Genomic DNA, 113,004 nt, shown 5'->3' with positions numbered 1-113,004 from the left:
ATCGCCGGCGGCGACATCGATCTGGGCGAATGCGCCGAACTGCCGGGCTATGGCTATGTCGTGGAATCGCCCGACTTCACCATGCAGTATGACGCGCTCGGCATGGGCCGCGCGCTGGAGCTGCGCGCGAACGCCTCGTGCGATGCCGTCCTCCTGATCAACACCGCCGAGGGCGAGTGGCTGTTCAACGACGACACCAACGAGCTGAACCCGGCCGTTCGCATCGAGAACGCGCCCTCGGGCCAGTACGACATCTGGGTCGGCACGCTGGGCGCCGAGAACTGCGACGCCGTCTTCGAAGTCGAGACCTTCTGATCGCGGCAGGGTCGCCCGCTCAGGGTGACCCGACCCGCCAATGAACGGCGCGGCCCACCGCGCCGTTTTCTTTTGAACCCTCCACCGGGCCCAGCCGACACATCCCTCGGAAGAGCCGGAATTGTTGCAGGAATTTCACCAAGTGATGAGAGGTCCGAGAGCCTCAAGACCCTTGACTGACTTCTGCTAAGCCTCCACGCTTCGCCCGCATCGCACTTATTTCAGGAGCAAACCATGTCGCTTTACCAAAATTTCAAGCAGGGCTTTCTGATCGCCGCCGCTGGCGCGGCCTTCTCGACCGCCATGGCCGGTGCTGCCGCTGCGCAGCAATGCCCGGACTGGCAGCTGGGCGGCATCCCGATCACCACCGACGCCGAGACCGCCTGGGTCCCGCAGCAATACCCGCTGTTCGCGGGCGGTGGCCTCGACCTGAACGCCTGTGGCACGGTGCAGGGCGTGGGCCGTGTGACCCCGGCGCCGAACTTCACCATCCAGTACGACGCGATGACCTTCGGCCGCGATCTGGAATTCCGCGTCGAGACCGAGTGCGACACCACGCTTCTGATCAACGACTCGACCGGCCAGTGGCATTTCAACGACGACGCCAACGGCACCCTGCAGCCGGCGATGCGCCTGCCTGCCGCGGCCTCGGGCCAGTATGACGTCTGGGTCGGCACCTTCGGCTCGCAAAGCTGCCAGGCGACTCTGGTCGTGGAATCCTTCCCGCCTGCCGGCGGTTCGACCGGTGGCGGCACCCCTGCAGCGCCCACCTGCCCCGAATGGTCGCTGGGCGGCGCGGAAGTGCGTCTGAACGGCGGCGGCACCGAGACCCGTCAGGTCGTGGCCGGCGGTTCGGTCAACCTGTTCGACGACCAGTGCGGCATGCAGGCCCATGGCTATGTCGCTCAGGCCCCCGACTTCTCGCTGTACTATGATCCGGCCGGCTCGACCGCGCCGCTGAACATCTCTGTTCAGGGCCAGTGCGACACCCTGCTGCTGGTCAATGACCCGACCACCGCGTGGTTGTTCAACGACGACGCCACCGACCTGCAGCCGGCGCTGGAAATCGCCGACGCCCAAGCCGGTCGCTATGACATCTGGGTCGGTACCTTCGGCGCCAACACCTGCCAGTCGTCGATCACCATCTCGGCCGCTCCGCAGGCTCCGGCTGCGCCCAGCAACGGCAAGTAAGATCGACACCCTGAATTCGAAAGGCCGGGTCCATGACCCGGCCTTTTTGCGTGCGGCGCCTCAGGTTGGCGTCAGCTATCGAGGCGCGTTTCCGCATGCGCGGCGATATCCGCTAGCAAGCCGGCATAGGCCGACGGCCCCACCGGCTGGGCCGAGCCCTTGCCGGGCCCGGTGCCGATCCGCGCCGTGACCCATTGGTACAGGTCGTGGTCGTTCTCACCCAGAAGCGCCTCATAGAGATCCAGCGCCTTGGCATCGAGGCCGGCCACCTTCTCATCCGCCCAGGGCCCGAGGATCAGGTCCATTTCCTTGATCCCCCGGCGCCAGGACCGCATTTTCAGCCGCTTCAGGCGGTTCTCGTCACTCAACGGCGTCGCTCCCGGCGGTTTCGCTGGCCATATGGGCCTTCAGCGTCTTCTCGAGCCGGCCCAGACGCTCGCCCATGCCCAGCAATTCGCCGCGCAGGCTGCGGATCTCGGACAGGGCCGATTTCAGCGCCGGGTTCGGCTGCGCTTCCGCCGCGGCGGGCGGGGTGACATCGTCGCCCTCGCCCGTCAGCAGCCAGCGCAGCGAGACGCCCAGCAGCGCCGCCAACATCTGCAGACGGTTCGCCCGCGGCTCGGACACGTCGTTTTCCCAGTCGCGCAGGGTCTTGGCGCGGACGCCCAGACGTTGCGCCAGCTGGCTTTGCGTCATGCCTGCCGCATCGCGCCCGGCGGCCAGCCGGTCACCCAGCGTTGCGTGGTCGTCGGTGTACCAGGTTTCGCTCATCATTCCTCCAAGTATGGACGTTCAGGGCCTGTGGTCGGAGACGCGGATCGCCTCACCTTTCGCCCTTGAACGAGACTTGCGCTGACCCTATGACATGGCTCCGGGAAAAACAAACCGGAGGCGACCCATGCCGTTCCTTTCCGACACTCTTGCGCGCGTCAAACCCTCGGCGACCATCGCCGTCACCAACATGGCGGCCGAGTTGAAGGCGGCCGGCAAGGACGTCATCGGCCTCGGCGCCGGCGAGCCCGATTTCGACACGCCGCAGAACATCAAGGACGCCGCCAAGGCAGCGATCGATGGCGGCAAGACCAAGTACACCGCGGTCGACGGCATTCCCGAGCTGAAGAAAGCCATCTGCGCCAAGTTCGAGCGTGAGAATGGCCTCTCCTACCAGCCGAACCAGGTCACGGTCGGCACCGGCGGCAAGCAGATCCTGTACAACGCGCTGATGGCGACGCTGAACCCGGGCGATGAGGTGATCATCCCCGCGCCCTACTGGGTCTCGTATCCGGACATGGTGCTTCTGGCCAACGGCACGCCCGTTCCGGTCGCCGCAGGCATTGAGTCGAACTTCAAGCTGACGCCCGAGGCGCTGGAAGCCGCGATCACGCCGAAGACCAAGTGGTTCATCTTCAACTCGCCGTCGAACCCGACCGGTGCGGGCTATACCCGCGACGAGCTGAAGGCGCTGACCGACGTGCTGATGCGCCATCCGCATGTCTGGATCATGTCGGACGACATGTACGAGCACCTCGTGTTCGACGATTTCGAATTCACCACGCCCGCGCAGATCGAGCCCGGCCTCTATGACCGCACGCTGACCTGTAACGGCGTGTCGAAGGCCTATGCGATGACCGGCTGGCGCATCGGCTATGCGGCGGGCCCGGTGGCGCTGATCAAGGCGATGGCGACGATCCAGTCGCAATCTACTTCGAACCCCTCGTCGATCTCGCAATATGCCGCGCTCGAAGCGCTGAACGGTCCGCAGGACTTCCTCGGCCCCTTCCGCGAGGCCTTCCAGCGCCGCCGCAACCTCGTGGTCGAGATGCTGAACGCCGCCCCCGGCATCACCTGCCCGAAACCGGAAGGCGCCTTCTACGTCTACCCGGACATCTCGGGCTGCATCGGCAAGACCTCGGCCGCCGGCACGCTGATCGAGAATGACGAAATCTTCGCCAAGGCGCTCCTGCAGGAAACCGGCGTCGCCGTCGTCTTCGGCGCGGCCTTCGGCCTCAGCCCGAACTTCCGCGTCAGCTACGCCACCTCGGACGCCGCGCTGACCGAAGCCTGCACGCGTATCCAGACCTTCTGCCAAGGCCTGAAGTAACGCCGCCTTCGGCATGACAGACAAATGGGCGGGATCCAGGCGATCCCGCCCTTTTTTCATCTTCGTTCCGAAAATATCCTCGGGGGTGAATTTGGCGAAGCCAAAGAGGGGGCAGACAGCCCCCTTCCTGTTTCGCGCCGAGCGCAGCGAGGCGCCCGGTCGCCCGAGGCCTGCTGGCCGCAGGCCTGCCGGACGAGGGCGAAACCCCTCATCTACTGCGCCAAGGCCGAGGCCAGATGATCCCAGACCAGACGGATCCGCGGGCTCTGGTGCAGCTCGCGGTGGGTCACCAACCAAAGCTCCACCGGGACGGTCGGGAAGTCGGGTACGATCCGCTCCACGCCGGGGGTCTGCCGCGCCACCAGATCAATCATCAACCCGATGCCCAACCCGCGCCGCACCAATTCCCAGCCCGCCACCGTGTTCTCGGAATGGAAGCGGATATCCTCCACCCGCACCGGAAGCCCCCGCGCCGAGAGCATCGCCTGCATCCGCTCCGGCGCTGCGAAGCCGACGAACGGCAGCCCCGCCAAGTCATCGACCGTCTCGGGCCGCCCGTAGCGCCGCAGGAACGAGGGCGCGGCATACAGGCAGGCCTGCCCCGTCCCCACACGCTTGCCGATCAACTCGGGCTCGGTCGGGCGCAGATGGCGGATGGCGATATCCGCCTCGCGTCGCATCAGATCCGACAGCTGGTTGGTCACAACGATCCCCAGCTCGATCTCCGGCGCCCTCTCCGCCAGCTCCGCTATGATCCCCGGCAAGACATAGGCCGCCACGCTGTCCGAGGACGAGATCACCACCGTGCCGCCGATCCCGGCGACCTGCCCGGCGGCGACCAAGGCCAGCTGCTGCGCGCTCTCGCCCATGGCCCGCAGCGGCTCGATCAAGGCCCGCCCTGCCGGTGTCAGCACCAGATCGCGGCCGGAGCGTTCGAACAACACCACGCCAAGGCTCTCTTCCAGCGCCGCGATCTGCCGTCCCACCGTCGGCTGCGCCACGCCAAGCGCGCGCGCGGCAGCGGACAGAGTCCCCGTCTCGACCGTGGCCAGCAAGGCCCGGACCTGATTCCAGTCAAAGTGGAGCGCGTCCCAATTCATGCATCCATGCATATCACGGATGCCAATTCATGCAATTCCGCAGCATGGCCTCCTTGTCTATTGTCCGCCGCAACAAGGAGAGCCCAATATGACCGCCATGACCGACATCCCGCCGCAGCAGACCCCCCGAAAGACGACCGCCCCGCAAGGCGCCCTCTTCTGGAGCAAGATCGCCGACGGCTACGCGGCGAAACCGGTGGCCAACCAGCAGGCCTACGAGGCGACACTCGCCCGCACCCGCGAATACCTGTCCCCCACCGACCGCGTGTTGGAGATCGGCGCCGGCACTGCCTCGACCGCCCTGATCCTCGCGCCCGAGGTCGCCGCCTACACCGCCAGCGACTATGCCGAGGGCATGGTCGCCATCGGCCAGCGCAAGGCGCGCGCCGCCGCCCTTCCCAACCTGCGTGTCGTGCAGGGGCAGCTGGGTGATGCCGCGCTGGGTGACGGCCCGTTCGATGCGATCTTCGCCTTCAACCTGCTGCATCTGTGCGACGACCCGGCCGCAGAGATGGCCAAGGCCCACGATCGGCTGCCCGCGGGCGGTTACTTCATCTCCAAGACCCCCTGCCTGTCGGGCTGGATGCAGCTGATGCGCCCGGTCGTGGGCATGATGCGCCTGTTCGGAAAGGCCCCGAAGCTGCGGTTCTTTTCCAAGCGCCGCTACGAGACCCTGCTGCGCGACGCCGGGTTCGAGATCGTCGAGACCGGCCAATACCCGGCGAAATCGGTGGCCCATTTCGTCGTGGCCCGGAAACGCTGAGCTCCAGACACGGCCAAATCGCGGCCACGTCGCTGCCGCTGGACAAGCCTGGGGTCGCCCCCTAGCTTTCCGGCACAGGCAGCGACAATCAGCGAGGGTGGCATGCAGGACGAGGTGGTCCGCCGGGCCGAGGCCATGGCCGACGACGCCCAAGCCGCCGAGGCACTGGCGCAACAGCTCGGGGCCGGCCCCTTCGCTCTGGTCGTGGTCTTCGTCTCGCCGCAATGCCCCGATGTCGCGGGCTTGCTGGCGCAGCTAGGCACGGCACTGGCGCCCGCGCCGGTGATCGGCTGCACGACCGCGGGCGAGATCGGCGCTCAAGGCTATGCCGAGGGATTGGCAGTCGCCATGGCCCTGCCCGACCGGCTGTTCCATGCCGAGACGCTGCTAGTCGACGACCTCTCCGCCCTCGACGCTCAGGCGGTGACCGGCGATCTGATCCGCAACCGCGGCAACCTGTCGGCCGCACGCCCGGATTGGGAGCATGAATTCGCCTTCCTGCTGGTCGACGGCCTCTCGGGCAAGGAAGACGAACTCGCCGCCGCCCTCGCCCCCGGCCTCGGCCCCGTGCAGCTGTTCGGGGGGTCTGCTGCCGACGGCAACCGCTTCCTGCAGACTTTCGTCTTCCATCGGGGGCAGGTCCTGCGCAATGCCGCCGTGATCGCGCAGATCCGCACCCGCTGCCCGGTCCGCGTGTTCAAGTTCGACCATTTCCACCCCACGCAGACGCGAATGGTCGTCACCGGCGCCGATCCGACCCGGCGCATCGTCAATTCCATCAACGCCGAGCCCGCCGCGCAGGAATACGCACGCCTTCTGGGCAAGGACCCTGAGCAGCTGACCCCCTTCACCTTCGCCGCCCATCCCGTCGTGGTCCAGATCGGCGGGCGCCATCACGTCCGCTCCATCCGGCAGGTCGATGAGAACGGCGATCTGATCTTCTATTCCGCCATCGACGAGGGCCTCATCCTCACGCTGGCCGAGGCCGACAACATGACCCACCATCTGGAGCAATCGCTCGACGGTCTGGGCGTGACCGAGCCACCGCGCGCGATCCTCGCCTGCGATTGCATGCTGCGCCGGCTGGAGGCGCAGGAAAAGCAGCTCGGCGGCCGGATCTCCAGGCTGCTGCAGGCGCATAAGGTGACCGGCTTCTCCACCTATGGTGAGCAGCTGAACGCGATGCATGTGAACCAGACGCTGACCGGGGTGGCGATCTATGCTCCCGAAAGCCGCCCCGGAGGGCCACGGCATGGATGACCGCCCGCCCCTGACCGAGGGCACGGCGAATGCCCGCGCGCTGCTTGATCCCGCCGACAGCTCTGAGCGTCAGAACGCCAAGCTTCTGCGCATCGTCGAGGTGCTGATGCGCCGCGCCGAGCAAGGCACCGACCTGTCCGGCGCCGCCTATGCCCAGTTCGAGCGCGCGGCGATGCTGGAGGATCAGGTCCGCGCCCGCACGCGCGAGCTGGAAGCCGCGCTGGATCTGTTGAACGAGTCGAATGCCCGTCTGGCGCAGGCCAGCCGCCAGACCGAAGCCGCGCAGCGCAACCTCGCCGATGCCATCGAGACGGTGCAGGAGGGCTTCGGCCTGTTCGACGCCCATGACGTGCTGGTGATGTGTAACTCGCGCTTCAGCCTCGGGCTGGCCGATGTGCGCCCGGCCATGGTCCCCGGCCTGCGTTTCGCCGATTATGTGGAGCTGGTCAGCGCCTCGTCCGAGCTGTCCTTGCCGGATGGCCAGACGCCGCAGGATTGGGCGATCCAGCGCCTGCGCCGGCACCGCGACCGCTCCACCAACTTCACCGTCGCCCTCAGCCGTGACCGCTGGTTACAGGTGAGCGAGCATCGCACCGGCGACGGCGGCACCGTGGTCGTGCAGACCGATGTCACCGACATCATCCGGGCCGAGCGTGAGGCGAGCGGCCGCCTCTTGGACGATCAGGCAAGGCTGGTGCGGGCGACGCTGGACCATATCGACCAAGGGGTGTGCATCTTCGATGCCGAGGGACGCATGCTGGGCTGGAACGCCCGCGCGACGGAGCTTCTGTCCCTCAGCCGCGCCCGCTTCCGCACCGGGCTTGCCTTTGAGGACCTCGCCGACCGCCTGTCCGAACAGCTGCGTGCCGGTCCTTTCGACAGCGGCGATCTGCGGGACTGGGCGCGCCTGCCCGGCAACCGCCCGCCCCTCCGGTTCGAGATCACGCGCGGCGCCGAGCTGGTCCTCGACGCCTTCGCACAGGAAATGCCGGACAGGGGTTTCGTGATCTCCTTCTCGGATGTCAGCGCCGAGCGCCGCGCTATCGCCGGCCTCAGTCGCGCCAACGAGACGCTGGAAGCCCGGGTGACCGAGCGCACGCTGGAGCTGGGCGAGGCCTTGGCCCATGCCGAGCGCGCCAATGCCACCCGCTCGCGCTTCGTGGCCGCCGCCTCGCACGACCTGCTGCAACCGCTGTCTGCCGCCAAGCTGTTCCTCGCCTCGATGGAAGACGAGCCGCTGAACCCGCGCGCCCTTCAGGCCTTGGGCAAGACCCGTTCCGCCCTGCAATCGGTGGAAACGATCCTTGACGCTTTGCTCGATATCTCGCGGCTGGAAAGCGGGCGCCTGACCGTCCGCCCGCAGGCCGTGCCGCTAGGCCCCCTGCTGGCCCGTCTGGCCGAGGAATTCGCCCCCGTCGTCGCCGAGCGCGGCCTGCGCCTGCACATGCGTCCCAGCGCGGCCGTCGTCCATTCGGACCCGATCTGGCTACGGCGCATCTTGCAGAACCTGATCGGCAACGCCCTGCGCTACACCAGCGAGGGCGGCGTTCTGGTCGGCATCCGCCACGGCGCCAACGGCCTGCGCGCCGAGGTAATCGATACCGGCCCCGGCATTCCCGAGACGGAAAGCGAGGCGATCTTCCGCGAATTCCACCGCCTGAATGCCCGCGCCTCGGCCTCCGAGGGGATGGGCCTCGGCCTCGCCATCGTTGAACGCGCCTCGGCCCTCCTCGGCCATGCGGTGACGCTGGATTCCCGCCTCGGCAAAGGCTCGCGCTTCGTGCTGCATCTCGGCCCCCCGTCCCAAGCGCTGGCCTTGGCGCAACCTGCCACCGAGCCCGCTCCGCGCCCGGACCTGCCCCCCGACCTGATCGGCCTGCTGGTGGCCGAGGACGGCGACATGCGCCGCGCGCTGGCTCACCTTCTGGAAGGCTGGGGCGTCAGTGTCCTCGACGTCCCCGACGCGGCCGAGGCACTGGCTCTGATCGACGAGATCGGCCTCGCGCCGGATTTCGTGCTGATCGACGCCCGCGCCGGCACCGAGGACAGCGGCCTCGCCCTGATGCGCGACCTGCGCGCCCGTCACGGCGCCCTGCCTGCCCGCCTGCTGACCGCCACAAGGACCGAGGCCCTGCGGCTGCGTGCCCGCCGCGAAGGCGTGCCGCTGCTCTACAAGCCCGTCGACACCGTGCTGCTGCAGCGCTTCATCGCCGACACCGCCCGCGGCACGGGCTGACCCGCGGCCCGACCTGTCCATTGGTCGCATTGCCTGCGCTGCCGCTTGTATTCCGCGCCCGGCCCGACCAGCATGGCCAAAGGGTTGAGGGCCAATCGCCAGGGAGGAACCGGCATGAGCCAGACCGCAATCGCCAGCATCGATGCGTTCCAATCGATGCTGGGAGAGCAGGATTATGTCTGCGGCCGCGCCTTGGCGACGGTAGGCTTCCTGTCGCTAGAACTGGGCCGCCCGCTGTTTCTGGAAGGCGAGGCCGGCACCGGCAAGACCGAAATCGCCAAGGCCATCGCCGCGGGTCTGGGGCGTAAGCTGATCCGCCTGCAATGCTACGAAGGCCTCGACGCGGCCTCGGCGGTCTATGAGTGGAACTTCGCCGCGCAGATGGTGGCGATCCGCAGCGCCGAAGCCACCGGCACCGGCGCCGAGAGCCTGCGCGCCGATCTCTTCGGCCCCGATTACCTGATCGAACGCCCCCTCCTGCAAGCGATGCGCGAGCAACCCGGCGGCGCCCCGGTCCTGCTCATCGACGAGATCGACCGCACCGACGAGCCGTTCGAAGCCTTCCTGCTGGAGGCGCTCAGCGACTTTCAGGTGACGATCCCCGAACTCGGCACGATCAAGGCGCCTGAACCGCCCATCGTCATCCTCACCTCGAACCGCACGCGCGAGGTGCATGACGCGCTGAAGCGCCGCTGCCTCTACCATTGGGTCGATTACCCCGATTTCAAAAGCGAGACCGAGATCCTGCAGGCCCGCGTGCCCGAGGCTGCCGAGAGCCTCTCGCGCGAGATCGTGGCCTTCGTCCAGCGCCTGCGCACCGAGGATCTGTTCAAGAAACCGGGCGTCGCCGAGACCATCGACTGGGCCAAGTGCCTCCTCGCCCTCGACGTCATCTCCCTCTCGCCCGAGGTCATCGCCGACACCCTGGGCGCGATCCTGAAATACCAGGACGACATCGCCCGCCTGCAGGGCTCGGAAGCCAAGAAGATCCTCGACGAAGCGAAGAAAACCCTCGCCCCCGCCTGACCCCGTCTTTGTGCTCCAAATATCCCACGGGGGTCCGGGGGTGTGAAACCCCCGGCGCCCTCCACCCCACGGGACGCAAGCCTTGGAATACCCCGACCTCCCCCTGCCCGAGCATCCGAAGCTCACCGAGAACCTCACGCATTTCGCGCGGGCACTCCGTAAGGCCGGCCTGCCGGTGGGTCCGGGCCGGGTTCTGACCGCCATCGAAGCTGTCGAGGCCGCCGGTTTCACCTCGCGGATGGATTTCTACTGGGCGCTCCACGCGGTCTTTGTCTCGCGGCCCGAGGAACGGCAGGTCTTCAATCAGGTCTTTCGCCTCTTCTGGCGCGATCCGCGCTATATGGAGCACATGATGTCGCTCATGCTGCCCGCCATCCGCGGCGTGCAGGAGGAAGACCGTGCCGCCGCCGCCGCGAAGCGCGCGGCCGAGGCTTTGCTCGATGGGGCTGAGGCCCCGCCGATGCCCGAGCGCGAGGCGCCCGAGGAGGAAGAAACGCAGATCGAGATCGACGCCTCGCTCACCGCCTCGACGGATGAGCGCTTGCGCAGCCTCGATTTCGAACAGATGTCCGCCGAGGAAGTCGCGCAGGCCAAACGCATGCTCTCCCGCCTCTCGTTGCCGGTAAAGCCGTTGAAAACACGCCGCCTCAGCGCCGATCCCGCGGGGCGGCAGGCCGATTGGCGGCGCACGCTGCGGGGGGCCATGCGCACCGGCGGCGAAGTGGTGCAGATCGCCCATCGCAGCCCCGTCACGCGCTGGCCCGCTTTGGTAGTGCTCTGCGATATCTCGGGCTCGATGGCCTCCTATTCCCGGATGGTGCTGCATTTCGTCCATGCCGTCGCCAACCGGCAGGGCCAGGGCTGGGCCAAGGTCCATGCCTTCACCTTCGGCACCCGCCTGACGAACATCACCCGCCATTTGAAGACCCGGGATCCCGACACCGCCCTCAATGCTGCCGGGCACGAGGCGCGCGACTGGCAGGGCGGCACCCGGATCGGCCATTGCCTGCACGACTTCAACCGCGACTGGTCGCGCCGCGTACTGGGTCAAGGCGCGGTCGTCCTGCTCATTACCGACGGGCTCGACCGCGATGACCCGGCGCTGCTGGCCAAGGAGATGGAACGTCTACATCTGAGCGCAAAGCGCCTCATCTGGCTCAACCCGCTGCTGCGCTGGGATGGGTTTGCCCCGAAAGCACAGGGCGTGCGCGCCATGCTGCCCCATGTCGACACCTTCCGCGCCGCGCATTCCATCGCCTCGCTGGAGGCTCTGGCCGAGGCGCTGTCCGATCCGCGCGACCATGGCGATAAGGCGCGGCTTCAGGCATTGCTGCGCTCATAGCTATCCCGCACACGCATTTCATATGGGCGAAAGGGCGAAATCCCGTCCAGATTTCAGTCACTTGCCCGTGAGATGCACGGAAATTTAACCTGTGCGACATGCCGCCGCGGCCTGTCCTCTTGGCAAGCGGCCTGGAACATCCCACATAGGCCTTATGCGCCGACCTCCCACGGCGCCGTCCCTGTCAGCCAATAGGGACCGACATGACGCCGCCGCGCTCCTCCTCCCTCCCAGGCGCGGCGGCGCTGTCATTTCCAAGATGCCCATTTCGTGAGCAAGCCGCCGCTCACTCCAAGGAACCATCCGCGCTGGCCGGGGTTTAGTCGCCAAACGAAATCCATGTTTGGAGAGTCCATGCGACGCACCCTGTCGACCACCACGGCCCTTGTCACCTCGATCGCGCTGGCCGTCCCGATGACCTTCCCCGCGGCTGCGCAACAAGCGAGCGCCGAGGAGGTCTGCACCGATGCCATGACCCGCGCCGAATGCCGCGAGGCGCGTCAGAGCGCCCGCCAGGAAGCGCGCCAGGAACGCCGTGAACAGCGCCGTGAGGAACGCCAGCAAGGCGAAGCCGGTGCGGAAGCGGGCGCTGCCGCCGAGGTTCAGGCCGAGGTTGAGCCGCAGGCGCAGCCTGAAGCGCCGGCCGAAGCGCAAGCCGAGGTTCAGCCCAATGCTCAAGGCGAAGCCGAGGGCTTGGCGCAGGAGGAACCCGGTCTTCTGGAAGGCGTGGGCGATGCGGTCACCAACCTGTTGGGCGGTGGCGATGAAGCCGCCTCGGACGCTGAGCCGGAACAGGCCCAGAACGCCGGGGACGAGATGACCCGCGAAGAGCGCCGCGCCGAGCGTGAGCAGCGTCGCGAGGAGCGTCAGCAAGCCCGTGCGGAACGTCAGGAAGCCCGCGAGGCTTCGGAAAGTGACAGCGCCCCCGGCTCGGTTGCCGAGATGGAACAGCGCCTGAATGGCGGCGACGCCAGCGCAGAGGTTGAGGCCGACGTCAATGCCGAAGTCGATGCCCAGGTCGAAACGGCCGAGGGTGAGGCACAGCAGGAGCGTCCGCGCCGTCGTCAGCAACCCGATGTCACCACGCTGGAACAGGCGCTGGGTGGCGAAGGCCAGCAGAATGGCGAGCAGCCGGTTGCCTCGGCTGAAAACGCGGGGGAATTCGTCGAAGGCCAGCGTGACCGTGCCCCGTCGGAAGCCGCCGAGGAAGCCGCTCAAGGCGAAGAAGCGCCGGTGATGGCCGGTTCCGAGAACGCCGAGGTCGTCGACGAAGTCACCGAAGCCGTGACCGCCGAGACGACCCGCAGCTCGGACGAAGAGTTTGCCACTGCCGAGGAACGCCGCGCCGCCCGTCGTGAGGCCCGCCGCGAAGCCCGTCGCGAACAGCGTCAGGAAGACCGTGCGCAGGCTGATGCTCAGGCTCAGGCCGAGGAAGACGACAGCTTCCCCGACTTCCTGACCGGTGCCCTCGTGGGTGCCGCGGGTGCGCTGGTTGTCGGCTCGCTTCTGAGCAACGACCGTGAAGTGGTTTCGACCACCCCGGACCGCGTGGTTGTGCGTGACCAATACGGCAACCTGCAGGTTCTGCGCGACGATGACGCCATCCTGCGCCAGCCGGGCAGCGAAGTGACCACCCGTCGCTATTCGGACGGCTCGACCGAGACGATCGTGATGCAGCGTGACGGCAGCCAAGTGGTGACCATCCGCAACGCCGAGGCCCGCGTGGTCAAGCGTGTGGTGATCGCGCCCAACGGCACCCGGACGGTTCTGTTTGACGATACCGTGACCTATGAGCCGGTCGTCGTCTCGCAGCTGCCCGAGGTCAACCGCTCGGCCGCGCCCGAGGTGAACCCGAACGACGAAGCCGCCCTGCGCGCCGCGCTGACCCGCGAATCCGAGGTGGGTCGTGGCTTCAGCCTGAACCAGATCCGTCAGATCGAGCGCGTGCGCTATCTGGCCCCGGCGGCTCAGGTGGAGAACATCACCTTTGCCACGGGCTCGTCGGCGATCACGTCGTCCGAGGCTCAGGAGCTGCTGGCGCTGGGTGAGCTGATGACCAGCCTGATCGCGGAGAACCCGAACGAGGTCTTCCTGATCGAAGGTCACACCGACGCCGTCGGCTCGGCCGTGTCGAACCTGACGCTGTCGGACCGCCGTGCGGAATCGGTGGCGCTGGCCCTGACCGAGTATTTCGGTGTGTCGCCGGCGAACATGGTCCTGCAGGGCTACGGCGAGACCGACCTGCGCGTGCCGACGGAAGAGGCCGAGCGTGAGAACCGCCGCGTGGTGGTGCGCCGGATCACCGATCTGCTGCAGGCCAGCCGCGAAGGCTGATCGCCCCCATGACATCGAAAGGCCCCGGTCCCCGCGACCGGGGCCTTTTGCCATTTTGCCCCGCCAGTCTGCATCAAAGGTCGTGCTGGCAATCCGCACGAACCGACCGCATAGTCGGTACACAGGAGGACCCCATGGACACTGCAAGCGCGCATCACGACCGCATCCCCGAGATTGCGCTGGAATGGCACCGCGCTGGCCGCGGCGCGGCGCTCGCCACGGTGATCGAAACCTGGGGTTCGGCGCCACGTCAGGCCGGCAGCCAGCTGGCGATTTCCGGCGAGAGCGAGATCATGGGCTCCGTCTCGGGCGGCTGCGTCGAAGGTGCGGTGGTGGTCGAGGCGTTGGAAGCCCTGCAGGACGGCCAACCCCGCATCCTCACCTTCGGGGTCACGGATGACACGGCCTTCTCGGTCGGACTGGCCTGCGGCGGCACCATCCGCGTGCTGGTGGAACCCATCGGCAAGGGCATGCCGGTCGAGATGCTGGAAGCCGTGGTCGAGGCCCGCGCGGCCCGCAAACCCCTCGCCTATGGCATCATCCCGGACGTCTGGCAGCGCCGCCTGATCCAGCCGTCTGAGATGCCCCTGCGCTTCCGGTCGGACAAATCGGGGCTGGAGGACAGCGGCGAGTTTGTCGCCCTGTTCAACCCGCCCTTGCGGATGCTGATCGTCGGCGCCGTCCATATCGCGCAGGCGCTGGTGCCGATGGCCAAGCTGGCGGGTTATGACCCGGTGCTGATCGACCCGCGCGACGCTTTCGCCAGCGAGGGACGCTTTCCCGACACGGTGATCCGCCACGACTGGCCGGACGAGGGCTTGCTGGCCGAAGGGCTCGACAGCCGGACCGCCGTGGTGACCTTGACCCATGACACGAAGCTCGACGATCCGGCGATCCTCGAGGCGCTGAAATCGGAGGTCTTCTACCTCGGATGCCTCGGGTCGACGCGGACCCATGCCAAGCGGCTGGACCGCCTGCGCGAGGCCGGCGTGACCGAGGAACAGATCGCCCGCATCCACGCGCCGGTCGGGCTGGATATCGGCGCCAAGACCCCCGCCGAGATCGCGGTGTCGGTGCTGGCGCAGATCACGCAGGTGCTGAGGCAAGGCTGATGGAATTCGGTCCCATCCCCCTGTCGCAGGCCGAGGGGACGATCCTCGCCCATTCGGTGCCCCTGGCGCGCGGCCGATTGCGCAAGGGTAAATGCCTGACATCCGAAGACCTTGATTTGCTGCGGGATATGGGCCTCGGCAGCGTGATCGCCGCCCGGCTCAGCCCCGAGGACATGGATGAAGACGCCGCCGCGCTGGCCGTGGCCGAAGCCCTCATCGCGGGGCATCAAGGGATCCGCTTGCAGATCGTCGGCACCGGCCGCGTGAACCTGCTGGCCGAGGGGCCGGGCCTTGCCCAGATCGCACCGGAGCAGGTGCATGCGGTCAACGAAACCGACCCGGCGATTACGCTGGCCACCGTGCCGGAATGGCACAGGATGGAACCGGGCGGGATGATCGCGACGGTCAAGATCATCGCCTATGGCCTTGAAAAGACGTCTGTTCAGCGCGCCTGCGAGGCCGCGCAAGGGGGCATCGGCCTGGCCACACCGATCCTGAGTGACGCGCTGATGATCGAGACGATCACTGGCAAGGGCTTGGGCGACAAGGGCCACCGCGTGACCGAGGAACGGCTGGCCCGGCTGGGCGTCACCCTCGCGCCGGAGGTTCTGGTCCCGCATGAGGAACAGGCGCTCGCCGATGCCCTGAAAGCCGCCCACGCGCCGCTGATCCTGATCCTGACGGCCTCGGCCACCTCCGACATTCGCGACGTGGCCCCTGCCGCCCTGCGCCTCGCCGGTGGAACGGTCGAGCATTTCGGCATGCCGGTCGATCCGGGCAACCTGCTGTTCCTCGGCGCGCTCAACGGCACGCCGGTGATCGGCTTGCCCGGTTGCGCCCGCGCCCCGGCGCTGAACGGCGCCGATTGGGTGCTGGAGCGCGTGATCTGCGGCGTGCCGGTCGGGGCCGAGGTCATCCGCCGCATGGGGGTCGGCGGCCTTTTGAAAGAGATCCCGACCCGCCCGCGCCCCCGGGCGTCAAACGGCTGACCGCCCTTTCACCTTGTTACAAATACTTACTTCTACCCTTCACCCCGATCCCCCAACAGCCGGTCAATCGGCGCGAAATCGTCGGTGAACACCAAGACCGGCCTTTGCGATAGGATCTCGTCGATCGACGAGGCCGCGATGCGGATCGCCTGTCCCCAAGGCTCTTGCACCTGCGTCCTCGATGACGGCTCCTGCCCGGCAACCAGCACGAAGACCCGCCGGTTCTCGGCCTGATCGTGGCGAGGATCGGTCCAGACCTCGACCGAGGGCCAGACCTCGCGCGCGGTGCGCACCATGGCCGACAGAACCTCCAGCCGGTCCATGTGGTCGATCACGTTCATCACATAGACGCCGCCCGGATTGAGCCGCGCCTGCGCCAGCTGGAAGAACTCGCGCGTGATCAGATGCTGCGGTACAGCGATGTCCCCGAAGGCGTCGCCGATGATCACGTCATAACGTCGGTCCTCCTGCGCCAGAAGTCGCCGCGCATCCGAGGCGACGATGCGATCAGCACCCTCGCCCGTACCGGGATCGTACCAGAAGAAATCCTGCGCGGCGCGCGTGACCTCGGGGTCGATCTCGGCCACGGTCACGGCAACGGGCTCGCCCCGGTCGCGCCAGGCGCGGGGCACCGAATAGGTCCCGCCGCCAATGAGATAGGCCGACCATTCCGACCGGCCCTCCATCCGCAACCGCGGCAACGCGTCCAGCATCATGCCATGCCCGATCAACATCGCGCGCGGCTCGCCCTCGCTGGCAACGCCGTGGACGAGGTGGTCCAGAACCATCAGCCGGGTCAGGCCTTCGGCACCGGGCTGGTCGATGACGCGGATGCAGAAGTAATCGCTCTCGCGCGTGCAGGGATCGGGCCGTGTCAGCGCCCCGCCCGCCAAGGCCAGCGGCAGGATCAGCCCCAAAACCATCCCCAAGCGATGCGCCCGGCCCCAGTAAAGGGACAGCAGGCCCAGCACCACATAGACCCCGGTCACGACGACCAGCGTGCCCACCGATCCCAGCCATGAGATGAAGACGAAACCCGCCGCCAAGGTGCCGAGGATCGCGCCCCAGGCCCCGGCTGCGAACATCGCCCCGAGGGCCCGTCCCCCCTGTCCCGGATGGGTACTCACCGCGACCATCGACAGGATCGGTGCGGGGATGCCTGCGAAGAACGACGGCAGGAAGAACACCAGCATGCTCAGCGTCACGATCGAGGCCACCGGCCCCGGCATCGCCGTGATCACCGGCCCCGCCGTCGCGCGCAGGATGAAGACCGCGCCCGCCGTGCTCAGTGCCGCCGCGAGGATCGCCCAGCCATTGGCCCGCAAGGCCTGCGCCGGCGGCCATTCGGCGATGCGCCCGCCGACCCAATGCCCAGCCGAGAAGCCCGCCAGCACCACCGCGATGATCGAGGTCCAAGTGTACAGCGACATGCCCAGATAGGGCGCCAACATCCGGCCCGCGACGATCTCCACGACCAGCGAGGCGGCGGAAACCGAGGCCTGAACCGCCACCAGCAGCCATAGTCGCGTCATGCCCGTCTCTCCCCCGGAATGGACTGTATCCGGGTCAAGATGACCGGGGATTCCGGGCTTGGCAACGCGTCAAAAGCGTCTGTGACACTCTGGAAACATGGTTACTATGACCATGGACAGGATCAAGGTCTCGGCAGCGCCGCGCGCATCTTGATCGGACGCAGCACCAGATGGGTCTGCACCTGCGCAATCCCGTCGAGCCGGAACAGCGTACGCTCCATGAAGGCGTTGAACGCGTCCAGATCGCGGCAGAGAACTCGTAATTGATAATCCATCGCGCCGGTGGTGGCAAAGCACTCGACGACCTCATCATGGCGCATGACCTCGGCGGTAAAACGGTCCACGACTTCGCGGGAATGGCGGGTCATGGTGATGTGCATGATCGCATGAAAGCCCAGCCCGGCTTTTGCGGCATCGACCTCGACCCGATAGGCGCGGATCACCCCGGCCTCCTCCAGTGCCTTCACGCGGCGCCAGCAACTCGAGGCCGAGAGGCCGACTTTCTCCGCCATCTCCTGGTTCGAGAGCCGCGCATCCTGTTGCAGAAGCTCCAGCAGCTTCCAGTCGATCTGTTCCAGCATTCGCCCCGGTCCTGAACTGTCATTTCAAAATCCGGCATATCACCGAAACGCTGGTGAAAGATACCCGTCCGAACGGCACAAGTCTGGCACATCTTTTCGGACCATCGCGCGTAGACTCACCGCAAGGGAGCCCCAAGCCACCCGGAGGAGACATCATGAACGCCCCGCTTCGCCCGCTCGACGATTACGCGCTCGACGACCGCTATACCCGCCACTCCGGCCGCGTTTTCCTGACCGGGACCCAAGCGCTGGTGCGCGCCGTGCTCGATCAAGCCCGCCGGGACAAGGACGCCGGCCTGAACACCGCAGGCATGGTCAGCGGTTATCGCGGGTCCCCGCTGGGCGGCGTCGATCTGGAGATGTGGCGCCAGAAGGCCCGGCTGGCCGAGGCGAAGATCGAATTCCTCCCCGCCGTGAACGAGGATCTGGCGGCGACGGCTATCCTCGGCTCGCAGCAGGTCGAGAGCGATCCCGGCAAGACCGTCGAGGGTGTCTTCGGCATGTGGTACGGCAAGGGCCCCGGCGTCGACCGTGCAGGCGATGCGCTGAAGCATGGCAATGCCTATGGCTCGTCGCAGCATGGCGGCGTGCTGGTTGTGGCCGGCGATGACCATGGCTGCGTCAGCTCGTCGATGTCGCACCAGTCGGACGTGGCCTTCATGGCCTGGTACATGCCCTGCATCAACCCGGCCTCGGTCGCGGAGTTCCTGCCGTTCGCCGAATGGGGCTGGGCCCTGTCGCGCGCGACCGGCATGTGGGTCGGCTTCAAGGCGGTGTCGGACGTGGTGGAAAGCGCCATGTCCTTCGATCTGCCCGCCGACCGCGTGTTCCGCGCGCCCGAGGCCAGCCAACATCCCGGCGGCCTGCATTATCGCTGGCCCGACCTGCCCGGCATGCAGATCGAGGAACGGATGGAGGCGAAGAAGCGCGCCGTCATGGCCTTCGCCGAGGCCAACCCGATCGACCGCGCGGAATACGGCATCGACTCGCGCTTCGGCTTCGTCACCACCGGCAAGGCGCATCTGGACCTGTTGGAAGCGCTGAAGCTGCTGGGTCTGACCGAGGCCGAGTGCCGCCGTCTGGGCATCGACCTCTACAAGGTGGGCATGGTCTGGCCGCTGGCCCGCCGCGACGCGCTGCGCTTCGTCGAGGGCAAGGACGAGGTGATGGTCATCGAGGAAAAGCGCGGGATCATCGAGAGCCAGCTCAAGGAATATTTCTACGACTGGGATGGCGCCAAGCCGCGCCACATGGTCGGCAAGAATGACGAGGCCGGCGAGCGGCTGGTGCCCTGGACCAGCGAACTCAGCCCGCGCCTGCTGCTGCCGCTGATCGCCAAGCGTCTGGACCGGGTGTTCCCGGACGAAGGCTTCCCGGCCCGCGCAGCTGCGATCCTTGGGACGCAGGCGAAGGTGCTTCAGATCCCCGGCGCGACCCGCACGCCCTATTTCTGCTCGGGCTGTCCGCACAATACCTCGACCCGCGTGCCCGAGGGCTCAAAGGCGCTGGCGGGCATCGGGTGCCATTTCATGGCCTCGTGGATGGGGCGCGAAACCTCGTCGCTGATCCAGATGGGTGGCGAAGGGGTGAACCACGCCGCCTCCAGCCGTTTCACCGGCAAGAACCATGTGTTCCAGAACCTTGGCGAGGGAACGTGGTACCATTCGGGCTCGATGGCGATCCGCCAGTCGATCGCCGCGAAGGCCAACATTACCTACAAGATCCTTTATAACGACGCCGTCGCCATGACCGGGGGTCAGCCCGTAGACGGCCCCGTAAGCGTGCAGGCGATCGCGGCGACCTGCCGGGCCGAAGGCGTGTCGCGGATTGCGCTTGTCTCTGACAATATTGGCAAGTTCCAAAAGTCTGACCTTCCCGCGGGCACGACCTTCCACGACCGCAGCGCCCTTGACGCCGTCCAGCGCGAGCTGCGCGAGATCGAGGGCGTTACCGTCCTGATCTACGAGCAGACCTGCGCCACCGAGAAGCGTCGCCGCCGCAAGCGGGGCACGCTGGAAGACCCGAAGAAATTCGCGATCATCAACCCGGCGGTCTGCGAGGGCTGCGGTGATTGCTCGGCCGCGTCGAACTGCCTGTCGGTCGAGCCGATCGAGACCGACCTCGGCCCCAAGCGGCGCATCAACCTCTCGACCTGCAACAAGGATTTTTCCTGCATGGAGGGCTTCTGCCCCTCCTTCGTCACGGTCGAGGGCGTGGAGCGCAAGAAACCTGAAGCGCAGGCCCGCCCCGATCTGGATGCCGCCCTGACGACCCTGCCCCTGCCGGTCCTGCCGGAGGGCGACAGCTGGGACCTTCTGGTCACGGGCGTCGGCGGCACGGGCGTGGTCACGGTTGGCCAGATCACCGCGATGGCGGCGCATCTGGAAGGCCGCGGCGTGTCAGTGCTGGATTTCACCGGCTTTGCGCAGAAATTCGGCCCGGTCTTGAGCTACCTGCGCCTTTCTCGCCGGCCCGAGACGCTGACGCAGGTCCGCATCGACCAAGCCTCGGCGGATGCGCTGATCGGCTGCGATATCGTCGTGTCCTCGTCGCCCAAGGCCTCGGCCTGCCTTAACGGGCAGACCAAGGCCGTGGTGAACCTTGCCGAGATGCCCACGGGTGACATCGTGCTGAACCGCGATGCCTCGCTGCGCGTGCCGGCCCGGATCAAGGCGCTGGACGCCGCAGTCGGGGATCTGGGGGCGCTGAACGCCGGCAAGGTGGCCGAGGAGTTGCTGGGCGACAGTGTCTTCGCCAACATGATGATGCTGGGCTTTGCCTGGCAAAAGGGGCTGGTGCCGGTCGGGCTGGAGGCTATCGAGAAGGCGATCACGCTGAACGGCGTCGCCATCAAGGCCAATGCTCGCGCCTTCGCCTTGGGGCGTCTGGCGGCTGTCGACCCGGCGAAATTCGCCCCGAAAGCGCCTGAACCCGAAAGTCTGGAGGCGCTAATCGACCGTCGTGCCGCCGCGCTGACGGCCTATCAGAACGCGGCCTATGCCAAGCGTTTCCGCGCCGCGCTGGCGCCGGTGATGTGGAACGAGGATCTGGCCCGCGCCGCCGCGAATTCGCTGTTCAAGCTGATGGCCTACAAGGATGAATACGAGGTCGCCCGCCTGCACCGCGACCCCGCTTTCGCGCAGCAGATCGCGCGGGATTTCGGCGAAGGTGCGAAGCTGACCTACAACCTCGCGCCGCCGATGCTGCCGGGCAAGGATCGTCGTGGCCGTCCGCTGAAGCGCCGTTTCCCGGGTTGGGCCATGGGTCCGGGCTTTGCGCTGCTGGCCGGGATGAAGGGTCTGCGGGGCACCGCGCTGGACCCGTTCGGCAGGACCGAGGAGCGCCGGATGGAGCGCGGCCTGATCGCCTGGTTCGAGGCGCTGATCCCGCAGGCGGCCGCGATGGCCGATCCGGTGAAGGCCGAGACGCTAATGAAAGCCCCGATGGGCATGCGTGGCTATGGCCCGGTCAAGGAGGCCGCCGTTGCCAAGGTGAAAGCCGAGGTCGAAGCGCTTCTGGCGGGCTAATCCACAGGGGAGAATTCCCCAACGACGGATGTGTATAACTTCAAGGGGCTGGGATAACTCCCAGCCCTTTTCTTTTGCTCGAAGGCAGGGCAATTTCCCGTGGCGCGTCTGTGACTTGTGGCAGAGGATCAGAGAATAGCCTTTATTACAAGTGCTTTAAGATCGCCCCTAAAGTGGGAAGTTAAGTTCATTCATGCCCCAAGGCCGATCATTCTGGCGCAGCAGACCAGCCAATATAATGTCAGTCTTTTTGGCGCCTGTGGATAACTTCGTGTATGAAATCAGGCGCCGGAGCCCTGTGCATCTCCCAAGACCCACGCGTTCACCCTCTCTCAAAAGCTGATCGTCTGACTTTTATAACCACCCCATGGCCCCGAAATGTTAGCGGAACCATTTGCTTTTTCGCCGGGAAAGGCCTAAGCGCAGGGGAGCTGATGAGGTGACCATGACCCCTGCCCTGCAAAGCCACGCTTCCCTTGCCCTGTGCCAGCTCGCGCCGGTGATCCCGGTGCTGGTGATCGACGATCTCGCCCATGCCGTGCCATTAGCCGAGGCCTTGGTGGCGGGTGGCCTGCCGGTTCTGGAAGTCACCTTGCGCACCGATTGCGCGCTGGACGCGATCCGCGCGATGTCAGCGGTCAAGGGCGCGCGGGTCGGCGCGGGCACGGTTCTGTCGGCCTTCGACGCCGCGCGCGCAAAGGCCGCCGGGGCGACCTTCGCGGTCTCGCCCGGTGCAACGCCTGCGCTGGTCGCGGCCTGCTCCAAGGAAGAGCTGCCCCTCCTGCCCGGCGCTGCCACGGCGACCGAGGTGATGACCCTGCTCGAGCTGGGCTATCGCACGATGAAATTCTTCCCTGCCGGCCCTGCCGGTGGCCCGGCCATGCTGAAGGCGCTGAACGGCCCGCTGCCGCAGGCGACCTTCTGCCCGACCGGCGGGGTCAGCCCCTCGAATGCGACCGACTACCTGTCCTTGCCGAACGTCGCCTGCGTCGGCGGCTCCTGGGTTGCGCCGGCGAAAATGATGGAGGCCGGCGAGTGGGACGGCATCACCGCCCTCGCCCGCGAGGCCGCGCTGCTGCCGCGCTGAGCCGTCAGTCGAAACGCCCGCCGCGCCCCTCGCCCTTGGCGAAGCGCGTGGCGCCGGCGACACCCTCGGCCATGACCATCCCCGCGCTGTCCCATTCCCGGCGCAAGGCTGCGGCCAAGGCGGGCGGCGTCATCCGCGCGCTGAGGAAATCGGCGCGCATGCAGCCTTGCGGGAAACGGGTCAGGCCTTCGGCCAAGCCGACAGCGATCTCCAGCGCCTTGCCGGGGTCGGTGATCCGGTCGACCAAGCCCATGATCGCCCCCTCGTCCGAGCGCACGCCGCGTCCGGTCAGGATCATGTCATTCGCCCGGCCCTGACCGACGATCTTCGGAAGGCGCACGGTGCCGCCATCGATCAGCGGGACGCCCCAGCGACGGCAGAACACGCCGAGGATCGCATCGCGCGCGACGACCCGCATGTCGCACCAAAGCGCCAGCTCCAGACCACCGGCCACGGCGTGGCCTTCGATCGCGGCGATGACCGGTTTCGACAGCATCAGCCGCGTCGGTCCCATCGGCCCCGGGCGCGGGCGCGCGACGGGATCGACCCAATCTTCGGATAGGGTCAGAGAGTCTAACCATTCGACCCCCGCCCCGGTCGCTGCCGCTTTCAGATCGAACCCCGCACAGAAAGTGCCGCCCGCGCCGGTCAGCACCGCCACATCGACCGTGTCGTCGAGGTCGAAGGCCAAGGCCGCCTCGTAAAGCGCGCGGGCCAGCAACGGATGGACAGCGTTGCGGGCCTCGGGGCGGTCGATGGTCCAGATCCGGACGCGGCCGCGGGTTTCGATCTGCAGCATGTCAGACTTCCTCGATGGCCAGCACGCCCTCGACCGCGCGCAGCTGGTGTTTCAGCGCGGGCGAAACGGGAACCGGACGGCCAGCGTCGATCTCGATCTCGCCGCCGGTCGCGGCATCGGGCACCGCGAAGGTCAGCGGGCCGAAGGATTTGCGCGGCGCGGTGGCGGGCAGGCTTTCGAGGATCTCCATAAGGCCACGCAAAGCCAAGGGCGTTTCCAACCGCACCTTCAACCCCGCCGCGCCCGCATCAGCGACCACGTCATCGACCGGCGCGGCCCCGCGGGCGAGCAATTTCAGCGAGTCGCCTTCCAGCGTGGCCTCGACGGTGATCACGACGTTCATCCCGGTTTCGAGATGCTGCCGCGACGCTTCGAGGGTTTCCGAAAAAACCGTGACCTCGTAGAGGCCGGTGGAATCCGACAGCGAGACGAAGGCGAAACGGTTACCGCGCGCGGACTTCCGCTCCTGCTTGGCGCTGACCGAGCCGGCGATCCGGGCGACCAGCGGGCCGCGTTCGGCCTTCTTGGTCAGTTCGGCCAGCGTCAACACGTCCTTGCGTTTCAGCGCCGGGGCGTAATCGTCCAGCGGATGGCCCGAGAGGTAGAAGCCGATTGCCGCGTGTTCATGAGTCAGCCGGTCCATCGGCAGCCAGTCGTTGGTCTTGGGCAGACGCGGCGGCGGCAGGTCATCGCCGCCGGCGAACAGCGAGGATTGGCCCGAGGACGCGGCCTCATGCGAGGCGGCGGAATAGGCGACTAGGGCGTCGAGGGCCTCGAACACCCGCTTGCGGCAGGGCTCGATCAGGTCGAAGGCCCCGGCGCGAGCGAGCATCTCCAGGGGCCGCTTGCCGACGCGCTTCAGATCCACGCGCTTGGCGAAGTCGGTGAGGTCGCGGAACGGCTCGTCGCCGCGCGCCTCGACGATCAGCTTCATCGCCTCGACACCGACGTTCTTCAACGCGCCGAGGGCATAGACCAGCTCGCCCTTCACCACGCTGAAGGTGGCGAGCGAGCGGTTCACGCAGGGCGGCACGATGGTGATGCCCATCCGGTCGACCTCGCGCTTGTAGACGGCGAGCTTGTCGGTCAGGTGGATATCGCAGTTCATCACCGCGCCCATGAACTCGACCGGGTGGTTGGCCTTCAGCCAGGCGGTGTAATAGCTGACCACGGCATAGGCGGCGGCGTGCGATTTATTGAAGCCGTAGTTCGCGAATTTCTCAAGCAGGTCAAAGACTTCACCCGCCTTCTTGGCGTCGATCCCGTGTGTCGCCTTGCAGCCCTCGATGAATTTCGGGCGCTCCTTGGCCATCTCCTCGGCGATCTTCTTGCCCATGGCGCGGCGCAGAAGGTCGGCGCCGCCAAGGCTGTAGCCGCCCATCACCTGAGCGATCTGCATCACCTGCTCCTGATAGACGATGATGCCCTGCGTCTCTTTCAGGATGTGGTCGATGGTCGGATGGATCGATTCCAGCGGGCGCTGGCCGTGCTTCACCTCGCAATAGGTCGGGATATTCTCCATCGGACCGGGACGATACAGCGCCACGAGGGCCACGATATCCTCGATACAGGTGGGTTTCATGCGCCGCAGCGCGTCCATCATGCCCGAGGATTCCACCTGGAACACGGCAACGGTCTTCGCATCGGCATAGAGGCGGTAGGTCTTCTCATCGTCCAGCGGGATCGCGTTGATCTCATTCGCGGCGCCGTCGGCGGGGGTATACAGTACCTCGCCCCCTGGCGCGACATGCAGGTCGCGGCCCGAGGTATGGATGAGGTCGATAGCGTTCTGCACCACCGTCAGCGTCTTCAGGCCGAGGAAGTCGAACTTCACCAGCCCGGCTTGTTCCACCCATTTCATATTGAACTGCGTGGCGGGCATGTCCGAGCGCGGATCGCGGTACAGAGGCACCAGCGCATCGAGGGGCCGGTCGCCGATCACCACGCCCGCCGCGTGGGTCGAGGCGTTGCGGAGCAGTCCTTCGACCTTTTCCGCATAATCAAGGAGCCGCCCGACGACCTCTTCCTTCGCTGCTTCGCGAAGTCTCGGCTCATCGGCGAGGGCCTTGGTGATCGAGACGGGCTTCACCCCCTCGACCGGGATCATCTTCGACAGCTTGTCGACCTGCCCATAGGACATCTGCAAGACGCGGCCCACGTCGCGCACGGCGGCTTTCGACAGCAGCGCACCGAAGGTGATGATCTGCCCCACCTTGTCGCGCCCGTATTTCTGCTGGACGTATTGGATCGTCTCCTCGCGGCGATCCATGCAGAAGTCGATATCGAAGTCTGGCATCGAGACCCGCTCGGGATTGAGGAAGCGTTCGAAGAGCAGCGAATAGCGCAGCGGGTCCAAGTCGGTGATGGTCAGCACATAGGCCACCAGCGAGCCCGCGCCCGAACCCCGGCCCGGCCCGACCGGAATGCCGTTGTCCTTCGACCATTTGATGAAGTCGGCCACGATCAGGAAGTAGCCGGGGAAGCCCATCTTCTCGATGATGTCCAACTCGAACTTCAGCCGGTCTTCATACTCCGACACCGGCGCGGCGTGCGGGATCACGGCGAGACGCGCGCGCAAGCCATCCCAGGCCTGACGGCGCAACTCCTCGACCTCGTCATCGGCGAATTTCGGCAGGATCGGCGCGCGTTTATAGGCGGCAAAGGCGCAGCGTTTGGCGATCTCGACGGTATTCTCCAGCGCCTCGGGCAAGTCGGCAAAGAGCGCGGCCATCTCCTCAGGCGATTTCAGGTAATGCTGCGCGGTCAGACGGCGGCGAGGCTCCTGCTGGTCGACATAGGCGCCCTCCTTGATGCAGATCAGCGCGTCATGCGCCTCGTACATCTTGGCATCGGGGAAATAGACGTCGTTGGTGGCGACGATGGGCAGATCCATCGCATAGGCCATCTCGAGGAAGGGCCGTTCGGTCAGCCGCTCGGCCTCAGGCAGCGCGCCGCCCTCGCCGGGATGGCGCTGCAATTCGACATAGAGCCGCGAGGGATAGATGCCGGCGAGGCGGTCCATCAGCTCCTGCGCGCGCGGCATCTGCCCCTCGCGGATCAGGCGCCCGATCAGGCCGTCCGGCCCGCCCGACAGGCAGATCAGCCCCTCGGCATGCTCGGACAGCTCGTCGGGCGTGACATGCGGCAATGAGCCGTCCGTGCGCAAGTAAAGGCACGAGTTCAACTTCATCAGGTTCTCGTACCCGGCCTCATTCTGGGCGATCAGCACCACCGGCGCGGCGGGACGCGGCTTCTCGCCCGGCTGGGTCGCGGGAACCTGCACATCGACCTGGCAGCCGACGATCGGCTGGATGCCCGCCCCCTTCGCCAGAACAGAAAATTCCAGCGCTGCGAACAAGGCATTGCTGTCCGTTACGGCAACCGCAGGCATGCCTCTTGCGCCGCAGGTCTTGATGAGGGATTTCACCGGAACCGCGCCTTCCAGCAACGAATATTCGGTGTGAACGCGGAGGTGAATGAATCGGGGGTCGGCCATGAGTGCAGCTTATCCGGCAGGCAATGCCGCGCAAGGGCGGCGCTATTTTCGACGTTCCGGTAAAACGGTCTCGGTTGCAAAACGCGAGTCTGGGCTTGCTTGAACCGTCCGGTCAATGTTCACTGAAACACAAGAACGAGGGGCTCCCCGGCTGCTTTACGCCGCATCGGGCAGCGGGGAAAGCCCGTATGGAGAGAAAGCGGCGGATCAACATATGAGCGGGATTAGGTTCACCCTCAACGGTGTGGCGGTCGATGTGAAAGACCAGCCCCCCACCCGGACTTTTCTGGACTGGCTGCGCGAGGATCGCGGGCTTAAAGGCACCAAGGAAGGCTGCAACGAAGGCGATTGTGGCGCCTGCACGGTGATGCTGAGCGACCAGCGCGGGACGCGCGCGGTGAACGCCTGCATCCTGTTCCTGCCGCAACTGCACGGCAAGGCGGTGCATACCGTCGAAGGGCTGAAAGCCGTCGATGGCACGCTGCATCCGGTGCAGACCGCGATGGTCAACGAACATGGCAGCCAGTGCGGGTTCTGCACGCCCGGCTTCGTCATGTCGATGGCAACGGGTCATCTGAACGGTGTCACCGACCATGACACGCATCTGGCCGGCAACCTGTGCCGCTGCACCGGCTATGCGCCGATCATCCGCGCCGCCGAAGCCGCCGCGGCCGAGCCCGTGCCCGCGTGGCTGGCCGAACAGGTGGATGCTTCAACGCTGAACGGCCTGGCCGAGGACGCCCCCGACGGCGTGGCCCTGCCCCGCTCCTCTGACGAATTGGCGGCTTGGTACATGGCTAACCCTGACGGGCGCTTGATCGCCGGGGCTACGGACGTGGGCCTTTGGGTCACCAAGCAATTGCGCGAGCTGGGGCCCGTCGCCTTCCTGTCGGGCGTTGACGACATGCGCGGCATCGAAGTCACCGAGGACGCGATCCATATCGGCGCCGTGACGACGATCGCCGAGCTGATGCCCGCCATCGCGCCCCATTTTCCGGGCTTCGCCGCCATGCTCCGCCGCTATGGCTCGGCTCAGGTGCGGGCCGCGGCGACGCTTGGCGGGAACATCGCCAATGGCTCGCCGATCGGCGACAGCCCGCCCACGCTGATCGCTCTGGGGGCGACGCTGTATCTGCGCAAAGGCGGTGATCGCCGCGCCCTGCCGCTGGAGGAGTTCTTCCTCGACTACGGCAAACAGGACCGTGCACCCGGCGAATTCGTCGAGGCCGTGTCGATCCCGCGCCAACCCGACCGGCTGAAATGCTACAAACTTTCCAAGCGCTTCGATCAGGATATCTCGGCGGTTCTGGGTTGCTTCAACGTCTCCGTCAGCGACGGAATGGTCACCGAGGCCCGGATCGCCTTTGGCGGCATGGCCGGCACACCCAAGCGCGCGACGGCGGTTGAAAGCGCCCTCTTTGGGCAGCCTTGGACCGAAGGCACGATCCACAAGGCGATGGCCGTCTTCACCCAGGATTTCAGCCCGATGAGCGACATGCGCGCCTCGTCCGACTACCGGTTGGAGGCGGCGCAGAACCTGCTCCTGCGCTATTTCCTCGAAGATCAGGGCCTCGCCACCGACGTGCTGGAGGTGGTCGCATGAGCCTCGTTCACAAGCCCCTGCCGCATGACGCAGCCCCCCTGCATGTGACCGGCGAAGCGCGGTATGTCGACGACATCCCCACGCCCACCGGTACCTTGCATCTGGCCTTTGGCCTGTCCGAGATCGCCCATGGCGAGATCGTCGCTATGGACCTTGGCGCGGTGAAAACCGCCCCCGGCGTGGTCGCCGTCTTGACGGGAGATGACATCGGTCACGCCGATTGTTCACCCTCCAACAATGACGAGCCGCTGTTGGCGCTCGGCACCGTCCATTACGTGGGCCAGCCGGTTTTTCTGGTGATCGCCGACAGCCATCTCAACGCCCGCAAGGCCGCCCGGCTCGGCAAAATTTCCTATGCCGAGAAACCGGCGATCCTGACCGTCGATGAAGCCCTCGCCGCCAATGAGCGTTTCGAAGAAGGCCCGCGTATCTGGGAACGTGGCTCGCCCGCGGACGCCATCGCGTCTGCCGCCCATGTCATCGAAGGCCGGCTGGAGATGGGTGGTCAGGAGCACTTCTACCTCGAAGGTCAGGCCGCACTGGTCAGCCCGCAGGAAGGGGGCGACATGCATGTCGTCTCCTCGACCCAGCACCCGACCGAGATCCAGCACAAGGTCGCCCATGCCCTCCATCTGCCGATGAATGCTGTCCGGGTGGAGACCCGTCGCATGGGTGGTGGTTTCGGCGGAAAAGAGAGTCAAGGCAACCACTTGGCCGTCGCCTGTGCACTCGCCGCCCGTCTGACGGGCAAGCCCTGCAAGATGCGCTATGACCGCGACGACGATATGGTCGTGACGGGCAAACGGCATGATTTTCGCATCGACTACAAAGTCGGCGTGGATGAGAACGGCCTCATTCAGGGCGTCGATTTCATCCACTACACCCGCGCCGGCTGGTCGATGGACCTGACCCTGCCCGTCGCCGACCGCGCTATGCTGCATGCCGACAACGCCTATTGGCTGCCGAATATCCGGATCGAGAGTCACCGTCTGCGCACCAACATGTGCTCGGCCACCGCGTATCGAGGGTTTGGCGGCCCGCAAGGTCTGCTCGGGATCGAGCGGGTCATGGACCATGTCGCGCATGAACTGGGACTTGACCCGGTCGAGTTGCGCAAGCGGAACTTCTACCGCGCGTCGGAACCAGCCCGCTCCGGTGCTGGAACGGGAAAACGGTTCAGTGCTGAACATTCCCCGAAGCAGCCCGAACAGAGCGGCGTCCAAACCACGCCTTATGGCCAGCCCGTCGAGGACTTCATCCTGCACGAGATGCTCGCGCGGTTGGAGCAGACCTCGGATTACGCCGCCCGGAAACAGGCGGTTGCGGCGTGGAATGCGGCCAACCCGGTGCTGAAGAAGGGCCTCGCCCTGACGCCGGTGAAATTCGGCATCAGCTTCACGCTCACGCATCTCAATCAGGCCGGCGCACTGGTGCATGTGTACCAGGATGGCTCGATCCACCTGAACCATGGCGGGACCGAGATGGGTCAGGGCCTGTTCCAGAAACTGGCGCAGGTCGCGGCCTCGGCGTTCGGGGTCGGCATGGACGCGGTCAAGATCACCGCGACGGATACCGCCAAGGTGCCGAACACCTCGGCCACGGCGGCCTCTTCGGGCAGTGATCTCAACGGGATGGCGGTCAAGGCGGCCTGCGATACGATCCGCGACCGCATCGCCGAGCACCTCGCCGAACGCCACCAGACCAGCGCGGATAAGGTCGTCTTTGCGGAAGGCCGCGTGCAGGTCGGCGGCGAGGATCTCAGCTTCGCCGAAGCCGCGATGTCGGCCTATCAGGCGCGGGTCAGCCTCTCCTCGACGGGTTATTATGCCACGCCGAAACTGGCGTGGGATCGCGTGAAGGGCGAAGGTCGACCGTTCTACTACTTCGCCTATGGCGCCTGCTGCGCCGAGGTGGTGATCGACACCTTGACCGGCGAGAATCGGATCCTGCGCGTCGATATCCTGCACGACGCCGGTGCCAGCCTGAACCCGGCCCTGGACCGCGGACAGGTGGAAGGCGGCTTCGTGCAAGGCGCGGGTTGGCTGACCACTGAAGAGCTCGTCTGGGACGCCAAGGGCCGGCTGCGGACGCATGCCCCATCGACCTACAAGATCCCGGCCTGTGGCGACCGCCCCCGGCAGTTCAACGTTGAACTATGGACCGGCGCCAACCCCGAGGACACGATCCATAAGTCAAAGGCCGTGGGCGAGCCGCCCTTCATGCACGGCATCGCGGTGCTGATGGCGCTTTCCGATGCGGTTGCAGCCTGCGGAGATGGCTCCGATTACGTGGCCCTCGACGCGCCCGCCACGCCCGAGCGCATCCTCGCCGCCGTGAAGCGCCAGCGGGGTGGCTATGTTTGACCGCCCTGCCCTTGCAGCGGCCGTCGCGGCGCATGGCCGGGTGGCGCGGGTGGTGATCTGCGCGCATCAGGGTTCATCTCCGCGCGAAAATGGTGCCGCCATGTTGGTCTGGGCCTCGGGCCAGTCCGGCACCATCGGCGGCGGCACGCTGGAGTTCGAAGCCGCCGCGAAAGCCCGCTCCCTGCTGGCGACGGGCGGGACGAGGATCGACAAGATCGCCCTCGGGCCCGCCTTGGGCCAGTGCTGCGGCGGCGCGGTCACCTTGGGGACCGAGGTCTTCGACGCCACCCTTCTTGCAAAGGTGCCGAAGGATGGGCTCTACGCCCGACCGCTTGGCACTGACGCGCCGGCTGAAGCGCCGCTCGCCATGCGGCAGGCCCAGAAAACCGCGCGCGGTGAAGGGCTTGCGCACTTGCGCTATGCGCAGGGCTGGCTGGCTGAAGCGGTCTCGCCCCCCACGCAGCCTCTGTGGATCTGGGGCGCGGGCCATGTCGGACGCGCCTTGGTGCAGGTCCTCTCGCCCCTGCCCGGCGTGGCGATCAGCTGGATCGACACCGACCGCAGCCGCTTCCCGGACGAGATCCCCGAGGGTGTCACCGCCCTCATCGCGGCGAACCCGGCCGATCTGGTGCCCCTTGCCCCGGCCGGGGCCGAGCACCTGATCCTGACCTTCAGCCATGCGCTGGATCTGGATCTGTGCCACCGCTTGCTCGGCCATGGGTTCGCGCGTTGCGGGTTGATCGGCTCGGCGTCCAAGGCCGCGCGGTTCCGCTCGCGCCTGCAGGCGCTGGGTCACAGCCCCGATTCCATCGCCCGGATCGATTGTCCGATCGGCGACCCGGCCTTCGGCAAGCACCCGCAGGCCATCGCCATTTCCGTCGCCGCCGAGCGTCTCGCCCGGCCCCGTACCGCCCTCTCGCGAAAGGTCGCCCGTTGAAACCACCGCTTCTGTCCCTTCAGGGTCTGACCAAGATCTACCCCGGCGTGGTCGCCAACAAGGACATCACCTTCGACATCGCTGACGGCGAGGTCCACGCCCTTCTGGGCGAGAACGGCGCGGGGAAATCCACGCTGGTCAAGGCGATCTACGGTCTGGTCACGCCCAACGAGGGCCAGATGCTGTGGCGCGGCGTACCCTACGCACCCCACGCCCCGGCCGAGGCCCGGTCGACCGGCGTCGCCATGGTGTTCCAGCATTTCAGCCTGTTCGACGCGATGGACGTAGCGGAGAACGTGGCGCTCGGCATGGACAACCCGCCGCCGATCCGCGAGCTTTCTGCCCGCATCACCGAGGTGTCGAACAACTACGGCCTGCCGCTGGACCCGTCGCGCATGGTCGGGGACCTCTCGGCCGGGGAACGCCAACGCGTTGAGATCATTCGCTGCCTACTGCAAGATCCGCAGTTGTTGATCATGGACGAGCCGACCTCGGTGCTGACCCCGCAGGAGGTGGAGATCCTGTTCCGCACCTTGCGGCAACTTCGGGCCGAGGGGAAATCGATCCTCTATATTTCGCACAAGCTCGAAGAAATCCGCTCGCTTTGCGAGCATGCCACGGTGCTGCGCCACGGCGAAGTGGTCGGGCGCTGCGACCCCCGCGAGGAAAGCGCGCGCTCGCTGGCGGAGATGATGGTAGGTCAGTCCCTGCACACGCCCTCGCGCCTTGCGGCCGAGCCGGGCAAGACGCTGCTGCAGGTGACGGACCTGTCGGTAGCTTCGCCCTCGGCCTTCGGGACCTCGCTGAAATCGGTGAACCTGAAGGTCCGCGCCGGTGAGATCTATGGGATCGGCGGCGTCGCTGGGAATGGTCAAGACGAGTTGCTGGGCGCCTTGTCCGGCGAATTGCCGAGTGCGGCGGCGTCGATACAGCTGGACGGCAAGCCGGTCGGCACTCTGGGACCGAACGCGCGGCGCGCGCTGGGGCTGCTCTGCGCGCCAGAGGAACGGCTGGGCCATGCCGCCGCGCCGGATATGAGCCTGACCGAGAACGCCCTTCTGACCGGGGCCGCGCGTGAGGGGCTGGTGAAGAAGGGCTTCGTCGGCTGGTCCAAGGCGCGTGACTTCGCCGAGAAGGTCATCCTGCGGTTCGACGTCCGGACGCCCGGCGCCCATGTCGCGGCGCGGGCGCTGTCGGGGGGCAATCTGCAGAAGTTCGTCATCGGGCGCGAGATCCTGCAGCGCCCCTCGGTGCTGGTGGTGAACCAGCCGACTTGGGGCGTCGATGCCTCGGCGGCGGCGGCGATCCGACAGGCGCTGCTGGATCTGGCGCAGGCGGGGGCCGCCGTGGTCCTCGTCAGTCAGGATCTGGACGAAATCCTTGAAATCGCGGACAAGTTCGCAGCACTCAACGGCGGCAAACTCTCTGCCCCGCGGCCCGTTCAGGGGCTGACCATGGATCAGATCGGCCTCATGCTGGGCGGCGCCGAGACAGGAGATGCCGATGTTGCGGCTTGAGAAACGTCCCTCGCCCTCGCGCGCCTGGAACTATGCCACGCCGCTGGTGGCGGTCGCCGCGACGATGTTCCTCGGCGGGCTGTTGTTCCTCGCGCTTGGCAAGAACCCGTTCGAGGCCATCCGCCTGATCTTCTGGGACCCGCTGTTCAGCCCGCAGTTCGCGGCCTATTCGCGCCCGCAATTGCTGGTGAAAGCCGGGCCGCTGATCCTGATCGCTGTGGGCCTGTCCATCGGCTTCCGCGCCGGGATCTGGAATATCGGGGCCGAGGGCCAGTACATCATCGGCGCCCTTTGCGCCGCAGCGGTGGCGCTGTTCTTTTACCCGGCCGAAAACCCCTTGGTCTTCCCGCTGATGATCGTCGCGGGCGCCTTCGGCGGCTGGCTCTGGGCGATGATCCCGGCCATCCTGAAGACACGGTTCAACACCAACGAGATCCTCGTCTCGCTGCTGCTGGTCTATGTCGCCGAGAAACTCCTTGCCGCCGCGGCCACCAGCTTCATGCGCAACCCGGACGGCGGTGGCTTCCCCGGCTCGCGTGATTTCACGCGCTACCCCTCGTCGGCCAACAACGAAATCATCGCCAATACCGGCATGCATTGGGGCGTGGTCGCGGCCTTCATCGCGGTGATTTTCGCCTATGTATTGCTGCAACGGCACCTCTTGGGGTTCCAGGTCCGGCTGGCCGGCCAAGCCCCGCGCGCCGCGCGCTTTGCCGGCGTGAACCCGGCCCGGCTGGTGGTGCTGTCCTTGGGCTTTTCCGGCGCGTTGGCCGGCATGGCCGGGATGTTCGAGGTCTCGGGCCCGGCCAAGCTGGTGTCGATCGACTTCAATGCAGGTTACGGCTTCACGGCGATCATCGTGGCCTTCCTCGGGCGGCTGCATCCTGTCGGTATCCTGCTGGCGGGGCTGCTGCTGGCGCTGACCTATATCGGCGGGGAGCTGGCGCAGTTCATGCTGGGGCTGCCCGCTGCCGCCATTCAGGTGTTCCAAGGCATGCTGCTGTTCTTCCTGCTGGCCTTTGATGTCTTGTCCAATTACCGCGTCCGGTTCTCCATGCCGGGGCGCAAGGCGGAGGCCGCGTGATGGAAATCGGTTCGCTCAATGTCGTGGTGCTGATCGCCTCGCTGATGGTCGCCGCCACCCCGATCCTGATGGCAGCCATCGGCGAGCTGGTGGTGGAGAAGGCCGGCGTCCTCAATCTGGGCGTCGAGGGGATGATGATCACCGGCGCCGTCTCGGGCTTCGCCATCGCGGTGACGACCGGCAGCCCCGTGATGGGCATGCTGGGCGCGATCATCGCCGGCGCGCTGATGGCGCTGATCTTCGGCATCCTCACACAGGTGCTGATGGCCAACCAAGTCGCCTCGGGCCTTGCGCTGACGCTGTTCGGTCTGGGGTTCTCGGCCCTTGTCGGTCAGGGCTTCGTCGGCATCGTCCCGCCCCGCACCGCCAAGCTGGACTTCGGCCCTCTCAGCGACATCCCGGTGCTGGGCCAGATCCTGTTCCGGCATGATGCGCTTGTCTATGTCTCGCTGCTGATGGTGGCGGGCGTCTGGTACTGGCTGACGCGCACACGCTCGGGCCGGATCCTGCGCGCCGTGGGCGAGAACCACGACAGCGCCCATGCGCTTGGCTACAAGGTGCGCCGCGTGCGGATCCTCGCCATCATGTTTGGCGGCGCCTGCGCGGGCCTTGGCGGGGCCTATCTCTCGCTGATCCGCGTGCCGCAATGGACCGAGGGCATGACCGCCGGTGCCGGTTGGATCGCGCTGGCGCTGGTGGTGTTCGCCTCGTGGCGGCCGTGGAGGGCGCTGCTGGGCGCCTATCTTTTCGGCGGCATCATGGTGCTTCAGCTCAATCTGCAGGCAGCGGGTCTTCGCTTTCCCGTGGAATATCTGTCCATGTCTCCGTATTTGATCACAATCCTCGTACTCGTCATTATGTCGTCGAGTCGCGCGCGCGCCTCCCTTGCGGCCCCTGGGTCGTTGGGGCAATCCTTCCACGCAGCCGGGTGACCGGCAAACCACAAAGCGGGCCAAAGCCCGTTCCGACAGGGGAGTTAACAGTATGAAACGCAGACAACTTCTGGCCACTTCGGCCGCAGCCCTCGGCCTCGCCGCGACCGCCGGCACCCGCGGCGCCTTCGCGCAAAGCCCGATGAAAGTCGGCTTCATCTACGTCGGCGCGCTTGGCGATTTCGGCTGGAACTATGCGCATGACCAGGCCCGTCTGGCCGCGCAGGAGCATTTCGGCGGCGCCATCGAGACCACCTTCGTCGAAGCCGTGCCCGAGGGTCCGGACGCCGAGCGTGTGATGACGCAAATGGCACTGTCGGGCGCGCAGATGATCTTCGCGACCTCGTTCGGCTATGGCCCGGCTGTCAACGCCGTCGCCGCGCGCTTCCCCGACGTGGCCTTCGAGCATGCCACCGGCTACATGCAGGACCATCCGAACGTCTCGCTCTATAACGCGCGCTTCCACGAGGGCCGCGCCGTGATCGGCACCATCGCCGGCCGCATGACCGAGACCAACAAGATCGGCTACATCGCCGCCTTCCCGATCGCCGAAGTGCTGATGGGCATCAACTGCGCCTACCTGCACGCCAAGAAGGTCAACCCGGACGCCGAAATGCGCGTGGTCTGGGCCTTCACCTGGGGCGATCCCGCGCTGGAAGCCGCGGCGGCCGAGGCGCTCATCGACCAAGGCTGTGACATCATCATGTCGCACACCGACTCGACCGCCCCGCTGCTGGTCGCGCAGGAGCGCGGCGTGCATGCCTTCGGTCAGGCTTCGGACATGTCGTCCTTCGCCCCCGAGACGCATCTCACCGCCATCGTCGACAACTGGGCGCCCTACTACATCTCGCGCATCCAGGAGAAGCTGGATGGCAGCTGGACCGCCGGCAACGTCTGGCCGGGTCTGGCCGAGGGCGAAGTTCTGATCGCGCCGTACGGTCCCGCCGTCCCCGCCGAGGTGCAGGAAGAGGCCGACGCGATGATCGCCGCCATCAGCTCGGGCGAGTACAACCCGTTCACCGGCCCGCTGAACAAGCAAGACGGCTCGGTCTGGCTGGAAGAGGGTCAGGCTGCGGACGATGGCATGCTCTGGGGCATGGACTTCTACCTCGAAGGCATCGAGGGCGAGATCCCCAGCTGATCCATCCCGCGATCTGAGAACAGAGAAAGGGGGCGCGCTGCCCCCTTTTTTCATGCCTCCCGCACCGGCGCGTGGAACGACAAAACCCGCCAAAGGGCGGGTGCGGGCAGAGGCCGTAGTCGCGTAGACCCCGCAGAACGTCAGGATCAATCGTCGGTCGGCAGATCCAGCGACATCGGCGCCATACCAGCCATGCCGGCCGGGAAGTCAGGCTCTTCGCTCTCGGGCAGGTCGACCATCGGCGCGCCAAAGCCGCCACCGAAATCCGGCTCGGCCGTATCATGGCCCAGCTGCCCACCAAAACCACCCGAGGCGGTCGGCGGCATCGCGTCGATCATCGTGTGCTGCGGCGTGCCATTCGGCCAGCCGGTCAGACGGATCGCGCGCATGCCGCGGGTCTGGCCCAGACGGCCAATGGCATGGGTCGCGCCATCCAGCGCCACCAGCTTGACCTCTTCCAGATTGGACAGCGGCAAGGTCAGCGTGCTACCGACACCCAGCTTCATCACCTCGGACAGCGGCAGAGTCACGCGTCCCAGCTCAGCCCGCAAATTGGCGGGCGAGGCCATGACCGCGTCTTCCATCGCGTCGGTCCAGTCCTTCTTGGCCTCTTCGACCGCGACGGGATCGTCTTCATCCCCGCTGGCCGCCCGCGGCAGCGCCAGCATGATCACCATGCCGCGCGTCACGCCCCCGGACACCAGCGTGGTGTTCAGCGTAACGATGTCATAGCTGACCTCGTCCATGAGGACCGGCAGCAGACGGTGATCCTGCACGGGCCGACCACAGCGAATCGCGGAACAGGGATCCTCGGCGCCGAGGCCCCGGAAGGTCGCATCCAGCAGTTCACCCAACAGCGCGGCGTCCGTCGTCGTCGGCCGACGGGTCGCGGGCGCGCGCGAACCGAGGCGGCCGATCGTCATCGCCTCGATCACCGTGGCGAAGCCTTCCTGTTCGATAATCGCCAGCGCGGGATACCCCTCACCGCTGTCGATCATCGTGACGAAGGCATCAGGATCAATCGAATCAAGGAGTTCCGGCAGGGTCGCGGTCTTGCGCTGGACATCCGGCTCTTCGGACACCAGCGGGGCCGACAACGACACCGCGCGGCCAAAGGATCGCGCCAGCATCGGGGCCGGCCCAATGACCAAAGGCGCCTCCTCCGTTGGAGGGGGCGTCCGTGGCGTGAGCTTACGCCGAAGCACTGGATCGCGATCGTGGATTGTCATTACCTGCAAACCCTAAAACAGGGCCAAGATGACATCCCAACGTTAAGGAAAGATTTCCAAGCATTTACTCGGACAACCTAGAGACGACTACCGTGACTTCCGGCTTCTTGCCGATCTCGTCAAGGCAGCAGGCGCGCACGCGGCGGCGGATCAGTTCGATCAGCCGGTCGTCCGAGGCCATGACCTTCGCGGGCGTGCGCTGCAGATCTTCCGAGAGCTCGTCCTCGATCACCTCGTTGAGCGGCCGTTTCGAGCGCCCCTCGCGGGCCAGACCCGTGCAATCGGCCCATGCATCGCCCATCGGCATGCCGTCCTCGTCGATGATCAGCGTGACCATCACCAGACCGTTGAGCGCGACCTTCATCCGCTCGCGCACGACGCCATCAAGCGCGCCGTAGATCGCGGTGCCGTCCAGATACAGACGCCCGGTGTCGACATACTCCGCGACCACGGGCTCAGCACCCGTCAGGTCCAGCATCACGCCGTTCGGGGCGATGGCCGAGGCCATTCCGCGGCTCGACGCCAGCAGCGCATGGCGGCGCAGGTGGCGGTGTTCGCCATGCATCGGCACCAGCATGCGCGGGCGCACGAGGTCATGCATGCGCTCCAGATCCGGGCGGTTGGCATGGCCCGAGACGTGGAACTGGCCCTGGCTGTTGTCGACGACATCGACGCCCTTTTCGGACAGCGCGTTGACGATCTTCAACACGTCCCGCTCGTTGCCCGGAATGGTCATCGAGGAGAAGAGGAAGGTGTCGCCCTCTTTCAGCTCGAAGCCGAGATACGAGCCACGCGCCAGCTGCGCCGAGGCCGCCCGGCGTTCGCCTTGGCTGCCGGTGACGATCAGCATCAGGTTCTCGCGCGGGATCTCGTTGGCTTCCTCGGCGGAGACGGTCGGCGGGAAGTCATGCAGCAGCTTCGCCTCGGTCGCGGTGCGGACCATGGCCTGCATCGCGCGGCCCAGCAGGCAGACCGAACGGCCGGCAGCGCGGGCGGCCTTGGCAAGCGTACGCACGCGGGCGACGTTCGAGGCGAAGGTCGTCGCAACCACCATGCCCGGCGCCTGACGCACCAACTCGGTGATCGCCGGCGGCAGCGAGCTTTCCGAGCGGCCCGGATGCGGTGAGAAGATGTTCGTGGAGTCGCAGACCATCACGTCCACGCCCTCATCGCCCAAGGACCGGTACAGGTCCTCGTCAAACGGCTCGCCCACGCCCGGCGCCATGTCGAGCTTGAAGTCACCGGTATGGACCAGACGACCGGCCGGCGTTTCGATCAGCAGACCGGAAGCCTCGGGCAACGAATGCGCAATGGGCAGGAAGCGGATGTGGAAGGGCCCCAGCTCGACCGTCTCGGACAGATCGATGGTGATCACCTGCTCGACCGGCTGACCGGCTTCCAGCATCTTCTTCGTGGCGATGCGGGCGGTGAAGTCGCGGCAATAGACCGGGGCGCGCAGGCGCGACCACAGATGGCCGAGGCCCCCGACATGGTCCTCATGCGCGTGGGTGATGAAGATCGCTTCCAGGCGGTCCAGACGCTCTTCCAGCCAGGCCATGTCGGCCATGATCAGGTCGACGCCGGGCGTGCCGTCCATGTCCGGGAAGGTGACGCCCACATCGACCAGGATCAGCCGCTCGCGGTTCTTGGGGCCATAGCCGTAGACATAGGCGTTCATGCCTACCTCGCCAGCGCCCCCCAGCGGCAGATAGATCAGGCGGTCATTACTCATGCGGTCGTCAATTCCCTGTTGTAACGGTTGATCAGCACGAGGCCGTGCATGGTCAGATCATCCTCGACATGGTCGAAGATATCGGTCCCTTGGTCAAAGAGCGAGGCCAGACCGCCGGTGGCGATCACCTTCATGGGCCGCTCGCGTTCCACGCGAATCTGGCGTACGATGCCTTCGACAAGGCCGACATACCCCCAGTAGATGCCCGACTGGATACAGGCAACCGTATTCGTGCCGATGGCGCTTTGTGGCTTGGTCACGTCGACATGAGGCAACGCTGCCGCCGCCATGTGCAAGGCCTCCAGCGAGGTGTTCACGCCGGGCGCGATCACCCCGCCGATATAGGCGCCGTCGGTGTCGACCACGTCGAAGGTCGTGGCGGTGCCGAAATCGACGACGATCAGGTCGCCACCGAACTTGTTGAACCCGCCGACGGTGTTGACCAGTCGGTCGGGGCCGACGGTCGTGCCTTGGTCGACGCGCGGGGCGACGGGCAGCGCGCAATCGGGTTTGCCCACAACCAGCGGGCGGCAGTTGAAGTAGCGGTCGGACAGGACACGCAGGTTGAACACAACACGCGGCACGGTCGAGGAGATGATGACCTCGGTGATCTCGGCCTCGAGGCCCTTGAGGCTCATCAGCGTCGAGAGCCAGACATAGTATTGGTCAGCGGTCTGGCGGTGATCCGTCGCGGTGCGCCAGGTGGCGATGAACAGATGGCCGTCCCAGATGGAGAACACGGTATTGGTGTTGCCGCAATCGATGCAGAGCAGCATGGCGGGCCTCAGGAGTCAGGGAAAGAAGATATCGGCGGCGGGAATGGCGCGGTTGCCGTCCTGCGTGCGCAGAACCAGCGAGCCATTTTCGTCGATCGTGTCGAAGGTGCCGTGGATCTCGTCCGTCAGGGTACGGGCGATGATCGGCTGGCCGAGACGCGTTACCCGCGACAGGAAGGCTGTACGGATAGGCTCGAACCCATAGGTTTGCAGCCGCCGGTCCCAGAGGTCGAAGGCCGGGGCGAGACGGTCGAGCAAAGCCTCGGGCTGCAGGGTGATCCCGGTCTCGCTGCGCAGGTTCACCGGCGGGAAGGCGGCGGCGGGATCGGGCTCGGGCGAGGCCCGCAGGTTCACGCCGATGCCGAGGGACAGCACCCCTGCCCCCGGACTTTCCAGCAAGATGCCCGACAGCTTGCCACCGTTGAGCAGCACGTCATTGGGCCATTTCAGCGCGAAGGCCTCGGGCAGGCCGGTCAGCTCGGCCAGCGCGTCATGCAGCGCCAAGGCAGCCACGAAGCTGCGCAGCGCGAGGCGCGCAGGCGGCTCGTCCAGACGGCGGATCAAGGTGGCGGCAAAGTTCCCGGCGGGATCGACCCAGGCCCGGCCCCGGCGCCCTCGCCCGGCCGTTTGGCGCAGGGCGAGGATCCAGGTCGGCCCGGTCAGATCGCCGAGCGATCGCTGGGCTTCCAGCATGGTGCTGTCGACTTCCGACAGCACCCGTTTCACATGGCCCGCGGGCCAGGCGCCGTCAGTGGACAAGCGCTTGTGCCGCCATGGTGGCCGCACCCTCGATGCCGAACAGGTTCACCACGCCCAGCACGGTGATCAGCGCGGCGGCCAGAGTCATCCAGCGCTGAGCCGGCACGCCGTCATCGTCGAGCGGGTCGGTCTCGGTGCCGAAGTACATGAAGTACACGAGGCGCAGGTAGTAGAAGGCGCCGATCACCGAGCCGATCACACCGACCACGGCCAGCACGACATAGCCCGAGGCAATAGCGGCAGCCAGAACGGCGTATTTCGCCCAGAAGCCGATCAGCGGCGGCACACCGGCCAGCGAGAACATCAGCACCAGAAGCGCCAGCGCCTGACGGGGCTGCGACTTCGACAGCATGTTCAGGTCGGAGATGCCCTGCACCGGACGGCCGTCACGACGCATGGTCAGCATGAAAGCGAAGACGCCGATCGACATGGTCAGGTAGATCGCCATGTAGAGCATGGTCGCCTTGACGCCCGCTTCCGAACCGGCGGTCACACCCAGCAGCGCGAAGCCCATGTGCGAGATCGACGAATAGGCCATCAGGCGCTTCAGGTTGGCCTGACCCAGTGCACCGATGGCACCGACGATCATGCTCAGACCCGCCAGCAGGCCGACGATCTGGCCCCAGTCACCCGGCGCATGGCCGAAGGCGTTGAAGGTCACGCGGGCCAGCAGCGCCATCGCGGCCACTTTCGGGGCGGTCGCGAAGAAGGCGGTCACCGGGGTCGGCGAACCCTCGTAGACGTCGGGCGTCCACATGTGGAACGGCACGGCCGAGACCTTGAACGCCAGACCCGCCAGCATGAAGGCCAGACCCATCAGCAGGCCGACAGGCAGGTGGTCGCCGTGGATCGTGCCGGCAATATCGGCGAACATGGTCGAACCGGCATAGCCATAGACCAGCGACGCGCCGTACAGCAGCAGGCCCGAGGCCAGAGCGCCCAGCACGAAGTACTTCAGGCCGGCTTCCGTGGCCTTCACGCTGTCACGGCGGAAGGCCGCGAGGACGTAGAGCGCCAGCGATTGCAGCTCAAGCCCCATGTAGAGCGTGATCAGATCCTGCGCCGAGACCATGACCATCATGCCCACCGTCGCCAGCGACACGAGGATCGGGTACTCGAACTTCATCATCTTGGTACGTTCGAGGTAATCCATCCCCATCACCAGCACGGCCGCGCCGGAGAGCAGGATGGCCATCTTGGCGAAGCGCGCGAAGCCGTCGGCGACGAACAGGCCACCGAAGGCCTGCTGCGCCACGGGCTCCTGCACCCCGATCAAGATCGAGAGCAGGACGAACACCGCCACCGTGGCCCAGGTAAGGGCCTGCGCCAGCCGGTCCTTGCCGAAATACGCCCCTGCCATCAGAGCCACCATCGCCCAGAGCGACAGCAGGATTTCCGGGAGCGCGATCGAGAGATCAAGCGAGGTCATCGAAACGGGCCTTTCAGTGGCTGGCGGCCGCGGGGGCCGTCTCAGAATGGGCAGCCGCGCCATGGCCGGCTTCTTCCGAAGCGGCATGCATCGTGGCAACCGGGGCGTTCGGGTCGATGCCGTTCGCCTCGTTGTAATGGGCGACGAGCGCCTCGGTCGACGGGCCGATCACATCGGTGATCAGCGAGGGATAGACGCCGAGCAGCAGGGTCATGACGACCAGCGGCGCGAACATCAGTTTCTCGCGGGCATCCATGTCGGTGATCGACTTCAGGCTGTCCTTGATCAGCTGGCCCCACACCACGCGGCGATAGAGCCACAGGCCATAGCCGGCCGAGAAGATCACACCGGTCGCGGCGACGGCGGCGACCCAGGTGTTGACCTGGAACACGGCCATGAAGGTCAGGAATTCGCCGACGAAGCCCGAGGTGCCCGGCAGGCCGACGTTGGCCATGGTGAAGAGCATGAAGGCCGTCGCGTAGATCGGCATGCGGTTCACGAGGCCGCCATAGGCGTCGATGTCGCGGGTATGGATGCGGTCATAGACCACGCCCACCACAAGGAACAGCGCGCCCGAGACAAAGCCGTGCGACAGCATCTGGAAGATCGCACCGTCGAGGCCCTGTTGGTTGGCCGCGAAGATACCCATGGTCACGAAGCCCATGTGGGCGACCGAGGAATAAGCCACCAGCTTCTTCATGTCCTCCTGCACCATCGCGACGAGCGAGGCGTAGAGGATGGCGATGGCGGACATCCACAGCACCATCGGCGCGAGGACTTCCGAGCCCACCGGGAACATCGGCAGCGAGAAGCGCAGGAAGCCGTAGCCGCCCATCTTCAGCAGCACCGCGGCCAGCACGACCGAACCGGCGGTCGGGGCCTGAACGTGGGCGTCCGGCAGCCAGGTGTGGACCGGCCACATCGGCATCTTCACCGCGAAGGAGGCGAAGAAGGCGAGGAACAGCAGCGTCTGCACGCCGCCGGTGATCTGCCACCCCAGAAGGGTCATCGGGCCTGCATCGAACTCATAGGTCAGAAGGACGGTGATGTCCGTCGTGCCAGCCTGCGAGTACATGTAGATCATCGCCACCAGCATCAGCACCGAGCCGATGAAGGTGTAGAGGAAGAACTTGAACGCGGCATAGATGCGGTTCGCCCCGCCCCAGATACCGATGATCAGGAACATCGGGATCAGGCCGGCCTCGAAGAAGAGGTAGAACAGCACCATGTCCAGCGACACGAACACGCCGATCATCAGCGTCTCGAGCAGCAGGAAGGCGATCATGTATTCCTTGACGCGGTGCGTCACGTTCCAGCAGGCGCCGATGGTGATCGGCATCAGGAACGTGGTCAGCATCACGAACAGGACCGAGATCCCGTCAACGCCCAGCTTGTACTTCAGGCCGAGGATCCATTCGGCCTCTTCGACGAACTGGAAGCCCGTGTCCGAAGGGTCGAAGCCGGCCAGCAGGATCAGCGAGATCACGAAGGTCGCGCCGGTGGCAAACAGGGCCAGAAGCTTCGACTGCCGCTGCGCATTCGCGTCGTCGCCGTGGATGATCAACGCACCGACGAGGGCGGCTGCCGCGGGCAGGAAGGTGATGATGGACAGAAGCTTCAGCATCAGTGCGCTCCTCCGGAGAGCGTGACGTAGGTGACCAGCGCCGCGATGCCGAGCACCATGGCGAAGGCGTAGTGATAGACGTAACCGGATTGCGCACGGGCATAGATACGGTTGAGCATCGGCATGAAGCCCATCGACAGACCGTTCAGGAAGCCGTCGATCGTGTTGCCGTCACCGCGCTTCCAGAAGAAGCGGCCGATGGCGAGAGCGGGCTTCACGAAGACCGCATCGTAGATCTCGTCGAAGTACCACTTGTTCAGCAGGAAGCGATAGGCAATCGGCTGGTTCTCGGCCAGTTGCTTCGGCAGGCGCGGGTTCACGATGTAGAAAAGGTAGGCCAGCGCGAAACCCAGCAGCATGGCGATGAACGGCGAGACCTTCACCCACCACGGCGCTTCATGCGCGTTGTGCAGGGTGTGGTTCGATTCCAGCATGGCGATGGAATGGCCGAAGTACACATGCACGCTCTCATGCGAGCCGAAGAACGGATCGTACCAGATCATCCCGGCCAGCACCGCCCCGATGGCCAGCAGGCCCAGCGGGATCAGCATGACCATCGGGCTTTCATGCGCGTGGTCATGGGTGTGGTGATCGCCGCGCGGGGCGCCGAAGAAGGTCAGGAAGATCAGGCGCCACGAGTAGAACGAGGTCATCGCGGCCGCCACGACCAGCATGGCGAAGGCGAAGTAGGCGTGACCGCCGAAGGCACTCTCGATGATCGCGTCCTTCGAGATGAAGCCGGCGAAACCGATATGGGTGAAGGGAATGCCGACACCGGTAATGGCCAGCGTACCGATCATCATCGCCCAGAAGGTATAGGGCAGCTTGTGACGCAGACCGCCGTAGTTCCGCATGTCCTGCTCGTGGTGCATCCCGTGGATGACCGAGCCGGCGCCGAGGAACAGCATCGCCTTGAAGAAGGCGTGCGTCAGCAGGTGGAACATGGCGACCGAGTAGACGCCGACGCCCGCGGCCACGAACATGTAGCCCAGCTGCGAACAGGTCGAATAGGCGATCACGCGCTTGATGTCGTTCTGCACCAGACCGACGGTCGCCGCGAAGAAAGCGGTCAGGGCGCCGATGATGACGATGAACTGGCGGGGCTGCTCGGCATATTTCATCAGCGGCGACATGCGCGACACGAGGAACACACCGGCGGTCACCATGGTCGCCGCGTGGATCAGCGCCGACACCGGGGTCGGGCCTTCCATTGCGTCCGGCAGCCAGGTGTGCAGGAACAGCTGCGCCGATTTACCCATCGCACCGATGAACAGGAAGAAGCAGGCGACTTCCAGCGCGTTCCAGTCCGTCCACAGGAAGTGGATCGACTGCTGCGACAGGGCCTCGGCCGAGTGGAAGATGTCGTCGAAATGGATCGAGTCCGTCAGGAAGTACAGCATCATGATGCCGATGATGAAGCCGAAGTCGCCAACGCGGTTGACGATGAAGGCCTTCATCGCAGCGGCCGAGGCCGATTGTTTCTTCCAGTAGAAGCCGATCAGCAGGTAGGACGCGAGGCCCACGCCTTCCCAGCCGAAGAAGATCTGCACAAGGTTGTCGGCCGTGACCAGCATCAGCATGGCGAAGGTGAAGAGCGACAGATAGGCGAAGAAGCGCGCCCGGTAGTGCTCGTCATGGGTCCAGTTGTCGTCATGCGCCATGTAGCCGAAGCTGTACAGGTGCACGAGGGCCGAGACCGAGGTCACGACGATCAGCATCACCGTGGTCAGGCGGTCGAGGCGGATCGCCCAGTCGCCGACCAGCGTGCCGCTGTCGATGAAGCGCAGGATGTGGATCGTCTCGGCGGTGCCGTCATAGGTGAGGAACAGCACCCAGGACAAAGCGGCCGACAGGAACAGCAGCGCGGTTGCGAGGACCATGCCGGTCTTCTCGCCGATCGCCCGCCAGAAGAAGCCGCAGATGATCGCGCCGACCAGCGGGGCAAAGAGAAGAATGGTTGCCATGGCCCTCAGCCTTTCATCACGTTGACGTCTTCGACGTCGATCGTGCCGCGGTTTCTGAAGAAGGTGACGAGGATCGCAAGCCCGATGGCGGCTTCAGCGGCCGCGACGGTCAGGACGAACATCGTGAACACCTGCCCGACCAGATCCCCCATGTGGCTGGAGAAGGCCACAAGGTTGATGTTCACCGACAGCAGGATCAGTTCGATCGACATCAGGATGACGATCACGTTCTTGCGGTTCAGGAAGATGCCGAAAATCCCGATGACGAACAGCGCCGCCGCCACCGTCAGGTAATGTTCAAGTCCCACCATCGTTCAGTCCCTCCGGGCATGGGGCCCGTCTTCTTCGTTTTCGGCGGACAGAAAGGCCCGCCGTGGTGTCTGTCTGTGCCGCGCACCGCAAATGGGGCGTGCGGCGGGCCGGGCTTAAAGCCCCTGCCCCGGTTTCACGTCTTTCAGCTCCATCGCCTTGGCCGGATCGCGCCACATCTGCTGCAGCACGTTCTGGCGCTTGACGTCGGTGCGATGGCGCAGCGTCAGCACGATGGCGCCGATCATGGCCACCAGCAGCACCAGGCCGGCCAGCTGGAACAGGATGAAATACTGGTCGAAAATGATCAGACCCAGCGCGCGGGCGTTGTCGACCTGGACAGCATCCGGCGCGATTGCGCGGCGCAGACCCTCGGCGCCTTCGGCCTGGGTCCAGGCGCCGTAGAGAAGCGTCAGCTGCATCAGGATGACGACGCCGACCACAGCGGCCAGCGGGAAGTAGCGGGCCATCTCGGCCTTCAGCTCGGCAAAGTCGATATCGAGCATCATCACCACGAACAGGAACAGCACCGCCACCGCGCCGACATAGACGATCATCAGCAGCATGGCGAGGAATTCCGCGCCCAGCAGCACGAAGAGCCCGGCCGAAGACAGGAAGGTGAGGATCAGCCAGAGCACCGAATGCACGGGGTTCTTGGCGACCACCACCAGCAGGCCTGCGACCACCGCCACGATGGCGAAGGCATAGAAGGCAAAATCGGCAACGCTCATGCGTCCTTCTCCTTGGTTTCTGCAAAAACGCCCTGGGCCAGTTCCAGCGCCTTCTGCATGGCGGGCAGGCCGCCGAACATGCTCATCTGCCAGATCACCTCGGCGATCTCGCGTTCCGTGGCCCCCGCCTCGAGGGCGTGGCGCACGGTCAGTTTGAATTGCGGCTCTGCCTGGGCCCCCAGCACGGTCAACGCGCCGATGGTCACCAAAAGCCGCGTCTTGGCGTCGAGACCCTCACGGTTGAAGGTCTTGCCGAACCACATCTCCATCATGTCCTTGGACATGGTGGGGAACATCTTCTCGAAGCTCGCGGCCGAGATGTTCTCCAGCGCCGGGTTGAAGGCCCGCAGCATTTCCTGCGAGCTCTCCATCATCTGCTGGAACATCTTGGTGTAAGCTTCGGTCATCCGGTCCTCAGCGGTAAGGGGCGTCGAGTTCGAGGTTGCGCGCGATCTCGGCTTCCCAACGGTCGCCGTTCGCCAGCAGCTTGGCCTTGTCGTAGAACAGCTCTTCGCGGGTTTCCGTCGCGAATTCGAAGTTCGGGCCTTCGACGATCGCATCCACCGGGCAGGCTTCCTGACAGAAGCCGCAATAGATGCATTTCGTCATGTCGATGTCGTAGCGCGTCGTGCGGCGCGAGCCGTCATCGCGGGGTTCCGCGTCGATGGTGATCGCCTGTGCCGGGCAGATCGCCTCGCACAGCTTGCAGGCGATGCAACGCTCTTCCCCGTTCGGATAGCGGCGCAGCGCGTGCTCACCACGGAAACGCGGCGACAGCGGGCCCTTCTCGTGCGGGTAGTTCAGCGTGGCTTTCGGCTTGAAGAAATACCGCAGGCCAATGCCGAACCCTTTGAAGAAGTCGACCAGCAGGAAGTATTTGACCGCACGGGTATAATCGATCTGGCTCATGTCAGCCCCCAATCGCCCAGCGGGCCCAGAAGCCGCCAAGCACTTCGAATTTGGCAAGGAACGCCACCAGCACGACCCAACCCAGCGACATCGGCAGGAAGACCTTCCAGCCGATCCGCATCAGCTGGTCGTAGCGGTAGCGCGGGACGATGGCCTTCACCATCGAGAAGACGAAGAACGCGCCCAGCATCTTGATGATCATCCAATGGATGCCATCGGGAAGACCCGGGATCGGGCTCAGCCAGCCGCCGAAGAACAGCAGCGAGATCAGCGCGCACATCAGCACGACCGCGACCAGCTCGCCGATCATGAACAGCAGGAAGGGCGTCGACGAATATTCGACCTGGTAGCCGGCCACCAGTTCCGATTCCGCTTCCGGAAGGTCGAAGGGCGGGCGGTTGGTCTCGGCCAGTGCCGAGATCAGGAACAGGAACATCATCGGCAGGTGCGGGATGAAATACCAGTTCAGCAACCCGTAGTCGCCCGACTGGGCATGCACGATATCCGTCAGGTTCATCGAGCCCGTCGAGATGATCACGCCGATGATGATCAGGCCGATCGAGACCTCGTACGAGATCATCTGCGCGGCCGAACGGAGCGAGCCCAAGAACGGATACTTCGAGTTCGACGCCCAGCCGCCCATGATCACGCCATACACTTCCAGCGACGAGATCGCGAAAACGTAAAGGATGGCGACATTGATATTCGACAGCACCCACCCTTCATTAAAGGGGATGACAGCCCAGGCGATAAGCGCACAGACCAAGGTGACCATCGGCGCCATCAGGAAGACGAAGCGGTCGGCACCGGCCGGGAAGACGACTTCCTTGACGATGTATTTGATGAAGTCGGCGAAGCTCTGCAGCAGGCCGAAGACGCCCACCACGTTCGGGCCCTTGCGCATCTGCACGGCGGCCCAGATCTTGCGGTCGGCGTACATCAGGAAAGCCAGCGCCACCAGAAGCGGCACGACCACCAGCAGGACCTGCCCGACGATCAGCAGGAAAATCCCGAAATAGTTCGTTGTGAAGAATTCAACCATTTTTCGTCCTCAGACCGTCGGTATCCCCTGCTCGGTGCAATCGGCGACCGTGACTTCGGCGTCGATCGTCCGAGACCCTCGCGGCAGCGCCGGAGACACGGTGTAGACCGCGTCGGCTTGCCAGAGGGTTCCCTCGTTCGTTTCTGTTCTCTGCGTCGTGGTGCGCACATGGCGCGCAAAACCCATGTCCCGGATCAGCGCATATTGCGCAGCGGCACAGCGGGCATAGGCGATGGCGTCGGACGCGTCGCGCGCGTTTTCCATCGTCACCACGAAATGCACAAGGTCGTTTTCGAGGAGTTGCGTCTGCACCCCGCGATAAACGGCATTCTCGGGCGCGCCCATCGCCGCTGCGCCCATGGGGGCTGCAGTCGGACTGCAGCCCGCCATCGACCCCGAAAGGGTCGTGGCCAGCGTGAAGATGATGGGCGCGCGCCACATTCGGTTTACTCCGCCGCCATCGGCTGCGCGTTGCGCGCGGCCGCCGAGGCGCTCAGCTCGGCCATCAGGCCAGAGGCGCGCGCGATGGGGTTGGTCAGGTAGAAGTCTTTGACATACGGGCGGAACGTCGCATCCCCGAGGCTGTCGGCGGCCACAGGCTGCCATTCATTCTCGGGCACTTCGTCGATCAGCTCCAGATGCGGCACGGCCTCGATCAGCTTGGCGCGCAGGGCGTTCAGGCTGTCCCAAGGCAGCTGCTGGCCAACTTCGGCCGACAGAGCGCGCAGGATCGCCCAGTTTTCCTTGGCCTCACCGGGAGCGAAACCGGCGCGCAGCGCCAGCTGCGGACGACCCTCGGTGTTGACGAAGAGGCCGTTCTCCTCGGTGTAGGCAGCGCCCGGCAGGATCAGGTCGGCGCGGTGTGCACCGCGGTCGCCATGCGAGCCCTGATAGATCACGAAGGGGCCGGCATCGATGTCCAGCTCGTCCGCGCCAAGGTTGTAGATCACGTCGGCACCGTCGGTCGCGGCCAGCAGGCCACCTTCGGTCACGGCGCCCACGTCCAACGCGCCGACACGGCCCGCAGCAGTGTGCAGAACCAGCACGCGGCCCGAAAGCGCCTGCGCAGCGGCCAGAACGGCCAGACCGTCAGCCTCGTTCAAAGCGCCCTGCCCCACGATCACGATCGTGCCCTCGGCAACCTTGGCCGAAGCCAGCGCCGAGCGGTCGGTGCCAAGATGCGTGTAGGTGAAGGTCAGATCTGCGGCCGGGCCGATCAGCGAGACATTGGCGCCGTTGGTCCAAGCCTTGCGCAGACGGGCGTTCAGCACCGGCGCCTCGTCGCGCGGGTTGGTGCCGATCAGCAGGATGTCCTTGGCGGTATCGATGTCTTCGATCGCGACATTGCCGACATAACCGGAGCGGTTGCCAGCCGGCAGGCGCGAGCCATCGACCCGGGCTTCCACCGAACCGCCGAGCGATTCAACCAGCGTTTTCAGCGAGAAAGCCGCTTCGGTCGAGGCCAGATCGCCGACCAGACCCGCAACCTTCTTCGCACCTTTCAGCTTCGACGCGGCCAGCGCGAGCGCCTCGCCCCAGCCGGCTTTGCGCAGGCGGCCGTTCTCACGGATATAGGGCGTGTCGAGGCGCTGACGCTTCAACCCGTCCCAGACGAAGCGCGTCTTGTCCGAGATCCATTCCTCGTTCACGCCGTCATGGTTGCGCGGCACGATGCGCATCACTTCGCGACCCTTCACATCGACGCGGATGTTCGAGCCGAGCGCGTCCATCACGTCGATGGTTTCGGTCTTGGTCAGTTCCCACGGACGGGCGGTGAAGGCATAGGGCTTCGAGACCAGCGCACCGACCGGGCAGAGGTCGATGATGTTGCCCTGCAGGTTCGAGTTCAGCGTCTCGTTGAGATACGAGGTGATCTCAGCATCCTCGCCACGGCCAGTCTGGCCCATCTGCAGGATGCCGGCCACTTCCGAGGTGAAGCGAACGCAGCGCGTGCAGCTGATGCAGCGGGTCATATGGGTCTCGACGAGCGGCCCGAGGTTCAGGTCCTCGGAGGCGCGCTTCGGCTCGCGGTAGCGCGAGAAGTCGACGCCGTAGGCCATCGCCTGGTCCTGCAGGTCGCATTCGCCACCCTGATCGCAGATCGGGCAATCCAGCGGGTGGTTGATGAGCAGGAACTCCATCACCCCTTCGCGGGCCTTCTTGACCATCGGCGAGTTGGTCTTGACGACCGGCGGCTGGCCTTCCGGCCCCGGACGCAGATCCTTGACCTGCATCGCGCAGGAGGCGGCGGGCTTGGGAGGCCCACCGACAACTTCCACGAGGCACATGCGGCAGTTCCCCGCGATCGACAGGCGCTCGTGGTAGCAGAACCGCGGCACCTCGATACCCGCGACTTCGCAGGCCTGGATAAGGGTCATCGACGGATGAACCTCGACCTCGCGGCCATCGATGATGATCTTGCGGAGATCTGACATGGCTTACCTTGCTCTCAGAAGTTCACCGGCGGCGCTGCCGGCCGCGATCTCGGACTGGCCGAGCGCGCAATAGGTCTCAGGCGCGCCTTCGCGCACCCCGTTCTGGGCGAAATAGGCGCCGACCTCGGCCCGCAGACGGGCTTCGGTGCTGTCGGCGCGCTGGAACGCCCGGATCTCATCACGCGAATAGCCGTATTCGCGCGCTTGGCTGTAGAGGCCATAGACGAAGCGCGTCGCGGTGAAGGTCCGCGCTTCAATGCTGTCGCAATGGGTGCGGATCTGGTCCGCGACCGCGAGGGTGAAAAGCCCCGACCAGATCGACTGGTCCGCGCCGAGCGTGGCGTTGATCTCGTCCTGCGTGGCGGCCTTGGCCGAGCCGGCGAAACCGGTGCCCAGACCGAGCGTGACCGAGACGAGAGCGGAGAGCATGAGCTTGTGCATGAGGGTATCCTTGGTTGCGCGCCCCGTGGCGCGCGCGGACCCTAGCACAGGGCCGAACGGCCCCCACTTCACGCCTTCGCGGCCCGGCACAGCGCCGCCGATCCCGGCCATCAGGCGGGATGCAGGGGGAGCTTTATGGCGGGCTGCGAAACGCATGGCTGGCGGATGACCCTCGGTTCTCTTACTCGGCGGCAACGACCGAGACACGGCCGTTCTTGTTGACGCGGATACGCTCTTCAAGCTCGTGGCGATAGTGGCGGATCAGGCCCTGGATTGGCCAGGCCGCCGCATCACCGAGCGCGCAGATGGTGTGGCCTTCGACCTGCTTCGTCACCGAGAACAGCATGTCGATTTCCTCGACCTCGGCCTCGCCGCGCATCAGGCGGTCCATGACGCGCATCATCCAGCCGGTGCCTTCGCGGCAGGGCGTGCACTGGCCGCAGCTCTCATGCTTGAAGAACTTCGACAGGCGCCAGACAGCTTTCACGACGTCGGTGGACTTGTCCATGACGATCATGCAGCCGGTGCCGAAGGACGATTGGTTCTCGCGCATCCAGTCAAAGTCGAAGATCGCGTCTTCGAGTTTCTCTTTCGGCAGGATCGGGCACGAGGCCCCGCCCGGAATGATGGCCTTGAGGTTGTCCCAGCCGCCCCGGATGCCGCCGCCATGCGTCTCGATGATCTCGCGCACGGTCATCGACATCGATTCCTCGAATACGCAGGGGGTGTTCACATGGCCGGTCAGCGCCATCAGCTTGGTACCCGCGTTGTTCGGGCGGCCGAAGCTGGCGAACCAGCTGGCGCCACGGCGCAGGATGGTCGGCGCGACGGCGATCGATTCCACGTTGTTCACCGTGGTCGGGCAACCATAGAGGCCCGCGCCCGCCGGGAACGGCGGCTTCATGCGCGGCATGCCCTTCTTGCCCTCGAGGCTCTCGATCAGCGCGGTCTCTTCGCCGCAGATATAGGCGCCGGCGCCGTGGTGCAGGTAGAGATCGAAATCCCAGCCCGACTTGGCGGCGTTCTTGCCCAGAAGGCCATTGTCATAGCATTCGTCGATCGCGGCCTGCAGGGCCTCGCGCTCGCGGATGTATTCGCCCCGGATGTAGATATAGGCCGCATGCGCGCCCATCGCGAAGGAGGCAATCAGTGCGCCTTCGATCAGCGTATGCGGATCGTGGCGCATGATCTCGCGGTCCTTGCAGGTCGCGGGCTCGGATTCGTCGGCGTTGATGACGAGGTAATGCGGACGGCCGTCGCTTTCCTTCGGCATGAAGGACCACTTGAGGCCGGTCGGGAAGCCCGCGCCACCACGGCCGCGCAGACCGGACTGCTTCATCTCGTTGATGATCCAGTCCTTGCCCTTGCCGATGATGTCCTTGGTGCCGTCCCAATGCCCACGCGACATCGCACCCGCCAGCGAGCGGTCATACATCCCGTAGAGGTTGGTGAAGATCCGGTCCTGATCCTTCAGCATCGTCGCTCAATCCTTCGAGTCGAGGGTGTTCCGGCGCGACCGCCAGAGCCCGAATAACAGCCACAGGGCCATCGCGAACCCGGCCAATGCCGCCAGGTCGAAGAAAGCCAGGGTCCGCTGGGTCCACCCCAGCTGGTCCCCCAGGGCCAGGGCCAGAACATACAGGATGCCGGTCGCGGCGATCAGCAGCGCAATAAAGCGCCCCTGTCGTCCCTGCGAGGCTTTCTGCGTGTTGCGGTCCATGGTCCCCTGTCGTCCCTTGTCCTAAAGCCTCAGTACACGTCGCCCTTGTCGACGCGCGCCGAGAATTCCGTCTCTTCGCCAGCGGCCAGCTTCTTCGCCTGCCCGACCCAGTCGTCGCGGGTCACGCGGCCTTTGAAGCCTTCGAGGTTGGCATCGACCCAAGCGATCTCCTCGGCCGACCAGCCGGCGATCTGGTCGAAATGATAAAAGCCCATCGACTGGCACAGAAGCTCCAGTTTCGGACCGATACCCTTGATGCGCTTGAGGTCATCCGCCTTGCCATCGCGGGCGCCTTCCAGCGCGGCGGGACGCTTGCGGTCAGCCTCGGCCACGTTGGCGGCGGCGGCGGTCGCGGCGTCGGCTTCCGGCTGCACGGCGGCAGCAGCGGCCTCGGGCTGGGCCGGGGCCTGACCCGCGACTTCCGCCGGGATCGGCTGCTTCGTCTCGACCGGGGCCTTGCCCAGACGCGACGAGACCGGCTTGCCATCGGCACGCGACGGCAGCGGCTTTTCATCGCGGTTCAGCCACGGGGTCAGCAGCGGCACTTCGGTGCCGTCGATGCGCTTGATGCCATCGCCGATGCGAACGGCATTGGCGACCGAGGCGTTGTACTGCTCGTCGGCCGGGCCGTTCTTCAGCGTGGTCTGGCCACCCTTGGCCTCGGCGCCGAAACGGCCGTTCTGCGGGCCCGGGGTGGGCACGCGGCCGGCGGCCAGCTCGTCGAGGATCCAGGTGAATTTCTCGGCGGTCAGGTCTTCGTAATAGTCCTTGCCGATCTGCACCATCGGCGCGTTCGAACAGGAGCCAAGGCACTCGACCTCTTCCCACGAGAACTTGCCGTCAGCCGACAGCGCATGGGCCGAGGTGGCGATCTTGTCCTTGCAGATCGAGATCAGGTCCTCGGCGCCGCAGATCATGCAGGTCGTGGTGCCACAGACCTGGATATGCGCGACCGAACCCGTCGGCTGCAGTTGGAACATGAAGTAGAAGGTCGCCACTTCCAGCGCGCGGATATGCGCCATGCCCAGCATGTCGGCGACATGTTCGATGGCGGGACGGCTCAGCCAGCCCTCCTGCTCTTGCGCGCGCCACAGCAGCGGAATGATCGCCGAGGCCTGACGACCCTCGGGATACTTGCTGATCTGACCCTTCGCCCAGTCGAGGTTGGCGGGCGTGAACTCGAAGCTCGCGGGCTGTTCGTGATGCAGACGACGTAGCATCAAAGGGCTCCTGACTGGGTCCGGCCGGACGCCGGAAGAAACGGACCCGCAGAGGCGGGCATAAGGGCGGGGGCGCGGGTCATTCCGTCACCCCTTGCTCGATGACGACCTCAGGGGTCGGATGACGCTCGGCCCAGCTGTCGATCAGCGCCGCGAGGGCCTCTGCATCGGCTTCGGGCGTGCTGTCGCAGGTTGCGTCGGCAAGCACAAGCTCGCTGCCGTCGTCATTGACGCCGGCCATCTCGCCGTCGACCAGAACGGCCACGATGTCGCGCGTCTCGATGGGCGTGAAACCCAGACCCGGCAGCATTTCCTGCGCGCGGGCGTCGGACAACGTGCAATCCTCGGCGCGGATCGCGGCGATCAGCTCGGCCCCACGCGCGGGCGTGAACTCAGGAAGCCAAGGCTCGATCGAGGGCTCCTGCGCGGCAAAGGCTTCGACGATCATCGCCATCGAGGCCTCGGCTTCGGCTTCGCACAGCATCGGGGCCAGACGCAGCGTGGCCATGTCTTCCGACAGGGTCACCAGACCGGCGCCGTACAGCGTGTCGACGAAGGCCTGCACCTCGACGGGTTCAAGGCCGAGGGGACCGAGGGCCGCCCCCGCCTCGTCGCCATGCATGGCGCAGTCGTTGGCCCGGATGGCATCGACCAAGAGACCCGCACGCTCAGGCGTGAAGGCCGATGCCGGCGCAGCCGCCAGCATCAGGGTCATCATCAGGGCCGGGACGCGATAGTTCACCGATCGACCTCGCCGAACACGATGTCCATGGTGCCGATCAGCGCCGCGACGTCGGCCAGCAGGTGGCCCTTCGCGACATGGTCCATCGCCTGCAGGTGCAGGTAGCCCGGCGCGCGCAGCTTGGCGCGGTAGGGTTTGTTGGTGCCATCGGCCACGAGATAGACGCCGAATTCGCCCTTCGGCGCCTCGACGGCGGCGTAGACCTCGCCGGCGGGGACGTGGAAGCCCTCGGTATAGAGCTTGAAGTGATGGATCAGCGCTTCCATCGAGGTCTTCATCTCACCGCGTTTCGGCGGGGTGACCTTGCCGCGCGCCAGCACATCGCCCTGCCCTTCGGGCGCGCGCAGCTTGGCGATGGCCTGACGGATGATCGAGGTCGACTCGCGCATCTCGGCCATGCGGCACAGGTAACGGTCATAACAATCGCCGTTCTTGCCGACGGGAATGCGGAAATCGAACTCGTCGTAGCATTCATAGGGCTGCGAGCGACGCAGGTCCCAAGCCAGACCCGAGCCGCGCACCATCACGCCCGAGAAGCCCCATTGCTGGATCTCTTCCTCGGTGATGATGCCGATATCGGCGTTGCGCTGCTTGAAGATCCGGTTCTCGGTCAGCAGCGTGTCGATGTCGTCCAGAGCCTGCGGGAAGGCCTCGGCCCAGGCTTCGATGTCGTCGATCAGCTGCGGCGTCAGGTCCTGATGCACGCCGCCCGGCCGGAAATAGGCCGAGTGCAGGCGCGCGCCACAGGCCCGCTCGTAGAAGATCATCAGCTTTTCGCGTTCCTCGAAGCCCCAGAGCGGCGGCGTCAGCGCGCCCACGTCCATGGCCTGCGTGGTCACGTTCAGCAGGTGGTTCAGGATCCGGCCGATTTCCGAGTACAGAACGCGGATCAGCGAGGCACGACGCGGCACCGGGGTGCCGGTCAGACGCTCGATCGCCAGACACCAGGCATGTTCCTGGTTCATCGGCGCCACATAGTCGAGGCGGTCGAAATACGGCAGGTTCTGCAGATAGGTGCGGCTTTCCATCAGCTTTTCGGTGCCGCGGTGCAGCAGGCCGATATGCGGGTCACACCGCTCGACGATCTCGCCGTCGAGTTCCAGCACCAGACGCAGCACGCCGTGTGCCGCCGGGTGCTGAGGCCCGAAGTTGATGTTGAAGTTGCGGATCTTCTGCTCGCCCGTCTGGGCGTCAGTGAAACCTTTGGATCCGTCCATCATCGCTGCAACCTCCGTCGCAAAACCTGTTCGCCGGGCCGGGCAGCAGAGGTGCCCGCTCCCCGGTCGTTACGCGCCCGTCTTCTTCTCGTCGCCGGGCAGAATGTAATTCGCGCCTTCCCAGGGCGACATGAAGTCGAACTGGCGGTAGTCCTGCACCAGTTTCACCGGCTCGTAGACGACGCGCTTGGCGGCTTCGTCATAGCGAACCTCGACATAGCCGGTGGTCGGGAAGTCCTTGCGCAGCGGGAAGCCCTGGAAACCGTAATCCGTCAGGATGCGGCGCAGGTCCGGGTGGCCCGAGAACAGGATGCCGAACATGTCGAAGACTTCACGCTCGAACCAATTGGCCGAGGGATGCTCCTCGACGATCGAGGGGACCATCTCGTCTTCACGCACGACGGCTTTCACGCGGATGCGCTGGTTCCGGTACATGCTGAGGAAATGGTAGACCACGTCGAAGCGCGCGCGGCGCTCCGGGTGATCGACGGCGGTGATGTCGACGAGCGACGAGAACTTGCAGGTCTCATCGGTCTTCAGGAAACGGACGAAAGCGGGCAGCGCGGCGGCGGTGACGGTGACCGTCAGCTCGCCGAAGGCCACCTTGGTCTCGACAACGGCATCCGCCTGCTTGGCGGTGATGTAGTCGGAGAGTTCGTTCATCGGCATGGGCGGGTCCTCAGCGGATCAGGGTGCCGGTGCGGCGGATCTTCCGCTGCAGCTGCAGGATGCCGTAGAGCAGCGCCTCGGCCGTCGGCGGGCAGCCGGGAACATAGATGTCCACGGGCACGATGCGGTCGCAGCCGCGCACCACCGAATACGAATAATGGTAATAGCCGCCGCCATTGGCGCAGCTGCCCATCGAGATGACGTAACGCGGCTCGGGCATCTGGTCGTAGACCTTGCGCAGCGCGGGGGCCATCTTGTTGGTCAGGGTGCCGGCGACGATCATCAGGTCCGACTGGCGCGGAGAGGCGCGCGGTGCGGTGCCGAAACGTTCGAGGTCATAGCGCGGCATCGAGGTCTGCATCATCTCGACGGCGCAGCAGGCCAGACCGAAGGTCATCCAGTGCAGCGAGCCGTTGCGCGCCCAGTTGATGATGTCGGCCGTGGTGGTCAGCAGGAAGCCCTTGTCCTGAAGCTCGGCGTTCAGGGCCGCGGTGGCGACCTCACGGTCGGCGCCGGCGGTGTTGGCTCCGGTCATCACTCCCATTCGAGAGCCCCTTTCTTCCATTCGTAGGCGAAGCCGACGGTCAGCACGGCGAGGAAGGTCATCATCGACCAGAAGGCGACCATGCTCATGTCACCGAAGGCCACGGCCCAGGGGAACAGGAAGGCGATCTCGAGGTCGAAGATGATGAACAGGATCGACACCAGATAGAAGCGCACGTCGAATTTCATCCGCGCGTCGTCGAAGGCATTGAACCCGCATTCATAGGCCGAGACCTTTTCCGGGTCCGGATTGCGCACGGCAATGACCATCGCCGAGAGCATCAGCACGAGGCCAAGCGCAATCGCGATTCCCAGAAAGATGATGATGGGGAGATAATCTCGGAGGAGGTCGTCCAAGGGTGGCTCCTTTGGCGTCCGCGAGGCCGGTCGCAGCTTAAGTTGGCTCGATGCCTCGTTTACTCCCGCCCGCCGCGCGGGTCAACCGAAGGGGATGGTAAGCAAGAGCTTGATTTCAAGGTTTTCGCCAGCGGTATGCAAATGGATACCAGATTTCCGCACCCTGCATCGCTGCCCTGCGGCATGAGAGCGGCCGGGCATCGGGCTGTTCCGACTCAGCGTGATCGTCTGGACGGCGGGACCAGAGGCCGGGTGAGCCCTCCCGCCCGTCGGGCGCAGGATCGAAGATCCAGCCCCTCCCGTTTGGGGTGGGCGGGGGGCTGAGCCCCCCGTACCCCCCTCAAGCGCATTCCCTTTCGTGGTCAAAGGGCGGTGACGGGTTCCTTGAGTATTTCCAACAAGGTGAAAGGGCGATCAGCCCTGCCACGATGGTTTGCGTTTGGCGAAGAAGGCGGCGATACCCTCCCCCGCTTCCGCGCTTTCCCAGCGTGCCACGAGCTGGCCGATGGAATGGTCGATATCGGCCTCGGTGATGCCGCCGCCAAGCCGCAGCGCCAGCGCCTTTGCCGACGCGACAGCACCGGGGGCGCAGCTCAGATAGGGCGCAACCTCGGCCTCGACAGCGGCATCGAGATCGGCCTCGGGCACGGCCTTGGCCAGAAGGCCCAGCGTCACGGCCTCATCCGCCCCGAACAGGCGGGCGGACATGAAGACACGACGCGCCATCGCCTCGCCCATCCGGGCCAGCACATAGGGGCCGATGGTGGCCGGGATCAGGCCGAGGCGCGTCTCGGTCAGGCCGAACCGTCCACTATTAGCGCCAATGGCCACGTCGCAGACGGAGATCAAGCCGATCCCGCCGCCATAGGCAGGGCCCTGAATGCGACCGATCACCGGCTTCGGCAGCGCGTTCAGCGCGCCGAGCATGCCGGCAAGGCGGCGCGCGCCCTCGGCCCGCTCTGAGGCCGAGGCGGCCATCTGCTGCTGCATCCAGCCAAGGTCGCCACCGGCGCAAAAGCTCTTGCCCTCACCCGTCAGCACCACCACGCGAACGGCGTCGTCCGCGCCCAGTTGCGCTGCGGCTTCGGCCAACTCGTCGATCATCTCGGCGGACATCGCGTTGTGCTTTTCCGGCCGGTTCAGCGTCAGCGTCGCCACGCCACGCGCATCGGTGGAAAGGGTGATCGTCTGCCAGCTCATGCCATGGCCCTCATGCTGCGGGCCATCTGTGCGGCGCGGTCGATGACCGCCCGGTCGAGCCCGGTCGAATATCCAAGCGTTTCAATCCGCTGCATCGCGGCCTCAGTCGCGACATTGCCTTGCGCGCCCGGTGCATAGGGGCAGCCGCCAAGCCCGCCAACCGCGGCGTCGAAGACGCGCAAGCCGAAGCCCAGCGAGGCCTCGATATTGTCACAAGCGCGGCCCGAGGTGTCGTGATAATGCCCGGCCAGTTTCGCGGCCGGTGCGACTTGCGTCACGGCCTTCAGCATCGCCGAAAGGCTTTCGGGCGTGGCCTTGCCAATCGTGTCACCGAGGCTGACCTCGTAGCAGCCCAGCCCTAACAGGCGCTCGGCCAGATCGGCCACGGCCTTGGGCGGGGTGGCGCCATCGAAGGGGCAATCGGTCACGCAGGAGATATAGCCGCGCACCGGGATGCCGTCGGCTTTCGCGGCGTCGAGGATCGGCAGGAACCGCTCGATCGACTCGGCGATGGTGCAGTTGAGGTTGGCCTTGGAAAAGCCTTCCGAGGCCGAGGCGAAGACCGCAATCTCGTCGGCCCGCGCGGCCTTGGCCCCCTCGTAGCCCTTCATGTTGGGCGTGAGCGCCGCGTACGAGATCCCGGCCCCGCGCGTGATCCCGGCCAGCACCTCGGCACTGTCAGACATTTGCGGCACCCATTTCGGCGAGACGAAACTGGCGACCTCGATGCGGCGGAAGCCGGCGGTCGAGAGCAGGTCGACCAGCGCAATCTTCTCGGCGGTCGGGATCTGCCGCTTCTCGTTCTGCAACCCGTCGCGGGGGCCGACCTCGAAGATCTCGACGGTCTCAGGCATGGTAGAAGTCCTTCAGGTAGAGTTCCGCCGGGCCGTCGGCGGCCCGGGCTTGGTGATAGGCGGGCCGATCGGTGAGGCGGCCAAGCCAGGCCTGAACCCGGTCGAGGCCGTCGAGCGGCACGAAGCGGCGGGCCAGATCGGCAGAGGTGCCGGTCATGATATCGGCGGCCGAGAAATCCGCCAGCAGCCAGTCGCCTTCAAGCGCAGCCTCGATCCCCTCCAGCGCGCGGCGCAGGCGCAGGGCTTCGAGCTTTTGCACCACGGGGCTGCGGTCGGCGGGCTTCAGGACGATGTGGTGGAAGGTCAGCTGCGCCAGATGCTGCGCCAGCGTCTCGCCGTAATGCAGCCATTCCAGGAACTTGCCGCGCTCGGGATGACCCGGCGCGCGGGCCAGCGCCGGCGCCCGTGTCTCGGCGAGATACTCAAGGATCGCGCCGGATTCGAAGAGCGTCAGCCCGTCCACCGCCAGCACCGGAACCCGACCGGCGGGCGAGATCTTCAGGAACTCTGGGTCGCGCAGACCCTTGCCGCCAAAGCTGTGGTAACGAACCTCGTGGTCCAGCCCGGCCTCGTGCAGGAACCAAAGGATGCGAAAACTGCGCGACTGCGGCGCATGGTGCAGCGTGATCATGATGGTCTCTCCCCGCCCGCAGTGAAACCGCGCGGGGAGAGAGGGTGCAAGCGTGACGCCACGACGCGCCAGTGACGCGCCCGGCTCGGGTCAGTAGAGACCGCCGGCCGAGAGCGTGCCGAAGTTGGTGGTAGCAGGCACTTCGAGGGTCTCGCCCTGCCCCGGCGCGGCGACGCCGATCTCAGTGCCATCCTCGGTCACCAGAACGTCGTTCATCTCGGGCGCGAAGACCGGCAGCGACATGCCCATCTGGAAACCACCGTCGATCAGCGCGTCGATGCCGAAGACCGGCTCCTCGCCGTCGCGGAAATACTCGGCGACGGTATCGCCACCCGAGCCTTCGCCGACACGTTCGCCGGTATGCCGGTCGATGGTGATGAAATGGCCGCCCGGCGGCACGGCGAAGCGACCACCACCGTATTCCTGAATCGCCTGCTCCATGAATTCCTGGAACACCGGCGCGCAGATCCCGCCGCCCGAGGCCCGACGGCCCAGCGTGCGCGGGCGGTCATAGCCGATGTAGCAGCCCGCCACGACGGTCGAGGAGAAGCCCACGAACCACACGTCGCGCGCGTCGTTGGTGGTGCCGGTTTTGCCGGCGATCGGCACCGGCAGGCGGATCGCGCCCGAGGCCGTGCCGCGCTGGACCACGCCCTGCATCATCGAGGTCAGCTGATAGGCGGTGATCGGGTCCATCACGCGCTGACGCTCGGAGGCGATCCACGGCGCCTGACCGGCGGGCAGATCGGGCTCGGTGCATTCGACGCAGCGGCGCTGGTCATGGCGATAGATCGTCCGGCCCCAGCGGTCCTGCACCCGGTCGACCAGCGTGGGCTCCACGCGCTCGCCGCCGTTGGCGAACATCGCGTAGGCGGCAACTACTTGGAACAGCGTGGTTTCCTGCGCACCGAGCGAGTTGGCAAGGAACGGTTGCAGGCGGTCGTAGACACCGAAACGCTCGGCATAGCCGGCGACCACGTCCATGCCGACTTCCTGCGCCAGACGCACGGTCATCAGGTTGCGCGACTGCTCGATCCCGGTGCGCATCGGCGTCGGCCCGAGGTAATCGCCACCGGCATTCGACGGGCGCCAGATGCCCTCGCCGGTGTCGATCTCGATGGGGGCGTCGATGATGATCGTCGCCGGGGTAAAGCCCGAATCCAGCGCGGCGGCATAGACGAAGGGTTTGAAGCTGGAGCCCGGCTGCCGTTGCGCCTGCGTCGCCCGGTTGAAGGACGAGGCCTGATAGCTGAAGCCGCCCTGCATGGCGATCACGCGGCCGGTGTTCACGTCCATCGCCATGAAGCCGCCCTGCACTTCCGGGATCTGGCGCAGCGACCAGCGCTGGAAGCTGCCGTCGTTGGCGGTGATGGCGCGGACATAGACGACGTCACCGACGGTAAGGGTGTCCGCCAGCGATCCGGGCAGCCAGTTGATGTCCGGCCGGTCGATCTGGTTGATCCCCTCGACCCCCTCGATGCCGACGCGCGCCACATCGGGCGTGACCTCCAGCACCACGGCGGGATGCCACGGATTGTCGAGCGTGATGTCCCGCGCGAGGTTGGTCCCCGCCAGCGCCTCGCGCCAAGCCTCCTCGGTGGCGTATTGCGCGGGCTCCAGCGTGATGCCGGTGCCCCGCCATTCGCCGCGGCCCCGGTCGTAGCTTTCCAGCGCGCGCTGCAGGGCATGGGCGGCGACGATCTGCAGATCGGGGTTCACCGTCGCACGGATCGTCAGGCCGCCGGTGAAGAATTCCTCCTCGCCGAAGGACGAAGACAGCTGGCGGCGGATCTCGTCCGAGAAATAATCGCGCTCGGGCAGGCTTTGGCGGAAGGGCGGGATATCGCCCGATTGCACTGTCAGCAGCGGACGGCTGCGCGCCTCTTCGGCCTGCTCCTGCGTGATATAGCCGTTCTCGGCCATCTGACCGATGATCCAGTCGCGGCGCTGGGTCACCCGCTCGCGCGCGCGGACGGGGTGATACTGCGACGGCGCCTGCGGCAGCGCGGCGAGAAAGGCCATTTCCTCGATGCTGAGTTCCTCCAGAGTCTTGTTGAAATATGTCTGGGCCGCGGCCGTCACCCCGAACGAGTTCTGCCCGAGGAAGATCTCGTTGAGATACAGCTCGAGGATCTCATCCTTCGACAGCGTCTGCTCGACCCGGAAGGCGAGGATGATCTCGCGGATCTTGCGCTCGATCGTCCGGTCCGAGGACAGCAGGAAGTTCTTCATCACCTGCTGCGTGATCGTCGAGGCCCCGCGCATGTTGCGCCCGCCCGACACCAGCGCATCCCGCGCCGCCGAGACGATGGCCAACGGGTTAAAGCCCTGATGTTCGTAGAAGAACCGGTCTTCGGCCGAGATGAAGGCCTGTCGCAGCAGCGGCGGCATGTCCTCGATGGGGGTGAACAGACGACGCTCGCGGGCGAATTCGTCCATCATTGCGCCTTCGCCCGAATAGACCCGGCTGATCATCGGCGGCGAGTAATTCGCAAGCTGCTCGGTCGAGGGCAGGTCGTGCGAATAGGCCCAGATCACGCCCCCCGCCGTCAAGGCGCCGAAGAAGGCACCCAGCAGGAGAAAGCTGAACAGGCCGCCGAAAAACGACAGGAAGGCTCGGGTCACGTTGCGGGCTCCCGGTGCGAGGATCTGGAAAGACGCAGGCTTGAGGCCGCGCCGTTGCGCCCTGCTCTATACGCAGATGCCGCGCGGGTCAAAACACATAGACCGTCGCGCACGGCGTTCTGATCGCGGCCGTTCATCGCAGGCGCAGCGCCTGTTGGGCGGCCTCGGCTTCGACCCAGGCGTCGATACCGGCGACGACCGCGCGCTCCATCTGCACCCGCCAGCGACGGTCACGCAGCCGGGCGCGGTCCTGCTCGGAGGACAGAAAGCCCAGCTCCAGCAGAGCCGAGGGAACGGAGGGCGATTTCAGCACGGAAAACGCCGCCTGTTGCCACGGGTGGCGATGCATCCGCAGCTCGGCCCCGTCAATGGCCGCAACGAGGGTGCGCGCCAGCCGGTCCGTCGCCGGGCGCGTCTCGGCCCGGGCTAGGTCCATCAGAACCGTGGCCACGGCATCGTCGGTGCCGCTGAGATCCACGCCACCACCCATCAGGTCATCGCGATCATGACGCTCGGCCAAGGCCGCCGACGCCGCGTCCGAGGCCGCCGCCGCCAGCGTATACAGGGTCGCGCCGACCGCCTGCCCATCCTCCAGCGAATCCGTGTGGATGGAGAGGAACAGGTCCGCATTGGCCTCATGCGCAACGGTGATGCGGTTCTCCAACGAGAGGAAGCTGTCGTCCTCACGGGTCAGCACGACCTCGTAGCGGCCCGTGCGGTGCAGGGTCTCAGCGAGCTCACGCGCGAAGGTCAGGGTGATGTCGGCCTCGCGCAGTTCTTCATGTGTGGCGCCGGGATCCACGCCCCCATGGCCGGGGTCCAGAACCACACGGGTCGGGCGCTGGCCCAAGGGCAACCGCGTGGCGCCCCCGTGCAGAACACCCTCCCCCGGCACACCATCGGTGGCGGCCAGAGCGGTCGCCTGTTCGGCGAAGGCGGCATCGGTCAGGGGCGAGAGGGACAGGGTCAGTTGCGCGGCCCCGGTCTCAGGGTTGGTGGCCATGCCGGCTTGCGAGAAGCCCATCGGGCGGTCCAGCTCGATTACCAGCCGGGTCCAGCCGCCGCCCGCGTTGCCGACCCGCAGCGCCGTGGCGGCGCCCTGCAGGGGAACGGTCGCGGGGTCCATGTCGCCCCAGTCCAGCGTGCGGAAATCGACGACGGCGCGCGGCGGGTCGGCCAGAAGGCGTGTGCGCCACGGCACCGCCTGGTTCAGCGGCACGCTGACCGAGAGGCTGCGCCACCCGGCTTCCAGCGTCACCGGCCCTGCCAGCCGTGCCATGCCGCCCAATTCCTGCGCCGAGGCGGCCAGCGGGGCCAGCATCGCCAGCAACACCGCGATCAAGACCGCTCCGATCCCCGTCATCGCCGGGGCGCCATTCCGCCGCATGCCTGTCTCCGCCCTATGTCTGGTGGTTGCCCCCTTCCTAGCGCGAAAGGCGGCGCGGGAAAATCCCCGCGTGCAGCCCCGTCGCCCCGCCCGGCCTTCACGTTTGGGTCAGGGATTGGGCCGGGGGTCGGAACGGGGGTTGTGCTGACCGCAGCGGACGCGCAATCTTCCGCCGACCTGTCATTCGAGGAGCCCGCCGCATGGTTCGCCTGCCCCTGATCGCCACCAGCTTCGCCATCGGCCTGTCCGCCCTTGCCCTTCCCGCGCTGGCCCAGACCTCCAGCCCCGAAGTGTCCTCGGCCATGACGGATGCCGACCGCGACGCCCTGCGCGGCGAGATCCGGGCCTACCTCCTGGACCATCCCGAGGTGATCTTCGAGGCCGTCGCCGAATACGAGCGTCGCCAGCAGACCGCGCAGGCCGACATGGATCTGGCACTGGTGCAGATCAACGCCGAGGACATCTTCCGCGACGGCCATTCCTGGGTCGCCGGCAACCCCGAGGGCGACATCACCCTCGTCGAGTTCATGGATTACCGCTGCGGCTATTGCCGTCGCGCCCAGCCGGCGGTCGAGGAGTTGATCGGCACCGATGGCAACATCCGCCTGATCGTCAAGGAATTCCCGATCCTCGGCCCGCAATCCGAGATCATGAGCCGCTTCGCCGTGGCCGTGCAGCAAGTCGGCGGCGATGAGCCCTATGAGAGCGTCCACAACGCCCTGATGGCTTGGGAAGGTGACGTGACCCCTGACGATCTGCGCGCCATCGCAAGTGATCTGTCGCTCGACGCCGATGCCGTGCTGGCGGCGATGAACGGCGACGAGGTGACCGCGGTGCTGCAGGCCAACCACGCGCTGGCGGAGCGTCTGCAGATCTCGGGCACGCCGACCTTCATCATGGGCGCGGGCGACGAGGGCGAGATGATGCGGGGCTACCTGCCGCTCGATCAGATGCAGGCGGCGGTCTCGCGGCTGCGCGGCTGACCGATCCTTCTCAGGCTGAAAGAGACGCGCGGGCGCTGCACAAAAAAGTTGCGCCCCGCGTCCGGCTTCCCCAGACTGCCCCCAACGTCCAACGCCACCGAGTCGGCCTTGGCCGGTACGGGCTCGCCCCGTTGCCGCCGGTCTGCTGTCCGCAAGGCAGAGTCCAAGGGCGCGTTTTTGCCTGTTTCACACTGTCCGCGCCACTCGATCGACGTTTCTGCCGTGCCCCTTAGCCCTTCCGACGGCCACTCGCGCCGCCTTCTTCCTTCCCTGACGCGGCTTGCCGCCTGCGCGCTGTTGGCCCTGGGCCTCGGCCTGCCCGCGGCCAGCGCCGACGCGCCCCCGCCCCTGCCCGGCGCCGACCGTCCCGCCTTCCAGGAAGCCCTCGACCTGTGGCTGCAGGACGACGAGGCGCAGGCCCTGCCCGCCTTGGCCGAACTTGCCGAACGCGGAAATGCCGCCGCGCGGCTGCTGTTGGCGCAGATCGACAAGATCCCCTCGCTGCAAGGCCCGTATCTGGCGCAGATGCCCCGCGCCGAGCGGATCGCCCTGCTGCGGGCGCCGGGCGGCCTGTCCGGGCGCAGCTGGATCGCCGAGATCGAGGATGTCGCCGTCGCAGATGCCTGGCGCGCGCTGCATTGGCCCGATGCCCGGCCCGAACTGATGGCCCGCTTCGACGCCCTGGGCGAGCCTCGCGCCGCGCGCACGACGATGGTGGTGCTGGCCGCGCGCGAACATGAGGGGCTGCGCGACCTCCCCCTCGATGAGGCTGACCCGGAGCTGCTGTACCTGCTGTGGCGCAGTGCCGGCCCCGATCGCCGGGCCGAGATCGCCGCGCGCGTCCCCGCCGGCCATCCGCAGCGCCAGTTGATGGGCGAGGCCACGGATGCCCGCGACCTCGACCGCTGGCTGCACCAAAGCGCCGCCGCTGCCCCGTTGGTCGCCTTGTGCAACACGCTTTGCCCCGAGGATGGCGAGGCCGGCACCTGCCTCGGCGCGGCCTATCAGGCGCTTGGCAGCCATGATGCGCTGCTGACCATCGGCACCCCGTCCGAAGCGCTGGTCGATCAGGACCGCTTCCTTGCCAGCCCGCGCGGTCAGGCCAGCGTGATGCGCCGGATCCTGCTGGGCACAACGATGCGCGGCCGCCGTCTGATGCTGGCGCGGGTCGAGGGGCAATCCGCCTGCCTCGCCGCCGGTCTGTCAGCCGAGGCCGACCGCCACCGACGGGTGATCCCCGGCGTGACGCCCCGGCCCTGAGCGCCTCCGCAGTACGGAAACGCAAAACGCCGCCCCTCGGGGCGGCGTTTTGTCAGGCCAAAGGAGACGCGCTCACTTCGGGCCGATCATCATCACCATCTGGCGACCTTCGAGCTTCGGCATGTTCTCGATCTTGCCGATCTCCTGCACATCGGCAGCCACGCGGTTGAGCAATTCCATGCCCAGCTGCTGGTGCGCCATCTCACGGCCCTTGAAGCGCAGGGTCACCTTGACCTTGTCACCTTCGCCGAGGAACTTCTGAACCGACCGCATCTTCACGTCATAATCATGCGTGTCGGTGCCCGGACGGAACTTGATTTCCTTGATCTCGATGGTCTTCTGCTTCTTGCGCGCTTCGGCTTCGCGTTTCTGCTGTTCGTATTTGAACTTGCCGAAATCCATGATCTTGCAGACCGGCGGGGTCGCGTTCGGCGAGATCTCGACCAGATCAAGACCGGCTTCCGCAGCCATGGCCATGGCCCGAGCCGGCGGAACGACGCCGACGTTTTCGCCATCCGCACCGATGAGGCGGATTTCAGTCGCGCGGATACGGTCGTTTACACGGGGACCGGTGTCGCGGCTGGGCGGAGCGTTGTGGGGTCTGCGAGCTATGGTGCAATTCCTTCTGTAGGTAAGACGCGCGGAAAAATAGTCGTGTGGCCGCTGGGTTGCAAGGGCAGACTCGGCCCCGGCGCGCCTTGGACGGCGGCTTTCAGCGGGCGGGAGCGGCAAAACAGCCTTCCGGCGTGGTCTGGAGGGAGAAGTGGGGCATTTTGGCGCCGGATCAAGGGGGCGAGGATTTCCGCGCAACGCCTCAACGGCCTTCATGCGGCAGTGCCGCATTGCCTTTGCCCCATCGCGATGCAACATTTTACGAGAATCGTCTTCACCCAGGAGAGCTCCATGAAAAAGATCCTGATCATCGCCGCCATCGTCTTCGCCGCGGGGCTGGGCATCTTCCTGTCCAAGGAGCGCCCGGTGCAGCAGGCCGCCGTCACCACGCCCGAGCCCGCCGGCGAGGCCATCGCTGAAGCCACGCCTGTGACGCCCGACGTCGAGGCCCCCGAAACCCCGACCCCGTTGGAAACCGCCGCGGATGCGGTGAATGACGCGGTCAGCGACGCCGTCGACGCCGCGGGCGAGATGGCCAACGACGCCGGCGCCGCGATCCAGCAAGCCGTCGAGGACGCCGCCACCTCGGCCGGGTCGATGGCTGACACCGCGACCGAGGCCGCGCAGGACGCTGCCACCTCCACCTCGGAGGCCGTCGCCAATGGCGCCGCGGCGCTGCAGCAAGGCGCTTCGGAGGCCCTGACGACCGCCCAGCAAGCCGCGAGCGAAGGCCTGGCCCAAATGTCTGACCTTGGGGACGAAGCCGTCGCCGCAGCGGGTGATGCCGTTGATGCCACCGGTGCAGCCGTCTCCGATGTGGCGAGCGAAGCCGCCGATGTGACCTCGGAAGTCGCCGCTGATGTCGTCGATAGCGGCGAGGAAGCCGCAGCGGTCGCGACCGAGACGGCCGAGGCCGTCGAGTCAGGCGCCGAAGCTGTCGCCACGGACACCGCTCGCATGACCGAGGATGCCGCCGAGGCGACCGGGACCGTCGCCGAGGAGACCACCGAAGAGGTTGCCGAAGCGACGACCGAAAGCGCCGAGGCCGTGACCGAAGCGACCGAGGAAGCCACCGAGGCCCCCGCCACCGCAGCACCGATGACCACCGCGTCGACCGCGGTCACGACCGAAGAGGCCGTCACCGAAGACGCCACGAGCGAAACCACCGCCGAGGTCGCCACGACGGACGAAGCACCGGCAGAAGCCGCTGCCGCTTCGGAAGCCGTTGCCTCGGGCGAGCTGGCCACCCCGGCGGTTCCGGCGACGGAAGCAGAACTCGCGACGCTGTTCTCGACCGAGGGCTTTGACGCCGCGCGCGCGACGGCCGCCGTTGAGGCCTCGACCCTCAGCGACGAGGACAAGGCCACCGCCCTCGCCCGCCTCGCCGACGCCGAAGCGGACGCTGCTCTGCTGCCGGAAGTGCTGGAAGAAATCCGCGAGATGATGGGCCTCTGACCCCCATCCCGACCGGAAATGAGAACGGGCGGCGCTTCCTGCGCCGCCCGTTTCCGTTTGAGACCTTTGCCCTGCCGCGTCAGCTATCGGACAGGATCAACCCGCGCCATTTCTCGATCTCATGCGAGAAATGCTCCTGCGTCATCGTCTTGATCTGCGCGAGCCCCGCCTCGTCGATGGCCTTCCAGTCGTAGCTGATGGAAATCCACGAGGCCTCGTCCCCGCGCGGGGTGCAGGTCATGCTGACGCGCGCGAACATCACCCCCGGTGAAAGGCGCAGGAACCGGGCTTCGCCTTCCGGGTTCCACAGGATGCAGGTCCACCAGACCGTATCGTCATGCGTCGAGAAGACCATCCCGGTCCGGGTCTCGCCGCGCGGCGGGTCGATGTAACGCGGGTTCCAGCCGGGAACCCAGATCTCCTGTCCTTTCGGGGTGAAGAGCACCATCGCCTCGCTCGGCGGGAACGGCAGCTCGAACTCATGGGTGAAAATGGACATTCTGTAGTCTCCGGTCACAGTCGGGCCGTCGAAAGCTGGTCCTGTCGCACCGGACGCCCGGCATACACGCGCTCCACAGCTCTCAATCGCGCCCAAAGCGCATGCCTATGAATACGTGTGGGAACTGAAACTGGACCAACCCCCGAAATCACAGGGTAAACACAGAAACAACGCAGCCAAAAACAGCCGCATGAACAGCGCAAGTCCTTGAAACTTGGTACTATCTTAACGGTCCTCAGGGCCAGCGCCAGTCAAAAATTCGCAAGAAAATGCCTCGCCGGGGGGCCCGACGAGGCATCCATTAACCTTGATACGTCGTAGATGTCAGATTCCGTCGCCGACGAAGGCTTTTTCTACAACATATTCCAGCGGTTCCGAATTCGCGCCCTCGCGCAGGCCGAACCCCTCCAGCACCGCCTTCACATCGACGTTGAACGCGAGCGAGCCGCACACCATCGCCCGGTCTTCGGCCGGGTTCATCGGCGGGATGCCCAGATCCTCGAACACCTTGCCCGAGGTCAGATTGTCGGTGATCCGCCCTTTGTGGTGGAAGTCTTCCCGGGTGGTGGTCGGGTAGTACAGAAGCTTGCCCTCGACCATCTCGCCGATCAGGGGATCGTTCTGCAGGTCTTCCACCAGCTTGCGGCCGTATTCCAGCTCGTCGACGGTGCGGCAGGTGTGCATCATCACCACCTGCTCGAATTTCTCATAGGTCTCGGGGTCGCGCATCAGCGAGGCGAAGGGCGCAATCCCGGTGCCGGTGGCCAGAAACCACACGCGTTTGCCGGGCAAAAGCGCGTCATGCACCAGCGTGCCGACGGGCTTGGGCCGCAGGATGATCTCGTCGCCCACCTCGATGTGCTGCAACTTCGAGGTCAGCGGACCGTCCGGCACCTTGATCGAATAGAACTCCAGTTCCTCATCCCAATTCGGCGAGGCGATGGAATAGGCGCGCAGCAGGGGTTTGCCGTTCTCGCCCATCAGGCCGATCATGACGAACTCGCCCGAGCGGAAGCGCAGGCTTTGCGGACGGGTCACCCGGAACGAGAACAAGCGGTCCGTCCAATGCGTGACCTGCGTGACACTCTGCGCGTCGGGCAGCGTCTTGACGGGCGGCACCGGGGTCGGGCTGGCGGCGTCGGACATGGAAAACCTCTTCGATACGGGTGATGTCGCGGTTCTAGGACGTCCCGCGCCCAAGGAAAAGCCCTGCGCCCGGCTTCAAGGCGCCGTTGCGGCCACGCGACGCATGCCCTGCCGGGTTTTCGCGCAGGACTGCGCCCGTGTCAGGCGCGCCGTAACGGGTGCCAGCCGGCTTCGTTGCGCCAGTGCTCCTCGGGCTGGCGCCGGGCCTGGTGCGGGTCCAGTTCCACCTCATCAAAGCCTGCCCGCCGCAGCAGCGTATAGGCTCGCGCCAGCACGGCCCCATGCGCCCTGAGCCGCCCCTGAAAACCGCCGTCGCGCAGATCCCGCGCGAGGTCGAAGGCCGCCAGATCACCGAAGTCGCGCAGGCGGATGCGGATCAGACCGCACTCGGGCATCAGGTGAAACAGCCGCGCCTTGTCGCGCGCCGAAAGTGCCGGGTTGGCCAGATCGACCCCGCTCCCCTCAGGCGCATTCGACATGGCCGCCAGAGGCGCATAGCCGCGAAGCCAATCCTCAGGTCCAAAGCCCTGATCCGTCACCAGAACCGTCATGGTGTCCTCCGTCATCGTCGCGCCCTGTCAGCCTGCGCCCGGACAGGAGCCGCGACCATGATACGGATCAAACCGCCACTGGATCAGTGCGCCAGAATGCGCTCGGCTCCGATCCAGCCCATCAGCATGGCCGGCGCGTTGGTATTGCCGCCGATCAGCGTCGGGAAGGCCGAGGCGTCACAAACCCGCAAGTTCTCAATCCCGCGCAGACGCAGATCGGCATCCAACACGCTCGTCGCCGGGTCCGACCCCATCCGCACTGTGCAGGACGGGTGGAACACGGTCCCCGAGCGCGTGCGGAAGTCGTCGATCAGCGCCTCGTCCGTGGCGATTTGCGGCCCGGGGCGAAGCTCTTCGGCGATGAGATCGGCCATCGGCGTCTGTGCAGCGATGCGGCGGATGAATTTCACCGCGGCCAGCATCTCGTCGACATCCTGATTGGTCGAGAAGGCGTTGGCGAAGATGCGCGGCGCGGCAAAGGGATCGGGCGAGGCCAGCTCCAGATGGCCGCGGCTGGTCGGGCGGCAGTTGGACAGGCCGATGGAGAGCCCCGGGAAGGGATCGGGGCTGAGGATGGGCCGCTCATCCGCGCGGGGGATCAGGGTCGAGAAGGCCTGAAAATACAGCTGCATATTGGGCCGATCCAGCGCCGGATCGGTCTTGAAGAACCCGCCGCCGTGGTTGATCGAGACCGACAACGGCCCCTTGCCTGTCAGCAGATACTGCATGCCGACCAGCATCTTGCCCCACCACGGACGCAGGATGTCGTTCATCGTCAGCACGTTCATGCGGTAGGTGTAGTTGATGCCCTGATGGTCGTTCAGGTGTTGGCCGATATTGGGCTGATCCAGCGCAACCTCGATCCCCTGCCCGGCCAGCATCGCACCCGGCCCGATGCCCGAGAGCATGAGCAGCTGCGGCGTGTTGATCGCCCCACCCGCCAGAATGACCTCGCCGGCCCGTGCCTGCAGGGTCTTGCCGCGCCATTGGTACTCAACCCCCACGGCACGACGGCCCTCCAGCAGAACGCGCGTGACCATGGCTCGTGTGCGCACCGCGACCCGCCCGGTCTTCATCGCCGGCCGCAGGAACGCCCGCGCGGCGGAGTTGCGGCGCCCGCCCTTGATCGTCAGCTGGTAGATGCCGCTGCCCTCCTGCACGGGCCCGTTGAAATCCGGGTTATAGGGCAGACCGGCCGCTTCACAGGCGGCGATATAGGGCTTCACCAGCGGATGCGCCGGCTCCTGCCCCGAGCGGATATGCAGCGGCCCGCCCTGCCCGCGATAGGCATCGGCACCATCCGCATTGTCCTCGATCGCGCGGTAAGCGGCGCGCGCGGCCTCGGCGCCCCAATGGCTGGAGCCGCTGACCTGCTGCCAATCGTCGTAGTCGCTGTCGTGCCCGCGGATCCAGACCATGGCGTTGATCGAGGACGACCCGCCCAGCACCTTGCCCCGCGGCCAGTAATCCTGCGCGCCGTTGAGGCCGGGATCGGGCTCGGTCTTGTAGGCCCAGTTGACGGCCTTGTCGTAGAACAGCTTGCCGTAGCCCAAAGGCATGTGGACGAAGAACCGCCGGTCCGTGCCGCCGGCCTCCAGCACCAGCACGCGTTTGCCGGCCTCGGCCAGCCGAGAGGCCAGAACCGACCCCGCGCTGCCCGAGCCGACGATCAGGTAATCGAACGTGCCGTCCATGCGTCTCTCCACTCCTGCGACCGACACTGAGACGTCATGCGGGCCCGGCCCGCAAGGGGGTCGATGCTGGACGCTGGCTTGACGCGGCGATAGAAACGAGGGGGACCGGAGGAATGCCCATGAACCGACCCGAGCTGGACCCGCTCGACCGAAAGATCCTCAAGGAATTGCAGGAGGATGCCAGCCAATCGCTGGACGATATCGCGCGCAAGGTCGGCTCGTCGAAAACGCCTGTATGGAACCGCATCCGCAAGATGCGCGAACAGGGGGTGATCGGGCGGCAGACGGTGATCCTCGACGCCGAATCGCTGGGGTTGGAGGCGTGCTTCTTCGTGCTGATCCGCACCTCCGAGCACGAGCCCGATTGGCAGGACCGCTTCCTGTCCACTTTGCGTCAGCGCCCCGAGGTGTTGGAGGCGCATCGGCTGGCCGGCGATATCGACTATATCCTGAAGGTTCGGGTCCCCAATGCGCGGGCCTATGACACCTTCTACCAAGCGCTGATCCGTGAGGTTAAGATCCACAACGTGACCGCGCTTCTGTCGATGGAAGAGATCAAGTCGACCACCATCCTGCCTGTGTGAGGGACGCAGAAGAAAGGGGGCTGTCTGCCCCCTCGCCCTTCGGGCTCACCCCCGAGGATATTTTCGGAGCAAAGATGCACGGGCGCGATCTGCCCCTGTGATGTCCGCGCAGGGGGCGTCCCGTTTCATCCGCAGACGGCGCCCGCGCGCAAAGGATAACCCCCGGACGCCGTGGCATCCGGGGGCAGATTTCATCGGTGATCGGGTGGATCAGCCGCGGCGCGACGACAGCGCGGTCCAGGCGCCGGTCACGGCGAGGGCGGCGATGGCGATCTTGACCGCGTCGCCCAGCAGGAACGGGGTCATGCCGGCAGCGATGGCGCCGTTCAGGTCAAGGCCGGTGGCCATGTCCAGCCACAGGACGCCCGGAACGTACAGCGCGACCGACGCAATCAGGCCGGCAATTGCGGTGCCGATGACACCGCGGGCCATGCCACGCTCGGCCAGGAAGCCGGCGACGAAGGCCATGGCGACGAAGCCGAACAGGAAGCCACCCGTCGGGCCCATCAGGATCGGCAGGCCAGCGGCGCCACCGGCGAAGACCGGCAGGCCCATCGCGCCTTCGACGAGGTAGGCGATGACGGCGGCCGCACCGAGGCGCGAGCCGGCGGTCAGGCCGACCATCAGCACGGCCAGCGTCTGCAGCGACATCGGCACGGGCAGCATCGGCACGCTGACCTGCGCACCCAGCGCGATCACGGCCGAACCACCGAGGACGGCAAGCGCCTTGACCAGCAGCGAGCGCGCGCCGACCGAGGCCTGAAGAAGGGTTTGCTGGGCCATGAGAGCCTCCCTGAGCGTTAAGCGAGTTTCAGCGTTTATCCTGTGGCCGTGCCGCCGGGTCAAGCCGCGCGATGCGTTCCGGGCAGTTTTCCACCGCGCGACTTTGCAAAGCGTAACGGCTGCAAATCGAAAAACTTAGCAAGCGGGCCCTGCCGCGAATCCGGGCGATCCAGAGGGCCCGCAGCCCTGCGTCGGCGAGCCGCCTTGCCTTGGATCGGACCGGGTGGCATGCAGCCTGTCATGACCCAGACGCCTCACACCCCCGAATCAGCCGCGCCCGCGCAACGCATCGCCCTCGTCACCGGGGCCTCCCGCGGACTTGGCGCCGCGATGGCCGAGGCCCTCGGGGCAGCCGGTTGGCATGTCGTTGCCGTCGCCCGGACCACCGGTGCGCTGGAAGAGCTGGACGATCGCATTCAGGCGGCCGGCGGCTCGGCCACCTTGGTACCGGTCGATATCAACAACGACGACGCGATGCGGCAGATCTGCCTGTCGATCCATCAGCGCTGGGGCAAGGTGGATCTTTGGGTACACACCGCCATCCATGTCCCGCCCCTGTCGCCCGCTGGCCATATCGCCGCCAAGGACTGGGACAAGACGCTCGCCACGACCCTGCGCGCAACGGGTTCGCTGATCCCGATGATCGAGCCGCTGCTGCGCGCCTCGGGCAACGGCACCGCGATGTTCTTCGACGACGGCAGCTGGCACGAGGGTGACGGCGTTGCCAAGTTCTTCGGTGCCTACGGCGCGGCCAAGGCCGGTCAGATCGCCCTCGCCCGCGCCTGGCAGGCCGAGAATGCCGCGCTGGGGGCCGACAAGGCGCCGCGCATCCTGATCGAGACCCCGGCGCCGATGCCGACTGCCACGCGGGGTCGCTTCTTCCCGGGCGAAGATCGCGAGACGCTCACGTCCTGCGCTGACGAGGCCGCGCGGCTTCTGGCCCTGCTGGACTGAGCGCGCTTTCATCCTCGCACGAAAAAGGCCGGGCAGATGCCCGGCCTTTCCGTTTCGAGCTTGCGCTGCGATCAGCGGGTCTCGGTCACGTAGACGGTGGTGTTCTGCACGCGCGAGCGGTTGAACGTGCCGATCCAGACGTCGTACTGGCCCGAGGCCGGGCTGGGGAAGCGGATCGCCGGGTCCAGACCGTCGGTGTCGTCGTTGCAATACCAGTTGCCGTTGGGCGCGTTCACCAGCAGCATCGTGTCGCCGTTGGCGCGCACGTAGAAAGTCAGCGGGAAGCTGCCGGCCTGATAGTGCAGGCGGAAGTCGGGGGCGTTCGCGAACCAGCCGCCACCCGGGCAACCGGCCAGCGGGTCCACATGGATGTCGCCACCGGCGCGGCCAGTCGCCGAACGCGGGTCGTTCGAAAAGCCGGCGCTCAGGTTGAACGAGCCATAGGACGGGGCGAGGTTGTAGTTCTGGGCTTCAGCAGCGGTCACGGAAAAAGCGGCACAAGTCACAACGGCTGCCAGAGCGGTCTTGATCGAACCAATCATTGAGGTCTCCAGTTCAGTTCGTGTTTCAGGTCTCGACGCGGGGACGCCGGCAGGGCGCTACCGACGCTCCGAGAGTGGAAGAACCCAGACCTGCAGGCACTGAAAAACACTCGCCGGAATGGCGATTAACATATGTTTATCAATGTCTTGCAGCCCCTGCCCGGGCATCCCTCGGAGTTGCGGCCTTTTGGCCTCTGCGCCCCCTCATTTCCAGTGACACTTTGGTAGCGACGCGGTTTTCCTTCAGATTGTGAAGTATCTGCTCATCTGCTGGGCAATGACTCGCAAGACGGAAACTCGTTGCGTAGACAACAAGCATTTCACCCGAGAAATTGACGTAGCGGCAGGATTTAAGGTCAGGAATCAGCGCGAGAATCAGCCGCGAATCACGCCGAATCACGTCATCCGATCAGAACGCAAAAAGGCCGGGCAATGCCCGGCCTCCGTTCTCACACTCGGCTGTTTCGCCGCTGGGTGTTCAGCGCTCGCTGATGAAGATCGTCGTGTTGTGGACGCGCGAGCGGTTATAGGTGCCCGCCCAGATGTCATACTGGCCCGAACGCGGGTTCGAGAAGCGGATCAGCGGGTCCAGACCGTTGAAGTCATCGTTGCAGAACCACTGCCCCGAGGGGTCATTGACCAACAGCATCGTGTCGCCCGGTGCGCTGGCGTAGATGGTCAGCGGGTAGCCGCCGGCGCGGTAATGCAGACGCCAATCCGGCGCGTTGGCGAACCAGCCACCACCGGGGCAACCGCCGCCGCCACCGAAATGCGAGTCACCACCAGCCCGCAGCGTGCGCGAGCGGGGATCCGGCAGGAAGCCCGCGTTCAGCGTGATCGAGCCGTAGGACGGGCGCAGGTTGTAGTTCTGGGCATCGGCCTGCCCGGCGCTGACTGCGGACACCCCGGCAACGGCCAGAGCAGCGGCGAAAGCGATCTTCAATTGCTTCAGCATCGTGATCTCCATGTGTTCAAAATCGATTATCCGGTCCCCCCGAAAGACGCTCCCCCTTGGTGGTCCGGTCAATACCGGCTTGCAGAAGGTTACGCCCAGGCTCAATTGCCCCGGATCAAGGCTGATCCTGCCCTCCCGCGGCGTGTCTGTAAACATTCATCGGGCCTGATCAGCAACTTGTCAGAGCGTGTAACATTGGCGCAGGCCCTTTCCCCACAACGGGCGGCGGCATAGGCTGCAGTCAACACCCACCCGCAATGCCGGAGCCCGCATGCCCGCCTCCTCGTCTCCGATCACCCGATGGCTTCTGCGCGGTGGCTTCGTGGCAGCCCTGCTTCTGACCCTGTTCTTCGGGGTGAAGCTGGCGCTGGGTGCCTTCTACTGGTCCGATCCCGCGCATCAGGATCAGGCGCTCGAAGGGTGGATGCCTTTGGGCTATGTCGGCCGGTCCTGGGACGTGCCGCGCGAGGCGATGATGCAGATCGCCGGCGTCGATCCTGAGGGGCGGCCGCGCCGGAACCTCGAGAAGATCGCCGAAGATCAGGGCATCCCGCTGGCCACGCTGATCACCCGGATCGAGACCGGCATCACCGAATGGCGCGCCGAGCAGCCGCAGCTCGAAACGCAACCATGAGCGATTATGTCCTCTCGCTGGTCTCTGATTGGGGCGCCTGGGCGCTGACGATCGTGACCTTCCTGTCCTGCCTCGCCATCCCGGTGCCGTCGTCGATGATGATGCTCTCGGCCGGCGCCTTTGCCGCGACCGGCGACATGGAGCTGATCCCTGCCGCTGCCGGGGCCCTGATCGGCGCGGTGCTGGGCGACCAGACGGGCTATCAACTGGGCAGGGTCGGGTTTCAGCGCGCCGAGGGGTGGCTGATCCGCTCACGCACCCGCGCCTCGGTGCTGGAGCGCGCGCGCGCCTCGGTCCACAAGGGCGGCGGTGTCGCGGTCTTCTTCTCACGCTGGATGTTCAGCGTGCTGGGGCCTTATGTGAACCTGATCGCCGGGGCCGCCGGCATGACCTGGCTCACCTTCACCGTGATGGGCATCGCCGGCGAGATTGTCTGGGTCGTGACCTATGTGGGCCTTGGCTACATGGCGGGCGGACAGCTGTCGCAAGCCAGCGAGATGCTGACCAACGCCTTGGGTCTGGCCGGTTCGCTGGTGGTCACGATCGGGCTGGGCTGGATGCTGATCCAACGGCGGCGCAAACGGCGCGCAGCCGCCGCGCGGGCTTAACCGCCGGCCTTTTCCTCAAGCTCCAGCCATTCCTCTTCGGCCGCAGCCAGCGCCGATTGCCGCTGCTCCAGCATCTCGGTGGCCTTCGCGGCTTTGACCGGCTCACGGGTATAGAGGTCGGCGTCGGACAACAGCTCGGACAGCTTGCCGATCTCGGCCTCAAGCCGAGAAATCTCGGCCGGCAGGGCATCGAGCCGCTTCTTCTCGGTGAAGCTGAGACCCGAAGGCTTCGCCACCGGTTTCGCCGCAGGCTTCGGAGCCTCCGCCTTCACCGGCGCCTTGGCCTTGTCCGCGGGCTTCTCTCCCGTTTCGGACAGAGCCTTCTGCGTCTGGTAATCCGTCCAGCCGCCGGCGTAGGCGGTCACGCGGCCCTCGCCCTCGAAAGCCAGCGTTGTCGTTGCCACGCGGTCGATGAAATCCCGGTCGTGGCTGACCAGCAGCACCGTGCCCGGATACTCCCCAAGGATGTCCTGCAGCAGATCCAGCGTCTCGACATCCAGATCGTTGGTCGGTTCGTCGAGGACCAGCAGGTTCGATTCATGCGCCATGATCTTGGCCAAGAGCAGCCGCGCCCGTTCCCCGCCCGAGAGGCTGCGCACGGCGGCCCGGGCCTGTTGCTCCTCGAACAGGAAGTCCTTGAGATAGGCCACGACATGCTTGGGCGTCCCGCGCACCATCACCTGATCCGAGGTGCCACTCACCCGCATCAGCGGGTCGCCGGTCATGTTCTCCCACAGCGTCGCATTGCCATCGAGGCGCGCGCGGGTCTGGTCGAACACCGCCATCTCCAGATTGGTCCCCATGCGGATCGAGCCCGTATCCGGCGCCATCTCACCGGTGAGGATCTTCAAAAGCGTCGTCTTGCCCGCGCCGTTCGGACCGACGAAGGCCACGCGATCCCCGCGCAGCACCTTCAGGCTGAACTCGCGCAGGATCGGACGGCCATCGAAGCTCTTGGTGATCTTCTCGGCCTCGACCACCAGTTTGCCCGAAGTCGTGCTCGATTCCAGCGCCATCGCGGCGGTGCCCTGACGGCGGATCTGCGAGGCACGCTCGGCCTTCAAATCCTGCAGCGCGCGGACACGGCCCATGTTGCGCTTGCGGCGGGCCGAGATGCCCTCGACCGCCCATTTTGCCTCGTGCTTGATCTTGCGATCCAGCTTGTGACGCGCCTCATCCTCCTCGGACCAGGTCTTGTCGCGCCAATCCTCGAAGGCCGCGAAATTCTGATCGAGCCGGCGCACCTGCCCCCGGTCGACCCAGAGCATCGCCCGGCTTAGCGCATTGAGGAACGCCCGGTCGTGCGAGATCATCACGAAGCCCGCGCGGGTCTCTTTCAGGCGCTGTTCCAGCCATTGGATCGCCTGGATATCCAGGTGGTTGGTCGGCTCATCGAGCAGCATCAGCTCCGGCGCCTCGGCCAACAACTTGGCCAGCGCGGCGCGGCGACGCTCGCCGCCAGAGGCGGTCTCAATGGCGACGGCGGGATCGAAGCCCAGCCCTTCTGCCGCGATCTCGACCTTGTAGGCCTCGGACGGGTCCAGCTGTGACATGGCGAAATCGCCAAGGGTCGCGAAGCCGGTGAAATCGGGTTCCTGCTCCATGTAGCCGACGGTCGTGCCCGGCGTCAGGATGCGGCTGCCCTTGTCGGCCTCGACCATGCCCGCCATGATTTTCATCAGCGTCGACTTGCCCGAGCCATTGCGGCCCACCAGCGCCAGCCGGTCGCCGGGCTGGATCACCATATCAAGGTCGGAAAACAGCGGATTGCCCCCGTAGGTGAGGGAAATGCCAGAGAGCTGGAGAAGGGGTGCAGGTGCCATGCGCGCGGGGCTATCCCGCCCTTGATACGCGGTCAAGAGGATTGCCTTGCGCCCCTTGAAACCGCCGTTCGAAGCGCCATGTAAATAGTCGTAACATTCATGTTGGAGAACGGAGACCTCGATGAATTTGATCCTGAACGTGTTGTGGATCGTGTTGGGCGGCGCCTGGATGGCCGTGGGCTGGCTGATCGCGGCATTGATCATGGCGATCAGCATCGTGGGCCTGCCGTGGGCACGCTCGGCCGTGGTGATGGCGGGCTATTCAATGATGCCGTTCGGCATGCAGGCCGCCGACCGGGCCGAGATCACCGGGCCGGACATCGGCACCGGCGCGCTGGGAACGCTGGGCAACCTGCTATGGCTGGTGCTGGCGGGCTGGTGGCTGGCCTTGGGTCACGTGCTGGCCGCGATTGCCAACGCGATCACCATCATCGGCCTGCCCTTTGCCTGGGCGCATCTGAAACTGGCGGGTTTCGCCCTGTGGCCGGTCGGGCGGACGCTCGTGCCCCGCGCGATCTGACCCGCTAAATGATGCCGCGTCAGCCCGGGGGGTTGGCGCGGTAATACTCCCATTCGTCGACCACCTGCCCGTCCGGCAGATGACACTCGCCGACCTGCCCCTCGGGCGTGTCGCGGATCACGCTCTCCCCGCCCTGTTCGGCGCAATAGACCGAGGCGGGATTGGCCATGTCCACAAGGGCCATGTCGCCCTGCGAGGCCGAGGTTTCGACGCAGCCGGCGAGGTAGCTACCGGCGAGAAGCGGGAGGGTCACGGTTACAATACGCATGCCCTGAGCCTGCCTAAGCGGACCCCGTCCGTCAACTGCCTCGCATCAACTCGCGCGGAGTCACTGACCGCAGCGCTCTTCCAGTGAGGCGAGGTAGCCTTCGACATCGCGTGCCATGGTACTGGAATCTTCAAGCGCCAGAAGGTTGCGCTGCGCCCGCTCACGGTTGACGCCCCAGCAGAATGCCGTCGCCAACCGGAAGCCGCGATCGGCCTCCGCAATGCGGCGGTGGACCAGATCCAGCTCATTGCGGATGATCTGCAGCTCCTGACAGGCGTTGGTCGAGGCGCGACGCGCCTCCAGCCGGTCCCAGACCGCGCTGCGCGTCACCCAGCCAAGACCGGTGTAGAGCAGATCCTCTGTCTCGGTGAGCCATTGGTCGACCGGGACCGCCGCGGTCATGGCATTGCGGAAATGATCCCCGCAAGCGTCGGCGGCGACAGGCGTGGCAGCAGAGGTGGCGGTTAGGCTGGCGATCAAAGCGAGATGGCGCATGGTTTCCCCCGGGGCGATGGGCGAATCCTGCGGGCAGACCCTTAACAAATCGTGTGGAATCTCGATACGATGTCGGGAAAATCCAAAGGAAAGGCGGGGTGAAACCCCGCCCTACGCGCCCTCTGTAGGGTGGGGTTTCACCCCACCGTCGCGCCCCGCCTCAGACGTCCACGTCTTCCACGAAACGCGCATTCTCGCTGATATACTGGAAGCGCAGCTCGGGCTTCTTGCCCATCAGGCGCTCGACCAGATCGCCGGTCTCGCCCGGCACATCCTCGTCGATCGACACCCGGATCAGCTTGCGCTGGTTGGGATCCATCGTCGTGTCCTTCAGGTCCTTCGCATCCATCTCGCCCAGACCCTTGAAGCGGGACACATCGATCTTGCCCTTGCCGCCCAGCCCCTTGGCCAGCCACAGGTCCTTCTCGGCCTCGTCGAGGCAATAGACCCGCTTCGCGCCCTGCGTCAGGCGGAACAGCGGCGGACAGGCCAGATAAAGATGTCCCTGATCGATCATCGGCCGCATCTGCGTGAAGAACAACGTCATCAGCAACGAAGCGATATGCGCGCCGTCGACATCGGCATCGGTCATGATGATGATCTTGTCATAGCGCAGATCGTCGATGCGGAATTTCGAGCCCATCTGAACGCCAAGCGCCTGACAGAGATCGTTGATCTCCTGGTTCTGACCCAGCTTGCCCGAAGCCGCGCCCAGCACGTTCAGGATCTTGCCCTTCAGCGGCAACAGCGCCTGCGTCTTGCGGTCCCGCGCCATCTTGGCGGAGCCACCCGCCGAATCCCCTTCGACGATGAACAATTCGGTGCCCGAGCGGTTGACCGCTGAACAATCGACCAGCTTGCCCGGCAGACGCAGCTTCTTCGTTGCCGTCTTGCGCTGGGTCTCCTTCTCCTGCCGGCGACGCATCCGCTCTTCGGCACGCAGGATCAGGAAGTCGAGGATCGCCCCCGCCGATTTCGGGTCCGAGGCCAGCCAGTTGTCGAAATGGTCCCGCACCGCGTTTTCGACCAGACGCGCAGCCTCGGTCGTGGCCAGACGGTCCTTGGTCTGGCCCACGAATTCCGGCTCGCGGATGAAGACCGAGATCAGCGCGCAACCGCCCGCGGCCATATCCTCGCGGGTGATGTCCTTGGCCTTGCGGTTGTTGATCAGCTCGCCATAGGCGCGGATACCCTTCAGCACGGCGGCCCAGAAGCCCGCCTCATGCGTGCCGCCCTCGGGCGTGGGGACGGTGTTACAATAGGACTGCACGAAGCCGTCGCGCGCGGGCGTCCAGTTGATCGCCCATTCGACCGAGCCCGGCACACCGAATTTCTCCTGGAAATTCACCTTCCCGGCGAAGGGCTTGTCGGCATAGGTCGCGTCCTTGCCAAGCTGCTCGTTCAGGTAATCGGCCAGACCGCCGGGGAAGTGGAACACCGCTTCCATCGGCGTGTCGCCATCCTCGATCGCGGATTTCCAGCGGATCTCGACGCCCGAGAACAGATAGGCCTTCGAGCGCACCATCTTCAGCAGCCGCGAGGGCCGGAAGCGGTGTGAGCCGAAAATCTGCTCATCGGCATGGAAGGTCGTGGTGGTGCCGCGACGATTGGGGGCGGCGCCGATCTCCATCACCGGGCCCAGCGGGATCCCGCGCGAGAAGCGTTGTTCGACCAGCTTGCGGTCGCGGGCCACCTGCACCACCATCGAATCCGACAGCGCGTTGACGACCGAGGCGCCCACCCCATGCAGACCGCCCGAGGTCTCATAGGCCTTGCCCGAGAATTTCCCGCCCGCGTGCAGCGTGCAGAGGATCACCTCCAGCGCCGATTTGCCGGGGAACTTCGGGTGCGGATCAAAGGGCATGCCGCGACCGTTGTCGCGGATGGTGACCGAGTAATCCGCCAGCAGCTCGACCTCGATCCGGTTGGCATGGCCGGCGACGGCTTCGTCCATCGAGTTATCAAGGATCTCGGCCACCAGATGGTGCAGCGCGCGCTCATCCGTGCCGCCGATATACATACCGGGGCGTTTGCGGACGGGCTCGAGCCCCTCGAGCACCTCGATTGAAGAGGCGTCATAGGTCTCGGGCTGGCCGGAGAGGAAATCGGTCATGCTGCTGCTCGACTCTTGGTCTTGGAATTGCCCGCCAATAGACCACCCGCGCCGGTCAGACGCAAGATACAGGGGGCGGAAGGTGGCCGGGGCGTTGCCCGTTTGCCCGACGGACGGGCGCTTACAGGGGCTCTGCTGCGCGCTCTTCCATCATGTCGCGGAAGGCCGGGCGCGACTGACAACGACCGAGCCACGTGCGGATCGCCGGATAGGGCTCCATCGCCGGGGCATGGGCCTGAACATAGCGCACGCACTCGGCCATCAGGATATCCGCCACCGTGAAGCGATCACCGACGAGGAAGTCATGCTCGGCCAGATGCCCCTCAAGGCGCGAGAGCGGGCGCGCCAGCTGCTGCTGTGCCTTGGCCAGCACCGCCTGCCCTTCCTCGGTGTCGGTGCGCTTGAACTGGATCACCTGCAGCATGTCCAGCGCCGGCCCCTCGATCCCGGTGATCGCGGCGAAGGCCCATTGCAGCGCCTCTGCCTCTTCCTCAGCCGAGGCCGGGGCCAGCGGGCCGCCGAATTTCTTCGCCAGATAGAAAGGGATCGCCATCGACTCGGTCAGGACCAGATCACCGTCGACCATCACCGGGATCTGCCCGGCCGGGTTCAGCGTCAGGAAATCGGGCGAGGCCGTGTTGAACGGCGCATCCGCGGCTTGCGGGTGTTCCAGCCGGTAGGCCTGCATCACCGGCACCAGCTCGAACGGCTGGCCCAGTTCACGCATCAGCCAAACGGGCCGGGTCACTCGGGAACGCAACACACCGTAGATCACCACCATCGCCATTCCTCCTGCCGACCGGCCCCCGGTCCAGTGCCGGGGATCCGAGGCTATCACCGCAAACGGCAAGGGCAAGGCGGCACGACCACCCTGCCCGTCACCGACTTTCGCAAAGGCTCAGCCCTGTGCCTTGAGCCAATCCGCCATCTGCTTCAGCCGCACCCGGCTGGCGGTGCAATAATCCATCGCCCGCAGATAGCCGTGGATCAGCCCCTCGCCCTGATCGAGGGTCACCGGCACGCCCGCCGCCCTAAGCGCCTCGGCATAGGCGAGCCCACTGTCGCGCAGCGGATCATTCTGCGCCACGGCGACGAAGGCCGGCGGCAGATCGGCGAGGCTGTCAGCCACCAAGGGCGCGATCCGGGGGTTGCTGCGCAATTGCGTCACGTCGGGCGAATACATCGCGTTGACCGTATCCATGCCCTTCACCTGCAACAGCGGCGCCTCGGCATTCTCGATATAGCTGGGCCGCGACTGGTCGAAATCACAGGCCGGGTAGATCAACAGCTGCGCCGTCACCGTCACGTCGCTGCCCCGCAGGTCCTGCGCCAAGACCGCCGCAAGGTTGCCGCCCGCACTGTCCCCGCCCACGGCGATGCGCGCGGGGTCGATCCCCAGCTCTATGGCCTGCGCCTTGGCCCAATGCGCCACCGCAAGGCATTGATCCGCCGCTGCCGGGAACGGCCGCTCAGGCGCGAGGGCGTAATCGACGCTGATCACCGTTTGCCGGTTCCAGTCGGCGATCCGGGCAGTGATGTCCCAATGCGTCTCGGGCGAGCCCTGCATCCAGGCGCCGCCATGCATGTAGATCAGGCAAGGCTGCACCCCGCCGTCGCGATGACGGAACACCCGCACCCGGACCGGGCCGGCGCTGCTGTCGATCCAATGCTCGGCCGAGCAATCCACGGCTTCCGGCGTCGGCAGACGCATCTCGGCCGCGATCACCTCGAAGCGTTTGCGGCGGTCGGCGGGGCTGGTGCCCGGCGGCAGAACCGCCCATTTCGCGTTCCAGACCTTCAGGAAGGGCTGCAGTTCGGGATCGACCATCGGGGTCTCCTTTGACGTCGGTGTCATGATCGGGGCGGCGTCATCGCGCCGCATGAAACGCAGGACGGCATCGACGGACTGGGCCCGCAGACGCTGCTGGCCCGCGTCGCCAAACAGCGCGTCGCCGAAACTCTCGCTGAAGCTGGGCCGGTTCGAGACGTTGAAGAACGACAGCGCCGAGATGTGCCAATGCAGCTCCAGAGGTGTCACATCCTCACGGAACAGGCCTTCTGCCACGCCCCGCGCACAAATGCGGTCCAGCTTGGAGATGGCGCCCGCGTTTACCCGGCTGATCAGCCCCGAGGCGCGCAGGTTCTCCGCCTTGTGTACGTTCTCGATCATCACCAAGCGGATGAAATCCGGGTTCGAGCGGTGGTGGTCGAAGGTGAATTCGACCAGCGCGCGCAGGGCCTCGGCTGGCGGCAGATGGTCGAGGTCCAGCGCCTCTTCCCCGGCGCGAACCCGCGCATAGGCCGCTTCCAGCACCTCTTGGTAGAGCCGCGTCTTGTCGGAGAAGTAGTAATAAATCATGCGCTTGGACGTCGCCGTCAGCTGCGCGATGTCCTCGACCCGGGTCGAGGCATAGCCCTTGTTGGCGAATTCGGCCGTCGCCGCCTCAAGGATCGCGCGCCGCACGCCCTCAGGGTTCTGCTTCCAGGTCTGACGCCCGGCAATCACTCCCTCGCCCATCGGATTCGGCCTCCTCTCCTCGTCCCGTATTTAACCTATCCGAACATTCCCGTTGACACAATTAACCTGAACGGACATTTTTATCGGGAGGAACGGGGGGAATCGATCCGAATGAGTGCAGAGGCGCATCAGACGCAGGCCGCGAGCGTGCCGGGGGACCAACCCCGCGACGTGGTGCGCGTGGGGCTGATCGGTGCGGGCATCGCCGCCTCCCGGACCCCGCGGATGCATATGGAGGAAGGGCGCGCGCTCGGCCTCGATTACCGCTACGAGCTGATCGACACCGACACCCTGCCCGACAGCCCCTCGATCAAGGCTTTGCTCGACGATGCGCAGGCGCGCGGGCTGGCGGGCGTCAACGTCACCTTCCCGTTCAAGCGGCAGGCCTTGGCGCATGTCGACCGGATCGACGCCAGCGCGGCAGCCGTCGGGGCCACCAACACGATCGTCTTCGGCGATCAGGGTCGGACGGCCTACAACACCGATTACGCGGGCTTTCAGCGCGCGTTTCTTGCCGGCATCGGCACCCTGCCCTTCGGCGCGGTGCTGCTGATCGGCGCCGGTGGCGCGGGTGGCGCGGTAGCCAATGCGCTGCTGGACGCCGGCACGCAGATCCTCTTCGTGCATGACACCGACACCACCAGTGCCGAAGCCTTGGTGGACAGCCTGAACGCCCGCCTCGGGGCCGGACGCGCGCGGGTCGCCGGCGATCTGCGTGTCGCTTGCGCGGCGGCGGACGGTGTCGTCAACGCGACCCCCATGGGCATGGCCAAGCTGCCGGGCACACCGCTCGACATGACGCTGGTCGAGCCGCGCCATTGGGTCGCCGACATCGTCTATTTCCCGCTGGAAACAGCGTTTCTGGCCGGCGCCCGCGCCAAGGGCTGCCCCACGATCGACGGCTCGGGCATGGCGGTGTTCCAAGCCGTCGTCGCCTTCGAGCATTTCACCGGACTGACCCCGGATCCCCAACGGATGCGGACAACCTTCGACAGTTTCACCTGATACCCCGGCCTCGGCCGGGTCCTGAACGCAGATGGGAGGAGCACATGCGTTTGACCTTCAAGACCACTCTGGCGACCAGCCTGATCGCCCTGACCCTTGGTGCCGGCGCCGCGCAAGCGACCGTCGACCTGATCTATTCGGACACCGTGCCGGAAACAGACGTGCGCTCGCAGCTGCTGCACACGGAATTTGGCGATTGCCTCGGTGACGAGTTCAACTTCCAGCCCTATCACGGCGCCACTCTGGTCGCCCAAGGGACCGAGCTGACCGCCATGCAGCGCGGCAACCTCGATATGGCCAACCTCGCCATCTTCGACTTCCAGAACCAGGTGCCGGCGGTCGGCATCCTCGGCATGCCGTTCCTGTTCCGCGACTACGAGCACATGCGCGCGGTCTATAACTCGGACGTGCTGGATGACCTACTGAACGAGACCGCCGCCGAGACCGGCGTGCACTTCCTCGCCTTCCCCTATATCGGCGCGCGCCACCTGTCCTACATCGGCGACACCCGCCTGATGACCCCGGCCGAGCTGTCGGGCCTGCGCCTGCGCATGCCGGGCGGTGAAGGCTGGCAATTCGTCGGTCAGGCGATGGGCGCAAACCCGGTGCCGGTGCCCTTCACCGAGGTTTACACCGCCCTGCAAACCGGTGCGATCGACGCGCAGGACAATGGCTTCCCGGCCACCAACGCCATGCATTTCAACGAGTTGATCAACCACATCGCGCTGACCAACCACCTGATTGCGGCCAATGAATTCGTCATCTCGCAGTCCAAATGGGACAGCATGACCGGCGAGCAGCAAGAGCGCGTGCAGATGTGCGCCGACCGCTTCGAGGCCGCCATCGACGCCGAGACCCTGCGTCTGGAGAACGAGATCCGCGCCCAGTTCGAAGCGCAGGGCACCATCGACATCTACACCCCCGACCTCGCCGCCTTCCAGGCGCATGCGGTCGAGATGTACGGCAATTCGGACTATTCGGCCGCCTGGCCGGACGGTCTGGTCGAGGCCATCAACGCCGTCGGCCAGTAAGCCCAACCTGGGCGGCGCCCCCTTCGGCGGGGCGCTGCCACCCCTTCGCAGCCGAAAGCCCCTGTCATGTCCAGCCTTGCCCCCATCCTTGGATGGTTGCAGCGTCGCGCCGAGAATTTCATCGCGCTGCTGCTGTTGGGAATGTTTCTGACCTTCCTTCTGCAGATCACCTTCCGCTACCTGCTGGCCCTGCCGGTGAGCTGGACCAACTGGACGGTCGAATTCGTCTCCATCGCCTGGCTCTGGGGAATCCTGTTCGGCTATGCCTTCGTGGTGCGCGATGCCGACATCATCCGGCTGGACATCGTCTACAACATGCTGCCGCTGGGCGTCCGCCGCGTCTTCGACGTGCTGACCGGGCTGACCGTGGCTGCCATCCTGTTGTGGACGCTGCCGAAATGCTGGGACTACGTGGAATTCATGTTCCGCGAGCGCACGCCCGCGCTGCGCATCCGCTTCAACTATGTCTTCGCCATCTACATGGCCTTCGCGGGCGCGGTGATCGTCCGCTCGCTGCTGAATGTCGTCGGTGCGATCACCGGCAAGGGCGGCCGCTACCAGACCCCGAGCCACCCCGAGGGCCATGATTATGATTGATCCCTTCACCCTCTCCATGGTGCTGATCGTCGCGCTGGCGATCATGGGCCAGTCGATCGGCGTCTCGATGCTGGCGGGCTCGTTCGTCTACCTGTTGGCCAAGGGCCTCGACCCCTCCATCGCCGCCGAGACCATGCTGCAGGGCCTGTTCAACGGCTACACGCTGCTGGCCGTGCCGCTCTTCATCCTTGCCGCCGACATCATGAATATCGGCTCGCTGGCCGACCGGCTCTTGCGCTTCGCCCAGGCCCTCGTCGGGCGCTTCAAGGGCGGGCTCGGGCATGTGAACGTCGTGTCCTCGGTGATCTTCTCGGGCATGTCCGGCTCGGCCGTGGCGGATGCCGTGGGCATGGGCAAGATCATCATCACCATGATGACCAAGGACGGGAAATACACCCCCTCCTATGCCGCCGCGATCACTGCCGCGACCGCCACGGTGGGCCCGATCATCCCGCCCTCGATTCCGATGGTGCTCTATGCCCTCGTCTCCGAGCAATCGGTCGGCTACCTCTTCGCCGCCGGCATCCTGCCGGGCCTGTTCATGGCGCTGATGATGGGCGTGACCAACGCTGTGATGGCCCGCAAGCGCGGCTTCCCGACGGACAATTCTATCCCGCTGCGCGAGTTGCCCAAGATCACCTGGCAGGCGATCCCGGCGCTGATGCTGCCGGTGATCCTGCTCGGCGGGATCTATGGCGGGGTGATGACCCCGACCGAGGCCGCCGCCGTCGCCGCCGCCTATGCGCTGGTGATCTCGGTGGTGCTGTACCGCTCGGTCTCGGCCCGCGCCTTCTATCAGGCGCTGCTCGGCTCGGCGCGCTCGACCGCCTCGGTCGGCATCCTGATCGCCGGGGCCATGGCCTTCAACTACGTCATCACCCGCGAGAACGTGCCGGACACGGTGGCGGCGGTTCTGGACGGGATGAACCTCTCGGCCGTGAGCTTCCTCATTGCGGTGAACGTGCTGTTCCTGATCCTTGGCTGCGTGCTGGAGGCGGGCGCGCTCTTGCTGATCGTCGTGCCGATCCTGATCCCGGCGGCGCAGGCCTTGGGCATCGACCTCGTGCATTTCGGGGTGGTGCTGGTGGTGAACGCGATGCTGGGGCTGATCACGCCGCCCTATGGCTTGCTGCTGTTCATCGTGGCTTCGATCACCAAGCAGCCCTTGGTGCCGATCATCAAGGACCTGACGCCCTTCATCCTGATCCTGATCGCGTCGCTGCTGTTCATCACCTTCTCGCCAGATTTCGTGCTCTTCGTACCCCGATTGCTGGGCTACGGCGGCTGACACCGGCTCGAGAGGCAGGGCGGCGGGCTGAGGCACCCGCCGCCCTGCGCCTATTCAGAAAGCCAGAACGGGCACCGGCGCGCTGAGGGCCAGCGCGAAGGCCCGCTCAGCGCGCGGCAATTCCGAACCGAGGAAGAAGCGCGCGAGGGTGCGGCGTTCCTGTCCGAACTCGGTCGTGGGATCCGCCTTCAAGGCCTGATCAAGCAGCATCCATCCGACCAGCACCTGCCCGAACCCGTCGAGCAGATCCGTCGCCACCCCCTGCCAATTCCCCCGCGCGATCTGAGGTAGCGCAGTGCGGACCTCGCCGAACCGGGCCCATGCGGCCTGAAGCAGCGCGGCTTCGGGTGCCAGCTCGCCTGCCGCGGCGACGGTCGCCGCGATCCGCGCATCGAGCTGATCCAGCCCCGCGCCCTGCTCCTTCATCAGCTTGCGCCCGAGGAAGTCGATCCCCTGAATCCCCGTCGTCCCCTCATGGATCGGGTTCAGCCGCTGGTCGCGATACAGCTGCTCCACGTCGAAATCGCGGGTATAGCCATAGCCGCCATGCACCTGAATGCCGATTGCGCAGGCCTCAAGCCCCTGCTCCGAGCTCCATGTCTTCGCCGCCGGGGTCAGCAGACCCAGCAGCGCATCGGCGGCGCGGCGGGCCTCGGGCGTCGGCGCAGAATTGCGATCATCGACCAGCCGGGCGCAGAACAGGATCAGCGACAGCGCGCCCTCGGCCAGCGCCTTCTGCCGGGTCAGCATCCGCGCGACATCGGCATGCGCTGCAATCGGCACCGGCGCGCCCTTGGGATCGCTGCGCCCCTGCAGACGGGTGCGCGCATACTCGACGCTCACCGCATGCGAGCGCATCGCCAAAGCCGCCGCGCCGAGGCCCACCCCGATCCGAGCCTCGTTCATCATGTGGAACATGATCGCCAGCCCCTGCCCCGCCTCGCCGACGAGCCAGCCGACAGCACCGGCCTTGCCGCCCGGCGCGAACCGCGTGCCCTCGCCGAAATTCAGCAGGCAATTCGTCGTGCCGCGATAGCCCATCTTGTGGTTGAGGCCCGCCACCGCGATGTCATTGCGCTCGCCGCCCGGCAGATGCTTCGGCACGACGAACAGCGACAGGCCGCGCGTCCCCTCGGGCAGTTTGCCATCCGGACCGGGGATCTTCGCCAGCACCAGATGGTGGATCGTCTCGCTCAGGTCATGATCGCCGCCCGAGATCCACATCTTCGTGCCCGTGAGCCGGTAGCGCGCGCCGAGATCATCCTCGCCCTCGGGCTCGGCCCGCGTGCGCACATCAGCCAGCGAAGAGCCCGCCTGAGGCTCGGACAGGCACATGGTCCCGCAGGCCGTGCCGTCCAATTGCTTGGGCACAAAGGCCGCGATCTGCGCCTCGGTGCCGTAGCGCGCCATCAGGCGGGCATTGCCGAGGGTCAGCATAGGATAGCCGGCGCTGGCGACATTGGCGGCCATGAAACTGCCCGAAGCCGCGAGCTGCACAAGTTCCGGCAGACCAAGCCCACCCAGCTTCTCCGGGAAGGGAGCGGCGACGAACCCTGCCTCGGCATGGGCCTTCAGCGCGGGGGCGATGGCCTGCAGCGCGCGCACCTCGCCGTCCTGCGTGAGGTAGGGCTCCTCGCGGTCGGCGGTCTTGTAATGCGGCAGGAAATGCTCCTTCGCCATGCGGTCGGCGAGCGACAGGAAGGCTCCGACGGCCACGCGGTCCAGATCGGCATGCTCGGGCCGGGCGAGAACCTCGTCGAGGCCCAGCCAGTCGAACAGCAGGAAGTCGACCAGCCCCTCGGGCAGCAATTGATCCGTCATGGCATCCCCCCTTCGCCTCCCCTCCTCCGAGGGATGACACAGGGGTAGCGGCGGTGGTCAGGCGGAACAAGCGAAAGGCAGGACGACGCAGCGTCAGGGGCATAGCAAAAAGCCGAGGCGCGGGGCCTCGGCTTTTCGGAAACTGGATGGTGGGCGATAACGGATTTGAACCGCTGACATCTTCGATGTGAACGAAGCGCTCTACCGCTGAGCTAATCGCCCCCCGTGGCGCGGTCTATACCGAGTCGCGCAGCCGGGCTCAAGAGGCCGCGCACAGAAAATGACAGGTTTTTTGCGCTCGCACTGGAAAGCCTGCCAAACCCCTGCCCCGGCACGAAAAAACCCGCCCCTTGGGAGGGCGGGTTCGATCATTTCTGCAAGCCTGCGCTCAATGCGCGGTGGCCGACGACCCGGGCTCTGAGCGGTTGAGCCGCGCCAGCAGCGCCGCCTCTTCCGCCGCGGCGTCCCAATCGATGGCCACCGGCTGACGCACCAGAGCATGCTCCAGCACCTCGCGCACATGGCTCACCGGCACGATCTCCAGACCCGCTTTCACGTTGTCCGGGATCTCGGGCAGATCCTTGGCGTTCTCGACCGGGATCAGCACCTTGGTGATGCCGCCGCGCAGGGCCGCCAGCAGCTTCTCCTTCAGGCCACCGATGGCCGAGGCATTGCCGCGCAAAGTCACTTCGCCGGTCATGGCGATATCCTTGCGCACCGGAATGCCGGTCAGCACCGAGACGATCGCCGTGACCATGGCCAGACCCGCCGAGGGGCCGTCCTTAGGCGTCGCGCCATCGGGAACGTGGACGTGGATGTCCATCGTCTCGAAGGCGGGCGGCTTCACGCCGATCTGCGGGCTGATCGAGCGCACATAGCTCGACGCCGCGTCGATCGATTCCTTCATCACGTCGCCGAGCTTGCCGGTGGTCTTCATGCGACCCTTGCCCGGCAGTTTCAGCGCCTCGATCTGCAACAGATCGCCGCCGACCTGCGTCCAGGCAAGACCCGTCACCACGCCGACCTGATCTTCCTTCTCGGCTAGGCCATAGCGGTGCCGCGGCACGCCGAGGAAGTCGTCCAGGTTCTCGGCCGTGACTTCGACCTTCGTCTCCTCGCGGCGGACGATCTTGGTCACCGCCTTGCGGGCGATCTTCGACAGCTCACGCTCGAAGTTCCGCACGCCGGCCTCGCGGGTGTAGTGCCGCAGGACTGCCGTCAGCGCGTCATCCGAAACCTCGAGCTCGTTCTTCTTGAGCCCGTGGTTCTTGATCGCCTTCGGCAGCAGGTGCCGGCGGGCAATCTCGGCCTTCTCGTCCTCGGTGTAACCGGCGAGCGGGATGATCTCCATCCGGTCCAGAAGCGGCCCGGGCATGTTGTAGCTGTTGGCCGTGGTCAGGAACATCACGTCCGACAGATCGTATTCCACCTCAAGATAGTGGTCGACGAAGGTCGCGTTCTGTTCCGGGTCCAGGACCTCCAGCATCGCCGAGGCCGGGTCGCCGCGGAAATCCTGCCCCATCTTGTCGATTTCATCGAGCAGGATCAGCGGGTTGGTGGTCTTGGCCTTTTTCAGCGCCTGAATGATCTTGCCGGGCATCGAACCGATATAGGTCCGACGGTGGCCGCGGATCTCGCTCTCATCACGCACGCCGCCGAGCGAGATGCGGATGAACTCGCGCCCCGTAGCCTTGGCGACCGAACGCCCCAGCGAAGTCTTGCCGACACCCGGAGGGCCGACGAGGCACAGGATCGGGCCCTTCAGCTTGGCCGAGCGCGATTGCACCGCGAGGTATTCGACAATGCGTTCCTTGACCTTGTCGAGGCTGTAATGATCCTCGTCGAGGATCTTCTGCGCGCGGTGAAGATCCTTCTTCACGCGGCTTTTCACACCCCACGGCAGGGCAAGCAGCCAGTCGAGATAATTGCGCACGACGGTGGCCTCGGCCGACATCGGGCTCATCGACTTCAGCTTCTTCAGCTCGGCTTCGGCCTTCTCGCGCGCTTCCTTCGAGAACTTGGTGTTCGCGATGCGCTGCTCCAGCTCGGCCAGCTCGTTCTGGCCGTCGTCGCCTTCGCCCAGCTCCTTCTGAATGGCCTTCATCTGCTCATTCAGATAGTACTCGCGCTGGGTGCGCTCCATCTGCGACTTCACGCGCGACTTGATCTTGCGCTCGACCTGCAGGACCGAGATCTCGCCCTCCATCAGGCCATAGATCTTCTCCAGCCGCTCGGCGATGTCGAGCGTCTCAAGCAGTTCCTGCTTGCGCGGCACCTCGACGCCGAGGTGACCCGCTGCAAGGTCAGCCAGACGTGCGGGCTCACCGGCATCGGCAATGGCGCTCAGCGCCTCCTCGGGGATGTTGCGCTTGATCTTGGCATAGCGTTCGAAGTCGTCGCTGACCGAGCGGGTCAGGGCCTCAACGACATCCTCGTCGCCTTCGGTCTCGACGAGATATTCGGCCTCGGCCTCGAAATGCTGGTCGTTCTCGACGAATTCGGTGATGCGCACGCGGCTCTTGCCCTCAACGAGCACCTTCACGGTGCCATCGGGCAGGCGCAGCAGCTGCAGCACGGTGGCGAGAACGCCAACGCGATACATGCCTTCCGGCGTGGGATCCTCGGCCGCATGGTCGATCTGGGTCACCAGCAGGATCTGCTTGTCCTCGCGCATGACCGTCTCAAGCGCCCGCACGGATTTGTCGCGACCGACGAAGAGCGGCACGATCATGTGCGGGAAGACGACCATGTCACGCAGCGGCAGCACTGCATAGGCGGTGGTGTGGTTTGTCATAACCTACCTCAACTCAATTACGGCGCCCTGCTGCCAACACCATATCCCGTGGACATCGCACCATTTGGCGCAAGGTCTTGGGCACCAGGGCTCCCGTTCACCGGTATATCTGGGATCGGTAAACGGGGAATTCAACTCCAGCCGGAACAGACTGTCGTCGCATCATGGCACAAGTGTGCGGCTACAGGGGCCGTTTTGCGAAGTGGTGATAAAAGCGTCATCTTCCGGTTGCAATATGCGATCTTTCGATCAGACGCCTTGGCTGTACTGCCATTCGTGCAGCAGATCGGCGCCCAGTTGCTCGACGCCCGTGAGATGCCAGTCCGGCGCGCCCAGCCGCGTGACGCCCATCGCCGCCAGCCCCGCCGTACCATCCGCCCCGAACAACCGCCCGGCCGAGAACACCGCCAGCCGGTCCGCCAGCCCGCTCCGCACCAGCGAGGCCGCCAAGCCGCCGCCGCCTTCGCAGAACACCCGCGTCAGGCCGCGCGCCGCCAACTGACCCAAGGCGTCGCCGATATCGATCCGGCCCAGCGGATCGGTCGCGCATTCGATCAGCTCGGCACCCGTCGAGCTCCAGGCGACGCGGGCCGAGGGCGAGGCCTGCGGGCCGTGCAGCATCCAGACCGGGGTCTCCAGAGCGGTCCTGCCCAGCCGGCCCTCGGGCGAGACGCCCAGCCGAGAATCCGCCACCACGCGGACCGGCTGCCGGCTCACGCCCAGCTCCCGCACCCGCAAGTCAGGATCATCCGCCCGCGCAGTGCCTGAGCCCACCATCACGGCATCATGCCGCGCGCGCATCAGATGGACGCGCCGGCGCGCCTCGGGCCCGGTGATCCAGCGGCTCTCGCCAGTGGCGGTGGCGATCCGCGCATCCAGCGTCAGCGCCAGCTTCAGCGTCACCAGCGGCCGCCCCCGCGTGATCCGGCCAAGGAAGCCCGCATTTACCCGCCGCGCGGCCTCGGCCTCGATATCCCCGGTGACCGCAGTCCCCGCAGCGCGCAGCATGGCGTGACCGCGCCCGGCGACCCGCGGGTCCGGGTCCGTCAGCGCCGTCACCACCCGCGCCACGCCGGCGGCGATCAAGGCCTCGGCACACGGCGGAGTGTGACCGTGATGGGCACAGGGCTCCAGCGTGACATAGGCGGTCGCCCCACGCGCCGCCTCGCCCGCCTGCGCCAGCGCGCGGACCTCGGCATGCGGCCGCCCGCCCGGCTGGGTCCAGCCGCGCCCGACGACGATGCCGTCGCGCACTATCACGCAGCCCACGGCGGGATTGGGCCAGACATTGCCCAAGCCCCGCGCGCCAAGCGTCAGCGCAAGGCGCATGAACCGACGGTCGGTGTCGCTCACCCCCGCCCCCTTTTCACCTTGTTCCAAATACTCAAATCGACGGCGCCCGACCCGCGGCTCACTCGTCGTTCAGCATCGGTGGCCGCAGCTCCGAGACGAATTTGTCGAAATCGTCCGCGGCCTGGAAGTTCTTGTAGACGCTGGCGAAACGCACATAGGCCACGGTATCGATCCGCGCCAGCGTTTCCATGACGATCTCGCCGATCACCCGGCTGGGCACATCCGTGTCGCCCATCGATTCCAGCCGCCGGACAATGCCCGAGATCAGCTGCTCGATACGCTCAGGCTCGATCGGGCGCTTCTGCATGGCGATCCGGATCGAGCGTTCCATCTTGTCGCGGTCAAACGGCTCGCGCTTGCCCGAGGATTTGACCACCACGAGGTCGCGCAGCTGAACCCGCTCATAGGTGGTGAAACGACCGCCGCAGGCCGGGCAGAAGCGGCGTCTGCGGATCGATACGTGATCCTCCGCCGGGCGGGAATCCTTGACCTGGGTATCGACATTTCCGCAAAACGGGCAGCGCATGACCTCTCCATCGGGGTGGCTGACGACAAATCCACAGGGACTATAGGCAAACCGCCAGACCTTGGGTAGGCCAAAATACCTGACCCCAGATCCGGCGTTGCCTTTGCGGCAGCGGCGTCAGTCGACGACGACCACGCGCATGTTGTCCATGCCCTCTTCCTGCACCATCGCGAACAGCAACGAGGCATTGTCCGGATGCAGCCGCACGCAACCCGCGCTGGCCGGACGGCCCAGACGGCTGACGGCATCGGTGGCATGGATCGCGTAATCGCCGTCATAGAAGATGGCGAAATACATCGGCGCGTTGTTGTAGAGGCTGGAGCGGTGCCAGCGCGACAGCCATTGCGGCTGCCATTCGCCGCGCGGCGTGTACTTGCCGGCGCGCGCGGTGGAGACCGGCCATTCATAGCGCAGCTGGCCGTCGAGATAGACATGCATGGTCTGGGTCGAGACGCTGACACGGGCGACAATCGCCTCGGCCTGAGCGGAAACAGGCGCCAGCAGACAGGCGGCCGCAAACGCGGCCCGGATAAAGGACTTCATTCCACCCCCCGGTAGAAACTGATTCAAAACAAGGACGTGGCAGCGTCCTCGGTCAGTTCCTGTCTCCGGGCATCAAATGTCAATCATTCCAAGGCCGACCGCGGCGCTTCGCCTCAGGCCGTGGCAATTCTGCCCGCATCGAGGCGCAGAATGCGGTCCATTCGGGCAGCCAGCTCAAGATTATGCGTCGCGATCAGGGCCGAGAGCCCCGTCTCGCGCACCAGCTCCATCAGCACGCCGAACACCTGATCCGAGGTCTCGGGGTCCAGATTGCCCGTCGGCTCGTCCGCCAGAAGGATGCGCGGCGCATTGGCCATGGCCCGGCAGAAGGCCACCCGTTGCTGCTCGCCCCCCGACAATTGCGCGGGACGGTGGCTGGCGCGGTGCGACAGCCCCACCTTGTCCAGAAGCGACAGTGCCCGCTCACGCGCGGCTTTGGCGGCGATGCCATTGGCCAGCTGCGGCAAGACGATGTTCTCCAGCGCGGTGAATTCCGGCAGCAGGTGGTGGAACTGGTAGACGAAACCGACCTGCTGTCGCCGCGCGGTGGTGCGGGCATTGTCCCCGAGGCGGCTCATGTCGATGCCGTCGATCTCCACGCGGCCGCTGTCGCAGGTATCGAGAAGCCCGGCGATATGCAGCAGCGTCGATTTCCCGGCGCCCGAGGGGGCGACCAGCGCCACGACCTCGCCCCGGCCCAGGGTCAGCGAGGCCTCGCGCAGCACCTCCACGGGGCCGGAGACGCCGCCGGTATAGGTCTTGACGATACCGTCGAGCAGCAGCGCGGTTTCGGAATGGTCATTCATAGCGCAGCGCCTCGACGGGGTTCATCCGCGCCGCGCGACGGGCCGGGAAGATGGTGACGATGAAGGACAGGCCCAGCGAGAGGCCGACGGCCTTCAGCACATCCGTGAGCCGCAGCTCGGCCGGCAGGGCATAGATCCCGCGGACCGAGGCATCCCAGGCCCCGCCGCCGGACAAGGTGTTCACGAAGGCAAAAATCGGATCGATATAGAGCGCGAACAGGCAGCCGGCGATCACGCCGATCCCGGTGCCGACCACGCCGATCAGGCTGCCGCACAGGAAGAACACCCGCAGGATCGAGCCCTCGGACAGCCCCATCGTGCGCAGGATCCCGATGTCGCGGCCCTTGTTCTTCACCAGCATGATCAGGCCCGAGATGATGTTCATCGCCGCGATCAGCACGAGGATCGACAGGATGATGAACATCACATTGTCCTCGATATCCAAGGCCCGCAGGAAGCTGCCCGCGCTGTCGCGCCAAGTCCAGATCATCGCGCGCTCACCGCCCGCGCGCAGCAGCGGATAGGTCATGGCGTCCACGTTCTCGGGGTCCTCCAGCATGACCTCGATCTCGTCGGCCACCCCGTCGCGGTTGAAGAAGGACTGCGCCTCGGTGAAGGGCAGATAGACCCGTGTGCGGTCGATGTCATAACGCCCGGCGCTGAAGATATAGACCACCTCGTAGGTGTTGATCCGCGGCGAGGTGCCGAAGGCGGTCTGCACCCCCTCGGGCGAGATGATGCGGATCCGGTCGCCGACCTGCGCCTGAATCTCGCGCGCGACGCCCTCGCCGATGGCGATGCCTTCTTCGAACCGGGTGATATCGCCCCGCGCGCGGTCCGAATGGGCGATGCGCGGGATCGCCAGCAGGTCGTCATAGCGGATGCCGAAGACCTCGACCCCGGCGTTGCGCCCCTGATTGGCGGCCATCACCTGCCCCTTGATCAGCGGCGCGGTCGAAGTCACGCCCGGCACTTCGGCCAGTCGGGCGGCAACGGCGTCGAAATCCTCGATCGTGCGGCTCATGGCCCCGTTCGAGGTGACCGAGGACGTGTAGTAGACCGTGGCATGGGCATTCGCACCCAGCACGGTGTCCACGAATTCCGACCGGAAGCCCGAGCGAACGGCCAAGGTCGCGATCAGCGCGAAGACCGCCAGCGCCACGCCCACAAGCGAGATCACCGTCATCACGCTGACGCCCCCCTCGGCCCGGCGGGCGCGGAGATAGGCCCAGGCGATCTGCCATTCGAAGGCGGCGAAGGGCGGGGTTCTGGCGGGCATGAAGGACGTCCGGTTGGGAAGGCGCGGGTCACGCCGCGCGAGGCCCGCGCAACGTCCAAGGAAAGCCCCGGCAGGTCAAGGGGTCTGCGGTCACCTCCGCGTGGCCTCGGCGCGCGCAACGGCGTGCTTTGCCATGCGCGGCCGATCCGGGCATGATGACAGCCTTTGATCCATGCGTTCCCGTGGAGAGTTTGATGCCCGACCTCATGCAGGCCGCCACCGCCCGCCGCTACGGCGGCCCCGAGGTGATGGCGATCGAGACTCTTCCCCGCCCCGTGCCCGGCCCCGGCCAGCTGCTGATCCGTGTCGGGGCCTTCGGCGTCACCCGAGGCGACGCGCGTATCCGCGGTCTCGACGTGCCGCGCGGGATGGGCCCGATGCTGCGGTTGATGTTCGGCCTGACCCGCCCTCGCCAGCCCGTCTTGGGCCGCGAGTTCGCCGGTGTCGTCGCGGGCATCGGGTCGGATGTCACGGGATGGTCCGAGGGCACCGCCGTGATGGGTATCACCGACGGGATGCGCATGGGGGCCGGGGCCGAGTATTGTGTGGTCAGCGCCGACAAGTTGGTGCTGCCCCGCCCCGAGAGCCTGACCGCGCCCGAGGCTGCCGGGTATTTCTTCGGTATCCTCACCGCCGCCGATTTCCTCATCGACCAATGCGGGCTGCAACCCGGCGAGCGGCTTCTGGTCAACGGCGCCACCGGCGCGGTCGGCGCGCCCGCCGTCTGGCTGGGCACTCATCTCGGGGCCGAGGTCACAGCCACCTGCAGCACCCCGAACCACGCTTTCGCGCAATCTATGGGCGCGGCGCATGTCCACGACTACCGCAATGGCCTTCCCGCTGGCCCCGTCGACGTGATCTTCGACATCCCGGGCACCCTGCCCTATGCCGTGGCGCGCCCGATAATGTCAGACAATGGCCGATTGGCCATGGCGACGGCCGATCTTCTCCCTCAACTCGGCGCGGCCCTACGCCCGAGGCGCGGGCAGCACCGTCTGGCAGCCGGCATCGTCAAAGAGACCCGCGATGCCCTGACCCGAGCGCTGAGTTATCACGCACAGGGCTACCGGCCGGAAATCGTGACCTTCCCGCTGGCCGAGGTGGTCGAGGCGCATCGCCTCGCCTCCTCGGGCCATAAGCCCGGGAATGTCGTCGTCACTGTTTAGAGGATCGCAGGCAAGTTCAGCCCATGCTGCTTGGCGCAGTCAACGGCGATGTCATAGCCCGCATCGGCGTGGCGCATCACGCCGGTCGCCGGGTCGTTCCACAACACGCGGCCAAGGCGCTCGTCGGCCTCCTCGGTGCCGTCACAGACAATGACCATGCCCGAATGCTGCGAGAAGCCCATGCCCACGCCGCCCCCATGGTGCAACGACACCCAGGTCGCGCCCGAGGCGGTGTTCAGAAGCGCGTTCAGCAGCGGCCAGTCGGAGACGGCATCCGAGCCATCCTTCATCGCCTCGGTCTCACGGTTGGGGCTGGCGACCGAGCCCGAGTCGAGGTGATCACGTCCGATCACCACCGGCGCCTTCAGCTCGCCATTGCGGACCATCTCGTTGAAGGCGAGACCCGCGCGGTGACGATCGCCGAGGCCAATCCAGCAGATCCGCGCCGGCAGACCCTGGAAGGCGATCCGCTCGGCCGCCATGTCAAGCCAGCGATGCAGATGGGCGTTCTCGGGGAACAGCTCCTTCATCTTCGCGTCGGTCTTGGCGATATCCTCGGGGTCGCCCGAGAGCGCGCACCAGCGGAACGGCCCGATCCCCTTGCAGAACAGGGGCCGGATATAGGCCGGCACGAAGCCCGGGAAGGCGAAGGCATTCTCCAGCCCCTCCTCCTGCGCGACCTGCCGGATGTTGTTGCCGTAATCCAGCGTCGGCACGCCCGCGTTCCAGAAGTCGACCATCGCCGCGACATGCGTCTTCATCGAGGCGCGCGCGGCCTTCTCCACCGCCTTCGGATCGCTCTCCTGCTTCGCGCGCCACTCGGCCACGCTCCAGCCGAGCGGAAGGTATCCATGGACAGGATCATGCGCCGAGGTCTGGTCCGTGACGATATCCGGCCGCACCTCGCCCGCCTTCATCCGGCGCACGAGCTCGGGGAAGACCTCGGCCGCGTTACCGATCAGCGCGACCGACTTGGCCTCGCCCGCGGCGGTCCACTCAGCGATCAGCGCCAGCGCCTCGTCGAGCGTATGCGCCTTCGCGTCGCAGTAGCGGGTGCGGATGCGGAAATCGGCGCGCGTCTCGTCGCATTCGACCGCCAGACAGCAGGCCCCCGCCATCACCGCCGCCAGCGGCTGCGCGCCGCCCATGCCGCCCAGACCCGCGGTCAGGATCCACTTGCCCTTCAGACTGCCGCCGTAATGCTGGCGTCCGGCCTCGGCGAAGGTCTCGTAGGTGCCCTGCACGATGCCCTGTGTGCCGATATAGATCCAGGACCCGGCGGTCATCTGGCCGTACATCATCAGCCCGGCCTTATCGAGCTTGTTGAAATGGTCCCAATTGGCCCAATGCGGCACGAGGTTCGAGTTCGCGATCAGCACCCGCGGCGCATCGGCATGGGTCCGGAAGATGCCCACCGGCTTGCCGGACTGCACCAGCAGGGTTTCGTTCGATTCCAGCGACTTGAGGCTCGCAACGATCTGGTCGAAATCCTTCCAGGTCCGCGCCGCCCGACCGATGCCGCCATAGACCACCAGCTCATGCGGGTTCTCGGCTACATCGGGATGCAGGTTGTTCATCAGCATCCGCATCGCCGCCTCGGTCTGCCAGGACTTGGCGGTGATCTCAGGCCCGGTCGGCGGGAAGATGTCGCGGGTGTTGTGACGGGGATTGTTCATCGGTTTCCCTTTCAGGATCAGCGCGTTGCGGCGCGAAGTTGTGGGGCGAGAGCGACAAGGCCCTCGAGAATGGATTGGAGATGGGTGCGGAGCGCCTCAGCCTTCTGCGCGTCATAGGCGAAGGGCGGTTCCTCGGTCGTCAGATGGGTCGATTGAGCCAGTTCCATCTGGATCGCATGCACCCCGTCCTGCGGCTGACCGTAGTGGCGGGTCGTCCAGCCGCCCTTGAAGCGACCATTGAGGATCGAGGTGTAACCCTCTGCCCCAAGGCACTTTTCCGCGACCAGAGCTTCGATCCTCGGATCACAGGTAGTGCCATTCGCCGTACCGTTGTTGAAATCGGGCAGCGTGCCCTCAAACAGGAACGGGATATGCGACCGGATCGAGTGGCAATCATACAGGATCGCCACGCCATGCCGCGCCTTCACCCGCGCCACCTGCTCGGCAAGCGCCGCATGGTAGACCGCATGGAACTGCTGACGCCGTGCCTCGATCTCGGGCGCATCGGGCTCCGAGAGCCAAATGTTCTCACCGTCGAAATCCGTCAGCGGCACGAGGCCCGTCGTGTTCTGCCCGGGATAGAGGCTCTCGCCATCCGGCGGGCGGTTCGCGTCGATGACATAGCGATGAAAGGTTGCCCGGACCGTCGTCGCTCCAGGCACAAGCCCTTCATAGAGCGTGTGAATATGCCAATCCGTATCCGCCAGCACCTGCCCACGCGGGGTCAGCCGGGCGAATATCTCGGGCGGCAGATAGGTGCCGGTATGCGGCAGCCCGAGGATCAGCGGGCTATCGCCCTCAAGGATATCGACCGGCGTCACAGCGCGAACTCCAACCCGGCCGCCGAGGCGAGCACATCGCCCCGCACCAGCCCAGCCGCAACCTCGATCTCCGGCGCCAGATAGCGGTCGTCGGCCAAAGCCGGCACCTTGGCGCGCAGGGCTGTGATCACAGCGGCAAGCTTCGGCGCGGTGGCCAGAGGCGCGCGGTAGCCGATCCCCTGCGCCGCGCAGAGCGCCTCGACCCCCAGGATCACCGAGAGGTTCGCATTCATCCGTTGCAACCGCCGCGCGCCATGGGCGGCCATGCTGACATGGTCTTCCTGATTGGCCGAAGTCGGCGTGGAATCGGTCGAACAAGGCGTCGCAAGGTGCTTGTTTTCGCTCATCAAAGCGGCGGTAGTGACCTCGGCGATCATATAGCCCGAGTTCAGACCCGGATCCGGCGTCAGGAACGGCGGCAAGTCGTGGCTCAGGGTCGGATCGACCATCAACGCCACGCGACGCTGGGCGATCGCGCCGATCTCGGCCAGAGCCAGAGCGATGATATCCGCAGCGAAAGCAACGGGTTCCGCGTGGAAGTTACCCCCGGACAAGATGCCCTCGGGCGTGACCAGCGGGTTGTCGGTCACGGCATTCGCCTCGATCTCCAACGTCCCAGCCACCTGCTGCAGCAGATCCACCGCCGCGCCCAACACCTGCGGCTGGCAGCGGATGCAATACGGGTCCTGCACGCGGGTATCACCCTCGCGGTGGCTCTCGCGGATCACCGAGCCCTCCATCAACGCGCGCATCTGCGCGGCGACATTGATCTGCCCCTTATGGCCGCGCAGCGAATGGATCATCGGCTGCAGGGGTGCCGTCGAGCCCATGATCGCGTCCGTCGACAGGCAGCCCGTGACCAGCGCCGCGCGGGCCATGCGCCAGCCGTCGAACAGCCCGACCAGCGCCAGCGCGGTCGAGAATTGCGTGCCGTTGATCAGCGCTAGGCCCTCTTTCGGCCCCAGAGTGATCGGCGCGATCCCTGCCTTTTCAAGCGCTTGCGCCCCGCCCATCCGCGCGCCTTCAAGCCAGGCCTCGCCATGGCCCAACATCACCGCCGTCATATGCGCGAGCGGCGCGAGGTCGCCCGAAGCGCCGACCGAGCCCTGAGCCGGCACGACCGGGGTCACGCCCTTGGCGATCAGCGCCTCGATCTGGGCGATAACCTCCCAGCGCACGCCAGAGGCCCCGCGCCCAAGACTCAGGAGCTTCAGCGCCATCATCAGGCGGGTGGTGTTCACGTCCAGCGCCTCACCGACGCCGCAGCAATGCGACAGGATCAGGTTGCGCTGCAGGGTTGCGGTGTCCTCGGGCGCGATCTTGACCGAGGCGAGCTTGCCGAAGCCGGTGTTCACGCCATAGACCGCGACCTTGCCCTCGGCGGCCTGCCGGACGATGGCGGCGGCGGCCTCGACCCCCTCGCGCGCCGAGGCGTCGAGCCGGAAGTCCCGCCCCTCTCGCCACAGCATTTCAAGGGTTTGCAGGTCGGTGTTACCGGGAATGAGCGTCAGCATTTGCGGCCTTCAAGATAGCGGGCGTGGAGCGGGTTGAACCCGATGCGGTAGGCAAGTTCAGCGGGATCTTCGACCTCCCAGACGGCGAGATCCGCGCGAAGACCGGGCGCGAGACGCCCGCAATCCGTGAGGCCGAGCGCCGTAGCGGCATGCTCCGTCGCCCCGCGCAGCGCCTCGTCGGGCGTCAGGCGGAACAGCGTGCAGGCCATGTTCATGGTCAGCAGCAGCGAGGTCAGCGGCGAGGTTCCGGGGTTTGCGTCGGTCGCCACGGCCATCGGCACGCCCTGTTTGCGGAAGGCGGCGACGGGGGGCATCTGCGTCTCGCGCAGGGCGTAAAAGGCACCGGGCAGCAGGACGGCGACCGTACCCGAGGCGGCCATGAGGCGGGCGTCCTCTTCAGTCGCGTATTCAACGTGGTCCGCGCTGAGGGCTCCGTAGCGAGCGGCTAGCGCCGTACCGCCAAGGGCACTGAGTTGTTCCGCATGCAGCTTCACCGGCAGGCCGAGGGCCCTCGCCTCATCGAAGACCAAGGCGATTTGTTCGGGCGAGAAGGCGATCCCCTCGCAGAAGCCGTCGACGGCATCGACCAGACCCTCGGCATGGGCGGCGCGCAGGGCAGGGATACAGACGTCAGACAAATAGGCGTCAGGTTGGTCTTTGTATTCCGGCGGCAGGGCATGGGCGCCGAGATAGGCGGTCACCACCCGCACGGGCAACTTTTGCCCCAAGCGTTTGGCAACGCGCAGCATTTTCAGCTCGGTGTCGAGATCCAGACCATAGCCCGACTTGATCTCGACCGTCGTCACACCCTCGGCCAGCAGTGTTTTCAACCGCGGCATGGCTTGCCGGAATAGCTCTTCCTCGCTCGCCGAACGGGTAGCCCCGACCGTCGAGACAATGCCGCCGCCAGCCCGCGCGATTTCCTCATACGAGGCCCCTTCCAGCCGCATCGCAAATTCCCGCGCGCGGTTGCCGCCGTAGACCAGATGCGTGTGGCAATCGATCAGCGCGGGTGTGATCACACGCCCGCCCTGATCCTCGCGCGGGCCGTCCAGTGTCAGACCGGCCTCGGGCCCCGCATAGAGGATGCGCCCGCCACCGATGGCCACGGCGCTCCGCTCAGGCCCGAATCCGGGGGCGAGGCGGGCATTTGTCAGGATCAGATCTGCCGATTCCATCTTGCGACTCCGTTGTTGAGCGTTAATATGTGCATACATATTCCAGCCGTCAACGGAGAAATCGATGCGCCTTCATGCTGCCCAAGCCCTCCTGCCCGACGGTTGGGCCAAGGACGTCGCCGTCACGCTTCAAGGCACGCGCATCGGCGAAGTCACAGTCGGCGCCGCGCCGATGCCCGGCGACAAACGCCTCGACGCGCTGCTGCCTGCGCCCGCGAACCTGCATTCTCATGCCTTCCAGCGTGCGATGGCCGGCATGACCGAACGTCGCGGCCCCTCGGGCAGCGACTCGTTCTGGACCTGGCGGCGGTTGATGTTCCGCTTCCTCGACCAGCTGACGCCCGAGGATGTGCAGGCCATCACCGCCTATGTGCAGATGGAGATGCTGGAGGCGGGCTACGGCGCCTCGGTGGAATTCCACTACCTCCACCATGCGCCGGGCGGCGTGCCCTATGCCGAGCGCGCCGAGATGTCCGCCCGCATCGCCGCCGCCGCCGCACAAACGGGGATCGGCCTGACGCTCCTGCCGGTCCTCTATACGCAAGGCGGCGTCGATGGCCGCGAATTGAGCCCCGGACAGGTGCGGTTCCGCAATGATGTCCATGGTTATATTCCGATCATCGAGGGCGCCGAGGCCGCGCTGAAGGCCCTCCCCGAGGACGCCCGCCTCGGCATCGCGCCCCATTCCCTGCGCGCCGTGACGCGTGAGGGCTTGGCCGCATGCGCCACCCTCCGCCCCGAAGCGCCGATCCATATGCATCTCGCCGAACAAGTCGCCGAGGTGGAGGAGATCGAAGCCGCCTATGGCGCGCGCCCGGTTGAGTGGCTGCTCGCGAATGCCGAGGTCGATGACCGCTGGTGCCTGATCCATTGCACGCAGATGGAGCGGCAGGAGACCAGAGCGCTGGCACGCTCGGGCGCGGTGGCAGGCCTCTGCCCGATCACCGAAAGCTCGCTTGGCGACGGCATCTTTGACGGCGTTGCCTGGACCCAAGCGGGCGGCGCTTTCGGCATCGGCTCGGACAGCAATATCCGCATCACCCTGACCGAGGAATTGCGCGTTCTGGAAATGTCGCAGCGCTTGCGCGACAAGGGCCGGGCGATGTTGGCGACCGATCAGGCGTCGACCGGCCGCGTGCTGTTCCAAGGCGCGCTGAAGGGCGGCGCGCAGGCGGCGGGCCGCGATACCGGCTCCATCGCGGTGGGGAAGCTCGCAGACCTCGTGGCGCTCGATTGCGACCGGGTGGATCTGGAAGGCCGCGAAGGCGACGCCCTGCTCGACGCGTGGATCTTCGCGGGAGATGACTGCGCGGTCGCCGAGGTCTGGTCCGCCGGGCGGCATGTCGTCACGGGGGGCCGTCACCCCTTGCATGACCAGATCGAGGCCGGCTATCGCGCGGTGACAAGGCGGTTGAAGGCGGCGGAATGAGAGCCATCACCGGCTGGCAGGAGGCCCGCGACGAGGCCTTGGCGCGCATCCGCGCCCGCGACTGGGCGCCGGGCGAGCGCATCCCCGACGAGGTCGCTTTGGCCGAGGCTTGGGGCTGCGCGCGGGCGACGGTCAACCGGGCTTTGCGCGACCTCGCGGAGCAGGGATATCTGGAACGTCGGCGCAAGGGTGGCACCCGCGTGCCGCTGACGCCGGTGCGCCGCGCGACGCTGACGATCCCGATCATCCGGCAGGACATCGAGGAACGTGGCCAGAAACCGGGATATCGCCTGCTCTCAGACCTTGTGGAAACCCCGCCGGAGACGCTGCAACAGATCATGGGCACCCTGCCCCTGCGCCACATCCGTGCCCTCCACTTGGCCGATGACGCGCCCTACTGCCTCGAGGATCGCTGGCTCAATCCGGCGGTCTCAGAAGACGTCGACTTCACCGCCCTCAGCCCCAATGAATGGCTCGTTGGCAATGTTAGCTATTCAGAAGGCACGCTCGCCTTCCACGCCCTACCCGCCGATGCCGCCCATGCCGAGGCGTTGAACTGCGCTCCTGGCACCGCCCTCCTCGCCCTCGACCGCTCGACCCGCGCCGAGACGCCCATCACTTGGGTCCGTCTCACCTATGCGCCCGGCCACCGGGTCGAAGCCGGCCTCTGATCATCTTCGCTCTGAAAATATCCTGGGGGGTGAGGGCCGCCCGGAGGGGGCGCCAGTGGCGCGCCCTCAGGCACGAACGCCCGAGGCACAAGCCGAGGGCCGCGCAGCGACGAGGGGGCAGAGCCCCCAGCCTTCTTAACTGGGTTGCCCGGCGTCCCAGCTTTTGAGCCAGCGTTTCGGGGCCATCTCGCGCCAGCGGGCGATCAGGCGCGGGCCGGCCCAGGCGGGGTCGATATGGCCGGCGTTGACGAGGATGAACTTGTGGGGCGCATAATGGGGATGCAGCTGGAAGGTCTCAGGATCGGCTGCAAGCAGCATCTCGCGTTCGTCGAAATCGCAGGGGAAGACGGCGGCGTCGACATAGGGCGACCACCAGACCCACATCTTGCCGTGCGCGCGCAGGCAGGGGCGGCCCCAGCCGGTGCCGTCCTCGACCATCGGCAGGTTGAGCGAGAGGGCGAAGGCGCGGAGCTCGTCGTAGGTGCTGATCATGGGGGGAGTTTGGCGGAGTGGCGCTGATTTGCAAGCGCGGTGAAGGGGGCTTTGCCCCCTCGCCCCGCGGGCTCACCCCCAGGATATTTTTAGAACGAAGATGAGGTCAGAGGGGGAGGTCGCGCCAGTCGCCGGGGGCGAGATCGGCGACTGTGTGGGGGCCGACGGACCAGCGGACGAGGCGCAGGACGGGGAGGCCGACATGGGCGCACATGCGGCGGACCTGGCGGTTTCGGCCTTCGGTGATGGTCAGGCGGAGCCAGGCCTCGGGGACCGATTTGCGAAAGCGCACGGGCGGATCGCGGGGCCAGAGCCAGTCGGGCTCGGGGACTTCCTCGGCCTCGGCCGGGCGGGTTCGGCCGTCGTTCAGCTCCATGCCGCCGCGGAGGGTGGCGAGGGCCTCGGGCGTGACCGTGCCCTCGACCTGGGCGTAATAGGTCTTGGGCATCTTGTCCTTGGGATCGGTGATCCGCGCCTGCAGGATGCCGTCGTTCGTCAGCAGCAGCAGCCCCTCGCTGTCGCGGTCCAGCCGCCCCGCCGGGTAGAGGCCCGGCAGGTCGAGGTAGCGTTTCAGCCCCGGCCAATGCGTGTCATCCGTGAACTGGCTGAGCACATTCATCGGCTTGTTGAAAGCAATGAGCCGCGTGGCCTGTTTCGGGCCGCGTGGGCGGGGGCGGGGCCTGCTCATGGACGGCTCAATGCGCCTGCGCCCAGTTGTCGCCCACACCGGCCTCGACGATCAGCGGCACGTCGATCCGCACAGCCGGGGCATGGGCATTTTCCATCACCGCCTTCACCACCTTGATCGTGTCGTCCACCGCGCCCTCGTCGACCTCAAAGACCAGTTCATCGTGAACCTGCAGCAGCATCTTCGCCGGCAGGTCCTTGATCGCCTCGGGGATGCGGATCATCGCGCGGCGGATGATGTCGGCGGCGGTGCCCTGAATGGGCGCGTTGATCGCGCCGCGGCGGGCGAAACCGGCACCCGGGCCCTTGGCGTTGATCTCGGGCGTGTGGATGCGGCGGCCGAACAGGGTCTCGACGTAAGCATGCGCCTTCGCGAAGTCGATGGTCTTGTCCATGTAGTCGCGGATGCCGGGGAAACGCTCGAAATAGGTGTCAATGAAGGCCTGCGCTTCGGCCCGCGGGATGCGCAGGTTGCGGGCAAGGCCGAAGCCCGAGATGCCGTAGATGACGCCAAAGTTGATCGCCTTGGCGCGGCGGCGGACCTCGGAGGTCATCTCGTCCAAAGGCACCCCGAACATCTCGGACGCGGTCATCGCATGGATGTCGAGCCCGTCGCGGAAGGCGTCCTTCAGGGCCGGGATGTCGGCGACATGGGCGAGGATCCTGAGTTCGATCTGACTGTAATCGAGGCTCACAAGCTTCTTGCCGGGTTCGGCCACGAAGGCCTCGCGGATGCGGCGGCCTTCCTCTGTGCGGACGGGGATGTTCTGCAGGTTGGGATCGGTCGACGCCAGACGCCCCGTGTTCGCCCCGGTCTGCGCGTAGGAGGTGTGCACGCGCCCGGTTTCCGGGTTGATATGGTCCTGCAGCGCGTCCGTGTAGGTCGATTTCAGCTTCGAGACCTGCCGCCAGTCCAGCACCTTGCCGGGCAGCTCATGCTCGGTTGCCAGATCCTCGAGGATATCGGCGCCGGTGGAATAGGCGCCGGTCTTGCCCTTCTTGCCGCCGGGCAGCGAGAGCTTGTCGAACAGGATCTCGCCGAGCTGCTTGGGCGAACCCACATTGAAGCTTTCACCGGCCAATTCGTGGATCTCGGCCTCCAGCCCCGCCATGGTTTGCGAGAAGGCCGAGGACATGCGCGACAGCGTGTTGCGGTCGACGCGGATGCCGTGCTGCTCCATCTGCGCCAGCACCGGGACCAGCGGCCGTTCCAGCGTCTCGTAGACCGTCGTCACGCGGGCGCGGTGCAGGCGGGGGCGGAAGACCTGCCACAGACGCAGGGTGATATCGGCATCCTCGGCGGCATAGGGCGTCGCGTCCTCGATCGAGACTTTGTCGAAGGTGCGCGCGGATTTGCCGGTGCCCAGCAGCGGCTTGATCGGGATCGGGCTGTGGGCGAGGTATTTCTCCGACAGTTCGTCCATGCCGTGATTGTGCAGGCCCGAATGCAGCGCGTAGCTCATCAGCATCGTGTCGTCGATCGGCGCGACCGTGACGCCGCGGCGGGCGAAGATCTTGGCGTCGTACTTGATGTTCTGGCCGATCTTCAGGATCGAAGCATCCTCAAGCACCGGCTTCAGAACCGCCAGCGCTTCCTCGGGATCGATCTGCCCCTCCAGCCGCTTGGCCGAGCCGAAGAGGTCATCGGCCCCCTCGGAATGGGTGAGCGGGATGTAGCAGGCCTCGCCGGGCGTGACGGAGAGCGAGATGCCGACGAGTTCCGCCTGCATCTCATCCAATGAGGTCGTCTCGGTATCGACGGCGACATAGCCCTGCTCGAGGATCTTCGCGACCCAGCCCTTCAGCGTGTCCAGATCTCGGACGCAGCTGTAATTGGCCTTGTCGAAGGGCGGATGTTCCACCTCGGCGGGCGCGTCATGCTTGGCCGAGGCGCCGTCGGGCTTGGCGACGGCGGGGGCGGCGATCACCGGGGCCTCGACGCCCAGCTTGTCGGAAATGCGCTTGGTGAGCGTGCGGAATTCCATCCGGGCGAGGAAGTCCAGCAGCGCCTCGGATTCCGGCTTCTTGCATTCCAGCGATTCGAGGCTGTCCTCGACCGGCACTTCACGGCTCAGCGTCACCAACTGGCGCGAGATGCGGATTTGTTCGGCATTGTCGATCAGGGTCTGGCGGCGCTTGGGCTGTTTGATCTCTTCGGCGCGGGCCAGAAGCGTGTCCAGATCGCCGTATTCGTTGATCAACAGGGCGGCGGTCTTCAAGCCGATCCCCGGCGCGCCGGGCACGTTATCGACCGAGTCGCCGGCCAGCGATTGCACGTCGATCACCTTGTCCGGACCGACGCCGAATTTCTCCAGCACCGCATCGAGGCCCAGAAGCTTGTTCTTCATCGGGTCCCACATATCCACGCCGGGGCCGACCAGCTGCATCAGGTCCTTGTCGGACGAGATGATCGTCGCCGTGCCACCCGCTTCGGTCGCGAGACGCGCATAGGTGGCGATGATATCGTCGGCCTCCCAGCCTTCCATCTCGATGCAGGAGACGTTGAAGGCGCGGGTGGCCTCGCGGGTCAGCGGGAATTGCGGGCGCAGATCCTCGGGCAGTTCCGGGCGGTTGGCCTTGTAGAGATCGTAGATCTCGTTGCGGAAGGTGACCGAGGAGGCGTCGAAGATCACGGCGATATGCGTCGGCACCGAGGTATTGGCCGAACTGCCGGAAATCTCGTTCCAGATCAGGTTGCAAAAGCCCTGCACGGCGCCCACGGGCAGGCCGTCCGACTTGCGCGTCAGCGGCGGGAGGGCGTGATAGGCGCGGAAGATGAAGGCCGAGCCGTCGATGAGATGAAGGTGCGAACCCTTGCCGAAGGTCATCGCCAGTCTCCCTGTTCGTCGTTGGTTCCTTGGTATCCCCCGGCGGGCGGGGCGTCCAGCGGCGATCCGGGCGTTGCCTTGGGGGTGGCGGGAAACGCGCGTTGCGGAAAGATGAGGCGCAAAGGTTGAAATTGGTCACCCAAGCTGCCATATAGCGGAGGCCTCCCGGGTCGGCCGCCATCGCGCGGCCTTTTTCGGTCCCCGTTGGACCCCGCGCCTGTTGCGCATCCCCGGCCAGGCGATTCCGTACGGAATCCTCGCGTTCAAGCTGCGCCCTTCCGGGCCGCGCTGACCCGTTGGTTTTTCCGTGACGGCGGATGACGATGATGAAAGGAGACCACCATGCCGACCGATATCACCAATGAAGAACTCGAGCGTCGCCTCGAGGAGCTGAAGCAAGCGGGCATGACCCTCGCCGTGAAAGCGCTGCAGCGTGAGCAGTCCTTCCGCGAGCGCAAGGCGGCTGCCTGAGCGACCGGCAACGGGTCCGAAGACCCGGCGGTGAACGAAAAAAGGGCGGAGGGAAACCTCCGCCCTTTTTTGGTGTCAGGCCCCGGTGGAGAGGTCCAGCATGGGCTTCATGCCGCCCGGCTCCCCGGCCGCTGCCAGCGCCGCACGCCAATCGGCCAGCGCGAAGATCCGCGCCGGCGGGGGAGGGGCCTGCCGCATGCCTTCCCAGATCGCCGAAAACGCATGCTGCCAATCCTGCGGGCTGAGGCTCGCCTGAGCCTCGCGCAGGTGGAATCGGTGGTAGCCGGCCTTCGGGGGCGCTGCCGGGCGCAGGGGTTCGCCCGTCAGCAACCCGTATCCGACGAAATCGCTGCCCTTGCGCATCGCCGTCAGGATCGCTGTGGCAACCGACCCGCCGAGCGCGTCGAAGGTCAGATCAGCCTCGCGCGCGGCGGCGTAGAGAGCGGCGGTATCCTGCAAGGCAATCGGCTCCACCCCCTGCGCGATCAGCACGTCGCGGCGGCTGGGGCTGCGATAAATCGCCTGCACCCGCACCGCGCCCTGTTCCAGCGCCCCACGGGCCAGCAGGGCCGCGCAATGTGACCCGGCCCCGCTGAGAAGGACACGGCGGCCGGTAGCCGGCCAGCGCGCCAGCATCTGCCGAGCCGCCATCGGGTTGACATAGGCGCGGGCGGCCGCGTCGTCGGGGATATCCTCGGGCACCGGCACCGCCCAATCCGGGACGCAGTCCAGCACGCGCTGCCATGTCCCGCCGGCGCGCAGGGGCAGCACGCGGCGGCCGATCAGCGCTGCGAGCCGGGGCGGGGCGGCGATGACCCGGCCGACGCCCTCGTAACCGGCAATGGCAGGCAGGCTGATGCGATGGGCATAGGCCCCGGTCACCGGAATCAGGTCCGAGGGATTGACGGGCGAAAGGTGCATCGTCACCCGCAGCTGTCCTTCGGCCAGCGGCCCGAGGGGTGCGGGCTCCAGCGCCAGCGCCTGAAGCGGCGGGCCGAAGCGGCGGTAGATCAGGGCAGCGTTCTGCATGGCGCCGGTTTGGCGCGGCGGCCCCGGAAGGGCAAGCCCGGCGCGGTCAGGGCCGCGCCGGACGGGGACAGGTCAGCGCCAGTTGCGGT

General features: G+C 66.1%; 101 protein-coding genes and 1 tRNA gene (2 of these 102 cut by a window edge). 36 read left to right on the top strand and 66 right to left on the bottom strand.

What is annotated here, in order from left to right; all coding sequences use genetic code 11:
* Both BCY78_RS01035 and BCY78_RS01030 read left to right on the top strand, forming a co-directional pair.
* Positions 1-315: the 3' portion of a hypothetical protein gene (locus BCY78_RS01035; protein WP_068296576.1), read on the top strand. 150 nt of this gene lie to the left of the window's left edge; 315 of the gene's 465 nt are visible here — the last part of the coding sequence; its start codon lies beyond the left edge, outside the window; the stop codon is at positions 313-315.
* A gap of 234 nt (positions 316-549) precedes the next feature.
* On the top strand, positions 550-1,506 hold the full coding sequence (locus tag BCY78_RS01030; protein WP_068296574.1) for a hypothetical protein: 957 nt from the start codon (positions 550-552) through the stop codon (positions 1,504-1,506).
* A gap of 71 nt (positions 1,507-1,577) precedes the next feature.
* On the opposite strand, the gene BCY78_RS01025 is transcribed toward BCY78_RS01030, so the two are convergent.
* Complete coding sequence (locus tag BCY78_RS01025) at positions 1,578-1,841, bottom strand: succinate dehydrogenase assembly factor 2 (protein ID WP_083194783.1); 264 nt, start codon at positions 1,839-1,841, stop codon at positions 1,578-1,580.
* A 25-nt stretch (positions 1,842-1,866) separates the two neighbouring features.
* Positions 1,867-2,277, bottom strand: a complete 411-nt coding sequence (locus BCY78_RS01020; RefSeq protein WP_068296570.1) for a helix-turn-helix transcriptional regulator — start codon at positions 2,275-2,277, stop codon at positions 1,867-1,869.
* Between the two features lie 127 nt (positions 2,278-2,404).
* Between BCY78_RS01020 and BCY78_RS01015 the strand changes: the two genes are divergently transcribed.
* Positions 2,405-3,607, top strand: a complete 1,203-nt coding sequence (locus tag BCY78_RS01015; protein ID WP_068296567.1) for a pyridoxal phosphate-dependent aminotransferase — start codon at positions 2,405-2,407, stop codon at positions 3,605-3,607.
* A gap of 212 nt (positions 3,608-3,819) precedes the next feature.
* Here BCY78_RS01015 and BCY78_RS01010 read toward each other — a convergent pair whose 3' ends face one another.
* Positions 3,820-4,707: a LysR family transcriptional regulator gene (locus BCY78_RS01010; protein WP_068296560.1), complete on the bottom strand. Its 888-nt coding sequence runs from the start codon at positions 4,705-4,707 to the stop codon at positions 3,820-3,822.
* Between the two features lie 88 nt (positions 4,708-4,795).
* Between BCY78_RS01010 and BCY78_RS01005 the strand changes: the two genes are divergently transcribed.
* From BCY78_RS01005 to BCY78_RS00970, 8 genes are all read left to right on the top strand, one after another.
* Positions 4,796-5,470: a bifunctional 2-polyprenyl-6-hydroxyphenol methylase/3-demethylubiquinol 3-O-methyltransferase UbiG gene (locus BCY78_RS01005; protein WP_233499321.1), complete on the top strand. Its 675-nt coding sequence runs from the start codon at positions 4,796-4,798 to the stop codon at positions 5,468-5,470.
* Between the two features lie 102 nt (positions 5,471-5,572).
* Positions 5,573-6,730, top strand: coding sequence for an FIST N-terminal domain-containing protein (locus tag BCY78_RS01000; RefSeq protein ID WP_068296557.1), 1,158 nt, complete (start codon positions 5,573-5,575; stop codon positions 6,728-6,730).
* Positions 6,723-8,966, top strand: coding sequence for a PAS-domain containing protein (locus BCY78_RS00995; RefSeq protein WP_068296554.1), 2,244 nt, complete (start codon positions 6,723-6,725; stop codon positions 8,964-8,966). The genes BCY78_RS01000 and BCY78_RS00995 overlap by 8 nt, the downstream gene beginning before the upstream one ends.
* A 114-nt stretch (positions 8,967-9,080) precedes the next feature.
* Complete coding sequence (locus tag BCY78_RS00990; RefSeq protein ID WP_068296552.1) at positions 9,081-9,992, top strand: MoxR family ATPase; 912 nt, start codon at positions 9,081-9,083, stop codon at positions 9,990-9,992.
* Between the two features lie 82 nt (positions 9,993-10,074).
* Positions 10,075-11,334 (top strand): VWA domain-containing protein, encoded by a 1,260-nt coding sequence (locus tag BCY78_RS00985; protein ID WP_068296549.1) that lies wholly within the window; start codon positions 10,075-10,077, stop codon positions 11,332-11,334.
* 354 nt (positions 11,335-11,688) lie between these two features.
* The gene (locus tag BCY78_RS26255; protein ID WP_068296544.1) at positions 11,689-13,668 is read left to right on the top strand and encodes an OmpA family protein; all 1,980 of its coding nucleotides are present in this window, start codon (positions 11,689-11,691) and stop codon (positions 13,666-13,668) included.
* Positions 13,669-13,802: 134 nt separating this feature from the next.
* Positions 13,803-14,780 carry an XdhC family protein gene (locus BCY78_RS00975; RefSeq protein ID WP_068296541.1) on the top strand — a complete coding sequence of 326 codons (978 nt, stop codon included), beginning with the start codon at positions 13,803-13,805 and terminating at the stop codon, positions 14,778-14,780.
* Complete coding sequence (locus BCY78_RS00970) at positions 14,780-15,769, top strand: molybdopterin-binding protein (RefSeq protein WP_068296540.1); 990 nt, start codon at positions 14,780-14,782, stop codon at positions 15,767-15,769. The genes BCY78_RS00975 and BCY78_RS00970 overlap by 1 nt, the downstream gene beginning before the upstream one ends.
* A 32-nt stretch (positions 15,770-15,801) precedes the next feature.
* On the opposite strand, the gene BCY78_RS00965 is transcribed toward BCY78_RS00970, so the two are convergent.
* Both BCY78_RS00965 and BCY78_RS00960 read right to left on the bottom strand, forming a co-directional pair.
* Positions 15,802-17,301, bottom strand: coding sequence for a fused MFS/spermidine synthase (locus BCY78_RS00965; RefSeq protein ID WP_068296538.1), 1,500 nt, complete (start codon positions 17,299-17,301; stop codon positions 15,802-15,804).
* A 122-nt stretch (positions 17,302-17,423) separates the two neighbouring features.
* Positions 17,424-17,882, bottom strand: a complete 459-nt coding sequence (locus BCY78_RS00960; RefSeq protein ID WP_068296536.1) for an Lrp/AsnC family transcriptional regulator — start codon at positions 17,880-17,882, stop codon at positions 17,424-17,426.
* A gap of 155 nt (positions 17,883-18,037) precedes the next feature.
* Here BCY78_RS00960 and BCY78_RS00955 point away from each other — a divergent pair, with 155 nt between their 5' ends.
* Together BCY78_RS00955 and eda are read left to right on the top strand one after the other, a co-directional pair.
* Positions 18,038-21,409 carry an indolepyruvate ferredoxin oxidoreductase family protein gene (locus BCY78_RS00955; RefSeq protein ID WP_068296533.1) on the top strand — a complete coding sequence of 1,124 codons (3,372 nt, stop codon included), beginning with the start codon at positions 18,038-18,040 and terminating at the stop codon, positions 21,407-21,409.
* Between the two features lie 445 nt (positions 21,410-21,854).
* Entirely contained in the window at positions 21,855-22,496 is a 642-nt protein-coding gene (gene eda, locus BCY78_RS00950; RefSeq protein ID WP_068296530.1) for a bifunctional 4-hydroxy-2-oxoglutarate aldolase/2-dehydro-3-deoxy-phosphogluconate aldolase, read from the top strand.
* Between the two features lie 4 nt (positions 22,497-22,500).
* Here the strand turns inward: eda and BCY78_RS00945 are convergent, their stop codons facing one another.
* The gene (locus BCY78_RS00945; protein WP_068296528.1) at positions 22,501-23,295 is read right to left on the bottom strand and encodes a crotonase/enoyl-CoA hydratase family protein; all 795 of its coding nucleotides are present in this window, start codon (positions 23,293-23,295) and stop codon (positions 22,501-22,503) included.
* 1 nt (position 23,296) lies between these two features.
* Positions 23,297-26,791, bottom strand: coding sequence for a DNA polymerase III subunit alpha (dnaE, locus tag BCY78_RS00940; RefSeq protein ID WP_068296525.1), 3,495 nt, complete (start codon positions 26,789-26,791; stop codon positions 23,297-23,299).
* Positions 26,792-27,005: 214 nt separating this feature from the next.
* Here dnaE and xdhA point away from each other — a divergent pair, with 214 nt between their 5' ends.
* From xdhA to BCY78_RS00905, 7 genes are read left to right on the top strand one after another with little or no spacing between them, the layout of a single operon-like run.
* On the top strand, positions 27,006-28,394 hold the full coding sequence (xdhA, locus tag BCY78_RS00935; protein WP_068296522.1) for a xanthine dehydrogenase small subunit: 1,389 nt from the start codon (positions 27,006-27,008) through the stop codon (positions 28,392-28,394).
* Positions 28,391-30,757, top strand: coding sequence for a xanthine dehydrogenase molybdopterin binding subunit (gene xdhB / locus BCY78_RS00930; RefSeq protein WP_068296520.1), 2,367 nt, complete (start codon positions 28,391-28,393; stop codon positions 30,755-30,757). Before xdhA ends, xdhB begins: the two co-directional genes overlap by 4 nt.
* On the top strand, positions 30,750-31,694 hold the full coding sequence (gene xdhC, locus BCY78_RS00925; RefSeq protein WP_068296518.1) for a xanthine dehydrogenase accessory protein XdhC: 945 nt from the start codon (positions 30,750-30,752) through the stop codon (positions 31,692-31,694). Before xdhB ends, xdhC begins: the two co-directional genes overlap by 8 nt.
* Positions 31,691-33,211 carry an ABC transporter ATP-binding protein gene (locus BCY78_RS00920; RefSeq protein WP_068296514.1) on the top strand — a complete coding sequence of 507 codons (1,521 nt, stop codon included), beginning with the start codon at positions 31,691-31,693 and terminating at the stop codon, positions 33,209-33,211. Before xdhC ends, BCY78_RS00920 begins: the two co-directional genes overlap by 4 nt.
* Positions 33,198-34,295: an ABC transporter permease gene (locus BCY78_RS00915; RefSeq protein ID WP_068296511.1), complete on the top strand. Its 1,098-nt coding sequence runs from the start codon at positions 33,198-33,200 to the stop codon at positions 34,293-34,295. Before BCY78_RS00920 ends, BCY78_RS00915 begins: the two co-directional genes overlap by 14 nt.
* Positions 34,295-35,227 (top strand): ABC transporter permease, encoded by a 933-nt coding sequence (locus tag BCY78_RS00910; protein WP_068296507.1) that lies wholly within the window; start codon positions 34,295-34,297, stop codon positions 35,225-35,227. Before BCY78_RS00915 ends, BCY78_RS00910 begins: the two co-directional genes overlap by 1 nt.
* Positions 35,228-35,279: 52 nt before the next feature.
* Positions 35,280-36,368, top strand: a complete 1,089-nt coding sequence (locus BCY78_RS00905) for a BMP family ABC transporter substrate-binding protein (RefSeq protein WP_068296503.1) — start codon at positions 35,280-35,282, stop codon at positions 36,366-36,368.
* A gap of 146 nt (positions 36,369-36,514) precedes the next feature.
* Here the strand turns inward: BCY78_RS00905 and BCY78_RS00900 are convergent, their stop codons facing one another.
* From BCY78_RS00900 to BCY78_RS00765, 28 genes are all read right to left on the bottom strand, one after another.
* The gene (locus BCY78_RS00900; protein WP_068296501.1) at positions 36,515-37,498 is read right to left on the bottom strand and encodes a FliM/FliN family flagellar motor switch protein; all 984 of its coding nucleotides are present in this window, start codon (positions 37,496-37,498) and stop codon (positions 36,515-36,517) included.
* A 163-nt stretch (positions 37,499-37,661) separates the two neighbouring features.
* Complete coding sequence (locus BCY78_RS00895; RefSeq protein WP_068296498.1) at positions 37,662-39,329, bottom strand: ribonuclease J; 1,668 nt, start codon at positions 39,327-39,329, stop codon at positions 37,662-37,664.
* Positions 39,326-40,105: a type III pantothenate kinase gene (locus tag BCY78_RS00890; protein WP_068296494.1), complete on the bottom strand. Its 780-nt coding sequence runs from the start codon at positions 40,103-40,105 to the stop codon at positions 39,326-39,328. The genes BCY78_RS00895 and BCY78_RS00890 overlap by 4 nt, the downstream gene beginning before the upstream one ends.
* A gap of 15 nt (positions 40,106-40,120) precedes the next feature.
* Entirely contained in the window at positions 40,121-40,864 is a 744-nt protein-coding gene (locus BCY78_RS00885; RefSeq protein WP_068296492.1) for a biotin--[acetyl-CoA-carboxylase] ligase, read from the bottom strand.
* Entirely contained in the window at positions 40,854-42,293 is a 1,440-nt protein-coding gene (gene nuoN, locus BCY78_RS00880; protein WP_068296488.1) for an NADH-quinone oxidoreductase subunit NuoN, read from the bottom strand. The genes BCY78_RS00885 and nuoN overlap by 11 nt, the downstream gene beginning before the upstream one ends.
* A gap of 13 nt (positions 42,294-42,306) precedes the next feature.
* A complete protein-coding gene (locus BCY78_RS00875; RefSeq protein WP_068296485.1) occupies positions 42,307-43,917 on the bottom strand; it encodes an NADH-quinone oxidoreductase subunit M in 1,611 nt (536 codons plus the stop codon).
* On the bottom strand, positions 43,917-45,881 hold the full coding sequence (gene nuoL / locus BCY78_RS00870) for an NADH-quinone oxidoreductase subunit L (protein WP_068296483.1): 1,965 nt from the start codon (positions 45,879-45,881) through the stop codon (positions 43,917-43,919). The genes BCY78_RS00875 and nuoL overlap by 1 nt, the downstream gene beginning before the upstream one ends.
* Positions 45,882-45,886: 5 nt before the next feature.
* Positions 45,887-46,192: an NADH-quinone oxidoreductase subunit NuoK gene (gene nuoK, locus BCY78_RS00865; protein ID WP_068296480.1), complete on the bottom strand. Its 306-nt coding sequence runs from the start codon at positions 46,190-46,192 to the stop codon at positions 45,887-45,889.
* Positions 46,193-46,306: 114 nt separating this feature from the next.
* Positions 46,307-46,921, bottom strand: a complete 615-nt coding sequence (locus BCY78_RS00860; RefSeq protein ID WP_068296476.1) for an NADH-quinone oxidoreductase subunit J — start codon at positions 46,919-46,921, stop codon at positions 46,307-46,309.
* A complete protein-coding gene (locus BCY78_RS00855; RefSeq protein WP_068296473.1) occupies positions 46,918-47,328 on the bottom strand; it encodes a carboxymuconolactone decarboxylase family protein in 411 nt (136 codons plus the stop codon). Before BCY78_RS00855 ends, BCY78_RS00860 begins: the two co-directional genes overlap by 4 nt.
* A gap of 7 nt (positions 47,329-47,335) precedes the next feature.
* A complete protein-coding gene (gene nuoI / locus BCY78_RS00850) occupies positions 47,336-47,830 on the bottom strand; it encodes an NADH-quinone oxidoreductase subunit NuoI (protein WP_068296471.1) in 495 nt (164 codons plus the stop codon).
* 1 nt (position 47,831) lies between these two features.
* A complete protein-coding gene (gene nuoH / locus BCY78_RS00845; RefSeq protein WP_068296470.1) occupies positions 47,832-48,872 on the bottom strand; it encodes an NADH-quinone oxidoreductase subunit NuoH in 1,041 nt (346 codons plus the stop codon).
* A 9-nt stretch (positions 48,873-48,881) separates the two neighbouring features.
* Positions 48,882-49,313, bottom strand: a complete 432-nt coding sequence (locus BCY78_RS00840; RefSeq protein ID WP_068296469.1) for a hypothetical protein — start codon at positions 49,311-49,313, stop codon at positions 48,882-48,884.
* A 5-nt stretch (positions 49,314-49,318) separates the two neighbouring features.
* Positions 49,319-51,307, bottom strand: a complete 1,989-nt coding sequence (gene nuoG / locus BCY78_RS00835) for an NADH-quinone oxidoreductase subunit NuoG (RefSeq protein WP_068296468.1) — start codon at positions 51,305-51,307, stop codon at positions 49,319-49,321.
* A gap of 3 nt (positions 51,308-51,310) precedes the next feature.
* Positions 51,311-51,748: a DUF5333 domain-containing protein gene (locus BCY78_RS00830; RefSeq protein WP_083194742.1), complete on the bottom strand. Its 438-nt coding sequence runs from the start codon at positions 51,746-51,748 to the stop codon at positions 51,311-51,313.
* A gap of 181 nt (positions 51,749-51,929) precedes the next feature.
* On the bottom strand, positions 51,930-53,225 hold the full coding sequence (nuoF, locus tag BCY78_RS00825) for an NADH-quinone oxidoreductase subunit NuoF (RefSeq protein ID WP_068296462.1): 1,296 nt from the start codon (positions 53,223-53,225) through the stop codon (positions 51,930-51,932).
* A gap of 6 nt (positions 53,226-53,231) precedes the next feature.
* The gene (locus tag BCY78_RS00820) at positions 53,232-53,468 is read right to left on the bottom strand and encodes a DUF5337 domain-containing protein (protein ID WP_068296460.1); all 237 of its coding nucleotides are present in this window, start codon (positions 53,466-53,468) and stop codon (positions 53,232-53,234) included.
* 29 nt (positions 53,469-53,497) lie between these two features.
* A complete protein-coding gene (locus tag BCY78_RS00815) occupies positions 53,498-54,688 on the bottom strand; it encodes an NADH-quinone oxidoreductase subunit E (protein WP_068296457.1) in 1,191 nt (396 codons plus the stop codon).
* A gap of 79 nt (positions 54,689-54,767) precedes the next feature.
* Positions 54,768-55,430 (bottom strand): hypothetical protein, encoded by a 663-nt coding sequence (locus BCY78_RS00810; protein WP_068296454.1) that lies wholly within the window; start codon positions 55,428-55,430, stop codon positions 54,768-54,770.
* Positions 55,427-56,647: an NADH-quinone oxidoreductase subunit D gene (locus tag BCY78_RS00805; protein ID WP_083194781.1), complete on the bottom strand. Its 1,221-nt coding sequence runs from the start codon at positions 56,645-56,647 to the stop codon at positions 55,427-55,429. The genes BCY78_RS00810 and BCY78_RS00805 overlap by 4 nt, the downstream gene beginning before the upstream one ends.
* 69 nt (positions 56,648-56,716) lie before the next feature.
* The gene (locus BCY78_RS00800; RefSeq protein ID WP_083194780.1) at positions 56,717-57,310 is read right to left on the bottom strand and encodes an NADH-quinone oxidoreductase subunit C; all 594 of its coding nucleotides are present in this window, start codon (positions 57,308-57,310) and stop codon (positions 56,717-56,719) included.
* A 16-nt stretch (positions 57,311-57,326) separates the two neighbouring features.
* Positions 57,327-57,860, bottom strand: coding sequence for an NADH-quinone oxidoreductase subunit B family protein (locus BCY78_RS00795; protein ID WP_199523086.1), 534 nt, complete (start codon positions 57,858-57,860; stop codon positions 57,327-57,329).
* On the bottom strand, positions 57,851-58,216 hold the full coding sequence (locus tag BCY78_RS00790) for an NADH-quinone oxidoreductase subunit A (protein ID WP_068296438.1): 366 nt from the start codon (positions 58,214-58,216) through the stop codon (positions 57,851-57,853). The genes BCY78_RS00795 and BCY78_RS00790 overlap by 10 nt, the downstream gene beginning before the upstream one ends.
* Before the next feature lie 414 nt (positions 58,217-58,630).
* Complete coding sequence (locus tag BCY78_RS00785; RefSeq protein WP_068296433.1) at positions 58,631-59,416, bottom strand: crotonase/enoyl-CoA hydratase family protein; 786 nt, start codon at positions 59,414-59,416, stop codon at positions 58,631-58,633.
* Positions 59,413-60,270: a hydroxymethylglutaryl-CoA lyase gene (locus BCY78_RS00780; protein ID WP_068296431.1), complete on the bottom strand. Its 858-nt coding sequence runs from the start codon at positions 60,268-60,270 to the stop codon at positions 59,413-59,415. The genes BCY78_RS00785 and BCY78_RS00780 overlap by 4 nt, the downstream gene beginning before the upstream one ends.
* On the bottom strand, positions 60,263-60,901 hold the full coding sequence (locus tag BCY78_RS00775) for a glutathione S-transferase family protein (RefSeq protein WP_068296430.1): 639 nt from the start codon (positions 60,899-60,901) through the stop codon (positions 60,263-60,265). Before BCY78_RS00775 ends, BCY78_RS00780 begins: the two co-directional genes overlap by 8 nt.
* 90 nt (positions 60,902-60,991) lie before the next feature.
* Positions 60,992-63,526 (bottom strand): penicillin-binding protein 1A, encoded by a 2,535-nt coding sequence (locus BCY78_RS00770; RefSeq protein ID WP_068296429.1) that lies wholly within the window; start codon positions 63,524-63,526, stop codon positions 60,992-60,994.
* 133 nt (positions 63,527-63,659) lie between these two features.
* A complete protein-coding gene (locus BCY78_RS00765) occupies positions 63,660-64,913 on the bottom strand; it encodes an N-acetylmuramoyl-L-alanine amidase (protein WP_225294874.1) in 1,254 nt (417 codons plus the stop codon).
* A gap of 200 nt (positions 64,914-65,113) precedes the next feature.
* Between BCY78_RS00765 and BCY78_RS00760 the strand changes: the two genes are divergently transcribed.
* Together BCY78_RS00760 and BCY78_RS00755 are read left to right on the top strand one after the other, a co-directional pair.
* Positions 65,114-65,896 carry a DsbA family protein gene (locus BCY78_RS00760; protein WP_068296424.1) on the top strand — a complete coding sequence of 261 codons (783 nt, stop codon included), beginning with the start codon at positions 65,114-65,116 and terminating at the stop codon, positions 65,894-65,896.
* Positions 65,897-66,193: 297 nt separating this feature from the next.
* Positions 66,194-67,156 (top strand): hypothetical protein, encoded by a 963-nt coding sequence (locus BCY78_RS00755; protein WP_068296421.1) that lies wholly within the window; start codon positions 66,194-66,196, stop codon positions 67,154-67,156.
* 72 nt (positions 67,157-67,228) lie between these two features.
* On the opposite strand, the gene infC is transcribed toward BCY78_RS00755, so the two are convergent.
* The gene (infC, locus tag BCY78_RS26160) at positions 67,229-67,768 is read right to left on the bottom strand and encodes a translation initiation factor IF-3 (RefSeq protein ID WP_068297611.1); all 540 of its coding nucleotides are present in this window, start codon (positions 67,766-67,768) and stop codon (positions 67,229-67,231) included.
* Between the two features lie 291 nt (positions 67,769-68,059).
* Here infC and BCY78_RS00745 point away from each other — a divergent pair, with 291 nt between their 5' ends.
* The gene (locus BCY78_RS00745; RefSeq protein WP_068296418.1) at positions 68,060-69,223 is read left to right on the top strand and encodes a hypothetical protein; all 1,164 of its coding nucleotides are present in this window, start codon (positions 68,060-68,062) and stop codon (positions 69,221-69,223) included.
* 79 nt (positions 69,224-69,302) lie between these two features.
* On the opposite strand, the gene BCY78_RS00740 is transcribed toward BCY78_RS00745, so the two are convergent.
* The 4 genes from BCY78_RS00740 to BCY78_RS00725 form a co-directional block, all read right to left on the bottom strand.
* A complete protein-coding gene (locus BCY78_RS00740; RefSeq protein ID WP_068296415.1) occupies positions 69,303-69,722 on the bottom strand; it encodes a hypothetical protein in 420 nt (139 codons plus the stop codon).
* Between the two features lie 324 nt (positions 69,723-70,046).
* Complete coding sequence (locus tag BCY78_RS00735; RefSeq protein WP_068296412.1) at positions 70,047-70,868, bottom strand: ferredoxin--NADP reductase; 822 nt, start codon at positions 70,866-70,868, stop codon at positions 70,047-70,049.
* Between the two features lie 140 nt (positions 70,869-71,008).
* Complete coding sequence (locus BCY78_RS00730; RefSeq protein ID WP_083194741.1) at positions 71,009-71,434, bottom strand: DUF934 domain-containing protein; 426 nt, start codon at positions 71,432-71,434, stop codon at positions 71,009-71,011.
* A 68-nt stretch (positions 71,435-71,502) separates the two neighbouring features.
* Positions 71,503-73,113, bottom strand: a complete 1,611-nt coding sequence (locus BCY78_RS00725) for a GMC family oxidoreductase (protein ID WP_068296409.1) — start codon at positions 73,111-73,113, stop codon at positions 71,503-71,505.
* Positions 73,114-73,232: 119 nt separating this feature from the next.
* On the opposite strand from BCY78_RS00725, the gene BCY78_RS00720 reads away from it, so the two are divergent.
* Complete coding sequence (locus BCY78_RS00720) at positions 73,233-73,697, top strand: Lrp/AsnC family transcriptional regulator (RefSeq protein ID WP_068296406.1); 465 nt, start codon at positions 73,233-73,235, stop codon at positions 73,695-73,697.
* Positions 73,698-73,907: 210 nt separating this feature from the next.
* On the opposite strand, the gene BCY78_RS00715 is transcribed toward BCY78_RS00720, so the two are convergent.
* Positions 73,908-74,480 (bottom strand): biotin transporter BioY, encoded by a 573-nt coding sequence (locus tag BCY78_RS00715; protein WP_068296403.1) that lies wholly within the window; start codon positions 74,478-74,480, stop codon positions 73,908-73,910.
* A gap of 240 nt (positions 74,481-74,720) precedes the next feature.
* On the opposite strand from BCY78_RS00715, the gene BCY78_RS00710 reads away from it, so the two are divergent.
* Positions 74,721-75,434, top strand: coding sequence for an SDR family oxidoreductase (locus tag BCY78_RS00710; RefSeq protein WP_068297606.1), 714 nt, complete (start codon positions 74,721-74,723; stop codon positions 75,432-75,434).
* Between the two features lie 71 nt (positions 75,435-75,505).
* Here BCY78_RS00710 and BCY78_RS00705 read toward each other — a convergent pair whose 3' ends face one another.
* The gene (locus BCY78_RS00705) at positions 75,506-75,919 is read right to left on the bottom strand and encodes a peptidase S1 (RefSeq protein ID WP_139103048.1); all 414 of its coding nucleotides are present in this window, start codon (positions 75,917-75,919) and stop codon (positions 75,506-75,508) included.
* Positions 75,920-76,454: 535 nt separating this feature from the next.
* The gene (locus BCY78_RS00700) at positions 76,455-76,931 is read right to left on the bottom strand and encodes a hypothetical protein (protein WP_068297602.1); all 477 of its coding nucleotides are present in this window, start codon (positions 76,929-76,931) and stop codon (positions 76,455-76,457) included.
* Between the two features lie 271 nt (positions 76,932-77,202).
* Here BCY78_RS00700 and BCY78_RS00695 point away from each other — a divergent pair, with 271 nt between their 5' ends.
* Both BCY78_RS00695 and BCY78_RS00690 read left to right on the top strand, forming a co-directional pair.
* Positions 77,203-77,565, top strand: a complete 363-nt coding sequence (locus tag BCY78_RS00695) for a hypothetical protein (protein WP_068296398.1) — start codon at positions 77,203-77,205, stop codon at positions 77,563-77,565.
* Positions 77,562-78,173 (top strand): DedA family protein, encoded by a 612-nt coding sequence (locus BCY78_RS00690; protein ID WP_068296396.1) that lies wholly within the window; start codon positions 77,562-77,564, stop codon positions 78,171-78,173. The genes BCY78_RS00695 and BCY78_RS00690 overlap by 4 nt, the downstream gene beginning before the upstream one ends.
* Here the strand turns inward: BCY78_RS00690 and BCY78_RS00685 are convergent.
* Positions 78,170-79,996, bottom strand: a complete 1,827-nt coding sequence (locus tag BCY78_RS00685; RefSeq protein ID WP_068296393.1) for an ABC-F family ATP-binding cassette domain-containing protein — start codon at positions 79,994-79,996, stop codon at positions 78,170-78,172. The genes BCY78_RS00690 and BCY78_RS00685 overlap by 4 nt on opposite strands.
* Before the next feature lie 121 nt (positions 79,997-80,117).
* On the opposite strand from BCY78_RS00685, the gene BCY78_RS00680 reads away from it, so the two are divergent.
* Positions 80,118-80,516: a YccF domain-containing protein gene (locus BCY78_RS00680; RefSeq protein ID WP_068296391.1), complete on the top strand. Its 399-nt coding sequence runs from the start codon at positions 80,118-80,120 to the stop codon at positions 80,514-80,516.
* A 19-nt stretch (positions 80,517-80,535) separates the two neighbouring features.
* On the opposite strand, the gene BCY78_RS00675 is transcribed toward BCY78_RS00680, so the two are convergent.
* From BCY78_RS00675 to BCY78_RS24490, 5 genes are all read right to left on the bottom strand, one after another.
* Positions 80,536-80,784: a DUF333 domain-containing protein gene (locus BCY78_RS00675; protein WP_068296388.1), complete on the bottom strand. Its 249-nt coding sequence runs from the start codon at positions 80,782-80,784 to the stop codon at positions 80,536-80,538.
* 60 nt (positions 80,785-80,844) lie between these two features.
* Entirely contained in the window at positions 80,845-81,279 is a 435-nt protein-coding gene (locus tag BCY78_RS00670; protein ID WP_068296386.1) for a hypothetical protein, read from the bottom strand.
* Between the two features lie 160 nt (positions 81,280-81,439).
* Positions 81,440-83,392 (bottom strand): DNA topoisomerase IV subunit B, encoded by a 1,953-nt coding sequence (parE, locus tag BCY78_RS00665; protein WP_068296383.1) that lies wholly within the window; start codon positions 83,390-83,392, stop codon positions 81,440-81,442.
* A gap of 121 nt (positions 83,393-83,513) precedes the next feature.
* Positions 83,514-84,173, bottom strand: a complete 660-nt coding sequence (locus BCY78_RS00660) for a glutathione S-transferase family protein (protein WP_068297601.1) — start codon at positions 84,171-84,173, stop codon at positions 83,514-83,516.
* 117 nt (positions 84,174-84,290) lie between these two features.
* On the bottom strand, positions 84,291-85,910 hold the full coding sequence (locus BCY78_RS24490) for an alpha/beta hydrolase fold domain-containing protein (protein ID WP_083194739.1): 1,620 nt from the start codon (positions 85,908-85,910) through the stop codon (positions 84,291-84,293).
* A 111-nt stretch (positions 85,911-86,021) separates the two neighbouring features.
* Between BCY78_RS24490 and BCY78_RS00650 the strand changes: the two genes are divergently transcribed.
* The 4 genes from BCY78_RS00650 (at position 86,022) to BCY78_RS00635 (ending at position 89,831) form a co-directional block, all read left to right on the top strand.
* A complete protein-coding gene (locus BCY78_RS00650; protein WP_083194738.1) occupies positions 86,022-86,915 on the top strand; it encodes a shikimate dehydrogenase in 894 nt (297 codons plus the stop codon).
* A gap of 44 nt (positions 86,916-86,959) precedes the next feature.
* Positions 86,960-87,946: a TRAP transporter substrate-binding protein DctP gene (dctP, locus tag BCY78_RS00645; protein WP_068296380.1), complete on the top strand. Its 987-nt coding sequence runs from the start codon at positions 86,960-86,962 to the stop codon at positions 87,944-87,946.
* 66 nt (positions 87,947-88,012) lie between these two features.
* Positions 88,013-88,543, top strand: coding sequence for a TRAP transporter small permease (locus BCY78_RS00640; RefSeq protein WP_068296377.1), 531 nt, complete (start codon positions 88,013-88,015; stop codon positions 88,541-88,543).
* Positions 88,536-89,831 carry a TRAP transporter large permease gene (locus tag BCY78_RS00635; protein ID WP_083194737.1) on the top strand — a complete coding sequence of 432 codons (1,296 nt, stop codon included), beginning with the start codon at positions 88,536-88,538 and terminating at the stop codon, positions 89,829-89,831. Before BCY78_RS00640 ends, BCY78_RS00635 begins: the two co-directional genes overlap by 8 nt.
* A 54-nt stretch (positions 89,832-89,885) precedes the next feature.
* On the opposite strand, the gene BCY78_RS00630 is transcribed toward BCY78_RS00635, so the two are convergent.
* The 8 genes from BCY78_RS00630 to BCY78_RS00595 all read right to left on the bottom strand — a co-directional run bounded on the left by BCY78_RS00630 (position 89,886) and on the right by BCY78_RS00595 (position 98,953).
* A complete protein-coding gene (locus tag BCY78_RS00630; protein WP_068296372.1) occupies positions 89,886-91,652 on the bottom strand; it encodes an acyl-CoA dehydrogenase in 1,767 nt (588 codons plus the stop codon).
* 147 nt (positions 91,653-91,799) lie between these two features.
* Positions 91,800-91,874: transfer RNA gene (locus BCY78_RS00625), tRNA-Val, on the bottom strand.
* 166 nt (positions 91,875-92,040) lie between these two features.
* Positions 92,041-94,446 (bottom strand): endopeptidase La, encoded by a 2,406-nt coding sequence (gene lon / locus BCY78_RS00620; protein ID WP_068296369.1) that lies wholly within the window; start codon positions 94,444-94,446, stop codon positions 92,041-92,043.
* 249 nt (positions 94,447-94,695) lie between these two features.
* Positions 94,696-95,799: a bifunctional diaminohydroxyphosphoribosylaminopyrimidine deaminase/5-amino-6-(5-phosphoribosylamino)uracil reductase RibD gene (ribD, locus tag BCY78_RS00615; protein ID WP_255402781.1), complete on the bottom strand. Its 1,104-nt coding sequence runs from the start codon at positions 95,797-95,799 to the stop codon at positions 94,696-94,698.
* Between the two features lie 58 nt (positions 95,800-95,857).
* Entirely contained in the window at positions 95,858-96,325 is a 468-nt protein-coding gene (gene nrdR, locus BCY78_RS00610; protein ID WP_068296366.1) for a transcriptional regulator NrdR, read from the bottom strand.
* A 117-nt stretch (positions 96,326-96,442) separates the two neighbouring features.
* Positions 96,443-96,868 carry a L,D-transpeptidase gene (locus BCY78_RS00605; protein ID WP_068296363.1) on the bottom strand — a complete coding sequence of 142 codons (426 nt, stop codon included), beginning with the start codon at positions 96,866-96,868 and terminating at the stop codon, positions 96,443-96,445.
* 113 nt (positions 96,869-96,981) lie between these two features.
* The gene (locus BCY78_RS00600) at positions 96,982-97,674 is read right to left on the bottom strand and encodes an ABC transporter ATP-binding protein (protein ID WP_068296360.1); all 693 of its coding nucleotides are present in this window, start codon (positions 97,672-97,674) and stop codon (positions 96,982-96,984) included.
* On the bottom strand, positions 97,667-98,953 hold the full coding sequence (locus BCY78_RS00595; RefSeq protein ID WP_068296357.1) for a lipoprotein-releasing ABC transporter permease subunit: 1,287 nt from the start codon (positions 98,951-98,953) through the stop codon (positions 97,667-97,669). Before BCY78_RS00595 ends, BCY78_RS00600 begins: the two co-directional genes overlap by 8 nt.
* Before the next feature lie 194 nt (positions 98,954-99,147).
* Between BCY78_RS00595 and BCY78_RS00590 the strand changes: the two genes are divergently transcribed.
* A complete protein-coding gene (locus tag BCY78_RS00590; protein WP_158515883.1) occupies positions 99,148-100,119 on the top strand; it encodes an NAD(P)-dependent alcohol dehydrogenase in 972 nt (323 codons plus the stop codon).
* Here BCY78_RS00590 and hutU read toward each other — a convergent pair.
* From hutU to hutI, 4 genes are read right to left on the bottom strand one after another with little or no spacing between them, the layout of a single operon-like run.
* Positions 100,116-101,795: a urocanate hydratase gene (gene hutU, locus BCY78_RS00585; RefSeq protein WP_068296355.1), complete on the bottom strand. Its 1,680-nt coding sequence runs from the start codon at positions 101,793-101,795 to the stop codon at positions 100,116-100,118. The two genes, BCY78_RS00590 and hutU, sit on opposite strands and share 4 nt — an antisense overlap.
* A gap of 17 nt (positions 101,796-101,812) precedes the next feature.
* Complete coding sequence (gene hutG / locus BCY78_RS00580; protein WP_068296352.1) at positions 101,813-102,616, bottom strand: N-formylglutamate deformylase; 804 nt, start codon at positions 102,614-102,616, stop codon at positions 101,813-101,815.
* On the bottom strand, positions 102,613-104,130 hold the full coding sequence (gene hutH / locus BCY78_RS00575; RefSeq protein WP_068296350.1) for a histidine ammonia-lyase: 1,518 nt from the start codon (positions 104,128-104,130) through the stop codon (positions 102,613-102,615). The genes hutG and hutH overlap by 4 nt, the downstream gene beginning before the upstream one ends.
* Positions 104,124-105,293, bottom strand: coding sequence for an imidazolonepropionase (hutI, locus tag BCY78_RS00570; protein ID WP_369808688.1), 1,170 nt, complete (start codon positions 105,291-105,293; stop codon positions 104,124-104,126). Before hutI ends, hutH begins: the two co-directional genes overlap by 7 nt.
* Positions 105,294-105,372: 79 nt before the next feature.
* Between hutI and BCY78_RS00565 the strand changes: the two genes are divergently transcribed.
* A complete protein-coding gene (locus BCY78_RS00565; RefSeq protein WP_068296344.1) occupies positions 105,373-106,737 on the top strand; it encodes a formimidoylglutamate deiminase in 1,365 nt (454 codons plus the stop codon).
* A complete protein-coding gene (locus BCY78_RS00560; RefSeq protein ID WP_068296341.1) occupies positions 106,734-107,408 on the top strand; it encodes a GntR family transcriptional regulator in 675 nt (224 codons plus the stop codon). The genes BCY78_RS00565 and BCY78_RS00560 overlap by 4 nt, the downstream gene beginning before the upstream one ends.
* 135 nt (positions 107,409-107,543) lie before the next feature.
* Here the strand turns inward: BCY78_RS00560 and BCY78_RS00555 are convergent, their stop codons facing one another.
* The 3 genes from BCY78_RS00555 to polA all read right to left on the bottom strand — a co-directional run bounded on the left by BCY78_RS00555 (position 107,544) and on the right by polA (position 111,415).
* Positions 107,544-107,900, bottom strand: a complete 357-nt coding sequence (locus tag BCY78_RS00555; RefSeq protein ID WP_068296338.1) for an MmcQ/YjbR family DNA-binding protein — start codon at positions 107,898-107,900, stop codon at positions 107,544-107,546.
* A 106-nt stretch (positions 107,901-108,006) separates the two neighbouring features.
* Complete coding sequence (locus tag BCY78_RS00550) at positions 108,007-108,588, bottom strand: pseudouridine synthase (RefSeq protein WP_068296335.1); 582 nt, start codon at positions 108,586-108,588, stop codon at positions 108,007-108,009.
* A gap of 7 nt (positions 108,589-108,595) precedes the next feature.
* The gene (polA, locus tag BCY78_RS00545; protein WP_068296332.1) at positions 108,596-111,415 is read right to left on the bottom strand and encodes a DNA polymerase I; all 2,820 of its coding nucleotides are present in this window, start codon (positions 111,413-111,415) and stop codon (positions 108,596-108,598) included.
* A 342-nt stretch (positions 111,416-111,757) separates the two neighbouring features.
* Between polA and BCY78_RS26155 the strand changes: the two genes are divergently transcribed.
* On the top strand, positions 111,758-111,886 hold the full coding sequence (locus BCY78_RS26155) for a hypothetical protein (protein ID WP_255402780.1): 129 nt from the start codon (positions 111,758-111,760) through the stop codon (positions 111,884-111,886).
* A 75-nt stretch (positions 111,887-111,961) separates the two neighbouring features.
* Here BCY78_RS26155 and BCY78_RS00540 read toward each other — a convergent pair whose 3' ends face one another.
* Both BCY78_RS00540 and BCY78_RS00535 read right to left on the bottom strand, forming a co-directional pair.
* Positions 111,962-112,915, bottom strand: a complete 954-nt coding sequence (locus BCY78_RS00540; RefSeq protein WP_068296328.1) for an alcohol dehydrogenase — start codon at positions 112,913-112,915, stop codon at positions 111,962-111,964.
* A 72-nt stretch (positions 112,916-112,987) separates the two neighbouring features.
* On the bottom strand, positions 112,988-113,004 hold the end of the coding sequence (locus tag BCY78_RS00535) for a pirin family protein (protein WP_068296325.1). It continues 910 nt past the right edge of the window; only the last 17 of its 927 coding nucleotides appear in the window; its start codon lies off the right edge, out of view; it ends in the stop codon at positions 112,988-112,990.

It is taken from the genome of Pararhodobacter sp. CCB-MM2 (assembly GCF_001691415.1).
GTDB lineage: Bacteria > Pseudomonadota > Alphaproteobacteria > Rhodobacterales > Rhodobacteraceae > Pararhodobacter.
This window is presented reverse-complemented; position numbering and strand designations above follow the sequence as displayed.

What these genes read in the sequence shown, in the direction of transcription:
- BCY78_RS01030 (WP_068296574.1), top strand. Translation starts at nt 550, where the DNA reads ATGTCGCTTTACCAAAATTTCAAGCAGGGCTTTCTGATCGCCGCCGCT.
- BCY78_RS01025 (WP_083194783.1), bottom strand. Translation starts at nt 1,841, where the DNA reads ATGCGGTCCTGGCGCCGGGGGATCAAGGAAATGGACCTGATCCTCGGG.
- BCY78_RS01020 (WP_068296570.1), bottom strand. Translation starts at nt 2,277, where the DNA reads ATGAGCGAAACCTGGTACACCGACGACCACGCAACGCTGGGTGACCGG.
- BCY78_RS01015 (WP_068296567.1), top strand. Translation starts at nt 2,405, where the DNA reads ATGCCGTTCCTTTCCGACACTCTTGCGCGCGTCAAACCCTCGGCGACC.
- BCY78_RS01010 (WP_068296560.1), bottom strand. Translation starts at nt 4,707, where the DNA reads ATGAATTGGGACGCGCTCCACTTTGACTGGAATCAGGTCCGGGCCTTG.
- BCY78_RS01005 (WP_233499321.1), top strand. Translation starts at nt 4,796, where the DNA reads ATGACCGCCATGACCGACATCCCGCCGCAGCAGACCCCCCGAAAGACG.
- BCY78_RS01000 (WP_068296557.1), top strand. Translation starts at nt 5,573, where the DNA reads ATGCAGGACGAGGTGGTCCGCCGGGCCGAGGCCATGGCCGACGACGCC.
- BCY78_RS00995 (WP_068296554.1), top strand. Translation starts at nt 6,723, where the DNA reads ATGGATGACCGCCCGCCCCTGACCGAGGGCACGGCGAATGCCCGCGCG.
- BCY78_RS00990 (WP_068296552.1), top strand. Translation starts at nt 9,081, where the DNA reads ATGAGCCAGACCGCAATCGCCAGCATCGATGCGTTCCAATCGATGCTG.
- BCY78_RS26255 (WP_068296544.1), top strand. Translation starts at nt 11,689, where the DNA reads ATGCGACGCACCCTGTCGACCACCACGGCCCTTGTCACCTCGATCGCG.
- BCY78_RS00975 (WP_068296541.1), top strand. Translation starts at nt 13,803, where the DNA reads ATGGACACTGCAAGCGCGCATCACGACCGCATCCCCGAGATTGCGCTG.
- BCY78_RS00970 (WP_068296540.1), top strand. Translation starts at nt 14,780, where the DNA reads ATGGAATTCGGTCCCATCCCCCTGTCGCAGGCCGAGGGGACGATCCTC.
- BCY78_RS00965 (WP_068296538.1), bottom strand. Translation starts at nt 17,301, where the DNA reads ATGACGCGACTATGGCTGCTGGTGGCGGTTCAGGCCTCGGTTTCCGCC.
- BCY78_RS00960 (WP_068296536.1), bottom strand. Translation starts at nt 17,882, where the DNA reads ATGCTGGAACAGATCGACTGGAAGCTGCTGGAGCTTCTGCAACAGGAT.
- BCY78_RS00955 (WP_068296533.1), top strand. Translation starts at nt 18,038, where the DNA reads ATGAACGCCCCGCTTCGCCCGCTCGACGATTACGCGCTCGACGACCGC.
- eda (WP_068296530.1), top strand. Translation starts at nt 21,855, where the DNA reads ATGACCCCTGCCCTGCAAAGCCACGCTTCCCTTGCCCTGTGCCAGCTC.
- BCY78_RS00945 (WP_068296528.1), bottom strand. Translation starts at nt 23,295, where the DNA reads ATGCTGCAGATCGAAACCCGCGGCCGCGTCCGGATCTGGACCATCGAC.
- dnaE (WP_068296525.1), bottom strand. Translation starts at nt 26,791, where the DNA reads ATGGCCGACCCCCGATTCATTCACCTCCGCGTTCACACCGAATATTCG.
- xdhA (WP_068296522.1), top strand. Translation starts at nt 27,006, where the DNA reads ATGAGCGGGATTAGGTTCACCCTCAACGGTGTGGCGGTCGATGTGAAA.
- xdhB (WP_068296520.1), top strand. Translation starts at nt 28,391, where the DNA reads ATGAGCCTCGTTCACAAGCCCCTGCCGCATGACGCAGCCCCCCTGCAT.
- xdhC (WP_068296518.1), top strand. Translation starts at nt 30,750, where the DNA reads ATGTTTGACCGCCCTGCCCTTGCAGCGGCCGTCGCGGCGCATGGCCGG.
- BCY78_RS00915 (WP_068296511.1), top strand. Translation starts at nt 33,198, where the DNA reads ATGTTGCGGCTTGAGAAACGTCCCTCGCCCTCGCGCGCCTGGAACTAT.
- BCY78_RS00910 (WP_068296507.1), top strand. Translation starts at nt 34,295, where the DNA reads ATGGAAATCGGTTCGCTCAATGTCGTGGTGCTGATCGCCTCGCTGATG.
- BCY78_RS00905 (WP_068296503.1), top strand. Translation starts at nt 35,280, where the DNA reads ATGAAACGCAGACAACTTCTGGCCACTTCGGCCGCAGCCCTCGGCCTC.
- BCY78_RS00900 (WP_068296501.1), bottom strand. Translation starts at nt 37,498, where the DNA reads ATGCTGGCGCGATCCTTTGGCCGCGCGGTGTCGTTGTCGGCCCCGCTG.
- BCY78_RS00895 (WP_068296498.1), bottom strand. Translation starts at nt 39,329, where the DNA reads ATGAGTAATGACCGCCTGATCTATCTGCCGCTGGGGGGCGCTGGCGAG.
- BCY78_RS00890 (WP_068296494.1), bottom strand. Translation starts at nt 40,105, where the DNA reads ATGCTGCTCTGCATCGATTGCGGCAACACCAATACCGTGTTCTCCATC.
- nuoN (WP_068296488.1), bottom strand. Translation starts at nt 42,293, where the DNA reads ATGACCTCGCTTGATCTCTCGATCGCGCTCCCGGAAATCCTGCTGTCG.
- BCY78_RS00875 (WP_068296485.1), bottom strand. Translation starts at nt 43,917, where the DNA reads ATGCTGAAGCTTCTGTCCATCATCACCTTCCTGCCCGCGGCAGCCGCC.
- nuoL (WP_068296483.1), bottom strand. Translation starts at nt 45,881, where the DNA reads ATGGCAACCATTCTTCTCTTTGCCCCGCTGGTCGGCGCGATCATCTGC.
- nuoK (WP_068296480.1), bottom strand. Translation starts at nt 46,192, where the DNA reads ATGGTGGGACTTGAACATTACCTGACGGTGGCGGCGGCGCTGTTCGTC.
- BCY78_RS00860 (WP_068296476.1), bottom strand. Translation starts at nt 46,921, where the DNA reads ATGAGCGTTGCCGATTTTGCCTTCTATGCCTTCGCCATCGTGGCGGTG.
- BCY78_RS00855 (WP_068296473.1), bottom strand. Translation starts at nt 47,328, where the DNA reads ATGACCGAAGCTTACACCAAGATGTTCCAGCAGATGATGGAGAGCTCG.
- nuoI (WP_068296471.1), bottom strand. Translation starts at nt 47,830, where the DNA reads ATGAGCCAGATCGATTATACCCGTGCGGTCAAATACTTCCTGCTGGTC.
- nuoH (WP_068296470.1), bottom strand. Translation starts at nt 48,872, where the DNA reads ATGGTTGAATTCTTCACAACGAACTATTTCGGGATTTTCCTGCTGATC.
- BCY78_RS00840 (WP_068296469.1), bottom strand. Translation starts at nt 49,313, where the DNA reads ATGTGGCGCGCGCCCATCATCTTCACGCTGGCCACGACCCTTTCGGGG.
- nuoG (WP_068296468.1), bottom strand. Translation starts at nt 51,307, where the DNA reads ATGTCAGATCTCCGCAAGATCATCATCGATGGCCGCGAGGTCGAGGTT.
- BCY78_RS00830 (WP_083194742.1), bottom strand. Translation starts at nt 51,748, where the DNA reads ATGCACAAGCTCATGCTCTCCGCTCTCGTCTCGGTCACGCTCGGTCTG.
- nuoF (WP_068296462.1), bottom strand. Translation starts at nt 53,225, where the DNA reads ATGCTGAAGGATCAGGACCGGATCTTCACCAACCTCTACGGGATGTAT.
- BCY78_RS00820 (WP_068296460.1), bottom strand. Translation starts at nt 53,468, where the DNA reads ATGGACCGCAACACGCAGAAAGCCTCGCAGGGACGACAGGGGCGCTTT.
- BCY78_RS00815 (WP_068296457.1), bottom strand. Translation starts at nt 54,688, where the DNA reads ATGCTACGTCGTCTGCATCACGAACAGCCCGCGAGCTTCGAGTTCACG.
- BCY78_RS00805 (WP_083194781.1), bottom strand. Translation starts at nt 56,647, where the DNA reads ATGGACGGATCCAAAGGTTTCACTGACGCCCAGACGGGCGAGCAGAAG.
- BCY78_RS00800 (WP_083194780.1), bottom strand. Translation starts at nt 57,310, where the DNA reads ATGAACGAACTCTCCGACTACATCACCGCCAAGCAGGCGGATGCCGTT.
- BCY78_RS00795 (WP_199523086.1), bottom strand. Translation starts at nt 57,860, where the DNA reads ATGGGAGTGATGACCGGAGCCAACACCGCCGGCGCCGACCGTGAGGTC.
- BCY78_RS00785 (WP_068296433.1), bottom strand. Translation starts at nt 59,416, where the DNA reads ATGAGCTGGCAGACGATCACCCTTTCCACCGATGCGCGTGGCGTGGCG.
- BCY78_RS00780 (WP_068296431.1), bottom strand. Translation starts at nt 60,270, where the DNA reads ATGCCTGAGACCGTCGAGATCTTCGAGGTCGGCCCCCGCGACGGGTTG.
- BCY78_RS00775 (WP_068296430.1), bottom strand. Translation starts at nt 60,901, where the DNA reads ATGATCACGCTGCACCATGCGCCGCAGTCGCGCAGTTTTCGCATCCTT.
- BCY78_RS00765 (WP_225294874.1), bottom strand. Translation starts at nt 64,913, where the DNA reads ATGCGGCGGAATGGCGCCCCGGCGATGACGGGGATCGGAGCGGTCTTG.
- BCY78_RS00760 (WP_068296424.1), top strand. Translation starts at nt 65,114, where the DNA reads ATGGTTCGCCTGCCCCTGATCGCCACCAGCTTCGCCATCGGCCTGTCC.
- BCY78_RS00745 (WP_068296418.1), top strand. Translation starts at nt 68,060, where the DNA reads ATGAAAAAGATCCTGATCATCGCCGCCATCGTCTTCGCCGCGGGGCTG.
- BCY78_RS00740 (WP_068296415.1), bottom strand. Translation starts at nt 69,722, where the DNA reads ATGTCCATTTTCACCCATGAGTTCGAGCTGCCGTTCCCGCCGAGCGAG.
- BCY78_RS00735 (WP_068296412.1), bottom strand. Translation starts at nt 70,868, where the DNA reads ATGTCCGACGCCGCCAGCCCGACCCCGGTGCCGCCCGTCAAGACGCTG.
- BCY78_RS00730 (WP_083194741.1), bottom strand. Translation starts at nt 71,434, where the DNA reads ATGACGGAGGACACCATGACGGTTCTGGTGACGGATCAGGGCTTTGGA.
- BCY78_RS00725 (WP_068296409.1), bottom strand. Translation starts at nt 73,113, where the DNA reads ATGGACGGCACGTTCGATTACCTGATCGTCGGCTCGGGCAGCGCGGGG.
- BCY78_RS00720 (WP_068296406.1), top strand. Translation starts at nt 73,233, where the DNA reads ATGAACCGACCCGAGCTGGACCCGCTCGACCGAAAGATCCTCAAGGAA.
- BCY78_RS00715 (WP_068296403.1), bottom strand. Translation starts at nt 74,480, where the DNA reads ATGGCCCAGCAAACCCTTCTTCAGGCCTCGGTCGGCGCGCGCTCGCTG.
- BCY78_RS00710 (WP_068297606.1), top strand. Translation starts at nt 74,721, where the DNA reads ATGACCCAGACGCCTCACACCCCCGAATCAGCCGCGCCCGCGCAACGC.
- BCY78_RS00700 (WP_068297602.1), bottom strand. Translation starts at nt 76,931, where the DNA reads ATGCTGAAGCAATTGAAGATCGCTTTCGCCGCTGCTCTGGCCGTTGCC.
- BCY78_RS00695 (WP_068296398.1), top strand. Translation starts at nt 77,203, where the DNA reads ATGCCCGCCTCCTCGTCTCCGATCACCCGATGGCTTCTGCGCGGTGGC.
- BCY78_RS00690 (WP_068296396.1), top strand. Translation starts at nt 77,562, where the DNA reads ATGAGCGATTATGTCCTCTCGCTGGTCTCTGATTGGGGCGCCTGGGCG.
- BCY78_RS00685 (WP_068296393.1), bottom strand. Translation starts at nt 79,996, where the DNA reads ATGGCACCTGCACCCCTTCTCCAGCTCTCTGGCATTTCCCTCACCTAC.
- BCY78_RS00680 (WP_068296391.1), top strand. Translation starts at nt 80,118, where the DNA reads ATGAATTTGATCCTGAACGTGTTGTGGATCGTGTTGGGCGGCGCCTGG.
- BCY78_RS00675 (WP_068296388.1), bottom strand. Translation starts at nt 80,784, where the DNA reads ATGCGTATTGTAACCGTGACCCTCCCGCTTCTCGCCGGTAGCTACCTC.
- BCY78_RS00670 (WP_068296386.1), bottom strand. Translation starts at nt 81,279, where the DNA reads ATGCGCCATCTCGCTTTGATCGCCAGCCTAACCGCCACCTCTGCTGCC.
- parE (WP_068296383.1), bottom strand. Translation starts at nt 83,392, where the DNA reads ATGACCGATTTCCTCTCCGGCCAGCCCGAGACCTATGACGCCTCTTCA.
- BCY78_RS00660 (WP_068297601.1), bottom strand. Translation starts at nt 84,173, where the DNA reads ATGGTGGTGATCTACGGTGTGTTGCGTTCCCGAGTGACCCGGCCCGTT.
- BCY78_RS24490 (WP_083194739.1), bottom strand. Translation starts at nt 85,910, where the DNA reads ATGGGCGAGGGAGTGATTGCCGGGCGTCAGACCTGGAAGCAGAACCCT.
- BCY78_RS00650 (WP_083194738.1), top strand. Translation starts at nt 86,022, where the DNA reads ATGAGTGCAGAGGCGCATCAGACGCAGGCCGCGAGCGTGCCGGGGGAC.
- dctP (WP_068296380.1), top strand. Translation starts at nt 86,960, where the DNA reads ATGCGTTTGACCTTCAAGACCACTCTGGCGACCAGCCTGATCGCCCTG.
- BCY78_RS00640 (WP_068296377.1), top strand. Translation starts at nt 88,013, where the DNA reads ATGTCCAGCCTTGCCCCCATCCTTGGATGGTTGCAGCGTCGCGCCGAG.
- BCY78_RS00635 (WP_083194737.1), top strand. Translation starts at nt 88,536, where the DNA reads ATGATTGATCCCTTCACCCTCTCCATGGTGCTGATCGTCGCGCTGGCG.
- BCY78_RS00630 (WP_068296372.1), bottom strand. Translation starts at nt 91,652, where the DNA reads ATGACGGATCAATTGCTGCCCGAGGGGCTGGTCGACTTCCTGCTGTTC.
- lon (WP_068296369.1), bottom strand. Translation starts at nt 94,446, where the DNA reads ATGACAAACCACACCACCGCCTATGCAGTGCTGCCGCTGCGTGACATG.
- nrdR (WP_068296366.1), bottom strand. Translation starts at nt 96,325, where the DNA reads ATGCGCTGCCCGTTTTGCGGAAATGTCGATACCCAGGTCAAGGATTCC.
- BCY78_RS00605 (WP_068296363.1), bottom strand. Translation starts at nt 96,868, where the DNA reads ATGAAGTCCTTTATCCGGGCCGCGTTTGCGGCCGCCTGTCTGCTGGCG.
- BCY78_RS00600 (WP_068296360.1), bottom strand. Translation starts at nt 97,674, where the DNA reads ATGAATGACCATTCCGAAACCGCGCTGCTGCTCGACGGTATCGTCAAG.
- BCY78_RS00595 (WP_068296357.1), bottom strand. Translation starts at nt 98,953, where the DNA reads ATGCCCGCCAGAACCCCGCCCTTCGCCGCCTTCGAATGGCAGATCGCC.
- BCY78_RS00590 (WP_158515883.1), top strand. Translation starts at nt 99,148, where the DNA reads ATGCCCGACCTCATGCAGGCCGCCACCGCCCGCCGCTACGGCGGCCCC.
- hutU (WP_068296355.1), bottom strand. Translation starts at nt 101,795, where the DNA reads ATGAACAATCCCCGTCACAACACCCGCGACATCTTCCCGCCGACCGGG.
- hutH (WP_068296350.1), bottom strand. Translation starts at nt 104,130, where the DNA reads ATGCTGACGCTCATTCCCGGTAACACCGACCTGCAAACCCTTGAAATG.
- BCY78_RS00565 (WP_068296344.1), top strand. Translation starts at nt 105,373, where the DNA reads ATGCGCCTTCATGCTGCCCAAGCCCTCCTGCCCGACGGTTGGGCCAAG.
- BCY78_RS00560 (WP_068296341.1), top strand. Translation starts at nt 106,734, where the DNA reads ATGAGAGCCATCACCGGCTGGCAGGAGGCCCGCGACGAGGCCTTGGCG.
- BCY78_RS00555 (WP_068296338.1), bottom strand. Translation starts at nt 107,900, where the DNA reads ATGATCAGCACCTACGACGAGCTCCGCGCCTTCGCCCTCTCGCTCAAC.
- BCY78_RS00550 (WP_068296335.1), bottom strand. Translation starts at nt 108,588, where the DNA reads ATGAGCAGGCCCCGCCCCCGCCCACGCGGCCCGAAACAGGCCACGCGG.
- polA (WP_068296332.1), bottom strand. Translation starts at nt 111,415, where the DNA reads ATGACCTTCGGCAAGGGTTCGCACCTTCATCTCATCGACGGCTCGGCC.
- BCY78_RS26155 (WP_255402780.1), top strand. Translation starts at nt 111,758, where the DNA reads ATGCCGACCGATATCACCAATGAAGAACTCGAGCGTCGCCTCGAGGAG.
- BCY78_RS00540 (WP_068296328.1), bottom strand. Translation starts at nt 112,915, where the DNA reads ATGCAGAACGCTGCCCTGATCTACCGCCGCTTCGGCCCGCCGCTTCAG.